This window comes from Pedobacter aquatilis (assembly GCF_032678425.1).
GTDB classification, from domain to species: domain Bacteria; phylum Bacteroidota; class Bacteroidia; order Sphingobacteriales; family Sphingobacteriaceae; genus Pedobacter; species Pedobacter aquatilis_B.
The window spans coordinates 230686-346028 of sequence record NZ_JAVTSG010000003.1 but is presented as its reverse complement, the minus strand read 5'-3'; the positions used below and the strand labels follow the sequence as shown (position 1 = coordinate 346028).

The following is a 115343-nucleotide window of genomic DNA, read 5'->3' as shown; positions in this document are numbered from 1 at the left end:
TCGTCAACATTAGGAATAATTAGTATTTCTGATTGTGCCCAGGATGAACCACAAACACCTTTACCTTTCTTTATACGCGTACAAGCCACCGGTCCTTGAAACGGACCCAATACCAGTTCTTCATTTTTCACCAAATAAAAACCTATCCAAAACCAATTAAATTGTTCCTTAAGCGCAGCTGATACATTTGCCATATTGGCCACAAAATCATCCTCACCATGAAGCAAAGCCTCAATTTGCGGGATAATCGACTTGTATTGTTCTGTTTTAGTCGCGTTTCTATCTATCGTTAAGTCTTCTGCCATAATAAACAAAGTTAATCACGAAATATATCTTTTTATGATTTCATTTTCATAATGACAAAAAATTGAAAACATGATTTATTAATTTCATTAGTTTTGACAGAATTAACCAATCCCGATGATTGTAGCATTAACCATAACGAAGTTTAAAAACCATACAATACCATTTGCCTTTTTAGGAATGGCAGTTTTGAGACTTCCGCTGTGGCTTAATAAAAAATGCCAATTCTGGAAACTTATGGGAAGCGGAAAAGATGCTCAGGTCGATTTACCACCAGATTTTAAACATTGGGCGATACTGACTACATGGGATAATGAAGCTGATTGCAACGATTTTTACACTTCATCATTCCCGATAAAATGGTTTAGAAAGTTCGGCAAAGAAGAATTTACAATATTACTTAAACCTTTAGCTTCACATGGTTTATGGTCAGGTAAACAGCCATTTAAAGTGAGTAATGATAAGCCAGTAGTAAATACAAAAGTTGCAGTTATTACTCGTGCTGCTATTCGGTTCAGTAAGCTAAAAGAATTTAAAAGCAACATAGCAAGAGCAGCTGCAGAAATGCGCAAAGCGGATGGCTTTATTCTATCTGCCGGTATCGGCGAAAATCCTTTTTTAGACCAGGCCACATTTTCCATTTGGGAAAATTTGGAAAATATGAAAAACTATGCTTATAAATCAGTTGACCACTCTGACGTTATTAAGCTCACCAGAGAGCGAAAATGGTATTCAGAAGAACTATTTGCTCGCTTTGAGATAATTAAATGCTCAGGAAGCTTAAACGGCCAATTATTAGAAAAGTAAATCATTAATTTAATAGAAAACAATAAAATGAGAGTTATCGCAGAACTTCCACATCCGGAATGTAAAATATCCATCTTCTCTATGAATCAAAAATATATTGTAAAATTTGAACAGGGAACTTTTGAACAAAACTACAAACTCGCTGAACTAGATTTGAGCGGGGGTGGCGTAAATGATGTATTTGAAATTTTGGACGAAGCGTTTATTTCGACCGTAATAGAACGCTTCAAGCTTATGCGTACAGATTTTGGATTAGCTTATAAAAGACATCAATACTAACACTTAAGTTATTGAAATACAGAATATAAACAATCGAAACAAAATTTAATTTTGAATTTATCAGCCTATTTCAGCTTTCCCAAACAGCTTAACTAAAATTTAAATTCATAACAAATAACATAACACGTTGAAATGAAGCAAATTAAAACAAACAACAAAACATTATTTTGTTAGTCAAAACTGCCAAATAAATGAGAAGTTTCAACAATCTAAGTGTTTCAACCAAAATTTTTGAGTAAATTAATTGTGATTCAATCACCCTTAGACATCTAAGCTTCTGTTACCCTAAATGTCTTCAATAGGAAAGATTAATTTATTAACTATAGCTATAATCTCACACTCAAACTTGCTAAAGTGTCTTAGGTGGTAAAACCATATACCTCAACCCTATTAAACGCAAAAAGGCCCCGATTCATCATCGAGACCTTTTTATCTTTTACTCGTGAAATATTATTTTCCAGAGTTTTTCTTGTCAGTTACTTCTGCACGGATTTCTTGTGCTAAAACTTTAAGATCTTGCATTGCTTTACGCACACGAGTACCAGCAGCTGCGTTGCCAGCATTATAAAATTTTTCTACGTCTGCTTCGATTGCAGCAACTGCAGCTTTAACTTTTGAGAATTTTTCCATCGCTAATTGATGTTTTTAAGGTTTAAAATATTTATTTCGTCAATAATACATATTTACCTCGAATTAACAAGAGAATGCAAATATAATTTTGAAAGAAGTTTTGCACATTCTGAAAAGCCCCAACATGCCCTGACAATATAATGAGGGTATATTTTGATTATTAACACTTGAGAATTATCAATATTTTAGTTAATCTGTTTAGATAATTTGATGAGATTTCCAAAGGTTTCGTTAGCACTATTTACGGTCTTTTCATAATCTTGCTCTTGTACAGTTTCATTAATTATAGCAACAAAAGTTTTCCATTTAGCGCTCAATTCATCACCATAAACACCGTAATAATTTAAACCTTCTTCTTTGCCCGCAAAGTTAGCATTAGCTAAAATATGTTTCTTAATAACGTTTCCGCCCAATGTAGCACCTTCCAAAACGTATAAAGCCCCTAATACCGCTGCATTATCCTTTTCTGGTACAAATAACTCAAAATCTAAAGCAGGTAAACTTAAGGGGTCAATTCCCCAATAGGCTAAATCTTGCTCCAATGACTCAAGTTTCAATCTGTTCTTCATATCAAGCTTTTCTGCAATTTCGTTGTCCAGCATGTTAGCTAACTTATTTTCTAGCTTTTGATGAATGATATAATTGATGGTTAATAGTTTTTTATAATTATTGATACTAAGTGTGTTATTCATAATATCATTAACAAACATTAAAGATTCTAGCTGATTATGGTTTTCTCCTGTTTGAGTTCTCAATAAATTGGCAATCATAGTAATTATTTTAGGGATTAAACTGTTATAAAAAAGAAAAGATTCGGCTTAAAAAACCGAATCTTTAAATATTATGGTATAAAATTAATTTAAGCGAAGGTGTTGGTTAAACCAGAAATCGTGAACCGAGTGTACGCATTGCACCAAATTATCGTAGCCATTTGGCTTAGTTAAATAAGCATTAGCACCAAACTCAATCGATGCTTTCACATCTTCCGGATTATCTGAAGTGGAAAACAGAATAACCGGAACCGATTTTAAGTAAGGAATGTCACGTATGAACTTAAGCAAATCCAAACCCGACAACCCTGGAAGGTTTAAATCCAATAATATTAATTTTGGTTTCGTTTTAGTATCGGCAAAGTTTTGAAGTTTCTGTAAAGCTTCTGTACCATCCTCTACTATAGTCAAATTTAAGGTGTCTTTTACCTCTTGTACAGCACTCTGCATAAAAAATGCATAGTCTATATCATCTTCTACGTAAAATATATCTGGCGTTTTCATTTTTCTAGTTTTTAAAAGCTACGTAAAAAATAGATCCCTCATTTAGTTTACTATCAAACCAAACTCTGCCATTGTGTTTCTCAACCACTCTCTTTACTATAGCTAACCCCACTCCTGTCCCATCTATTTCCTTAACATTGTCCATGCGCTTAAAAAGCTCAAAAACCCTGTCGTAATAACGGTTATCAATTCCTATACCATTATCTTTAATAGTATAAACAATTTCTGCTCCATCAATATACGAAGATACTTCAATTTTTGGATTTTGTATAGTAGATGAATATTTAACTGCATTTGTAATTAAATTTGTAAATACTTGTGCAATCATCGTTTTATCGCCTTTTAAATCTATCAGTTGCCCTAAAATTAGTTCAGCATTGTCTGCTTTAAATGCATTCCATACTTCATTGGTAATCTCATTTACCATTGCATGCATATCAACAGTTACAAAATCAATATCGGTTCGACCAACCCTTGCCAAATTTAAAATTTCTTTTATCAAGAAATTCATTTTATCAGCACCGTTTAAAATTCTATCCAACATCTTTCTACCTTGATCATCGATGCTTTTATTTTTCATCAATAATTCGGCATAGGTTTTCACAGAAGTCAACGGTGTTCTTAAATCGTGAGAAACCGTATAACTGAAGGTATCTAATTCTTCGTAAGCTGCCTGAAGTTTTTCATTAAGTAGCCTGATTTCGTTCGCTTTTTTATTTACATCAGTTATAATAACCTCACGAATGCGAAGCACAGAAGCAATTTCTTCGTCTGTCCATTTTTCGGAGGTATTATTTACAACCTGCGACCACTTTTCGAAAGATTTTCTTGGCGAAAGACTAAGCATTCCATCAGGCAATTGCTCAACAGGTTTTTCCGGATTTCCCGCCCAATGCACGGTTGTAATTTGCTCGGGCTTAAACCAAATTATCATCTCGTTCAAATCCTTACTCAGCGTGCAAACTAAAACACCTGATGCCACATCCTTATATTTTTTTGCCGGATGAAAGATTTCCGATAAGCGATGTGTGTAATAAACCGACTCTTCATTGATTTTTTGCAACCATTCCGATAAAGTCAAAATCTCATCATCAGCAGGAACGCTACCAAGTGTCTTTAATTTACCTTCAAAAATTATAGCTGCACCTGTCGCTTTGGTTACATCAAGTATCGTTCTTTTATGTCCCGTAACCGCATCGACCAAATATTTATCTCTTGATAAATGTTCAGTAAGTACGGTTGCAGTATTTTTAAATTGCTCGATAATCTCAGAATCTTCTTCGCCTTGGCGATATTCTAACGCAGAGGAAAGAATCTGTCCGATGAGTTTTGAACCTTCTCTGGCCTTATAATCGATAAACTTAGCACTATAATTATGGCAGGCAATTAAACCCCAAAGTTCTCCTTTGGAAATAAGCGAAATACTAAAACTCGAATGCACCCCCATATTTTTCAGATATTGAATGTGTATCGGCGAAACTGCTCTTAAACCACCATTCGTTAAATCTAAAGGCTGTTCTTCATTAAAAGTTAAAATCTGAGAATCTTCTGTATAAACATCAGCAATTAACCGGGTTAAGTTTAGCTTATATAATTCTCTGGCTTGTTTTGGAATATCCGAAGCCGGATAATGCAAACCAAAAAATGGTTCAAGATTTGGCTCCATTTCTTCAGCAACCACTTCCCCATGTCCATCATCCTGAAATTTATAAATCATTACCCTATCATAATTGATAAGTTTTTTAACTTCAGCAGCGGCACCCTGCAATAAGGCAGATACGGTTTTGCCCTGTAACATATTTGAAGCCGAGCGACCGATTACGCTTTGAATATCATACTGTAAGGTAACCGGCTCAAATTCAAGTAGCCAATTATTTTCTGAAGTTGAAATGATAAGGTAAAATGGTTTTCCACCAATATCTGTAGGGTGCGGACTTATAGCATCAAAACTTTTTCTGATGATACCAAGTTTCAGCAAATCTTCTACATCAAATTCAGGGTCATTTTGGGTAATAAAATTATTTAAAACACTTAAAGGCTTATCTAGCAAGTTTTTGGCAGTTTCATTTAAGAATGTTTCCGCGTTTTCACTTACGTAAGATATTTTAAGATTAACCTTATTTACTGCAACCAGAAAGCCATGCGCCTGTACTTTTCCAGGAATGTGAATCGGTTCTTTATCGCAGTTGGTTAAATTAACAGAGAAATTATTCATATAAGGATTTGTTCTGCAAATGTATCAGATTTATCGAATTTACAACCATCAACATCTAAATAGAGTAAATAATGCATTATAGTTTTGCGGTTTATTTTTTATTATATATTTGTTGAAAATTTAAATTCATCCCGTTGGCTAAAAAAAATATTCTGGTTGTTGAAGATAACCATGCAATTCTAGATGTTATAACACTTATTCTTGAAAGTGAGGCTTTTGATGTTGAAGGCTTAAATAAGGGTGCCGACTTTATTGAACGGGTAAATTCTTTTAAACCAGATGTAATCATCATGGATATTATGCTTCCGGATATTGATGGAAGGGTTTTACTTAAAGAACTAAAAGAAACTACTGAAACTAAACACATTCCGGTTTTAATGATTTCTGCCAGATACAATTCTGGAAATTATATGCTTGATGATGTTGCTGCCGATGATTTTATGGCTAAGCCTTTTAATATTGACGAGCTTATGGATAAAATTTACGCCTTGCTAAAAAAATCAGACGCTTAATCAGTCATTCCAGGTAATTTCAGGCCTCCTTCTTTCAGGTTTTGCATCAGCTCTTTTTGGAACGATAGTTTTGTGTCTGTAAAACCGTGCGCATTAACCCAAACATTTAAAGCAACCTTATATCCGCCATCTTCAAGCGTAGAAACACCTATTCTTCTGCTTGGTGTATTTAAACATTCTTTAAATTCATCAACCGTCTTGTTAAAAATCTCTTCAACTTTGTTAAAATCAATGCCGTAATTAAACTTCATTTCTATATCCAATCGCCGGCTACCCTGCCTGCTAATGTTAATAATCACCTCGTTTGATAATTTTCCATTCGGAATAACTACCGAACGATTATCAAAAGTGGTAACAATAGTGTAGAAAATTTGAATTGAAGTGACCGTTCCTTCTTGCCCTTGGGCCAAAATATTATCACCTACAACAAATGGCTTAAGTAGTAAAATAAGTACGCCACTGGCAAAGTTTTGTAAAGTACCCGAAAGTGCCAAACCTGCGGCTACGCCAATACCACCAATTAAAACGGTTAAGAAAGTTAACTGCAAGCCTATAATTTGCATTACAGTTAAAATCAGTAATATTCTAAGTGCAATTAGAACTAAACTGGTAAGAAATGGCCTCAGCGATGGATTAACATCTTTTCGGTTCATGCCGTTTTTTAACCAGCGCCCTAATAACTTAATCAGCCAAAAACCGATTATCAGAACGGTAATACCTAAAAGCACTTCTGGGCCTTTATCAATTATCCAATTTGTTGCTTTATTATAAAATTTACTTGCATCTAAATTCATAAAACTAGCGATTGCGCTTTTTAATTATGGTTTCTTGTGTTTTGATGGAGCTTCTTTCTCAACATTTACTTTTTTAGCATCTTTCGCTGATGTTACCTTATCATCAGCACCTTTAGCTTTTGATGTTTTTGATGCAGTAGCTTTATTGCTTTCTGCTGATGTTTTTGAATTTTTCATAACGTATATCGATTACAATTAAACTTTAAGCCATGCAATTGCTTCTTCGAGTTCATCGGGTTTAAATCCCTTCGAACTTCCTGATGTAGCGATGGTAAATATATCTGTGAACCATTCAACGCCTGTTTCATGACTTACAACTGCTATTTTTTTCCACTTCGTGAAGTTCTCTAAACCAGCCTTCACATCTTGAACAAATGCACCCGCTGTGAATTTTTTCACATCGGTTTCCAATAAAAGTAGGTAGCGTATTTCATCGAAATTCTCTGCCGTTCTTTTTAATCCCGGTAGCAAAACATCCTTTATATCATCGCTATTTACGGTACCAGTTGCCCGAACTGCAAAAATATTGTCTGGTAAACCTGTAATTTCAGTTAACATAGATTGAGTTTATCAATAGAACAATCCTTAATAAAAGATGTTTGGAAATTGCCTCAATTCTAAAAAGTTGTAAAGCTCGCCAAACACTTATCTAGTTGATAATGTTATCATTCAGAATTTCAAAACAATAAAAAATTAACCCTATGAAATGTAATTTATTAAAATGGCCAACAGCTATTGTAGCTTTAGCGATAACAGTATCGGCATGTAGCAATGATTCAAATACTTCCACTACAGCCGATTCAACATTAACAGATTCTTCCGCAACTTCATCATTAAAACCAGCTGGTCCGCCGCCGGAATGGGGTAAAACCATAAAACCAGAAATGCAGGCGGTTATAGAGAAACTGGTAAGTTATGGTGATAAACCACTTGAAACTTTAAGCGCTGTTGATGCACGCAAAAACCATACACCTACAGATGCGGTTATGGATTTAGCATCGGCGAATAACATTGCCATTCCTGCACCTATGGTTGATACCGTTGGAAAAGATATTGATATTAACGGCGCAAAAATCCATGCCCGAATTTATACGCCAAAAGAAGCAAAAGGTCCTTATCCGATAATTGTTTATTATCACGGTGGTGGATTTGTAATTGCAGATCTTGATGTCTACAATGCTTCTGCACAAGCTTTAGCCGAACAAGTTAATGCTGTAGTCGTTTCTGTAGCATACAGATTGGCACCTGAAAATAAATTTCCAACGGCACATAATGATGCTTTTGCTGCTTACGAATGGGTAGTTAAAAATGCCGCAAGTTTAAAAGGCGATCCTGCTAAAATCGCTGTAGTTGGCGAAAGTGCAGGTGGAAATTTGGCAGCCAATGTTTCTATTATGGCTCGTGATAAAAAAATAATGGTTCCTGTTCACCAGGTTTTGGTTTACCCAATTGCGCAAGCGAATATGGAAACAGAATCTTACAAAATGTATGCGGAAGCGAAACCATTAAACAAAGCAATGATGACTTGGTTTACCGAGAAATATTTGAATACGATGGTTGAAGCGCAGAATCCCAAAATTTCTCTTGTAAATGCAAAACTTCAAGGTTTACCACCGACAACTATTATTACAGCAGAGATTGATCCTTTGCATGATGATGGTACAATGTTAGCGAATAAACTATCAGCCGCAGGCGTAAAAGTAAATAGTAGAAATTATGAAGGCGTTACACATGAGTTTTTTGGAATGGCTTTATTAATTCCTGAGGCCAAAGAAGCGCAAGCTTATGCCGCTGAACAACTGAAAGCAGCATTTAAATAAAAACGCATAAATATTTGTCAGATTGAGCTTGTCGAAATATTATTAAAAGTTCTTCGACAAGCTCAGAATGACAGAGTTCTATATTATGTTCAACTGTCACGTTGAGCTTGTCGAAACGTTTATTAAAAGACCTTCGACAAGCTCAGAATGACAAAACTCTATTAATTGATGAAATTATAGTGAAAATCCAGATTTCACGGCACAAATTAACTTCCTAAACCAGATTGCAGCGGATACCGGCCTTGTGGCTAAGGCCTGCAGGCGCATGAGCACAAAGCTGGACGTACATAAATTTGATTTCAGGCTTTGCTTTTCAAAAAATAAGAAATTGAATATTGCCTCTAATTAACCTTTCTGTAAACCCATTTAAAAATTTACTTCGTAGCTACTTCGCGGTCCGCAGCAATACTAATAAAGAATAAAGCTTCTTGCGTTTATCGAAATTATGCTTAATTCAATATTTAAGCAATTCAAACAATTAAACAATCCAGCAATTCAACAATTTGAGCAGTTAAACAATCCTTTAAGCTCCTTTCTTCGAGCCCAAACTTTGCATTAATTGATCATATAAATCATCGCTGCTGGCTTTTTGAGGTTTCATTTTCTTAACGGTGGCACGCTTTCCTTTTGCCTTAGCTTTGATGATTTTTAAAAGTTCATTGTGGTATTCATCCTTGAATGAACTTAAATCAAACTTACTCGAATATTGTTTAATTAAGGCAAGTCCAACGTCCATTTCCTTTTTGGTAATGTTAATATCGGTTACTTTATTAACATCTGATAAACTTCTGATTTCTTGTTCAAAACGGATTTTAGTAATCACAATTACGCCATCCATTGGATGAATAACGCAGAGGTTTTCATTATTTCGCAGTACGAAACGGGCAACGCCTGCCTTACCCGATTTTTCCAAAGCCTTGAGCAATAAAGCATAAGCTTTCCTACCCTGCTTTTCTGGCTCGGTATAATAGGATGTTTCGTAATAAATTGGGTTAATTTCTTTAATATCAACGAAATTTTCCAGCTCAATTATCTTTGTTTTCTCTGGTGCAGCTTCTTCAAAATCATGTTTTTCAAGGATAATATATTTATCCTTCAAAAAATGTCCTTTCACAATTTTTTCGAAAGGAACTTCCTTATGGGTATTTTCATTAACCCTTAAATATTTGATTTTTGCATGATCGCGTTCATCAAGCATATCTAAATCAAGATTACTGCTTTGAACACCAGAAAATAGCTTCACTGGGATATTTACCAGTCCAAACCCAATTGAACCTTTCCAAATCGATCTCATACCTTTCTTTTAATCAACAAACAAGCTATTAATTCATATTGTTTTGGGGTAGAAATGTCATATTCTTCGCTAACCAAACTATTTTAAATGAATCATGTTATCAAAGTATCTATCCCTTGAATTATGAAAATTGCCTATATATCCACCTATCCCCCTCGCGAATGCGGACTTGCCACTTTTAACCAAAATTTGGTTAATGCCTTATCTTTAAATTCGGCATATGAAGCCGACAAAAGTTTTATTGTTGCAATGAACGAATCTGATGATTTAAACGAACATCAATATCCGAATGAGGTGAAGTTTGTGATTCGTCAGCAAAACCAACACGATTATCTGGAAGCCGCAAAATTTATAAATGATAGCGAAGTTGATGCTTGCATTATTGAACATGAATTTGGCATTTTTGGGGGCAATAGCGGTGTATTTCTTTTATCACTGATTAATAATTTAAAGAAACCATTTATTACAGTTTTGCATACGGTTTTGAAAGAACCAAACTTTATGCAACAAACCATAATTAAAGAAATTGCAGCAAAAGCGGCTAAAATTGTGGTGATGAGCAAAAAAGCTGTACTATTCCTGACCAGCATTTATCAAATACCATCAGCACAAATACAGCTGATTGAGCATGGTGTTCCTGATTTAGAACCATCTGAAAATAACGAATTATTGCAAAGCGATTTATTTAAAAACAGAAAAGTGCTTTTTACTTTCGGTTTAATCAGTCGCAACAAAGGTTTGGAAACGGTTATTAAGGCGCTTCCATCAATCGTAAAAAAACACCCTGATGTGTTGTATGTAATTTTAGGTAATACGCATCCTGGTGTTGTAAAACATAACGGAGAGGAATACCGCGATAGTTTAAAAGCATTAGCCAAAAAATTGGGTGTAGAAAATAACATCGCTTTTGTAAATAAATTTGTTTCAGAAACTGAGCTTCACCAATATTTAACTGCTTGTTATTTATACATAACGCCTTATTTAAATGAAGCACAAATTACAAGTGGAACTTTATCTTATGCAGTGGGTGCAGGTGCTGCAGTAATTTCAACACCTTATTGGCATGCGCAAGAATTATTGGCGGATAACCGGGGTAAGATATTCGATTTTAAGAATGATGAACAATTGGCAGAAATTGCAAATTCACTTCTGGAGGATGAAGAAAAACACCGCCAACTAAAAGAAAATGCTTACCAATACGGCTTAAAACTAAGATGGCCGGCAACTGGAGATGTATATATTGAAACATTAAACGAAGCGATTAAAGAGGTTAAAAAACCAAAAAGAACAATTCCTCCGATAATTGATGTTGATAGTATGCCGGCTTTAAATTTAAGCCACATTGCTTTATTAACAGACGACACCGGAATTATTCAACATGCTAAATTTGGGATTCCAAATCTTAAAGAGGGTTATTGCATTGATGATAATTCCAGAGCTTTGATTTTATCGCTTTTGGCTTATGAGCAAGATAAGAACCAAAAAGCATTGAAATTGATGCCTGTGTATTTGAGTTTTATCCAATATATGCAACGTGAGGATGGTAATTTTAGAAACTTTTTAAGTTTCAACAGAAATTACCTAGATGAAGTTGGCTCTGAAGATTCTTTCGGACGAACCATTTGGTCTTTAGGTTATTTGATTTGTGCTGCACCAAATAATTCCTACCGGGAGTTTGGGAGAGAACTTTTCGCCAATGCTGTGCCTCACTTTAAAGATTTAAAATATATTCGTTCTATTGCAAACACTGTAATTGGCATAAACTATTATTTGAATGCCCATGATGGAGATGAATTGCTGATTGATGAAATCAATCGCTTATCTGCTACTTTGATTGAGGCGTACCGTAAAAATAAGGATGGGGAGTGGCATTGGTTTGAAGATATTTTAACCTACGATAATGCGATTCTACCTTTGGCTTTACTAAGTCATTATGAGGCGACAGGAAACCTGGAATCTTTTGAAGTCGCAATGGAATCTATAGAATTTTTGAATAGCTTCTCCTTTGAAAATGGTTATTTAAATCCTGTCGGAAATGCTGGCTGGATGAAAAAACACGGCAAAAATCCGGTATACGACCAACAAGCGCTTGAAACTATGGCAATGGTATTGCTTTACTATAAGGCATTCGAAGTTACTAAAGACAATAAATACCTTAATTTAATGCACATCAGCTACGAATGGTTTTTGGGCAAAAATAGTTTGCACATTCCACTATACGATTTTGAAACACATGGCTGTGCCGATGGACTTCAGTTTAACAGCGTGAATAGAAATCAGGGCGCAGAAAGTACCTTAGCCTATTTCATATCACACTTAACTGTTTTAAAGGCAGCAGAAATTGAATTTCAAAGCCTGTCATCGCCATTGGTAAACGTAGAAAAGGTTTGCTAAAAATTTTTAATGTGAATATAAAAAGCCGGAGTATAAAAAATCCGGCTTTTCGTTTTTATGAAAATCTATAAGATTGATAGCGCTCTGAGATATTCAAGAAGACATTTCGGAGTTTAATATTGAGGATTTTTAATCTTGAATTAAATTCTCTATCTAACTCTTTAACAAATTAAATTGTAAGATTAAAACTGATTCCAAAGATTTCTCTGTTTCGCTGCGCTTCAATCGAAATGACGACCACCAAAAGCCATGTTGAAATTTACAAAAATCCGACTGGTTAAACCGTCATCTCGAGCGAAGCCGAGAAATCTTTGAACTTAATAAGGATTAGAGATTTCCGAAGTTTCGGGATAAGTATTCAAAGGACATCTTCTTTCGTGTAGAGAGTTTTCGACAAACTAACACTGAGAACAATTGTTATTTTAATGCTTAAAATTTATCCTTCTGCATTATTCTCCAACAATTTATTCAAGAGCAATTCCAGGTTTACCGTAGCAAACGACGAACTGTAATCTGACAAACCGTAAGGAATAATCAATTCTCCATTACTGATGATTGAACCGCAAGAATAAACCACATTTGGCACATAACCTTCACGTTCATCGCCATTCGGAATAATTAATGGTTCTTTTAAATGACCAATTTCCTTACTTGGATCTTCCAAATCCAACAAACTTACACCTATGCAATACCTGCGCATCGGACCAACACCATGTGTCATTAAAATCCATCCTTTATCGGTTTCAATAGGCGAACCACAATTGCCGATTTGAACCAAATCCCAATCATAACGCGGCTGTTTAAGTAGTATTGGATTTTCCCAAACGTTAATTTTATCGGAAAACATTAGGTAATTGTTCCAACCGTCTATCCTACTCATCATTACATATTTGCCGTTGATTTTACGCGGGAACAAAGCCAGGTTTTTATTTTGTGCACCATCGCCATAAAGTGGAATAACTTTAAACTCATAAAAATCTTCCGTTTGCACCAGTTTCGGAATAATTAAAGAGCCATCAAATGCTGTATAAGTTGCATAGTAAACTACTTTTCCATCATCTTTTATGAATTTAACGAAACGGGCATCTTCAATACCTTTCCTTTCAAATTCCGAAATCGGGAAAATTACCCGGTCGGATAAATCGGTATCTTTTGAAAAACTGATGGTGTGGTAAGTATCAGAGAGCCATAGAACTTTATCATATTCAATTAACCGGGTTGGATTTTCTTTATGCAGCGTTTTAGAATCTTTAATCAGATTACTTAGGCTGGTGTATTCAAATTTGTCATCTAATTTAGATTCCATTTCCTCTAAAACTGATGGGTCAATCTGTGCATAGGCCGCTTTTTTGAGGAATAGTTTTTTCACATAAATCGCATTGCGAATTACTTCAGCTTCATCTACATAATTACCTACAGGTAAAACAGATATATTATTCTTGGCATCGATTAAGGCCCGCCTAAATACAATAGAAGAAATGTGACCTTCACCTACAGCACGAAAGCTTATGATAACTCTTTTTTCACCTTCAACCAAATCAGTTTGGTCTGGATCATCTATAATACTTGGATTAAAAAATGCAGCAGATTCAATTGAATATTCGTGAGTAAAGTATGCACCGATTAATAACTTGGTGTAAGGATACAAATCTTCCAAATCAACATTTAAAGCATTGAGCTGCTTTTTTAGCTTCTTACAGTGCCTGTTTAAGATTTTGGTAATGTTCCTATGCCTTTTAGAATACTCTTGCAAAATGGGCGAAACAAGCGAAAAAACCTTATCTTCAGAAAATTCTAAAACCTTTCTAATTACTTCTAACGCTCGTTCTTCTCCGTTAAAAAAAAATCGGGCAATAACCCTTTTCGTATCCGGATTAACTTTTACTGATTTCCGTTCTATATGTAACCTCATTGTATGTATTTTTTAGGCGATAAATTATATTCACTCCACACCTATTCTTCAATTTATTAGTAACTAATTTCGAGGTGGAATTGTTTCAAATGATTTACTCGTTCAACTGATTTCTCATAATAATCTTTAACTTTAAAATCCTTAAAATATTCTCTTAACATGGCTGGAATTTTAGAAACCGATTTATCAAGTGAAGAAGCAAAACGTTTAAAGAAACTAGAACGCTACGAAATTTTAGATACCAAACCTGAATTTGTTTTTGATACACTGGCTAAACTTGCAGCAGAGGTTTTTAACGTCGAAAATGCAACCATTTTTTTTATTGATGCAGATTATGTTTTCCATAAAGCCATTGTAGGAAAACATCCGGAACAGACCATTGATTTATATAGAAAAGCAATCCTAAATACTGAAATAACAATTGTAGAAGATTTCATCTTTGCGCCGTTGGTTACACCTGAAGGTTTCATCGTTGGCTCAATTAGATTGATGAACGATAAACAGAACAAACCAGCTCAACATCAAATTGAAATGCTTAAAATGTTAGCCAGTTTAGTTATTGACAAGCTAGAGAGCAGACTTGCCATGAGAACCACCATGCGGGCGCAGGATAATCGTGTAAATATGATGGTGCATGATTTGAAAAACCCAATGACGACAATTTCGCTACAATCTGAATTGGTCGGTAAAATGCCTGGCCTGAATGAAAGAACCAAAATGATTGCTGGAAAAATTAATGCACAATCGATAAATATTGTAGATAGTTTAAATAACATTGTAAGCACAGCCCGAAGCGAAAATGCTGCTGTAAAACTTCAAAAAGCCAAGGTTGATTTTAATCAGATATTTAAGAAGATTAGCAATGATTTTGACACAAGACTTAAAGCAGAAAACCTAAACTTAATTATCGATTCACCAGAAATTGCTGAAGTTTATGGCGATGAATCTAAACTTTACATGATTGTGGAGGAACTTATTGAAAATGCAATCAAGTTTTCAAATCCTAACGGAGAAATTAAGCTCAGATCGTGGTTAACAGAAAGCATGCTCCATATCTCTATTCAAGATAATGGTATTGGAATTTTAGAAACTGATTTAGAAAGACTGTTTATCAAGTTTGCTAAATTTAATCATGCAACCGAAAAAGCACATAGCCATGAAGTTTTGGGTTTAATATTAGCCAAAACGCTTGTTGATTTACATAAGGGTAAACTTTGGGCAGAAAGTGATGGTAAGGATAAAGGCGCAACCTTCTTTATAGAGCTGCCAATAAAATAATCAGGCTAAATCGGCTACGGTTGCTAAATTCATTTCCTCCAGCACAACACGCTCCGAATCTTTACGATTTTTGTACGACCATTTTATCAATCGGATAAAACCATTTTCGATTTCGATTCCTGTTATATCACCGTCGTTAAAGCAACAGCAACCCGTATTAAAATAGGCAGATTTATATTTTTTTAGTGGTGGCATTTCTTCACCCTTTCCAATAAGTTTGTTAAGTTCTGCTTTTAGCAAACTAATTTGAGCTACATCATTCCGTTCTTCGGCTGTTTGGATTTTATAATAAAGCCGTTCGAGATGTGTTAATGATGCAAATACGGGCTGATGCGTATGTCCGGTAATGAGCGCAATGTTTTGCTCCTTTTCTACCCAATTATACATCATTGCATTATGAACCGTTTTTAATTGATTATCATAAGCTGGTGTGTTAGGGTTTATCTTAAGATAAGATTGCAATGGCGCCCAAACGGTACTCACAAACCATTTACTGAACCAATTACCGTCGCTTTGCAGATCTCCCTGGTGCCCATGGGTTAAAAAGATATCCAGTTTTTTATTTCCTATGATGAATCTTAAAATCGCCCCCTCATAAATCCGAATGCTTTTGCTGTAAATTCTATTTAGGTTAAAGGATGATAACGGATCGTTATCCCAATACAAATCGTGGTTGCCGAAGATTTTAGTAAAAGCATCCCGCTCGATAAACATACGTTCAGCATTAAATGTATCCTTATTATGCTTGATAACAGACTCCAGTAAATTCTCCCAAAGTTCTTCGCTATCGCCTAAATTTAAATAATGAAACCCCTCTTGATTGTAAAATGATAAAGCTTTAAGGTAGTTCTTTTCAGCAAGTGAAAAATCATCTGCAAAATCTCTTGCCCCTTTATGCTGATCGGAAAAGATGATATATTTTTGGTTGACGTCAGCATTAAATATCAAACCTCTTTTCCCATCGCCGCTGTTAATTTTACCATAAAGCTTGGTTAAAGCTTCGTTTATTCTTGCTGCATTAGGTCTAGAGCCGAACTTGTTCGACATTCGAATTACCCAATTACTTAATAAACGTTGAAGCAGGTGTCGCATAAATTCTATAGTTGCTTAAATATAAAGTTAAAGCCGTCATTGCGAGGTACGAAGCAATCTAATTTTATAGGAAATGTGAAGGTTTTGCTTCATGTATCAGAATGACGAAAACCAAAAACCAAGGTAAAAAAAAGGCTGCAATTAATGCAGCCTCCGGTTTGAATTATTTAGGTTAGAATTATGCGTATGCAATGGCATCTTTCGATGGCAATTTGGTTTTACCCATTAAATATTCATCAACTTTGCGGGCAGCTTCCCTGCCCTCAGAAATTGCCCAAACCACTAATGATTGTCCGCGGCGAACATCACCAGCAGCAAATATTTTAGCAATATTGGTTTGGTAAGTATGCTCAGAAGCCTTTACATTCCCCCTGTTATCCAACTCAACACCTAATTTTTCAATTAAGCCTTCTTTCTGTGGATGTAAGAAACCCATCGCCAACAAAACCAATTCGCAAGGTAAATCTCTTTCTGTTCCGGCAACTTCCTTAAAGGTTACTGGTCTTCCATTTGCATCAATTTCCCACTCTACATCAACCACTTTTAAAGCTTTTAAATTTCCATCTTCATCTGCAATAAAGTTTTTGGTATTTACCGACCACGCCCTTTGAGCGCCTTCTTCATGCGACGAAGTATTTTTCAATAACATTGGATAATTTGGCCAAGGCATATTTTCTGTTCTTGCTTGCGGTGGCATCGGCATAATTTCAAATTGAGTAACGGATTTCGCACCATGACGGTTCGAAGTTCCAATACAATCCGAACCTGTATCGCCACCACCGATAACGATTACATTTTTACCTGTAGCCATAATGTTTTCCGAAAGCACGTACCTGTTAGCAACGCGTTTATTTTGCTGCTTTAAGAAATCCATAGCATAATGCACACCTTTAGCTGCTCTGCCTGGAATTGGTAAATCTCTTGGAATAGTTGAACCTCCAGCTAAAACAATTGCATTGAAATCTCTTAATAGCGTGCTGATTTCTACATTTTCGCCAACATTTGCATTGCATTTAAAAATGATACCTTCTTCCTTCATCAAATCGATGCGTCTATCGACAACATCTTTTTGAAGTTTGAAATCCGGAATGCCATAACGCAATAAACCACCTGGAGCATCATCACGCTCAAAAACAGTTACTTCGTGCCCGGCTTTATTTAACTGTGCTGCCGCTGCCATTCCAGCAGGACCAGAACCTATAACCGCAACTTTTTTACCGGTGCGAATTAATGGTGCTTTCGCTTTAATGTAACCTTTGTCGAATGCAATTTCGATAATGTGCTTCTCAATTTCTTCAATAGAAACAGGAGGGCGATTAATGCCCAATACACAAGCTGATTCACATGGTGCCGGACAAATCCTTCCTGTAAATTCAGGAAAATTGTTGGTGCTTAATAAAATATTTGCAGCTTGCTCCCATTTGCCCTGGTAAACGGCATCGTTAAATTCCGGAATCACGTTACCTAGTGGGCAACCCGATTGACAGAACGGAACGCCGCAATCCATACAACGGGCAGCTTGTCTGTTTAATTCTGATGATGGTAATTCATTTAAAAATTCACCATAATGTTTAACACGAGTTTTAGCCTCTTCTCTAGTGGGCGCAACTCTGTCGTATTCTTGAAATCCTGTTACTTTTCCCATGGCTAGTGTGTTTTAACTTGTTGACTACGTTTTGCTAACACCGCTTTGTATTCTTTCGGGAATACCTTCACGAAATGATTTGATTGAGTTTTCCAATCACTTAAAATAAACTCAGCAACCTTACTGTCAGTCAATCGAATATGCGCTTTAAGTAATGCTAATATTCTTTCTTCGTCTTCAGCTTGAAGCGGGTCTAAATCCACCATTTCTTTATTACATTTTCTAGCAAATGTTTTATTAACATCATATATCCAAGCCACACCGCCACTCATACCTGCTGCAAAGTTACTTCCTGTATCGCCAAGTATTAAAACTTCGCCACCAGTCATGTATTCGCAACCGTGGTCGCCTACACCTTCTACAACTGCCGTAGCACCAGAGTTACGCACTGCGAACCTTTCGCCTGCTTTACCTCTTGCAAACAATTCTCCTGATGTAGCACCATAAAGCGCAACGTTACCAATAATAATATTCTGCTCCGGAACGAAGGTAGAATTTGAGAAGGGATAGATGGCCAAACGAGCACCTGATAAGCCTTTTCCAACGTAATCATTCGCTTCGCCTTCTAGCGATAAGGTTACCCCTTTTGTATTAAAAGCACCAAAACTCTGTCCGGCAGAGCCGATAAATTTAAAGTTAATGGTATCAGGCGGTAAGCCTGCGCTTAAATGTACTTTCGATATTTCATTAGATAACATCGTACCCAAAGAACGGTCGGTGTTTTTAACATTGAAACTTGCAAAAACCGGTTCGTTATGCTGTATCGCGGGTTGAGCTGCTGCAATCAACTGGTGATCTAAAACATGTGCTAAACCATGATCTTGTTCTTCAGTATTAAATAATGGCAATCCATTATCTTCTGCTTTGAAAAGAATAGCCGATAAATCCAAATACTTCAACTTCCAATCCTCTTCAGGTAATTCGCGAACTTTTAAAATGTCTGCTTGCCCAACCATTTCGTGAATGGTTCTGAAACCTAATTCAGCCATAATCTCACGCAATTCTTCCGCTAAGAAGTGGAATAGATTTACAACATGGTCTGCATCACCACTAAATAGTTTTCTTAATTCAGGGTCTTGCGTAGCTACACCAACCGGGCAAGTATTTAAATGACATTTACGCATCATAATACAACCTGCTGTAACTAAGGCAGCAGTAGCAACGCCCCACTCCTCAGCACCCAATAAAGCTGCAATGGCAATATCTCTACCGGTTTTTAACTGGCCATCCGTTTGTAAAACGATTCTGTTACGCAACCTGTTTTTAACTAATGTTTGATGTGCTTCTGCTAAACCTAATTCCCAGGGTAAACCTGCGTGTTGAATAGAAGTTAAAGGCGATGCACCCGTTCCGCCATCAAAACCTGAAACCAAAATTACATCGGCATGTGCTTTAGCCACACCGGCTGCAATTGTACCAACGCCAGCTTTAGAAACTAATTTCACATTGATTCTGGCCGCACGGTTTGCATTTTTTAAATCGTAAATCAGCTGTGCTAAATCTTCGATTGAATAAATATCATGGTGTGGCGGAGGTGAAATTAAACCAACACCCGGTGTAGAGTGACGAACTTTTGCAATCCAATCATCCACTTTATCGCCTGGTAATTGTCCACCCTCTCCAGGCTTAGCACCTTGAGCCATTTTAATCTGTAACTCATCGGCATTGGTTAAATAGTAACTTGTAACACCAAAACGTGCCGATGCAACTTGCTTAATTGCCGAACGCATACTGTCACCGTTTTCCATTTTAGTATAGCGCATTTCATCTTCACCACCCTCTCCGGTATTGCTTTTTCCGCCAATGCGATTCATCGCGATGGCTAAAGTTGAATGTGCTTCGTGAGAAATTGAACCGAAAGACATTGCGCCTGTTGCAAATCTTTTCAAAATTGATTCAGTAGATTCTACTTCACTCAATGAAACCGGAGTTCTGCTGTAATTAAATTCAAATAAGCCACGAATGGTGTAAGCCTGCTGCGTTTGCTCATTTACCAATTTCGAATATTGCTTAAATACATTGTAGTCATTTCTACGTGTTGCATTCTGCAATAAGTGAATGGTTTGTGGATTAAACAAGTGCGCTTCACCTTTTCTGCGGAATTTATAAGTTCCACCAGCTGGTAATAAGTTTTCGGTTTGTGTAGCCGGACCAAAACTGCGGTGGTGTTTAATTAAGGTTTCCTTAGCGATTTCATCTAATCCTAAACCGCCTACACGAGAAACAGCACCAGTAAAATAAGTATTAACAACTTGTTTATTTAAACCAAGGATTTCAAAAATCTGAGCACCCTGATAAGATTGTAATGTCGAGATACCCATCTTCGAGAAGATTTTAAGTAAACCCGCATTCACTGCATAAATATAATTCTTGGTTAATTTTTCTGCCGATAAACCTGATTCTTCCTGGAAACCATTAATCGTTTCTAATGCTAAATAAGGATTGATAGCCGTAACACCAAAACCAAGCAAAGTAGCAAAATGATGAACTTCCCAAATATCGCCTGCCTCGATAACAATACCAACTGCACCACGATAACCTTTGCGGATTAAATGGTGATGAACAGCAGAAACTGCCAATAAAGAAGGCATTGCGGCATGTTCTGAATCGATTGCTCTATCTGTTAACACGATTACCTGAAAACCATCTTCAACAGCATCGACCGCATAGCGGCAAAGCCTGTCTAAAGCTTTCGCCATTGCGCCAGGCTTACCATCGGCTCTAAAATAAGTTTGTAAGGTTTTAGCTTGAAAAACACCAGTATCAATACTTCTAAGTTTTTCTAACTCTTGATTAGTTAAAATCGGATGTTTAATGGCAACACAATGCGCTTGCTTAGGATTTTCATCCAACAAGTTTCCGTTGCTCCCCATAAAACTAGCCAAACTCATCACCACTTTTTCCCTAATCGGGTCGATTGGCGGATTGGTTACCTGCGCAAATAACTGCTTAAAGTAATTAGATAAATGCTGCGGACGTTTTGATAAAATCGCAAGCGGCGTATCTGTGCCCATCGAACCAATTGGCTCCTTAGCATCAATAGCCATTGGTTTTAATAGCAAATCGATATCTTCCCTGCTATAACCAAAAACCTGCTGATATTTAAAAATAGACTCATCAGATAAACCTGTAAACATTACACGCGGTTCTGGCAGCTCTTCCAGGCGGATTTGATATTGGTTAATCCAATCTGCATAAGGACTTTTTGTGCAAACCTGCGTTTTTATCTCATCATCGCTGATGATTCTGCCCTGCTCCATATCCACAACGAACATCTTGCCGGGTGTTAAACGACCTTTTTCGATAATGGTACTTTGGTCGATGGCTAATGCACCAGCTTCCGAACCCATAATTACACGATCATCAGAAGTGATTGCATAACGCGACGGACGTAAGCCGTTTCTATCTAATGTTGCACCGATTAACTTACCATCGGTAAAGGCAATCGCCGCCGGACCATCCCAAGGCTCCATTAATGTAGCATGAAACTCGTAGAAAGCTTTTTTCATTGGGTCCATATCTTCATTACCATCCCAGGCTTCTGGAACCAACATCATTAAAACATGCGGTAAAGTTCTGCCTGCATGAAGCAATAATTCGATAACGTTATCCAAACATCCCGAATCTGAGTTGGTTTCGTCGATTACCGGCAAAAGCATATCCAACTCTTCAGGTGTAAAATAGGCCGAAGCAAAAGATTTAACACCGGCCCTAAACCAGTTTAAGTTTCCTTGCAAGGTATTAATTTCTCCGTTGTGAGCAATAAAACGGAAAGGCTGAGCCAATCTCCACGATGGAAAAGTATTTGTAGCAAAACGTGAGTGTACCAGGCCCAAAGCCGAAACTACACGTTTATCAATTAAATCATTAAAATAGGTACGAACCTGTAGAGAAGTTAGCTGACCTTTATAAATAATAGTTTGTGCAGAAAGGGAAACAATGTAAAAATCCTTACCACCATGAACGGTATTTACAATTAGCTTAATCAGGTAATTCTTAAAGATGTAAAGCTTGCGCTCAAAATCAGCTCCAGGATTAACCGCGTAAGGACGAGCGATAAAGACCTGCTCAATTTCCGGTTCAACAGAAAGTGCCATGCTGCCAATATCAGTTGTATCAACATCAACCTTTCTGAAACCTAAAATTTCTAGTCCAAGCTTTTCTGCAGCCCGGTAAATAAGCTCTCTGCATTCTTCTCTCGAACGGATATCCTTTGGCATAAATAGCATACCCACACCGTAATTATTGGTTTCTGGTAGGCTAAAGCCAGCTTTAAGGCATTCATCGTAAAAAAATTCGTGAGGAATCTGAATCATTATCCCGGCACCATCGCCAGTATTTGGTTCTGCTCCACTTGCCCCTCTATGATCTAGATTCTCTAAAATAGTAAGTGCATCGGAGATGATTTGATGCGATTTCCTCCCTTTCACATGCGCAACAAACCCAATGCCGCAGGCATCGTGTTCAAATTGCACATCATACAATCCACTGTTTGGTTTCATTCTTTGCTCGTTAGTTGTTAGTGTATAGGAAACACTAAGTTAAAAAAAATGAATCACAAATTATATAGTTGATAGGATTTTTAGAATTATTTTAGTTGTTAAGTAAAAAAAGACTAATAGATTAAAACATTAATAATATATATAGATTAAAATTATTAATTTAATAATGATGGTTTTTCAGCAAAAACCCCCTTTTTCAACTAAATTCTTAGCTAAACCGATTTAATTTTAATTTTAAATATAAATTTATTATTTACAAATAAATACAATACTTAATGCTAATCCTTGAAAACCTAATAAAAAAGATTGAGCTACGCTAAACAGTTTGAGATTCTTTACCGCGGTCGGAATAACTTGCATATGAGGTTAGGGTAATGAAAACCTACCGATGTAAAATAAATCTGGAGTTAAATAGCCCCGACATTCGCGGAAATACTTTTTATTTGCAGCAACCTTTTATATTTTCCTGTGCTGAGTTTTAAAAAGATTGTAGCATTGGCGGGACAGAACCTAAGCCAAGAACCGCAAATTTTGCGCTTCTGATTAAAATGAAGTTAAATCATAGGCTTAGTCATTTAGAGCGAAGTTGAGAAACAGAGCGCTATGAAACTTAAAATGTATATCAGTTTATTACAATGTACATTATTTTACTACCTATTAAAACTTTATTAAATTACTAATCAGCGCAATAGCCATAATGACTAAAAAATTAAGAAAATGGGTTTTGCAAAACAACATCTTTTTCTACCTTTGTGCCGGGCAAGTCTTTTACGACCAGCTCCCTTTGAACTCCCCCAGGATGGGAACATAGCAAGGGTAGAAGGTTGTAGCGGTGCGATAGAAGTTGCTTGCCCATTTTTTTCTTTTCCCTTAATCCCCTGAAGGGGGAATTAAATTCTTCAGGGTTTAATCTTTCAAAACTCAAATATTTAAGAATTTATAAACATGAAATTTTTTATCGACACAGCAAATCTTGACCAGATTAAAGAAGCTCAGGATTTAGGTATTTTAGATGGCGTGACCACCAACCCTAGCTTAATGGCTAAAGAAGGTATTACAGGCGACCAAAATGTAATTAACCACTACAAAGCAATTTGCGATATCGTTGATGATAACGTAAGCGCAGAGGTTATCTCAACAACATACGACGAAATTATTAAAGAAGGTGAAGCTTTAGCAGCACTTAACCCGAAGATCGTTGTTAAAGTTCCGATGATTAAAGACGGCGTTAAGGCAATTAAATATTTCTCATCAAAAGGAATTAAGACCAATTGCACTTTAATCTTCTCAGCCGGACAAGCATTATTGGCAGCTAAAGCTGGTGCAACTTACGTTTCGCCATTCTTAGGTCGTTTAGATGATATTTCTAGCGATGGATTAGTTTTAATCGAAGACATCAGAACTATTTTCGACAACTACGGTTATGAAACTCAAATTTTAGCAGCATCAATCCGCGGACCATTACATATCGTAAACTGCGCAAAATTAGGCGCTGATGTAATTACAGCTCCATTGGCAGCGATTGTTGGTTTATTAAAACATCCATTAACGGATTCTGGCTTAGCAACTTTCTTAGCAGACCACGCTAAAGCAGCAGGTAAATAATTTTGAAAGCTCAAAGCTTAAAGACGAAAGCTTAAAGCTTAAAGAAGGTGCTTTTAAACTAAAAAGTCCTGAGTGATGAACTCAGGACTTTTCTTTTTATGAAATCTCGTCATTGCGAGGCACGAAGCAATCTCATTTATTATTCAATCGTTGATAAGACAAATTCTTAAATGACCAACTATCAAAAATCAATTTTCAACTCCAATAAAACAAATGAACCAGTAACAAATGAACTAATGACTAATGAACCAATTACCTCCCACCCATTATCTATCTTACATCATCCATTTTCCATCCTACGTATTCAGTACTTCCTTAACCTTATCATAAACAATCTGCTCATCAGGTTCAATTAAAATTCCCTTCACTCCTGCTCCGTTTGCGGCTTCAACATCGCGAGGCTTATCACCAATCATCACAGATAAAGCAGGGTCAATATCATACATATCAATTGCATCTAACAACATACCCGATTTCGGTTTACGACATTTACACTCGCCACCAACTGTTGGATGATGCGGACAATAATAAAAACCAGCTATATCTGCACCTTTAGCTACAAAAGCATTTCTGAGCATCTGGTGCATAATTGCCAATTCTTGCTCCGTATATCTTTTTAAAGCAATACCACCTTGATTTGTAATGACAATCAACAAATAGCCTTCATCGTAAAATTTCTTCAATACAGGTATTTGATAATCCAGAATTTTGAAGTCCTCAACACGACAGATGTAATCATATATTTCGTGATTTAACACACCATCACGATCTAAAAAAATAGCTTTATTCATTAGGAATTGCTTTATTGTAATTTGCTGGCAAAATAAGCGAAAATAACTCGAATAAGAAAGATTCGCAATTGTCATTCTGATTGCAGTCGAAGAACCTCTTTAAAATGATATTATTTTACTTTTTTGTCATTCTGAGCGTAGTCGAAGAACAACTCATCAACATGCATCACTAAACATTATAATTTTATCGTCCCAAAACCCTTCCTCTGGCATGCTGAGCGTAGTCGAAGAACCTACCTAATATTTAATCCCACTTTATGCCCCTTAACTGCAAAATAAAGGATGTACAAATAACAAGGCATCACGGTTACGAAATAAGCCAGCTGAAAATCTAACCCCAACTCATCCTTAATAAATGCATACAGCAAGGGCCAAATCGCCCCACCTGCAATCCCCATAACCATTATTGCCGAACCCGTCTTGGTAAACTTACCTAAATGACTTATCCCTAGTGGAAAAATAGCCGGCCACATCAGTGAATTGGCTAAACCTAATAATGCGATAAAAATTACGGACACATAACCCGAAGTTAAATAAGCAATTACAGTAAATAATAAACCTAAAATTGCACAAACACGCAAGGCAAATTGTTGGGAAATGAATTTCGGAATGGCAATAATACCGATGATGTAACCCACCAACATACCACCCAGAGTAAGTGAGGTAAAGTACTTACTAACGTCTGCACTGATGCCTAATGCCTTACCATAAACACCAATAATATCGCCCGCCATAACTTCAGCAGCCACATAAACGAAAATACAAAAAGCCCCTAAAAACAAATGAGGAAATTGAAATATGCTTTTATGCTGAACAACCTTACCCGCCTGCTCATCCACTACATCTTCCTCCACCTGAACTTCTGGTAGATTGGTAAATCGGATAACCGCCGCAAATATTGAAAAAACAATAGCTAAAACGAAATAAGGCGTATTCACCCGACCTAAAACATCATTTAACAATTGCTCTTTGGCTAATCCGGTAGCGACTTCGATCTTTTTCTCGATATCTGAAGCATTTTTTAGAAATAATGTTCCCATAATAAAGGGTACAATTATCCCGGCAAACTTATTACAGATGCCCGCAATGCTGATTCTCTTTGCCGCACTTTCTATCGGACCAATTATAGTTAAATAAGGATTTGAAGCCGTTTGCAGTAATGCTAAAGCAGCACCTTGCACAAATATTCCGGTTAAGAAAAGTCCAAATGTGCGGCTTTTCGCTGCGGGTATAAAAAGTAACGAACCTAGCGCAAGTATAAATAAACCCAAAATAATTCCATTTTTAAATCCTACTTTTTTTAGTATCCAGGATGACGGCAGCGCAAGAAAAAAATAGGCCATATAGGAGGCAAACGTAACCAGGAAAGCCTGAATATCCGACAAACCAAATGAAAGCTTAAAGAAAGGAATAAGCGTTCCATTAGCCCAGGTTACAAAACCGAAGATAAAAAACAGCGCACAAATAACAACTAGCGGCTTCGGCCCTTTATTTTGACCGTAATTCAAAGTATCTGACATAAAATTTTGTTTGGTTTGATTGATTTTGCCAAACTAAACAATAATTTCAATATTTTTCACATCAAACGTTTGTGTAATTTTAAAATCACCACGAATTATCACCAAAACAAGCTACATTGAAGTATACAATCCTAGAAAACACAATAAAACCAATTAAATTTATCGCTCAAAATTCCATAAATAGTTATAAAATTTAATTTTAGCATCGCACGCAAACTTTTGTTCAATGATTAAATTATAGCCAAAAACATTATGTTCATCACCAATTCAGGCTAAAAACAATTAATCTTTCTCTAAATCAACCGAATAGAACATTTGAAGATATTTTATTTGCAGGAAATACCTAAGAACCCTATATTTGCACCACTTTAAAGGAAACGGTTAAACGAAAACTTTAAATTGATTCCGTAGCTCAGCTGGTAGAGCATTACACTTTTAATGTAGTGGTCCTGGGTTCGAATCCCAGCGGGATCACAAAAAGCCTTCAACGAAAGTTGGAGGCTTTTTTGTTTTAAGGGGCTCAAACCTATTCTCGAACAAGTTGAATATCGCTCTATACATAAAAACTAATACACCCAAACTTTTACAGCTGGCCTTTGTTGTAAATTCTTTAAAACGTAAATATGAAATTTAACTATAGAAATGCAGTTCTGGCGGCAACGTTAGCAATCATTGTAGTGAGTTTACAAAGCTGCAGCGTATCTATTCCAAAAGGCGCAACTGCTGTAAAGCCATTTCAAAAAGATAAGTACATTGGTAAGTGGTATGAAATTGCTAGAATGGATTTCAAATTTGAAAAGGACTTAAATAACGTTACTGCGACATACACTGAAAAAGAGGATGGTACCATAAAAGTGGATAACCGCGGGTATAATTACGTAAAGAATGAATGGAAGCAAAGTATTGGTAAAGCCAAATTTGTTAAAGGCGCTGATGAAGCACGCTTGAAGGTTTCATTTTTTGGTCCCTTTTATGCGGGATATAATGTTATCGAAATTGACCCGAATTATAAATATGCATTAGTTGTCGGAAACAACCTGGATTACCTTTGGATTCTTTCCCGCACGAAAACTATTCCTGAAACTGTAAAAAATACTTATTTAAAAAAGGCAAAAGCACTTGGTTATAAAACCGAAGAATTGGTATGGACGAAGCACGATAAAGAATAAAATCAATTTAACAATTGCGTATCCCCCACAAAACATATTTGTCATTCCGAGTTTCGAGGAATCTATAGGTTAAATGAGGTAGAATAAGTTTTAGTATTTGGAAAAGATAACAAATGCGAATAATAAAACATTCGAGATGCCTTCTCAGAACATCTCGAATAGCTGGTTGACGTAAAATAACTATCAATTATTTTAAATTCGTTTTGAAGAAGTTATCCAGTTTTTCAAAAGGAATTACCTCCACTTTATCATACAAATCAACATGAACTGCATTCGGAATAATCATTAATTCTTTCGGTTCTGCAGCCATTTTGTAAATATCTTCAGAAAAATATTTAGAGTGTGCATTTTCTCCTGCAATCAACAACATTGGTCTTGGAGAAATTTCTTTCACATAGCTTAAAATTGGCATATTCATAAATGAAATCGGATTGGTCAGCAGCCACGCTCCGTTTGAATTTAATGAACGTTCGTGGAAACCTCTTGGCGTTCTATAATAATCAAAATATTCTTTTACAAATTGTGGTTCGCGTCCGGTTAATTTTTCCGGTAAGTTTCTGCTTCCATTTGCTGGACTTCCGGCTTCAGCATCTTTCCAACGTTGCTGGCTCAAATCTTCTAGTGTTTTTGTTCTCTGGTCAAGCGTCACAACGTCGTTGTAACCTTTAGACATTACTCTTGTCATGTCGTACAAACTTGTGGTCGCAACGGCTTTCACACGTTTATCGACAGCAGTTGCATTTAAGGCAAAACCACCAAAACCACAGATTCCAATAATGCCGATTCTGTTTCTGTCCACATTTTTCTGCAACCCTAAGAAATCAATCGCAGCGCTGAAATCTTCTGTATTGATTTCCGGCGATGCTAAATTTCTTGGTTCACCGCTGCTTTCTCCCGTGTAAGATGGGTCAAAGGCGATAACAGCAAAACCTCTTTCTGCCATTTGACTGGCGTATAAACCTGATGATTGTTCTTTCACCGCACCAAAAGGACCGCTGATTGCCAATGCTGCTAATTTCTCACTACCCGCATTTTTTGGCAGATATAAATCTCCTGATAATGTTATTCCGTAACGGTTTTTAAAGCTAACTTTTTGTCGGGTTACTTTATCGCTTAATTTGAATGTATAATGTTCTGCTGCTTCCATTTTTTTTGAGTTTGATTTTTTGCCTTGTGCTGATAACTGACCTATCGACAATGTCACTATAGCCATAATTATTGCAAATTTTTTCATTTTATTTTTCGGTATTAACTTGATTAAATTCTTCATCCGTAACTGGTTTTAACCAGGTAACCTGTACATTATCTTTGAAATTAGTGATTGCAATGTGTGTCATAGAAGTTTTTGCTGATGCACCATGCCAATGTTCTACATTTTCTGGTATGTTTACGACATCACCTTTTTTGATAATTTTTGCAGGTTTTCCCTTTTCCTGATAAAAACCAATGCCTTCGGTTACAATCAAAACCTGTCCTTTCGGATGCGTGTGCCAATTGGTTCTTGCTCCAATTTCAAATGTGACTGCTCCCGCAGAAAATTCGTTGTTTTTATCATTTGCTACTAAAGGAGACAGAAATGCCTCACCTGTAAACCAATCCCCCGGTAATCTATCCCCTTTTGGAAAAAGAGCTGTTGAATTTTCGTGTTTCATATTTTCTTGATTTTTATTATTTGTATTACAACCTGTAATCATTAATCCAATGAAGGATATTGCGATTATTTTATTAAAATTTTTCATAAATTATTGAGTTAAAACTTACATTACGATTATGTTGTCGCGGTTTTTAGTTCAACTCGTTTATCAAATATTGCCCTGGTTAGCATCGTTAAAACTGCTAATATCCCAAAGCCGGCTCCCACCCATGGAATGGAGGAAATTCCAATATTTGCAATAAACCATCCACCAACAATGGTTCCTGTTGAAACACCCAGATTTCCGAATGATGACTGAAGGCTGTTGGCGAATTCCGGTGCTTCCGGTGCGGCGTCAATCATATAAGAAATGGCAGTTAAAAATGCCGGGCCGTACATCATCCCCCAAATTCCGACAACAAAAAGCTGTACATAAAAATTTTCACCCGAGACCTGTAAAATCACTGGTAATAATATAGTTCCCAATAAAAAGAATGCGGTGGTGAGCACAATATTTTTAGATAACAATCTTCCCGCTAACCAATTGGATACAACTCCGGCTATGCCGAAAAGTAAGAGCATATAACTTACTTGTTGTCCGCTCATCATTTTCACCTTTCCCAAATAATCTGCAAAATAACTGTAGGTTGAAAACCAGGCCGAAATCAACAGTACGTTGAATACAATACTGATAATGAACCGAGGCTTTTTTAGAATTAACAACTGGCTTCCATAGGATAGTTTTTCTTTTACCGGCATCGATGGAATGAAGGTAAAAATACCAGCCAGCGCTAGGAGTGAAATAATTCCCTGAATTACAAAACTGATTTGCCAACCGTAAAGACTCGACATATAGGTTGAAAATGGAATGACGGTTACTTGTGCCAATGCAATTCCGCCGATTACAACCCCCATTAATTTATGTTGTTCTTCTTTTGATGCAGAACGGATAATTGTTCCAACTGCTGCTGAGAAAAATACAGGTTGTAAGATTGCCGGGAAAATTCGAAATACGACTAAAAGCCAGAAAGGTGGTGCAAATGCAGAAATAATATTAGAAATCAGAAAAAGAGAAATTGCCCAAAGCATCATCTTTTTTTTATCGATTCCAGCAGTTAAAAGAACGAGAAATGGCCCTATGAGGAAGATTGTTAATGCAAACGCACTCAGTAATAAGCCTGCGGTATCAATCCCGATATTATAGTACGAAGCGACTTGTGGTAAAACGCCGATAATTCCAAACTCGGTACTGATGATACTTACTGCGCCCAGACAACCTGCATAAGCCATTTTCTTAATTCCAATTCCGCTGTTTTTACTTTCCATATAACCGCTCCTAATTATGGAGCAAAGTTACTTTCGGATAGCTTTTAGATTATAACGATTATCAAACCAAAAGTTAAGAAATTCAAACTTCCACTAAACGAAAAGCCTTCGGATTGGTTTCTGTCTGTTTTTTGAAAAAATTATTAAAGTATGTTGGATAATCGAACCCAAGTGAATAAGCAATTTCGGAAATGCTCCAGTCTGTATGTTGCAACAGTGCTTTTGCTTCTGTGATGATGCGCTCAGTAATGTGCGTAGTGGTAGATTTTCCGGTGATTTCCTTTACAGCACGATTCAGATAATTAATGTGAACGTTCAGATATTGAGCGTAATTTTGCGCAGTTTTCAATTTTAAAGGTGTGTCAGTCGTCTCAATTGGGAACTGCCTTTCCAATAGTTCTAGGAAAACTGAAGCTAATCTGGAAGAAGCATTTTTATTTTGTTCGAAATTTTCTTCGGGTTCGAGCTTTAAAGATTCGTGAATAATTAAACTGATGTAGTTTCTAATCAATTCATCTTTATACACATAATCACTTTCCTGTTCCGCAATCATTTTTTGGAAAATCGTATTGAGAAAAGTTCTCTGTTCTTCAGTGATTTTCAAAACCGGTGTTCCGCCAATTTTAAAGAATGAAGATTGCTGTAAACTCTCCGAACGTTCAGAATTTTTAAAGAAATCTTCCGAAAAAAGAATGGTATAACCAACGTAAGTTGTTGAGATTGTTTCCCAGGAATACGGAATATGCGGGTTTCCGAAAAAGAGAATGGTTCCTTCCTGTTCAAAAGTTTTATCTGAATAATGAATCTTGCTTCTACCAGTGGTCAGACAGATTTTATAGAATTCTTTTCTGCTGTATGTACGAGTATCACCACTGTCTTGTTCAATCTGAAACGCCTTAAATCCCTGAAGTTTTAGTTCATTATTAAATTCCGAAACAACTCTTGCAATCTTTTCCATTTTTCAAAATTAAGAAATTCAAACTTAATGAAATTGAATTTCATAGAAATTAAATTAAAAAAGCTATCTAAAAAAGAAAGCTTTTAATAGTTCTGCTATTCGACATGTTTTGAAAAGGCATCTCAAATTAAAAGTAAAGCGAATTTTTAACCTCCGCAATTGCCATTGACTCATCATCCATCCTAACCTTATTACCTATCCATAAGCTAATGCTTACTGCTTGGGTATTGCTTGCAGTTCCGATAGAACGCAGTTTAACTATAGTACTATCGGATATTAATCGGATAGCAACGCAATAGGACACGGCTAGAGCATAACTATGAACCCAATATTTCATACTTAACAGATGAGTTAAAAATAGCATGGTGAAACCTATAAAAGTGCTGGTTGAGTTTAAAGGGATGCCTTAGATAAGACGAAAAACATAGCCAATCATATAGTTCAATAGCTAATAAAAAGCTAAAGATTTTCAGGTTCCATCGTATAGGCTTTGTTGCACCTTGTAGGGACCTTGTTCGAGACTTCTTCGAAAAACAGGTACTTTTTTCGAACAAGCTTCGAAGGAGCTCCGAACAAAGTGCATCCTCCTTATACAAAAAACCTTGCTTGTATTGATTTAGAAATTAAAATGCATTACCGACAACATTCGGCCAAATCAAGCCAGGCCAATCTAAATTGGCTCATTGGTATTATTTTCGAACTATATTTGTTTCTTAAGCGAGGCATCGTAATTAACAATGTTAATAATCCACAAAATCAATATGAAAGAAACAACAAAATTAAAAAACCATCAAAGAAAGATGATAAGGATAAAACAACCATAAGGAGTATGAATTATTTTTTCTCGATATTGACTTTGTAACAAAATAGTTATAATTTTCAGAAACTAAACTAAAAAAAATGTCAGAGAAATTTAACCTATTCGCCGGCGTACTAACCATGATTACCAGCCTTGGCATTTTAATCGCACTTGTTAAACCAAACAGCAAGCATGAGAATTAAAACTAAAGCCGAAGCCCTGTCTTCGGCTTTTTTCGGCAATTGCCACATTATTTAATTAATTTCAGCTCAATCTATCTAACAAATGAAAAACATACTGATTGTATTATTTGCATCCATCGCTAGCCTTTGCAATGCTCAAAATCCTGGCCTTACTAAAAAATGGGAAGCCAATCAAAATTTAACTACCCCTGAATCGGTGCTTTATCAAGCGAAAAATAAAATGCTCTACGTTTCTCTTATTGATGGAGAAGCTGCAAAGAAAGATGGAAAAGGTGGTATTGCGCTTTTGAATATAGACGGGAGCATTAAAAAGGCTGATTGGGTTACAGGTTTAGATGCGCCAAAAGGTTTAGGCATTTTTAAAGACAAACTTTACGTTGCCGATATAGATAAAGTAATTGCAATAAATACTTCAACAGGTAAAATCATAAGTAAAGTAACAATTGAGGGTGCTGTTTTCTTGAATGATATTACAATTGATGGCAATGGGAATGTTTATGTTTCTGATACCAGAACAGGCAAGATTTATCAGATTAAAAACGGAAAGGCTACGCTTTATATGGAAAATGTAAGCAGTCCGAATGGTTTAAAATATTATAAAAATGAGCTTTATGTTTTGGCCGGGACACAACTGGTAAAGTTTAATGCTAAAAAAGAAAAAACAGTAATTGCAACAGGACTGGAAAAATCTGGTGATGGACTAGAAATTTTAAATGATGGAAGTTTTATTGCTTCTTGCTGGTCGGGCATTATTTACCACATTACTAAAGATGGAACCAAAACCAAATTACTTGATGTTCAAGGCAAAATGAATACTGCTGACATTGGAATCGACCTTAAAAATAACATAATTTACGTTCCAACTTTTAATGCTAATTCGGTTATTGCTTACGAGTTAAAAAAGTAACCTAAATCCCGTATTAGATTCATAGCCCATTGGTAGATAAAGGCATGATGGTCGTTAAATTGATTGCATGTTGAATTAAAAGACATTAATATTGTTGAAATTAAAAGGCTAAACTAATCTTTTATCCGCTGTTTTGTTATTTTTACCGCAATGGGAAAAAACATCAATCTGGAAATATTCAAACGCTTTTTTAAATCCGGACAAATAGGCGGTCTCATTCTTTTACTTTGTGTTGGGATTTCTTTAATGATTGCTAATTCATTTGCAAAAGATAGCTTTGAGCATTTTTTAGCCACTCAAATCGGTTTCGACATTGCACGTTACAGTATTCTTGCATGGATAAATGATGGCTTAATGGCCGTTTTCTTTTTATTGGTTGGACTGGAGATTAAAAGAGAACTGATTGAAGGTGAATTATCTTCTATAAAAAATGCGGCTTTACCAGTAATTGCTGCGCTGGGCGGAATGATAGTGCCTGCATTAATCTATGCCCTTTTAAACAAAAACTCAGACACTTCAAATGGTTGGGGTATTCCAATGGCGACAGATATTGCCTTTGCTTTGGCAATTATCGCTATGCTCGGCAAAAATGTACCCCCAAGTTTAAAAATATTTCTGGCTGCATTGGCTATTGTAGATGATTTAGGCGCAATTCTGGTCATTGCAATATTTTATACAAACCAAATACACTTCGAATATTTAGCATTTGCTGCAGGCATAATGGTTTTACTAACGCTGATGAATTACTTTGGTGTAAAAAACTTACTTTTCTATTTAATTCCAGGTATATTTTTGTGGTATTTTATTCACCATTCAGGTATCCATGCCACAATTGCTGGCGTATTGCTTGCCTTTGCAATTCCAACTAATGAAACGGATTTAGAATCCCCGTTAGAGAAATTGGAGCACGCTTTGACAATTCCAGTTAATTATCTGATAATGCCCGTTTTTGCTTTAGCTAATACCAATATTACGATTGAACAAAATATGTTCAGTGGCTTAACTTCTTCATTAGGCCTTGGAATTATTGGCGGTTTATTCATCGGTAAAACTGTGGGTGTAACTGGCTTTAGCTGGTTGGCTGTAAAGTTAAAATGGGCAGCATTGCCAACAGGAACAAACTGGAAACATGTCCTCGGATTGTCCATGTTGGCGGGCATCGGTTTTACCATGTCTATATTTATTGCAATATTATCTTTTGATGATGCATTACACATCGCAGAAGCCAAATTTGCAATATTAACCGCATCCATATTATCCGGAATTATTGGCTTTGCATTTTTAAAGGCAGTTAAATCTTAAAAGATTATTTCACCTCGTAATTAAATACTTTCCTGGCTAAATTGCCTTCTAGATCTACACCTTCAATAAGCATCCGATAAGTTCCGGCTTCCTGTGCATTGTAAAACTCAAATGAAGCAGTGCCTTTTTCATTGGTTACCACTAGTGGATTCCAGTATATCGTGCTGCGAAAATCTTGTTGATTATCGTCTGTTGCTGATGCATACTGTGGTGCGTAAAATTCTTTTGAAGAACTATAACCGTTAAACTGGATATTTTTTAAACCATCGGGTTGATAGTTTTTAGCTGCAACCAATCCATTTCCTTTTTTTGTAGTGATAATAATTACACCTCCAGATCCCCTTATTCCGTAAGCGGCCGTTCGGCTTACGTTTATTAACACTTCTACCGTTTCAACATCTGATGGATCAATGCCACTAACGATGCTTGGATCAAGACCTGAATTGCCGTCAATTACATACAATGGATTTCCAAATCTTTGTGCCACAGTTTTTAAATGTAGCCTATTATAGATATCATTTATCAAATTTCCTGATGTAAATTTAAGGTCTTCACTGGTAAGTATTCTATCTGCGTTTCCTGCTCCATTCAAGTTTGCAGATTCAAGAACCTTTTTTCTGCTTTGTTTTATGGTTATATCTTTTAACCTTAAGCCCTCTTCCTTAATCCCAAGTCGCTTCATTTCCTGGTAATAGTTATCATTTGCAGCATTAACCGTTAATAAGGAAACATCTAAATCTGTATCAAAATCGGCTTTGGTTCTACCTGTATTGCTTACATTCGCAAACCTCGGTTCAAGCTCTATATCTAAATCTTTAACCTTATCTGATTTTGCCTGAAGGGTAAATAAACTGCTATCGGCAAAAAAAAGGTTATTAAAGCTAAAACGACCGCTTGCATTACTAACCGTATCCATGTAAATACCACCGTTTACCTTGCTAATTAAGCCAACCTTAGCCTGCTCAAAAGGTTTGTTCCTGGATTTAACAATGCCGTTTATGCTAATACCGGTTTCGGGCAGGTATTTTAAGGGTGGTTGATTGTTGCCATTAACATCGTTCCACAAAAACCTGCGCCAACCATTGGTGAGCATTAAATTATCCAGGTTCTGGTTGGTTTTTGTATCATCAGCAGAAAAATAATAATTTGGTTTTTCAATGTAGCCTTTCAACTCTGATGTTAAAAGTAAGCTCGAGAAAATATGGCTCTCGTTCGATTCGTTTACACCTGTTTTATCTATCTGGCTAACCGATACCGAAAGATTACCAACAATCGCCTCACCGTCCCTGTCTGCTGAAACTTTAAATACGGATTTGCCTTTTTTAACTTTTGATACTGAAACCGTATCGAGCATTAAATCAAAATTCTTGTCGTGGTTTTTATTAAAAATAATGCGCTCCGCTATCGGGCTATTATCCTCAGAGAAAAGCGTAAACTGCACAATTCCGGTAGGCAATTGTTTTTTATCGATTGGAATTGTTAAATATTGCTGGCTCATTTTAACCCTCGACACATAGCAGGTACTGCCGTTTTGCTGAGCAACAATTTTAAGTTCACCCTGCCCAACTTTGTCTGCACTTGCAAGCACCTTTATCTTAACTTTATCAGAATTATCTACAGATAGTGCATAACCTGATTTTTGAGCTTGCGGTAAGGCGAATTCCTTTTCAGAGCCATCAGCAAACTTAACCTTTGCCTTGTAAGTTTTGCCCGGCTGAACATTTGTAATGAAGTTCCCCATACCAAGGTGGCTGCTGGAAAAACGGGTGATAGTGCTTCCAGATTCATCGACAATTGTACCTGAAATATTTTCCCCTCTCCCATTTGCACTCACCGCCTTAAAAGCTATCTTTTGAGCAACATCTTCTATCAAAGTGCCACCCTCTGCTAAAAACTGAACATCGGTATTTTTTGAGTTGGAAAAAACCGGAATCATTTTTTCAATCTTTTGCTTATCATCATTAGAAAAAGAAATACTTATTCTATCGTTAACCCCAAGTTTGCCGTTTTCTTTGAAGGCAATTTCTATTTCGCCATTAGCGTTGGTTTTGGCTTTACCTCGTTCAGATATTTTTTCGGCATTAAGTATATACTGTAGTTTATCTCCTGGTTTTCATAACGCTTACCCTGCACATCTGTAATCTTGATTTTGGAAATCACACTATCGCCTTTAAAACGATATTGGGTACTGGTTAAAACATTATCTGTTAAGGGCTTTGTGATTTTAATGGCTTTACCAAAAAAAGAATCTTCGCCAAAATTGCGCATATAATTCGTGTATGCCCTGATGGTGTAATTACCTTTGTCAAGGCTATCAGGAATGGATATATTTCCCCAGGCTAAACCGCCAATAACGGGCAACGTTAAACGGTGGGCCACTTTGTTATGGTCGTTAATCAGTTCAACATACATGACCTTGCTTAAATCAGAGGGTGCATTTGTTTTGGAATGGATTAAATAACCCTTTAACCAAATATCATCTCCAGAACGGTAATTAGGCTTATCCAGGTGAAGATGAATTTTTTCGTGTGCATTGCTACTGCTTAAGGTATTTAATTTATCAAGTAAGGTTAGAAATGGGTCGTTATCTTCTCTAAAAGCAGTAATAATTATGGAAGAGCAAACAAACAACAGCAAATAAGTGAATCGGGTGATTACGTTAAATTTCATATAGATAGGAATAGATGGTTACGAAATAAATGCTATTACCAAGATAACTAAACCGATTTACATTACCAACAAACTAAAAAAAAAGCCGTTACAAATTTAAATTCAACAATAAAATTTAATTTATCCTTGTTTCGATTACAACTTTCGGGGCTTTGATTACAAGCGCAAAACCCAATCAAAATAACTTTGTTTTATAATATTAATAAGATGGAAATAGATAAAATAAAATTAGGAAATCAAGGTTTGGAGGTTCCAGGCATTGGTTTAGGTTGTATGGGTATGACCGGATTTCAGGATGGAAATATGTATGGCAAGGCAGATGAAAAAGAAGCCATTGCAACCATACATCGCTCTTTAGAATTGGGAGGTAATTTTTTAGATACAGCTGATCTCTATGGTCCGTTCAAGAATGAACAATTAATAGCCAAAGCTATACATGGCAATAGAGATAAATACATTATTGCATCCAAATTTGGATGGGAAATTGATGATAATGATAAGGTAACCTGGGCCATTAACGGAAAGAAGGAATATGTAAAAAAATCAATTGAACGTTCGCTCAAAAATCTGAATACAGATTATATCGATTTATATTATATGCATCGATTGGATAAAAATACACCAATCGAAGAAACTGTTGAAGCCATGGCAGATTTGGTTAAAGAAGGCAAAATTGGTTACATTGGTTTATCAGAAGTTTCATCAGAAACGGTTACCAGAGCGAATAATATCCATCCGATAACTGCGGTACAGAGTGAATATTCATTATTTGAACGTACGGTAGAAGAACGCGGTGTATTAAATTCATTAAAAGAACTAGGCATTGGTTTTGTAGCTTATTCTCCATTGGGACGAGGTTTTTTAACTGGCGAGATTAGAAGCATTGATGATTTGCCTGTAGATGATTTCCGTAGAGCGATACCACGTTTTCAGGAAGATTATTTCTATAAAAATATAGAATTAGTAGAGGCAATAGAATCGCTGGCTGCTGAAAAAAATGTAACTTCTTCTCAACTTGCACTTGCCTGGATTATGAGTAAGGGCTTTCTGCCTATACCGGGAACTAAAAGAAGAAAATATCTGGAACAAAATATTGAAGCCACTAAAATACATCTAACAGAAAGTGAATTGTCTAAAATTGAAAGTGTAGTTCCTTTAGGCACAGACACCGGAAAGCCCTACGATGAATTTAGCATGGGTTTAATTGATTAAAGTTTTAAAGCGGCTGTATTCGCTTGAAATACAGTCGCTATTTTATTACTATATATCTAATTTTGTAAAATGAATTCAATCAAATCCATTTCAGAATTCCACCGCCTCCTTTCTCTTTCAGAGCCTTTACATCCACTAATAAGTGTTATCAACCTTAAAGAAACCATTTTTTTAGAAGATGAAGTTTGGAAAGGTTTTGTAAATCGCTTTTACTGTATCGCTTTAAAAAGAGAAGCTACGGGAAAAATTAAATACGGGCAGCAACATTATGATTATGATAAGGGTGTATTGAGTTTCACCGCGCCAAATCAGGTTCAGTATCTCGATTTGCAGACTATGGAGTGTGGTTCAGGTTACCTGCTTATCTTTCATCCGGATTTCTTGTTGAAACATTCGCTTGCTGCAACAATAAATAACTATGGCTTTTTCGATTATGCTGTAAATGAAGCGTTGCACCTTTCTGCCGATGAAGAAGATAACCTCATCAATATTTTGAAAAAGATTAATGAGGAATGCAAACACATCGACCGCCATACACAAGAGATTATTATAGCGCAACTGGAATTACTCCTTAATTATTCAAAACGATTTTACGAGCGACAATTCATCACCAGAAAAAATAATAACCACCAGATTTTAATACGTTTTGAGCAGTTTGTAGATAATTATTTTACGAATAAAGAAGCGGCTGATAAAGGTTTACTTACCGTTAAATTAATTGCCGAACATATGAATTTATCGCCAAATTACTTGAGCGATTTATTGCGTGTACACACCGGGCAGAATACACAACAGCATATCCACGAAAAATTGATAGAAAAGGCAAAAGAGCAACTCTCGACTACAAATTTATCTGTGAGCGAGATTGCATACAATTTGGGCTTTGAGCATGCGCAATCTTTCAGTACGCTTTTTAAAAAGAAAACGGATATGTCGCCTGTAGAATTTAGACAATCATTTAACTAAAAACTAAAACGTTTATCGATTCTGACTGTTATCATAATATTATTTAACCTTAAATTTTATATTATGACGATTCAACTGAATACCGACAAAAACTTAACCATACATCAGGAATACGAAGACAAAATACAAGCGCAGATAACCGAATCTTTGAATCGTTTTAGTGATTTAATAACCCGTTTGGAAGTTCATTTATCGGATGAAAATGGTAGTAAAGATGGTTTGGAAGATAAGCGTTGTTTATTGGAGGCCAGGATTTCAGGGAAAGAACCAATTGCAGTAACCAATCTCGGCAATAATTACGATTTAGCGATTGCAGGTGCTTTAAGCAAGCTAAAAAGTAAATTAGAAACAATAGCAGGAAAGCTAAAAGCTCATTAAAAAAGAAAGGCAATCTAAATAGATTGCCTTTCTTTTTTACACGACTTCCTTTTCAAGTTCTTCAATATATCCTAAAAATAATTTAAGTGCTTTCTTTCTGTCCTCCGTAACCTCAAACTGAAGTTTATTGTACAAATAATCTTCCAAATCGAAATTATCAGTTTTAGGCAGCAGTTGTAAAACTTCATTTCTATGTGCTAAACCAAGTTTTAATGCCGCGTTAAAATCATCTTTGAATGATTGAGAAATTTCTTTATTGGCTACCCAAGCCGCGTACATAAAAGGTAAGCCTGTAAAATTCTTCCACTCCTGCCCCAAATCATAAGCAAAAGCATAACCATCTTTCTTACCAAAAGTTCTGTCGCCAATTAAAACAATTGCATCAGTTTCTGCAGATGGGTCAGTTGTAAATTCAACTTTTTGCTTCCAGAAAAATTTAAGTAATACCTTCGCAAGATTATTTGACGTCCGTGAATGTGCATCCAATCTCAAAGTTTTAATATTTTCAACAGAAACACTGCTAAAAATAAAAACTGAATTTACCGCACCATCACTGCCTATACAATAATCGGCTACTATGTTTGCGTTTGGCACCAATGGAATTGCAGCAACCGGCATCAAACCGATATCAACCGCTCCACTGATTACTTTCGCCGCACACTCTGTAGGAATATCTAAACTTAAATCTATTTGATTTATAATATCGGAATGTTCTATTCCGTATATAAAGGCTTTGGTATTGGTGTACTCAACAGCCGATATTTTAATTTTATTCAAGGTATTATTTTTACTATTATCTCACTCCCGTCATGCTGAATTTATTTCAGCATCTCTCTTTAAGATTCTGAAACAAGTTCAGAATGACGTAATGCCTTACTTAACTATCCAATTACAAGCCCATCTAAATGAACCGCACTATTAAATTCTAAAACGGTAAACTTTCCATCTTCAAAACCCATTTTATATAAAACAGTATTCTGATGAGGAAACTCCGTCATTTCACTTAGTGGCTTATCGAGTAGCAAACATAAGAAAACACGCATTGCCCTACCATGCATACAAAGTAAAACAGTTTCTTCTTCTGGTCTTGAAGACAAAACTTCCATGGGTTGTTTTAAACGTTCGTAAACATCCTGAACGCTTTCTCCACCTTCGAAATGTGCAGTGTAATCGCCATGTTCCCAAGCTTGCAACATTTCACGGAAAGCATCTCTCGAATCTTCGGTATTTGGCTGCCCTTCCCAAATGCCCCACGCCAACTCATCTAAGCCAGAAAGTTTTTCCCAAGGTAATTGTGCATCTATAAACTTTTGCACCGTTTGCCAGGTGCGTTTTAAATCCGATGTGTAAATTTTATCGAAGCGGATGTCTTTATACTTTTGATAAAATGCTTCAGCTTGTGCCCTACCTGTATCGTTTAAATCAGAATTTATACCCCTACCTTGTACTATTCCTTGTCTGTTTAGTTCTGTTTCGCCATGGCGGATGATGTAAATTTGCTTCATTTTTTTAAATTATTGGATGATCAGTTAGAGAATTAATGAATGACTGAGTTTTGAAGGATTGAATTTAATAAGCATCTTGCCAAAATTCATTCATTCCATCACTCACTAATTCAATCATTAATTAACTACTGGTAATTTATAATAGGCTGGCTTTTTCTCCTCTTCAAAAACCACGTTTTCAAAATCGGTAACCACATTATATAAAGTATCGCGTTCAATGGCCTTTCTGCCAACCTGCTTAATCAGATTAACCAACTCTTTTGTGCTCATTGCCGGGGTTTGCTCTTCTGCACCGGCCATCGAATAAATTTTGGTGGTATCGTCTAATGTTCCGTCAATATCATCAACACCATAGTTTAAAGATAATTGCGCTGTTTCGCGACTAATCATCGCCCAATAAGCTTTAATGTGGTCGAAATTATCCATGTAAATGCGAGCGATTGCATAATTTCTTAAATCTTCAATTACTGATGATTCTGCAACTTCACTCATTTGATTGTGCTGATTTCTAAACTTCAAAGGAATGAAAGTTTGGAAACCACCAGTTCTATCCTGTAAGTCACGTAGTTTTTCCATGTGATCAACCCTGTGTCTGTATTTTTCAATATGACCATAAAGCATGGTTGCATTACTTCTCATACCCAATTTATGCCATTCTTCATGTATCGCTAACCACTGCTCGCCTGTACATTTATCTTTTGCAATTTGGTCTCTAACTTCAGGATGAAAGATTTCGGCGCCACCGCCTGGCATAGATTGTAAACCTGCATCCTTCATTAGTTTCATTCCAGTTGCGTAATCAACTTTTGCCTTTTTGAAAATATAATGGTATTCAACCGGGGTTAATGCCTTTACATGTAAATCCGGACGATGATCACGAATAGCAGAAAATAAATTAGCATAAAAAGTCATATCGTATTGCGGTAAAACACCACCTACAATATGAACCTCAGTTACTGGTTCATCATCGTATTTCTTAACAATATCCAGCATTTGCTCCATTGTTAATGCCCAACCTTCTTCCTTTTGCTTGATTAAGCGAGAATATGAACAGAATTTACAATCGTAAACACAAAGGTTTGTAGGTTCTAAATGGAAATTACGATTGAAATATGTTTTGTCGCCGTGTTTTGCTTCTCTAATAAAATTGGCTAAAACACCTAAGTAACCTAATTCTGCGTGTTCGTAAAGGTAAACACCTTCATCAAATGTAATCCGTTCTTGTTTAAGTACTTTGTGCGCTATGTTTTGTAGTTCAGTTGATAATGATGTATCAGCTAATATTTTTTCAACTTGCTCAGTTGTATTCATTCCTGATTTTATTTTGAACAAAAATACAATATTGAGGCGATTTGAACATCATTTTCTTGTAACAAACGATGAGGTGGCCGCAGATTAACAGATTTTTGGTTTGTAAGAAAACGTTAATAGGTTGCCACGGAAACACGGAACATACGGAAAGTATTTTCTTATTCTACCGCAAATTGGTTTGCAACAGATTAGCAGATTTTATATTTATTATTGCCAAGTGATGAAATGCATAAAATTAAGGTTGCCACGGAAACACGGAAGACACAGAAAATATTTTACTAAAATTTGTTAACCACAGATAATCTATAACAGAACACTAATAGATTGCCACGGAAACACAAAAGACACGGAAATTTTCGTTTCATTTAAATTCCGTGTAAATCCGTGTTTCCGTGGCAAAAAATAACTAAAGTATCTATGATTCCATGGCAAACCAATACAAACAAAAAAGCACCTCTTTTCAGAAGTGCTCTCGCATTATGTTTTTCGTAGGTAAATTCTAGTTAGTTGCTGGCGAAAAGGTTAAAACAATGTTAGCCGTTTTTCCACCAAACTCGATTGGAGATTTCATCACCATACTTCCTTTAGAAAGCTGGGTTAATACTAAACGATAACCTTCTGTTACATTTTTAGCTTTATCGCCCTCGTAAATTTTCTTAAACTGGAATGTTTCTTCTGATGGAGTTGCTGACCAAAAAATGGTTTGCATTACCGCACCGCAAGCGCTTGATGAGGGTAAAGTGTATGAGCCGTTTCCGCTATTTGTTAATCTCCAGATACTGCCTTGAAAACATTTATAAGACTTCTCACCAAATAAACCCTGAACCGCTTGGTCTGGCAAACCTTCTAAAGTGATGTTATTTAAAACCCAAGAACCGGTAATTGTACCTCTGCCACCATTAATACCTGTTGTTGCGTTTTTTGTTGATGAACAACTTTGTAACATTACTAAAGTAGAACATGCTATTGCGATAGCTATAAATAATCTTTTCATTTTTCGTTTAATTTAATTTCTGCGAAACTGAATACATAAATCTTGCCAAAACAATTACGAACATTAATTTAGTGCCAAATTGTTAACTTGCGTTGCAATTATTTGCATAAAAGTAAAAATCATCATGAAACCCGAAACCCTTGCTATTCACGCTTCTAATCTTGTTAAAAACACTAGCGGAGATGTTACACCACCCATAAATTTATCTACAACTTTTTTTAGAGATGAACATGGTGGTTATCCGGGTGGCCATATGTATAGTCGCGTGAGCAATCCAAACAGGTCTGCTTTAGAAAACACTGTGGCAAAACTCGAATTTGGGGAAGATGCTGCAGCATTCGCTTCTGGCAATAATTGTGGTTTAAGTTTATTTCAGGCTTTAAAACCTGGTACACATATTATTGCGCCTGATGATATGTACTGGGGCATAAAAAAGCAATTGCTTACTATTTTTAATGAGATTTTAGAATTCGATTTTATTGACCAGACGGACTTGAGTTTGATAAAATCAACGATTAAACCAAATACTAAACTTATCTGGATTGAAACCCCTTCAAATCCATTATTAAAGGTTACAGACATTGAAGAAATTTCTAAAATTGCTAAAGCTCATCAAATAACTTTAGCCTGCGACAGCACTTTTGCGTCGCCGATTTTACAGAATCCGATTTTGTTAGGCGCTGATATTGTGATGCATAGCAGCACAAAATACCTTGGCGGCCATAGTGATGTTTTAGGCGGAATCTTAGTTACTGCAAAAAAAGATGAACTTTGGGAGAAAATTAAAAATATTCAGCAAACCGGTGGCGCTGTTCCATCTCCTTTTGATTGCTTTTTACTTTGCAGAAGCATAAAAACATTAGCTTACCGAATGAAAGGCCATTGTGAAAATGGGAAAAAAGTTGCTCAGTATTTGGTAAATCACCAAAAAGTTGAGGCCGTATTTTTCCCGGGATTAGAAAGTCATCCTCAACATGAAATTGCGAAAAAGCAAATGAGAGATTTTGGAGGAATGATGTCGTTTTTGGTTAAAGGTGATGTTAATGATACGAATAAAGTTGTAAATAAGGTAAAGCTATTTGCACAAGCAACCAGTTTGGGTGGTGTGGAAAGTTTAATTGAACACCGCTATTCTGTTGAAGGACCGGATAGTAAAACGCCAAAAAATTTACTTCGGATTTCTGTCGGATTGGAACACGTTGACGATATAATTGCAGATTTAGAGCAGGCTTTGGGATAATCGAAGCGACTATAAACAGAAAAGCCCTGAATTTTTAAAATCCAGGGCTTCTTTATTTTACGACTTGTTTAAGAAAGCTCAAACTTGTAACCTACGCCTTTTACAGTAGAAACGTAACGCTCACCCAATTTCTCACGAAGCTTACGAATGTGTACATCGATAGTTCTATTTGTTACGACAACAGAATCTTCCCAAATATTTTTTAGAATTGATTCTCTGGTATAAACTTTTCCAGGTTTAGAAGCCAACAGATAAAGTAATTCAAATTCCTTTTTAGCCAAAACAACCTTGTTACCATCCTGAAAAACCAAATAAGCTTCACGATCGATTACTAAATCGCCAATTTCAAGCTTATTTTCCGATACTTCTTCAGCACCGGCATTTCTTCTTAAAATAGCATTAATGCGGCTAACCAAAGCTCTAGGTTTAATTGGCTTTGCGATATAATCATCAGCGCCAACGTTAAAACCTGCAATTTCAGAGTATTCTTCGCTTCTGGCGGTTAAGAAAACCATGAAAGTATTTTTAAACTCAGGAATGGCTCTCATTAATCGGCAAGCCTCTATTCCATCCATTTTTGGCATCATGATATCCAGAATAATTAAATCTGGATGAACCTTTTTGGCAACAGTAATACCCTCTTGACCATTAGATGCTGTAAAAACCTGATAACCTTCTTTTTTTAGGTTATACTCAATCAGTTCCAGAATATCTGGTTCATCATCAACAATTAATATTTTCTGACCTACGCTGTTCATTAGTTAAATATTTGTTACGAAAGTAGTGTCTCTGATGCAATTTCCAGTTAAGACTAAGTTAAGAAATTGTTAATAACTTAAATTAGTTTAACATTGAGTTTGTTTTAACGTAACGTTTTTGCTAAAAACGCCTCAAGTTCGTTACCACGCAAGTTTTTCGCAACAATTTTTCCATCCGGCGCAATAATATAAGATGTAGGAATTGCCTGAACCTGATATTTACGAACCGTTTCTCCATTGAAATCTTTCAGTTCAGAAACGTGTGTCCAGGTTAAACCATCTGCCTTTATCGCATTTAACCATGCTGCTTTATCCGTATCAAGAGAAATACCTAAAATATCGAAATTTTTAGTTTTGTATTGATTGTAAACTTTAACAACATTCGGATTTTCCTGACGGCATGGTTGGCACCAAGATGCCCAGAAATCAACCAAAACATATTTTCCTTTGTAATCTGCTAAACTTACTGGTTTGCCATCAACATTGTTAATGGTAAAGCCAGGCGCTACCTGACCAACCTGTACGGTTTTTAATAAAGCCATTTGTTTTACAAAGGTATCAACCGTTGCATTGCCTTTAATCTCATCTTTAATTTCATCGGCAAACTTTACCAATTCCGCTTCATATTCCTGTGGACTTAAAGTATTCATTGCGTAAAAGCTTGCCAAGGTGCCTTTGTTATCTTTTGCAAACTTAATAATACCACCATTTAATTGGTTGGTGTATGATTCATACTGCGGTTTTAATTGATCTAAAATTGCCGCCCGGTTTGAAGGTTGCTGTGCCACTTTAGCTTCAAAATCCTTTTGCAAATCTTCTACTTGTTTTGCGTAAACATTTCTCAAATTATTTACTTCTGATAACTTTTCAACTTCGTTAGCACCAGAAATTTTATAAGCCATTGTTTTATCTGCTAAATCAGCTTCTAATTTGATATCATCGCCATTTTTTGCGATTAACATAAATTCATGATTTCCGATCGAAACCCTAAAGAAATCAACGGATGGCGTTTTGCGGATAAATTTAAACTCGCCTTTTTCTGATAGGTTTGTTGAATCAATGGCAACCATTTGGCTACTTTCCATTCCGTATAAGAAAACTTTCTTCTCCGCTCCCGGATTTTGGAAAGTTCCATCAATATTAAAACTATCTTTAGGTTTACACGCTGTAAAAGCTACCGCAATTAGTACGATAAGACTTAAGTTTTTTAATCTCATTATTTTAGTTTTTCAAGTATTAATTCATTTAATTTTTTGGCATCGGCCTTTCCTTTTGCCAGTTTCATTACATCACCAACAAATAAACCTAGAACACCTTTCTTACCTTTTTTAAAGGCCTCAACCTGTGCAGGATATTTGCTTAAAACTTCATCAATAAAACCGCTTAATTCATCGCTATTTTCAGAAATCAAGAGGTTTAGAGCTAGTGCTAAATCAGCAACGTTTACTGCATCTTTTTGTTCTATCGCCGGCAATAATTGTTGTACGGCAATTTGTTGCGTTAGCTTTTTATCATCTACCAGATTAATCGCATCAGCAAGTTGTTTTGGTTTAACTTTATAATCTGCAATCGTAATTCCTTTTTCACTCAAAACAGCTCTAATGGGACCAATTAACCAGTTTATTAAAGTTTTCTTCGTGTTTACAAAGGGCAAACCTTCATTAAAATAGTTCAATAGATCTAAATCCTCGGCAAATAGCGCTGCATCAGCTTTGCTGATACCAAATTCTGCGACCATTTGCTTGCTAATTTCATTTGGTAGTGCCGGCATAGCCGATGTAATTTCAGCTAACCAATCATCTGAAATGTAAATCGGTTGCAAATCGGGGTCTGAGAAGTAACGATAATCATTAGCTTCTTCCTTGGTGCGCATTGGCGATGTTGTACCCTTATCCGCATCAAAATTTAAGGTACTTTGGATAATTTTTCCGCCCTTAGAAATTACTTCTACTTGTCTGCCGAATTCGAACTCCATAGCTCTACGTACGTTACGCATCGAGTTTAGGTTTTTTACTTCACAACGCGTTCCAAATTCAGTAGTTCCGCTTTCGCGGATAGAAATATTTGCATCGCAGCGCAAGCTCCCCTCTTCCATATTTCCATCGCTTACATTTAAGTGGCGCACCAATTTTCGAATTTCGCTAAGCAAAGCTGATGCTTCTTCCGCACTGCTTATATCAGGTTCGGTTACAATTTCGATTAAAGGAACGCCCGCCCGATTTAAATCAACCAAAGAATAATTATCATCCTGGTCGTGTATGCTTTTACCAGCATCCTCTTCCAAATGGATTCTATTAATTCCAATTTTCTTTGTTGAACCATCGCTGAGCTCAACTTCTAAAAATCCGTTTACACAAATCGGCTGGTTGTCTTGCGTAATCTGATATCCTTTAGGTAAATCGGCATAGAAATAGTTTTTTCTATCAAAATGATTAACCTGATTAATTGTACACTTTAAAGCTAACCCAATACGCACCGCTTTTGCTACAACTTCCTTATTTAATTTAGGTAAAGCACCTGGTAGAGCCAAAGATACCGTAGAAATATTTTGATTTGGCAAAGCACCAAAAGAAGCACTATCAGCAGAAAATATTTTTGTATTGGTATTTAACTGAACATGAATTTCCAGTCCTGAAACGAGTTCGTAGTTTTTATCTTGTAAAGGCATTAAAGCTCTATGTATCGTTTTAAAATATGTTAAACAATCAGAAAGATGATTTTCCAGCTAACCAATGTTAAACGGATTTATCGCTGTTTAAATTCCTCAAATATAGTTAAAGAATGTTAAAACGAATTGTCGCAATTAAACTACTGTGTAACCTCATTGTCTATTTCGATAATTAACACACACCAGAAACCTTAAATTTTAAATTTTATGAAAAAGTTAGTATTATTTGCTGCAGTTCTGATGGTTTCATTATTCAGCATAAACAATGCAAAGGCACAGGTTAGCCTTAACATTAATATTGGCTCACAACCAGTTTGGGGACCGACAGGATACGACCATGTAGATTATTACTATTTCCCGGATATTAATGCATATTATTACGTTCCAACTGGCCAGTATATATATGCTAATGCTGGTCGCTGGGTTTGGGTAAATAATTTACCGGCTCAATTTAGAAACTTTGATGTTTACCGTTCGTACAAGGTTGTAGTTAACGAACCTAGACCTTATTTAAGGAATAGTGTTTACGTAGCCAGATATAGCAAATTTAAAAACTATGCTGGCCGCCAAACCATTATCAGAGATAGTCGCGATACTAAATATTACGTGGTAAAGGGTCATCCAAATTATAACGTTAATAAAACCGTAGTGGTAAACAATAACCGACCAATACGCACACAAAAAACTGTTATAAATAGTCGTAAGGATAGCCAATCGAACAGAAATAATCATAATGGTAGAAATAATAGCCGCCCAGAACGAAACAGTAATCAAAGAGGAAATGGCAGAGGATAATAAGTATTAGTTGTGGCGAGGGAGTTTCGAAAGAAGCTCCCTTTTTTGTTACAATAATGGTTTTGGCACAGCGTTTGAAATTGCATAGATACACACAAATTAAATTTAGATTATTATGAAAAAGTTACTAATCATCTCCGCGATAGTAGGTATCGTGGCTTTAACATCAAAAGAATCTAACGCTCAGGTAAGTTTAAATGTTAACATCGGTACGCAGCCTGCATGGGTTCCGGTTGGATATCAAAACGTAAATTATTATTACCTACCCGAAGTACAATCTTATTATTACGTTCCGCAAAGGCAGTTTGTTTATTTAAGTGGTAACAGATGGGTTAGAACCAGACATTTACCTGCACGATATAGAGGCTACGATTTGCACCGAGGCAGAAAAATTGTTGTTTACGGGAACAGTCCTTATCGAAGTTATAACACGCACAGAGTAAGGTATTCTACTCAAACAAATTATTATAGAACTTCATATGGTGGCGGTGGAAATCGTGTAAAATATGTAGCACCAAGAAGAACAACTTACAAAACTGTAAAATATATTAACAGAGGTCACGATTTTCATGGAAGAGGCAGAGACCACCATGATAGAGGACGTGGCAGAGGTAGACATTAAAATAAAAAAAGAGGCTTTCGGGCCTCTTTTTTTTATATAGAGAAATCCAATTTGTCCGAAAACAGACAACAAAGATTTCTCCATTACAGTCGAAATGACGACTATGTAGATTAGTGCTTGATAAAACCCTCAGCTTTTTCTAATACAGTTGGTAAACCTGCCGGGTTTTTTCCACCTGCAGTTGCATAAAACGGCTGACCACCGCCCCCACCTTGAATTTCTTTACCCAATTCACGGACAATATTTGAAGCATTCATTCCTTTTTTCACCAAATCATCAGAAAGCATAACCGTAATTCCAGGTTTGCCATCAATTTCAGTCGTAAATACGAGGAATAAATTATCAATCATATCTTTTAATGAATAAGCTAAATTTTTCACAGCATCAGCGCTCTGTAAATCGATGTGTTTTGCAATCAGGTTTACACCATTAATACCACGAACGTGATGAACAATTTCATGTTTTAGGTTACCAACACGTTCCAAAGTAGATTTTTCAATTTCCTTTTTAAGTTTTGCATTTTCATCCAACAAAGCCTGTACAGAAGCTGATAAATCTTTACTTCCGTTCAATAAGGCTTTTAAATGGCCAAGCTCTTTGCGCTGATCAAGAAAATATTGTTCGGCTTTATCTGCTGTAATGGCTTCAATCCTGCGAACACCAGCGGCAACAGCACTTTCAGAAATAATTTTAAATGAACCAATTTGTCCAGTTGCTTTTACATGTGTTCCACCGCAAAGTTCTTTCGAGAAATGGTCGTCAAAAGTTATCATACGTACAAAATCGCCATACTTTTCGCCAAATAATGCGGTAACACCACTTTCAATAGCATCTTGATAGGGTACGTTTCTTTGTTCTTTTAATTTTATATTTTGTCTGATTTTCTGATTTACAATCACCTCAATTTGGGCCAATTCTTCATCTGTTACTTTAGCGAAGTGAGAAAAATCGAAACGTAAATAATCAGCATTTACTAACGAACCTTTTTGGTTTACATGGTTGCCCAAAACTTGTTTCATTGCTGCATGCAATAAGTGTGTTGCCGAGTGATTATCTTCCGTTAAAATACGTTTGTCTTCATCAACAACTGCCCAAAACTTACCTTCCAAATTATCCGGAAGAATATCAGCAAAATGAACCGTTAAGCCATTTTCCTTTTTGGTATCGGTAATATCAACCCAAAACTGGCGGCTATGGTCTTCTAATCGACCAGTGTCTCCTACCTGACCACCACTTTCAGCATAGAAAGGTGTTTGACGCAAAACAATTTGATACTGTTCTTTTCCTTTTGCCTTAACCTTACGATATTTTAAAATTTCAGTTTCAATTTCTAAATCATCATAACCTACAAATTCACTTTGTTCATCAGCATTTACAACCACCCAGTCGCCTGTATCAATTGCTGTTGCAGCACGACTATCATCTTTCTGCTTTTTAAGCGCTTGCTCATAAGCAGTCAAATCGACAGACCAACCCTTTTCACGAGCCATTAGCTCAGTTAAATCAATAGGGAAACCAAAAGTATCTGATAATTCGAAAGCAAAACTTCCATCCACAATATTATTTGTTGCCTGATATTTTTCGAAACGCTGAATACCCGTTGATAAAGTTCTTAAAAACGAAACCTCTTCTTCTAAAACAACTTTCTGAACAAAATCTTGCTGAGAAATTAGTTCATCGAAAACACCTTTAAACTGTTCGGCTAATAAAGGCACTAGCTGATTTAAGAAAGGTTCTTTAAAATTTAAGAAAGTATAGGCATAACGTACCGCACGACGTAGAATCCTACGGATTACATAACCAGCCTTATTATTTGATGGCAGCTGACCATCAGCAATTACAAAGGAAATGGCACGAATATGGTCGGCCATTACACGCATAGCGATGTCAGTTTTTTCATCAGCACCATATTTTACACCTGATTTTTCAGCAATAAACTGAATTAGCGGTTGAAAAACATCGGTATCGTAATTAGAAGTTTTTTCTTGTAAAACACGTACCAAACGCTCAAAACCCATTCCGGTATCAACATGCTTTGCCGGTAAACTCTGCAATGAACCATCTTTTAAGCGGTTAAATTGCATAAATACATTATTCCAGATTTCGATAACCTGTGGATGGTCTGCATTTACCAAAGTAGCTCCACCAACTAAAGCCTTTTCTTCATCGGTACGGCAATCCACATGGATTTCAGAACATGGTCCGCATGGTCCGGTATCGCCCATTTCCCAGAAATTATCTTTTTTGTTTCCTGGTAAAATATGGCTTTCATCTACGTATTGCTTCCAAAGGTCGTATGCCTCTTGGTCCTTTTCTAAGCCTTCTTTTTCATCACCCTCAAAATAGGTAACATATAATTTATCCTTCGGAATTTTATAAACCTCAGTTAACAGTTCCCAACTCCAGGCAATGGCATCTTTTTTGAAATAATCGCCAAAACTCCAATTCCCAAGCATCTCGAACATGGTGTGGTGGTAAGTATCTATACCAACTTCCTCTAAATCGTTGTGCTTTCCAGATACACGTAAGCAGCGTTGAGTATCTACAGCACGGGCATATTTAATTGCGGCTTCGCCTAAAAACAAATCTTTAAATTGATTCATACCGGCGTTGGTGAACATCAATGTTGGATCGTTTTTAACTACAATTGGCGCTGAAGGAACAACATGATGTTGTTTCGATTCAAAATAATTAAGGAATGCCTGTCTAATCTCTTTTGCTGTCATTACATTTTATTAATTGGAGCAACAAAATTAAAATTTTATTGCGTTAATAAGGAAAAATCGAGCTACATTTGAATACTTTAATTAAACGTTGTAAAACCTTAATAATCAATCACAAATTATGCCGTACAAAGAAAGAGACATCAACAAAATGTATTATACTATGGGCGAAGTGACTGAAATGTTTAATGTTAACGCATCGCAAATCCGTTTTTACGAAAAGGAATTTGACATTCTTCAACCTAAGAAAAACAAGAAAGGCAATCGTTTATTTACACCAGAAGACATTGAAAATTTAAAGATTATTTTCAACCTTGTTGATGAAAAGGGTTTTACATTAAAAGGTGCAAAAGAGCATTTGAAAAACAATAAAGGCGATGTAAAAGAAAATCAAAAGATTATCGATTCCTTAGAAAAACTTAAAGGCTTTTTAGTGAATTTGGCGCAGGAGTTGTAGAAAAAAACTAATAATCGTTTCAGCTAAAATATTTCATTAAATTTTTCTTTAAAAAGTATTTTTCTACATTAGGACAACCAAACGCCAATCTTCCCTATTTTTTATTTACCGGTTTAACGCCTTAGAATGAAAATATGGAATGTACTTTTAATCTCCCTCACACCACTTTATTTATCTGCTCAAAACAATTTGGGGCCACGCTTAACCGCGATGGGCAACAATGGCGCAGCTGTAACCGACATTTGGAGTTTGCAGGCGAATGCCTCTGCAATTACAAATCTCGAAAAACCAGCGGCATCTATTAATTACATTAAACATCTTTTTAGCAATGAAGTAAGCACGCAAGGTTTTGTTGCGGCAATCCCATTTAAAAATAATTTTCTTGGCGCAAGCTTTCAGCGATACGGTTTTTCAGAATATTTTGAAAGTAAGGCTGGCTTTGCTTACGCGAAGAAATTCGGAAAAAAACTTTCGATTGGGTTAAATGGAAATTACCATCAGTTAAAAATTAACAATTATGGCTCGTCAAATGGTTTTTCTGTTGATGTTGGTGCGATTTATCAGTTTAAAAACACATTTACATTAGGTGCATTTGTAAGTAATTTATCAAAAGAAAAATATAGTAGTACACTGATTTTAAGCGAAATACCAACTAAAATCAATATTGGATCAAGTTATCACGCATCTGATAAAGTCTTGATTGCAACCTCAGTTTCTAAAATTTTGAATCAACATATAGATGTTTCTTTTGGCGTAGATTATAAAATTGTTGATCTGCTCAGTTTACGCGGCGGCCTAAGCGCTAAACCTTTTAAACAGTATGCAGGTTTTGGCGTGAATTATAAGAAACTTCTGTTTGATATGGCAACAACCTACGATGCTAATCTAGGATATGCTCCACAAGTAGCTTTGGGTTATGCGTTTTAGCTTAGTAATTATTGCCTTTGTGATGATGGGATTCATTGCAAAGGCACAAAACACAGAACAAGATGTTGTTATAAAGGATATTTTAGAAAGTGTAGCCGAAAATCTACCAGAAGATTATGACATGACCGAATTAATTGATGTGTTAACCAGATTAAAAAAACACCCGATTAACTTAAACAGAACTACTCCAGAAGAATTAAAGACATTAGTATTTCTCTCTCCATTGCAAATCAGTAATTTCTTTACGCACTTAAAAGAAAATGGAAATTTTGTTGACGTTTTGGAACTTCAAACAATTGATGGATTTGATGCCAGACTAGTACAAAGTTTAATTCCATTTGTTACTTTAAATACAGCGACCGAATATGAAAAATTTTCCTTTAAAAAGATTTTTGCTGTTGGTGAAAATGATTTGCTCATGCGTTTTGCTCAAACTTTGCAAAAGCAAAAAGGTTTTACGGATTTACCAGGCAACCGATATTTAGGCTCTCCGGAAAGATTTCAAACTCGATACCGCTACCATTACGGAACAATTATTTCTGCTTCGATAACATTAGATAAAGATGCTGGCGAAAAATTTATTGGCAAACCATTTGATTTTTTCTCAGGGAACATTGCCTTATTTAAATTAGGCAGGGTAAAAAAATTAGTTGTTGGTAATTACACCTTACAATTTGGCCAGGGTTTAACCATGTGGTCGGGCTTTGCATTTGGAAAGGGGCCTGATGTAACCAGTATTGCCAAAAAGGATTTAGGATTAAGACCATATTCTTCTGCAAATGAATATTCATTTTTGCGAGGTGCATCAGCCACAATCAATCTATTCAAAAATATAGATATTACACCTTTTGTTTCTTTTAGAAAACTGGATGCAAGTCAGGATATAGATGTTGATGGAAACCTTGTTCAATCTACGATTAACCAAACCGGCTTGCATCGAACGCCTACTGAAATTTCGAACAAAAACTCTTTAACGCAGCAGACTTATGGAACTGTAATTCAATATGCTAAAAGCGATTTAAGTATTGGTGTTGTTGCTTATCAATCTGAATATGGAAATAGATTTATACCTCAAAGTGCATTGTATGATAAATTTAGTTTCAGAGGGAATTCACTTACTAACCTCGGACTGCATTATAATTACACCTATAAAAACATTTATTTTTTTGGTGAGGTTGGCAAGAGTTTAAATAGTGGTTTAGCACATATCAATGGCGCATTAATTAGTTTATCTCCAATTGTATCGGCCGCAATAATGTATCGAGATTATGCAAAAGATTACCACAACTTTTTTAATCAATCGGTTTCCGAAGCAAGTGAAGCCACGAATGAGCAGGGACTTTACACAAGTCTAAATATTACTCCAAATAAGCGTTGGGCCTTTGCCATTTATAGCGATTATTTTCGTTTTCCGTGGTTGAAGTTTCGTGTTGATGCACCATCAAAAGGTTACGAAATTTTAAGTCAGGCGGTTTACACACCTACCAAAAATTTTAAGGTTTTAGCCCGATTTAAGACTGAAAATAAACAACAGAACACCGATTTAGATGTACCAATTAACTTTTTAGAGGATGTAAAAAAAGAGAGCTATCGTGCTGAAGTAAGTTGGCAACTTAACAAAAAATGGAGTTTTCAAAACCGTGCAGAAGTTTCACAATATAAAAAAGGTGATGCCAACAGAGAATTTGGTTATCTGATTTATCAGGATGTAGACTATTCGCCAATGTTTTCGAAAATTACAGGCAATCTGAGAATCGCATATTTTAACACACCGAGTTATAACAGCCGAATTTATGCATATGAAGACGATGTTTTATACAGTTTTGCTTTTGGCATGTATAATGGAAAAGGGTTTAGAACCTACATAAATTTGAAATATAATATTGCCAAAAAACTAAATATTTGGGCTCGATATGCAATGTTTTTGTATCAAGATGTAGAAACTGTTGGCACTTATTTAGATGAAATTCAGGGCAACAAAAAATCAGAAATAAAAATTCAATTGAGGTACCAATTCTAAAAATATGTTTAAAGCAGAATATGTTTTTGTAAAGATTTTAGCACCTTTAATTTTAGGAATTGGAGTTTTATATTTCTTCCAAAGTGAAGAAATGATTTTAGCTATAGGCTTAACTACCGGCTTACTATTTTGTACGACTTTTCTACTCAATCTCACCTATAAAAAGCTAAATGGCTATAAATTTAAAGGAATAATTGGCATACTGATTTTCTTATTTTTTATCTCATTGGGAGGATTGCTTTGCCTATTAAACAGCGAAAAACTTAAGCCAGACTATTTCGCAGAGGCTGATTACAAGTATTTAAAAATCTGGGTTAATGATGAACCTGAACAATCGGGTGATATTTTAAGATTTAAAGTAAGAGTTGTATCCGGATACAAAGAAAATAAACAAATCAAGCTAAGCGGGCAGTTATCAGTAGCTTTAAAAATAGATAGTTTAAAGCCAGTACGTCTTAAATATGGTGATGAATTGATTGTTTCGGCCAACTATTTGGAAGTCGAACCACCCTATAATCCTGCCGAATTTAATTTTAAACGTTGGTTGGCCAGTCAGAATATTCACCAGCAAACCTTTATAAATCAAAATCATCTATTAAAAACGAATAAAAATATTGGTAACCCGATTATCAAATTCGCGTTAGCTTTAAGAGAAAATCAAATTGCAAAATATAGAAAACAGATAAAAAATGATGAGGCTTTTGCAGTTGCTTCAACATTAATTTTAGGGTATCGAGCCGATTTAAGTAAAGAAACTTTATCCGCTTATTCCAAAACAGGCACCATACATGCACTTTCAGTTTCAGGTAGTCATGTTGCCATAATTTTCTTTGTTTTAGATTTTCTGTTGTTATTTCTGAATAAAAACCGATTTTCAAAAATCTTGAAATTCACATTGATTTGTGGTTTAATTTGGATATACGCTTTAATTACAGGTTTATCTCCATCGGTTGTTCGTTCGGCAATAATGATTTCGATTTTTATAACAGCTAAAACATTCGCCAAAAATAAAAATGGCTATAATACATTGGCCTTTGCGGCCTTTTGTCAATTAATTTACAACCCATTCCTAATTTGGGATGTTGGCTTCCAGCTTTCCTACATTTCTGTTTTTGGTTTAATTTATTTACAACCTAAAATTTATAAATGGATTTACATCAAAAATAAATGGCTTAATAAAATTTGGGAATTAATTGCCCTCTCTCTGGCTGCGCAACTGGTTACATTTCCACTTTGTATTTATTATTTCCACCAGTTTCCGGTTTACTTTTTACTCGGAAACTTATTTATTTCTATTCCCTTAATCATCATCATGATTTTAGGAATTGCGGTGCTCCTTCCTGGAATAGATAAATTATCGCCAATTTTTGAATGGATTATCGTTACCACAAATTCCGTTTTGAAGTGGATTGCTGATTTGCCCTATTCTACTTTCTCTGCCGTTTGGATTAATTTGTCAGAATTCATCCTCCTAAGTCTATCAATTGGCTTACTTATTTACGCTTTGGCGAAGTTCAATAAGCAATTAATATTATTCTCACTAATCACTTATATTTTTTATCAATCGATGATAATTTTGGATTATTATAAAGCCATCAACCAAAAGAAAATTATCTTTTTTACTTTAAGAAAAAATTATGCTGCAGCTTTTATTCAAGGCACAAAAACAATTTTAGCTACAGATTTAAAAGAAGAAGACAAGAATTATCAGTTTTTTGTTAAACCCGCTTTAGAGCAATCTCAAATCAATAAAATTGATTTTATCAGCATTAAAAAAGATACGGTTTTAGCCAATTTTATTCTTAAACAAAAACAAATCATTTTTGGTAATTATAAAATTTTGCTTTTGGATGAATCTCTAAACTACAAGAAACTGAAAACCGAAGGCAGCTTTAATAGTGTTTGGATAACTGGAAATACTAAATTCAAATTAGAAAATCTTCCAAGGGAAATTAGTTATAAAGATGTAATTATTGATGCAACCAATAAGGATTACAAAATCACAACTTTTAAAGCTTTTGCCGAGAATAATAAAATTTCAAAACATGTTTTAAAGAAAAATCCTGCATATTTGGTTCAACTAACCCAATAATATGGAAAATCTGGTTTTGTACAATGTTGCAGAGAGAATTGCAACAATAACCATTAACCGCCCGGAAAAGCGAAATGCCTTAAATCCTGAATTGATTTCTGCATTAACAGATGCATTTATTCAGGCTGAGGAAGATGATGATGTTAAAGTGGTTATCTTAAATGCAAATGGAGGTACATTTAGCGCCGGTGCCGATTTGGAATATCTTCAACAATTGCAAAACAATACTTTCGAAGAAAACGTTGCTGATTCGAATAACCTCAAAAAGCTTTTTACTACAATTTATTATTTACCAAAGGTCGTAATTGGGCAAGTGGAAGGACACGCGATTGCAGGCGGATGTGGTTTAGCAACCATATGCGATATTGTTTTTGCTACACCCGGAAGTAATTTCGGCTACACAGAAGTCAAAATTGGTTTCGTTCCTGCAATTGTTTCCTGCTTTTTAGTACAAAAAGTGAATGAAACGATTGCCAAAGAAATTCTATTAACAGGCAAAACGTTTAATGCAGAGCAGGCCTTAGCATATAAATTGATAAATTTTGTAACAAATTCAGAAGAAATACATCAAACTGTTAAGGAATTTGCATTAAGTTTGTGTAGAGAAAGTTCGGGTAATTCGTTGATGATTACAAAACAATTAATTAGTCAGACCACAAATCCGCTACTCGAAAAAGCATTAGAAACCGCAGTTCAAATTAATGCCCGGGTTAGAGAAAGTGACGATTTTAAAAAGGGAATTGCATCATTCTTAAACAAAGAAAAAATTAATTGGTAAATAACTAAACTGAAATAAAAAAATGTTAAAATCTATCAAAACTAGCGTTGTCGCTTTAATACTAGTAAGCACAGCTGTAATCGCACATGCACAGAAAAAAATAACCGAAGGCACTTTGGTTTACGGAATTAAATACAAAATCAGTGCTCCTGGTGCTCCAGAAGAACAAAAAGTAAAATTCAACGGAGATATCTCGAAATTAGAATTGAGTTTTGGTCCGGCTACTGTTGGTGTTTTGTTAGATAATAAAACTGAAACTGGCTTAACTTTAGTTGATATTCCTGTTGCGCAAAAACAATTAGCTGCTAAATTAACCAAAGCAGATATGGAAGAATCAAAAGCCACTAGACCATCATATTCTGAGTTTAAAGCTACGGGTGAGAAAAAAACACTTTCTGGCTATAATGTAGAAAAATATACTTTTAAAGATAGTAAAGGCGGCACCGGCGAACTTTGGGCTACGGCTGATGTAGATGTTCCGGTTAACATTGCAACTGCCGATTTTAAAGAAGTTAAAGGTTTCGTTGTTATGATTGATACAAAAGAAGCTACAATTACTTTAAAATCTTTAACCGAAGGTAAAGTTGGCGAACTTTCTGTAACTAAAATCCCAGCTGGTTACGATGAAATTACTTATGCTGAAATGAAAGCTATGCAAGGTGGTGGCGAATAATTAACCATCACTTTTACTCAAAGCTTTTTAACTGCCGGCCTTTTTTATAAATTAGCCGAAAAGTTAAAAAGCTTTTTTTTTGACCTAACTTATTATGATTAAAAACCTACTCTTAATTACCTACATTGCTATTTTTTCCGTAGTTAATGTAAAGGCCCAAGGCATAAATTGGACCAAAGATGGCAATTCTTATTATCAAATTGCCGGCGGTGAAATTATTTCGGTTACACTCCCAAAAAGTGATAAAAAAACCATTATTTCAAGAGCTTTATTAACACCTGCCGGAAAAGGAGAAGCTATCGCGGTTAGAAGTTTTCAGCTTTCTGATGATGGTACTAAAGCCCTAATCTACACAAACAGCAAAAAAGTTTGGCGTTACGATACTCGCGGCGATTATTGGTTAGCAGATTTAACTGCTAACAAAATAACCCAAATTGGAAAAGACAAACCTTCGTCGTCCTTAATGTTTGCTAAGTTATCTCCTGATGGCACTATGGTGGCCTATGTAAGCAAACATAACTTATACGTAGAAAATGTTGATGGAACAAACTCAAGAGCTTTAACAACAGACGGAACCGACCGAATGATTAACGGTACTTTTGACTGGGTTTACGAAGAAGAGTTTGATTGTAGAGATGGTTTTAGATGGAGTCCGGATAGCAAAACAATTGCTTATTGGCAAATCGATGCAACTAAAATCAAGAACTTTTTAATGATAAACAACACCGATTCGATTTATCCTTATACCATTCCGGTAGAATATCCAAAGGTTGGCGAAAATCCATCAGCTTGCAAGGTTGGTGTAGTTGATGTTTCTACAGCGAAAACCAATTGGCTTAATGTTCCTGGAGATAATATTCAGCATTACATTCCGCGTATGCAGTGGGTTCCAAACAGCAACGAAATCATTTTGCAACAACTTAACCGAGCGCAGAATGAAAGTAAGGTATTTCTTTGCGATGCCACTTCTGGAGCTGCAAAAGCAATTTATACCGAAAGTGCAAAAGCTTGGATTGATGCACAAGACGATTGGAAATGGTTGGCAGCGAATAAAGAATTTACAATTGTTTCTGATAAAGATGGCTGGAATCATTTGTACAGAATCAGTCGCGATGGCAAGAAAACTACTTTAGTTACTAAAGGGAATTACGATGTTATCAATGTAAAATTAATCGATGAGAAAAACAATTATGTGTACTTCACAGCATCACCAAATAATGCTACTCAAAAATATCTATACAAAACTAAATTAGATGGAAAAGGTAAATTAGAACAGGTAACGCCTTCTATCCTACCGGGAACACACAATTATGATATTTCTCCAAATGCAGCTTTTGCCCGTCATACCTACAACAGCTCTATTATTAGGCCCATTACCGAATGGATGAATTTCACCACCGGAAATCCGTTTACAATGGATGGCAGCATCAGCACGCAATTATCTAAACAAGAAGCTCCAAAAAACAAAGTGGAATTCTTTAAAGTAACCACTGAAGATGGCGTTGAATTAGATGGCTGGATGAAAAAACCAGATGATTTTAATCCGAATAAAAAATATCCGGTTGTATTTTATGTTTACGGCGAGCCTGCTTCGGCAACAGCTTTAGATACATACGGAGCTGGCAGAAATTTCCTTTACGCTGGCGATATGGCTAAAGATGGTTATATCTACATTTCGATGGATAATCGTGGTGCACCTGTTCCAAAGGGCACTGCATGGCGTAAGGGCATTTACAAAAATATTGGCGTAATTAATGTTCGCGACCAGGCAATGGCTGCTAAAAAATTACTGGCCACTAATGCATTTATGGATAAAGATCGTGTTGCAGTTTGGGGCTGGAGTGGCGGCGGTTCATCAACCTTGAATTTGATGTTCCAATACCCGGAAATTTACAAAACCGGAATTGCAATTGCCGCAGTCGGCAATCAACTAACCTACGATAATATTTATCAGGAGCGTTATATGGGCACACCATTCCCAAGCAAAGAAGCTTACGTAAAAGGTTCGCCAATTAGCCATGCAAAAAATTTAAAAGGCAATTTATTATACATTCATGGTACTGGCGATGATAATGTTCATTATCAAAATGCCGAAATGTTAATTAATGAATTGATCAAAAACAAAAAGGTATTTCAGTTAATGAGTTATCCAAACCGTACGCACAGCATTTCTGAAGGCGAAGGGACAAGCGAACACTTATCGCTTACTTACACTAAATTTTTAAAAGACAATTGTCCTCCGGGAGCGAAATAATTTAATTATTTAAAAAGCAATTTCAGCGGGGAATCGGTTTCGATAGCCCCGCTTTTTATTTCAATCTTTTAAAAACAACTTCTGCCTTACTGAGGTATATTTAGGGTTATTGCTATTTTAAAAGTATTTCCATTTCAATCGGGTTTAAAATGCAAATTCTGTGCTTTTATTAACTACGCTATATAAGCGGCTATCCCTAAAGACACCACTATTGCAATCCCAAAGCTTAACAAAGTACCAATCAAAACGTATTCCGTTAGTTTCAAGTCATGCGCTTCTTTTAAATCACCAAATCGAAAAATAGATTTAGCTGCCAATAAAAAACCAACCGCTTCAAAATGATTGGTTACAATGAACACAAAAATCAAGGCACGCTCTAAAATCCCAATGTATTTACCTGCATTTTGCAACGATTTCGGGCTTTCATCATCACTTTCGGGCAACCATTTGGCAATAATTACTTTCATAATTATTGATGTTGGCATAGTTAAAAACAACATTCCGGCAATTAAAACCCAGGTTTTAATATCATCAATATAACTGATATCCAAATAGCCTTTATAAAAAAAATGCCAAATTAATACGATTGAAGAAAAGTGAAATATTTGGTCGATAAAGAACAGTAAACGAGCATTCTTTTTAGTCTGGAACAGAGATTTTCCAGCATCAATAATGAAATGCAATAAACCTATCGATAAAGCAATTTTCCAGACTCCGAAACTTAAAAAAACTAAAAATATTAAAACTATATGTACCGCAACATGCATGTATAGCTTTCCCGATTTTAGTTTATTTTTTTCTTTATCCTTAACCCAAGAATTTGGTTGCAAAAAGAAATCTCCAATTAAATGCGCAAGGATGAGTTTGATTAAATAAATATCCATTATTTAGAAATTATTTGATTCAGTTTTTTACGGTACAATTTATCTACCTCCATAAGTTCAGCGAAATTTGCCCGTTTTAAAGCACCGCTAACCAATGGTTGTGTTCTCCCAGATAATTGGGCCAATTCATTTTGCAATAAATTTTCGTTCTCTAAAGCTATTTTTACCATTTCGGCAGCTACAACTCCCCAACTGTTCATTGCAATTAAACTCAATTTAATTAAAACATTTATCTCTTCATCAAATTCTTGGTAATCAGTTTTAATTGCAAGATTAACCTTAGCCTGTTTTAAACCATCAAAAGCAATTCCGGAGTTAATAAAGGCATCTCCGCTAGATTCAGAAAGCTTTTTTCTCTTAACTTTAACATTGCCAAGGCCAATACCCATCCTCACATCTGCAGGTTTATTTATTCTAATACAAGCTTTTATGTAAGCAGCAACTTTAATTGCATTTTCTGGCTCAATTTCTATTTGAAAGCTGTCGCCTCGAAATATTTCCCATCTGTCATTTTGCCCAGAAACTTCTTTTAGAGCCTTTTTTAAGCTTATTAACCAGCTATCCTTAACTTTTCTTGAGCCTATAATATCGCCTGTTATAATGCAATTCATACTACAATATCGAATTAATTAATTAAACTTCATAATATATCTGCTAATTAACAGATATTTCGATTTATCTGCTAATTAGCAGATATTTTAATTTATCTGGCAATTAGCAGATATCAGTATAAAACTTATGCGGCAATTTATTGTTTACTAAAACATGGCATTAATCGAATTTACAAAAAGAGGTATTTACTGTAAGCAAGGCGATTTTTATATAGACCCTTGGTGGCCTGTAGATTATGCTGTAACTACCCACGGTCATAGCGACCATGTGCGTTTCGGAAATAAACATTACTTATGCCATACCTTAACAAAGCCTATTATTAAGCGCCGCATTAGTGAAGATTTAGATGTACAAACCCTAAATTATGGTGAAAGTATTGTTAGAAATGGCGTAAATATATCTTTTTATCCGGCAGGCCATATTATTGGTTCGGCGCAAGTTCGCTTGGAATATAAAGGAGAAGTTTGTGTAATTTCTGGCGATTACAAAACAGAAGATGATGGTATTAGCGATGTATTTGAACCAGTAAAATGCCATTCATTTGTATCAGAAAGCACATTCGGCTTGCCCGTTTACAAATGGCAAAAACAAGATATCGTATTTAATAAAATGCAAAATTGGATAAGCGATAATATTGCTGAACAAAAAACCAGCGTATTGATTGCTTATAGTTTAGGCAAAGCGCAACGCTTAATTAAAAACCTTGCAGGTAACGTACCCATTTATGTTCACAATAGCATTGCAAACTTAAACGAAGTGATTATAAAAGCTGGTGTTAATTTACCAGAAACCATTAGAATTACACCCGAAACCACTAAGGATGAATTGCAAAAAGGAATTGTAATTGTACCTCCGGCGATGAGAGACAGCCGTTGGATTAAAAATCTTAGCCACCCGGTAACTGGAATCTGCTCTGGTTGGATGCAAGTTCGGGCACACCGTCGCTGGCAAAGTGCTGATGCGGGCTTTGCGCTTAGCGATCATGCAGATTGGCCGGGCTTAATGGATGCCATTACAGCAACGGGAGCAGAAAAAGTATATGTTACGCATGGTTTTACAGCAGCTTTTAGTCGGTTTTTAAACGATAATGGTATTGAATCAGAAGAAGTAATGACTAAGTTTGGGCAAGAAGATGATGAGGAAAACAAAGTTGATTTAGCAGAAACAGCAAATCAAAATTCTGAAACTAATAACAAACAATCAGAATGAAAAAGTTTGCCAAACTGATACAAAAACTTGAACAGAGCAATAAAACCAACGATAAAATCGCTGCATTGGTAGATTATTTTAATTACGCAGATGATAAAGATAAAGTTTGGGTAATTACATTATTCACAGGGAAAAAGCCAAAACGTCCGATAAAATCGGCCCTAATAAAATATTGGGCAATTGATATTACACAAACGCCAGAATGGTTATTTACAGAAAGCTATTCGAATGTTGGCGATTTAAGCGAAACGATTGCCTTACTCCTTCCACCAGCTGAAAACACTTCAGATTTTCAATTACATAAATGGATTGAAGACTTACATGATTTAGAAGGCAAAGATGATGAAACCAAGAAAGGTTTTATTCTAAATGCCTGGAATCATTTAGAAACGCAAGAACGTTTTATCTTCAACAAACTTATTTCAGGGAATTTTAGGATCGGCGTTTCTAATAAAATGTTGGTTAATGCCTTAGCAAAGCAAAGTAGCTTGGATAGTGCCCAAATTATGCATAGCATTATGGGTAAATGGAATCCTTACGAAATAACCTTTGAAGAGTTAATAAACGGCGTACACGTTAACACAGATAATTCTTGGCCTTACCCATTTTGTTTAGCTTATGCTTTAGAACAAGAACCTGAAAAGCTTGGCGATATAACCGAATGGCAAGCAGAATGGAAATGGGACGGCATTCGCGGGCAAATTGTGAAACGAAATGGCGAACTCTTTATTTGGAGCCGGGGCGAAGAATTGGTAACAGAACAATTTCCAGAACTACATTTTTTAGTAGATATTTTGCCTGATGGAGTAGTAATAGATGGAGAAATCCTGGCTGTTCAAGATAGAAAGGTTTTGTCTTTTAGTACATTACAGCAACGTTTAAACCGTAAAACGATAAATAAAAAGCAACTCGAAGATGCACCAATCGGCTTTTTTGTTTATGATATTTTAGAATTCGAAACCAAAGATTTTAGAGAACAACCGTTGAGTGAAAGACGTAAAGTTTTAGAGCAACTTATTGGTAATTTAGATGAAAGCGCAGTTATTCTTTCGCCTGTAATTCACTGCAAAAACTGGGAAGAGTTGGCAGAGTTAAGGCAAACTTCTCGCTCGATAAACAGCGAAGGCATAATGCTAAAGAAATTAAGTTCACATTACCACAGTGGGCGTAAACGTGGCGATTGGTGGAAATGGAAAATTAATCCTTACACGGTTGATGCAGTGATGATTTACGCTCAAAAAGGTAGCGGGCGAAGGGCAAATTTCTTTACTGATTATACCTTTGCCGTTCGTGATGGGGAGAATTTAGTTACCATTGCAAAAGCCTATTCGGGTTTAACCGATAAAGAAATTAAGGAAGTAAATTCATTCGTAACCAAAAATTCAATTGAAAAATTTGGTCCTGTGCGTACGGTAAAACCGGAATTGGTTTTTGAAATTGCTTTTGAAGGAATTGCGGAGAGTAAACGCCATAAGGCAGGTTTAGCTTTACGTTTCCCTCGTATTTTACGTTGGCGAAAGGATAAAAAAGAAGCCGAAATTAATACATTGGAAGATTTAAGACAATTATTGGCATCTACAATGTAAAGCTTTCGTTATAGCGAGGCACGACCTGTTGGAAGGTTTGTTTTACCTAGGTTTACCTTGCTATATAAACCAGACAGCAGTGGAAATACTTTTGTTAAAGGTCTTCGACAAGCTCAGACTGACATTAACAAAAGATTGCAACGAATGGCGGGACTGATTTAACCGAAGAATTACTGAAATTGCTTTCCAAAAAAAAATAATTATAAATGGACCAAACCAAAACCAAAGGTTACAAGAAGATAAAAAGCTGGTTAAAAGCCAATAAACGCAAGCCTTTTCAATTTCAGGAAGATGCGTGGCAATATTATCTTGATGGTTACAGTGGTTTGGTAAATGCGCCTACAGGCTTCGGAAAAACATTTTCGCTGTTTTTAGCTGTTGTAATTGAGGCCTTAAATGCATCAGAAGCAAGCAACAAAAAAGCCAAAGACCGCTTGCAATTGATTTGGATTACGCCATTGCGTTCGTTGGCAAAAGATTTAGCCAGAGCCATGCGGGAAACTTTGATAGAACTGGAATTAGATTGGCATGTTGGCGTTCGTAACGGCGATACATCACAAGCTGAAAAAGTGCAGCAGAAAAAATCAATGCCCGAAATTTTGCTGATTACACCCGAAAGCTTGCACTTATTATTAGCTCAAAAAGGTTCATCAACTTTGTTTAAAAACTTAAAATGCATAGTTGCTGATGAATGGCATGAACTTTTGGGCAGCAAACGCGGCGTTTTGGTAGAACTCGCTGTTTCGAGAATTAAAGGCTTACAGAGGTTAGAAAAAAATCAATTTTTACGCGTTTGGGGAATCTCGGCAACGATAGGAAATATTGAGGAAGCTTTGGATGTTTTAGAACCAAACGAAGCAGCCAAAAGAATTATTGTTAAGGCAGATTTAGAGAAGAAAATCCAAATTAAATCTATTTTACCAGATGATATCGAAACCTTGCCTTGGGCCGGGCATTTGGGTTTAAAACTTGCATACAAACTTTTGCCCATTATCGAAAAAAGTAAAACCACTTTGATTTTCATCAATACGCGCGGTCAATCAGAAATGTGGTACCAACACTTATTAAATTTGGAACCTGAATTGGCGGGAAGAATTGCCATACACCATGGTTCTATAGATTTTGAGTTAAGGAATTGGATTGAAGATGCATTGCATACAGGCCAGTTAAAAGCGGTAATTGCAACTTCATCTTTAGATTTAGGTGTAGATTTTAAACCTGTTGATACCGTTGTGCAAGTGGGTTCGCCAAAAGGCGTTGCCAGGTTTTTACAGCGTGCTGGTCGCTCAGGGCATTCACCGCACGAGGTTTCTAAAATTTATTTCCTGCCAACGCATGCATTAGAATTGGTAGAAGCTGCAGCAATTAAAGAAGCTGCAAAAACTAATAACATCGAAAGTAGAGAACCTTTTATTATGGTTTTTGACACGTTAGTACAATACCTTGTAACGCTGGCTATTGGTGATGGTTTTGACGACAAAGTGATTTATGAAGAAATTAAAAATACACATGCTTTTAAATTGATTCTCGATGAAGAATGGAATTGGGTGATGCAATTTATTACTTCAGGTGGCGATAGTTTAAGTGCTTATAATGAGTTTAAAAAAGTAACAAAAGATGAAGATGGCCTTTGGAAAGTAAAAAGCAGGCAATTGGCCATGCGACATCGCTTGCACATCGGTACAATTGTGAGTGATGCCATGCTGAAAGTTAAATTTCTATCTGGCGGTTACATTGGCATGGTTGAAGAATACTTTGTAACCCGATTAAAAGCTGGCGATAATTTCCGTTTGGCGGGTCGAGTTTTAGAGTTTATCCATGTAAAAGATATGACGGTTATTGTTCGAGTTAGCAAAAAGCAAAACGCTATTTCGCCAAGCTGGAATGGCGGTCGCTTGCCCCTATCATCAAATTTAGGTTCTGTTTTACGTAAAAAATATAACGAAGCATTAGATAAAACCCACGAGGATGAAGAACTTGATGTGGTCTACCCCTTGTTTCTATTGCAACAAAAACGTTCTCACGTACCAAGAAATGATGAATTATTAATAGAGCTGATAAATAACAAAGAGGGTTTTCATCTGTTCGCTTACCCTTTTGAAGGCCGATTGGTACACGAAGTTTTGGCGGCTCTAGTTGCCTATCGTTTAAGCAAGCTTTTGCCAATTAGTTTTTCTATTGCAATGAACGATTATGGTTTCGAGCTTTTAAGTGATATCGAAATCCCCATGGATGAATCGATTGCTTACGAAGTATTTTCACCTAAAAACTTAACCGAAGATATTACTTTAAGTATCAATTCAACTGAAATGGCTCGCCGAAAATTCAGGGATATTGCCTGTATTTCGGGTTTGGTTTTTCAAGGTTATCCGGGTAAATATGTGGCCAATAAACACCTACAGTCATCAGCAGGTTTATTTTTTAATGTTTTTAGCGATTACGACAAACATAATTTACTTTTGCGCCAAGCTTACGATGAAGTTTTTTATCAGCAATTAGAAGAACCCCGATTGGCCGCAGCTTTAGAGCGTATACAGAACGGCGCTGTAGTGATAACCAATCCGAAAAGTTTTACACCGTTATCGTTCCCAATTAAAGTTGATAGCTTGCGTGAAAATATGAGTTCGGAAGAGCTGGAACAACGAATTGCAAGAATGAAAGCAGAATCGGAGAAGTTTAAATAGAGGAATTTCGAAATAGATTGCTTCGTAACCTCGCAATGACGGTTTTACATTTAAGATTAAAAATTATTAATGACCATAATAAGCCACGGCGAAGAACTGATTTTAGATAAAGAAAGGGCTTTATATTTACCGCAACATCAACTTTTAGCCATAAGCGATTTGCATTTGGGCAAATCTGCACATTTTCGCCAAGCTGGTGTTCAGGTGCCATCTACAATTGCTCAAAACGATTTGCAGCGTTTAGGCTTACTTATCGAAAAATATCAACCTCAAATCTTACTAATTAATGGCGATATGTTTCATCACGGCTTAAATGCCGATATAGATGAATTTTCGCAGTGGAAACTAAGATATAGCGATTTAACTTTTCTGTTGGTAAAAGGCAATCATGATAGACTTGCAAATGCCGATTATGCTGCAATGGATATTGAAATCCACGAGCCAAGTTTTTGTCTTGGCCCTTTTTGTTTTATCCACGATGCACCGAAATGTACTGAGGAAGAACTTTACCCCATCAGCGGTCACATCCATCCAGGCGTAACAATTGTTGGCAAAGCCAAGCAACGCCTAAAGTTTCCATGCTTCTATTTCGGAAAGGAATATGCGGTTTTACCTGCTTTTAGCACGTTTACAGGCTTGTATAATATTTACCCAAAAACAAATGAACAGATTTTCGCCGTAACACCGAACAGCGTGTTAGAGGTTTAAATTTATATTTTGAAGAGCACTGTCAGAAGCCTTTTTCATTGTTAGTCCTGCTATCACTACAAGTCCGCCCCTTTCACAAATCCTACGCACTACGGGCTTTCCGTTCTATCAGGTCTATTTAACTCTTGTCCAATTGAACATCAAAAAACTAAGCGTACGAATCTATAATTTGCTTTAATTGTGATGCCTGTAAAACACCGCTTTGTCGCCAAATTTGTTTGCCTTGCTTAAACAACATTAAAGTTGGCACACTTTGTACGTTATAAGCTGAAGCAGCAGACCGATTTTTATCAATATCAATTTTAATTATCGAAACCGAATCGCCAACTTGAGCTTTCAACTGCGCTAAAATTGGTGGCATCATTTTACAAGGACCGCACCACTCGGCAAAAAAATCTACCAAAACAGGTTTATCACCATTAATTAATTCTGAAAATTTTGACATGAGTTTAGTCTTTAGTCTTTAGTCTTTAGTCTTTAGTCTTTAGTAAAAAACAGACAATAAGAAATTTGGTTTTACAAAAAAAGTCAAGCTTTTAAAAACTTGACCTTTTGAATATCATGGAGTTTTTAAATCTCTCTGTTAAAATCCCAATTTTCTAAATAATCTGCCACTCTACGTACAAACATTCCACCTAAAGAGCCATCTACAACTCTATGGTCGTAAGAAAGTGAAAGGAACATCATATGGCGAATGGCAATAACATCACCATGTTCAGTTTCTAACACAGCTGGTTTCTTTTTAATTGCGCCAACAGCTAAAATTGCAACTTGTGGCTGATTGATAATCGGCGTACCCATTACATTACCAAAGGAACCAACGTTTGTAAGCGTGAAAGTTCCGCCCTGTGTTTCGTCGGGTTTTAACTTAGATATTCTTGCTCTTCCAGCTAAATCGTTAACGGCTTTAGTTAAGCCAACTAAATTTAACTGGTCAGCGTTTTTAATTACTGGAACAATCAAATTACCACTTGGCAAAGCTGCCGCCATACCAATATTGATGTTATGTTTTTTAATAATTTGTGTTCCATTAACCGAAACATTAATCATCGGGAAATCTTTAATTGCCTTTGCAACAGCTTCAACAAAAATCGGTGTGAAAGTAATTTTCTCATTTTCACGTTTTTCGAAACTGTTTTTAACCTTATTACGCCATAAAACAAGATTGGTTACATCGGCCTCAACAAAAGAAGTTACATGTGGCGAGGTGCTTTTACTCATAACCATGTGGTCGGCAATAAGTTTACGCATCCTGTCCATTTCTATAATTTCATCACTACCAGAAACTGATGTAGTTGATGTTTTAATTGGAGTAGATTCTGCAACTGGCGATTTTGAAACTTTCTCCTCAACAGAAGCAGCAACCGGCACAACTGTTTTAGCTACGACACCATCTTTAGTTGAAATATAATTCAATAAATCGTCTTTATTTAAGCGACCATCAGCTCCCGAGCCTTTTATAGAATTTAGCTCATCAATTGAAATATTTTCTTGTGCTGCGATGCTTTTTACTAAAGGAGAATAAAAACGATCGGATGATGTGAAATCATTTTGAACTGCTGGCTTTTCAGTTGAAAGTTGTTCTAAACCTGGAATGACAACGGGTTTCTCTTCAACAACCGGAGCAGAAACAGGTGCTTCTGTTTGTTTAATTTCATCACCCCCTTCAGTTTCAATAATCGCAATAACATCACCAACTTGTGCAACATCATTTTCCTGAAATAATTGTTTTACCAACTTACCTGCTACTGGCGATGGAACCTCAGAATCCACTTTATCAGTTGCTATTTCTAAAATTGTATCATCTAAATCAATAGAATCTCCAATTTGTTTTACCCATTTAATCACGGTTGCTTCTGCAACACTTTCACCCATTTTTGGTAACAATAGTTCGTATTGAGCCATATTAAATTACAGTATTATATATTGGTAACGCGACAAAAATACGTTTTTTATTCGTTCAACTCGTCTTCCTTAAGTAGATTTAATAGCATGGTTAAAGCAGAACTAGCCGAACGTTCTATATTTTGAATACGTTTATTGCTGAAAGTAAACACTTTAGCTACGGTTTTATTTTTTGAAGAAATTGCAATCCAAACTGTTCCAACAGGCTTATCTTCTGTTCCTCCTTCTGGTCCGGCAATTCCGCTAACCGCAATTGCATAATCTGTTTTAAAATGTTTGATTGCGCCTTCAGCCATCTCTATAATGGTTTCTTCGCTAACAGCGCCAAAATTTGTTAAGGTGCTTTCTTTAACGCCTAAAATAGATTCTTTCAAATCATACGCATAAGCCACAGCGCCACCCCAATAAACAGAAGAACAACCCGGATGCTGCGTAATTAAATGCGCAATGTAACCTCCTGTGCAACTTTCGGCTGTAGATAAAGTTAATCCGCGAGCTTTCATTAAATTTAAAATTGCCTTTTCTAACGAAATATCTTCATCAACTACTACAAACTTCGTAACCTTTGCAATAATCTGCTGTGCATAAATTTCAACTTCGCTTTTTAACTCATGCTCATCATCGCCTTTGGCAGATAAGCGCAACCTTACTTGCCCAAGTTTAGGCAGATAGGCAAGTTTAATATGACTTGGTAAACTGTCTTCTATTTCCTCAATTTCTTTCGCTAAAAATGATTCTCCAATATTCGCGGTAAGAATTGTTTTATGCACAATAAATGGCAATTTGAACCTGGATTTAATCCTTGGTAAAATTTCATCATCCATCAAATACATCATTTCGTGAGGAACACCTGGCATGGACACGAAAATTGTATCATTTTGTTCAAACCACATGCAAGGTGCAGTTCCATTTTGGTTTACAATAACCTCGCAACCATCTGGCACATCAGCCTGTTGCATATTAATGTCAAGCAATGGACGGTTAAACTTCTTAAAAATCGATGCAACCATTTCCAATGCTGCTGCGTCTCTACGAAAAACCATCCCAAAGTATTTTGCTAGTGTTTTCTTCGTAATATCATCTTTTGTTGGACCTAAACCACCCGTAATCAGAATAATATTGGCTCGCTTTTCTGCATCAGCTAAGGCCGACAAGATATGCTGCTCATCATCAGAAACTGAAGTGATTTGCTTAACAGAAACACCAATTGAATTTAACTGCTTGGCCATCCATGCAGAATTCGTATCAACAATCTGACCGATTAGAATTTCATCGCCTATGGTAATAATTTCTGCTAACATAATTTATTGATATGTATTATAGAAACCTGATCTTTTGCTCAGTTTTAAATCTTGAAGAATTGCAGATTTAACTCGAATAGTTAAAGAATAACTCTTGTAAGCGCCATATGGAACCCAGTTAATATTCATATCCCAGCAGTGTAAGTCGCGATAAATTGCAAGCTGCATTGGCGCTAAACCTTTATTTTTAAAATCGTAACCCGAACTAAAGGTAAATTTCCATTTTGGTGTTAAATTAAAATCACCATTAAAATTTAATGTATTGGTTATTGTGCTTACCCCTAAAATATTCGAATAGTCAAATCGATATTGAAATGCAAAATTCCACGCAATATTGAAATCAACAAAAGCATTTGGATCGCGATTTAAGGCGTTTAGCTGTTCAGATTGTAAAGGAGTCATTCCCTGCTTTTCAATCTGACTTTTTGTTGCATCGTATGCATCGTTTTTACGTTTAAAGGCATCTGGATTTAAACTATAATCGAACGAAAATCCAATATTCTGCAATCTTGGAAAATATTTACCGTCTTGCCAAAAATACTTGTTCCTCTCGAATATTACCCTTGTTCCGCTGCTATTTGTTGAATCTCCTAGCACATATGGATTAAATGTACCATTGTATGTTATGCCCAGTTTATCTGTAAACTGAGAACGGCCACTAAAACTGATATCTGATAACTTTCTCGTTGTATTTAGAAAGTTATACGAACCATTAAAAGTTAGACCTTGAATAATTGGTATTTTCTTTTCTCCAGTACCGGTCGTATCCTTTTTTGAACGAACTTTTAATTCTGTAGTATTATCTAAAGTAAACCCTATTGAAGCTTGCCTTCCTGAAAAGGAACCAGGGAATGCGCTACTTTCAAATATTGAATAAGTTAGTGGTCTGCCTGTAGAAGTATTAATAATTTTATTTCCATTTTGATCTATCGCTTCCTTATAAATACCTTTGGATGGGTCGGTAAAGTCTGGAGAATAAGTAAAACTTACAGAAGGTGTCATTACATGGCGCAATTGCTTAATGTTACCCAAATTTTTAAATTCCTTTGTTTTACCATAAATTTTGGTGGTCATACTTGTTGACAAATTATAACTTCCACCACGTTTAAAGCCAGTAATAGTATCTTGTCTTGAAGTATAAGAACCATCTGTAAATGTCGTAAACCTTCTGTTCGAAGTTTGAAAATTCCAAACTTCATTGTAAGTACCACCAAGAGTAAAAGTTAAATACTTTAAGGCGGTAAAGTTCATGCTAATTGGAACGCTGTGGCTAAAACCACTTTTTAGCGCTCTTAAACCAGCTGGTTGAAATAATAAACTGTCTTTAGTTGTAATGTTATTATTTCCTTGTAAACTGTAACCAACGGTAATTTTTTGATACCATTTTTGCTCTCCACTTCTATTCTTTGAATCGAACGGGCTAATGGTTGACATATTTAAGTTAAATGTCGGCAATTGTAAAGCTATTTCGCGGGTACTAAAGGTTTGCTGCGCACTTAATGCCGTACTGAAGTTGAATAAACCGCCTGCTAATACCTTAGAATATGCAATACTACTGTTAGAGCTGTTTGTTGCAATTGCGCCCAAATCATAAGTTTGATTTGCCGCAGTTGATTGATAGTAACTACTCGAACTTAAATTTACATTAGCACTAAAAGTACTTCCTGGATTGGCATTTGGATTTTGGCTATGCGACCAGCCAATTCGAAAGTCTTTACGAACATCTTCCTGACCTTGAATACCATTTCTTGTATTAGCATAGTGGGCGGTAATGTTACCATTAAATTTATAGCGCTTTGTGTAATTTGTATTCAAAGATGTTTCGTAAGAGCCGTTCGTATAAACAGAACCCATTAGTTTTGCGTCCCAATAATCACTTAAACCAATATAATAACCAGCATTTTGAAGAAAAAATCCACGAGTTGCATCTTCACCGGGTGTCGGCAACATTATTCCTGAAGTACGTTTATTCTGTTTTGGAAAAAATGCAAAAGGCAAAGCAAATGGTGTAGGCACATCTTCAATAATCATATATGCTGGCCCGGTAATAATTTGCTTATCAGTTACAATACCCTTGCTAATCATCATACCAAAATGTGGATGCGGTAGATTACAGGTACTGTACATCATATTCTTAATGTGCAACTCGTTATCGGGTTGTTTTTTACTTTGTCCGCCAGAGAAAAAGCTATCGTCTTGCTGAGTGAAAACACCAAAAACCTTTGCTTTAGTTGTTGCAGAGTTATAATAAAGCGAATCGGCTATTGCAGATCCATCAGGACCTGATTTAAAAATTGGTCGACCAACATATCTTTTAGTCTTTGGATTTGTCCTTCCACTTGCAAAAATCAAATTGTTTTTTTGGTCGTAACGAATATAATCTGCATCTAATTCAAAATCACCATAAATAACCCTGGCGTTTCCGTACATATATATAATGCTCCTATCTTTACTATAGGTTACAGAATCAGTTGCTTTATATTCGATTTTCTGATCAAGATCGCTATTGTTTTTAGGTTTTACTTTAGATGTATCCCGTTTAGAAGTATCTTGTTGAACCACCTGTTGCAATGAAAAAGCAGAATATGCGTTAGCTTTATTAACCGAGAGTGTTAATAAAATGACAGAAATTAGTAAAATAGAGTTGCTAAGAAGTTTCAAATTCGTATTTGAATGTTATTTTTGCACAAATGTTTAATCAAAAACGTTCAAAATTAGTGAAAAATATACCATTGATGTATCTTAAAAACCTTTTAACATTTATTATTTGCTTAATAGCAATCAATTCTATTGATAATCAAGCATTTGCACAAGAATATAAAATTAAAACAATTGTTATCGATGCCGGACATGGTGGTAAAGATGGTGCAACTCATGGCGTTTATTCAAAGGAAAAAGACGTTGCTTTAAAAACAGCTCTTAACCTTGGCAAAGCTTTGCAAGATAGCATCAAAGACATCAAAGTAATATATACCCGCCAAACAGATGTTTTTATACCATTATATGAGCGTATAAACATCGCCAATAATGCAAAAGCCGATTTATTTATTTCGATACACTTAAACGATATGCCTGTAAGGGTTTCTCGTGTGGTTGATTATTACAAGAAAGTGAAGGGTAGAAAAGTTCCGGTTTACCGCACCATCACTTCAAAAAGTACCTCAACCAGAGGAACAGAAACATTTGTTTCGGGTACTGGCAGGTTAAATGAGCAAGATGAAGTTATAAAAAGGGAGAATGCTTCTATGTTTTTAGAGGATAACTATCAAAAAAACTATGAGGGCTTTATCGCGAATACTCCTGAAAATGACATTATGTTATCCTTAATGAAACAAACCAACCGCGATAGGAGTTTAAAGTTTGCATCTATGATTCAACAAGAATATGTTGCTGCCGGAAGAATTAACCGTGGTGTACAGGAAAAAAGTTTGGCTGTTTTGGCTCGTGCAGCAATGCCTGCGGTCTTAACAGAGATTGGTTTTGTTAGTAATCCTGATGAAGAAGATTACATGAACTCGCCAGAAGGACAAACAGAAATTGTAAATGGAATTATTAAGGCGATAAAAAACTATAAACGTTTAGCCGAAACATCATTTTAATAAGATGAGATGAAGATAAAACTTCTACTATTACTTTGTTTCTTTATTTCCATTTTTCAATTTCAAGGAGTTTTTGCTCAAGGATATAAAATAAAAACTATTGTTATCGACCCAGGTCATGGCGGCAGAAAACCCGGTGCATCTGGAAGTGTATCAAAAGAAAAAGATATTGCCTTAAAAGTTGCACTAAAATTAGGCGCTAAATTAAAAGAAGATTTACCGGATATTAGAGTTATTTACACACGCACTAAGGATGTTGATGTGGATTTGTACCGAAGAGCAGAGATTGCAAATGAAGCAAATGCCGATCTATTTATATCGATACACTGCAATTCGATGCCACCCGGCAATAAACACATTAAAGGCGTCGAAACGCTGGTAGCAGGTTCTCACCGTTTAAAAGAGCAAGATGCGGCAATAAGGGAAAATGCCGATATTAAGCTGGAGAAAAATTACAAGAGCAAATATGATGGTTACGATCCCAATAATCCAGGAACATTTATTCTAATGTCTTTGCTAAAAAATACTTTCAGAGATAAAAGCATTAAATTTGCCAAACTGATACAAAACAGCTACATCAGTAGAGATGAAAGAGCAAGCCGAGGAGTTAAAGAACAAGGTTTACTGGTTTTACAAAGATGCGGCATGCCAGCTGTATTAACGGAAGTTGGTTTTATTTCAAACAAAGAGGAAGAGAAATACATCAACTCTTCAAATGGTCAGGATGAAATTGCAAGCTCGATTTTTGCTGCGATAAAAACTTACAAAAAAAACATTGAAGTAAAATAATTGGCACAAAAAATGGTAGCCTATTATTTAATTATCAAATAAAATAACATATACCAAACAAAAACCTTGGTGTAAACATTATCTATTATAGATACATTTGCATTAAATATAACGATAGCGCTCTGGCAGATATTAGTAAAACATTAACATTTGCGGCCACTAACAGAAGAACACATGAAAATTAAGAACGAAACCAAAGTAGGTATTTTAGCTGCATTTGCCATTGCTTTACTAATTATTGGATATAACTTTTTGAAGGGAAATTCAATTTTTTCTAGCGAAACTACACTCTTTGCAAGATACACACGAGTTGATGGCTTAACGGTTTCGAAACCGATTTTGATAAATGGTTACCAAATTGGCCGAGTTGCGAAATTGCAATTAGAGCAAGGTGGAACAATTTTAGCTACGCTTAGCATCAACAGCAAATACGATATTCCCGAAAATAGTATTGCCCGCTTAGAAGGCACCGACCTTTTGGGTAGCAAAGCGATTGTAATGTCTTTAGGCGATTCGAAAAAAATGGCTGAAGATGGTTTTACCCTAAACGCAAACGTTGAGAAAGGTTTAATGGAGCAAGTTCAGCCGGTACAGAAAAAAGCTGAACTGATTATTGGCAAAATGGATTCAATTTTGAGCAGTGTAAATTCAATCTTAAATCCTAATTTCCAAAAAAATGTTGATAAAAGCTTTAGCAGCATAGCTGGAACATTAGCATCGTTGGAAACAACATCTAAAAAGGTGGATGGTTTAGTTGGCTCAGAAAGTGCCCGTATTGATGCTATTTTTAAAAATGTTGAAGGCATAACTGCTAACTTAAATAACAACAATAAAAAGATTAGCGATATCTTAACAAATATCAATACAGTTACCGATAAGTTTGCTGCAGCTAATTTTAAACAAACTTTAGACAATGCAAATAACGCAATTGCTGATTTGCAAAGCGTTATTGGGGGTATTAAAGATGGTAAAGGTAGTTTAGGTTTATTGTTAAATGATGATAAGATGTACAATAATTTAAATAATGCTTCAAAGAATTTAGATGAATTAATGATAGATTTAAAAGCAAATCCAAAGCGTTATGTTCACTTCTCCGTATTTGGTGGTGGCAACAAGAAAGATAAGTAATAATTAATTTTCCATAATCTAAAAGCCTTGATGTTCTACTTCAAGGCTTTTTTTTATAACCAGAATTTCAGCATTTTCGGTATTATTAGGTTGGAAGCAATGAATTTTTAATTGGGAAAAATATGGAAATGAAAGTTCGGTATTCGTGGCGGCTTTCAGTCCTGCTTTCGCCTATAGTCCTCGCTCCGCTCCGGGCTATTTTGCTCAATCAGGTTTAGGTACAAAAGCTTGTGACTAAAGAAATAGACTGCAAGAAAGTATTACTCAAATGCTAAAGATATTTGCTTAGGCTCATTGCTGGTTGTATAAATCAACGGATAATATTGTCAATCAGCAGCAATTTTAAGGGAAAATTTACAACTGAAAAGTCTTTCCTTCAATAGCCAATTCGGTGTTTTCAAAAACGGATTGAGTTTCTTCTAACAGCATTTGCAGCGTTTTGTATCTGGAAGAAAAATGACCTATAATTAATTTTTTCGCATTATTAATTTTAGCCACCTCTCCTGCTTGTAAGGCAGTTGTATGATGCGTCTCATTTGCTCTATCTACTAAGTCGTGTGTAAAGGTTGCTTCGTGATAAAGGGTATCGCAATTTTTTATCGTGTCAAAATATCTTTCGTCGTAAAGTGTGTCTGAGCAGTAAGCGTAGCAGCGTGGCGCATCGGCCGGAGTGGTGTAATCTTCGCTTCTGGCAATATCACCGTTAGGTAATTCAACGTCAATTCCCTTTTTTAAAGCCGTGTAATAAGCCATTGGAATTTCTTCAGCTTTATCCTTAATTAACTTTCTTTGCCTTTGCTTTTGCTGGAAAACAAAACCGGTTGTCGGAATTCTATGATTTAAAATAATGGTTTTAACAACTAAATCATGGTTTTCAAATATCTGTACAGATTGTTCGGTATCGATTGGAAAAAATTCAATTGGATACCTTAAGGTTGTATCAGAGTATTTAAATTGGATTTCTAAAATTTCTAAAAGTGGCTTTGGTCCAAAAATTTGCATTGGCTTAATCCTACCGTTTAGATGTAAACTAGATAGCAAGCCAATCAGTCCGAAATAATGATCGCCATGTAAATGACTTATAAAAATATGATCGATTCGTGCCGCTTTTAGATTGTATTTTATAAGCTGTTGTTGAGTTCCTTCGCCGCAATCAATTAAATAATATTTTTCGTTACAATTTAAAAGCTGTGCCGATGGATTCCTGTTAAAAACGGGTGTTGCGGAACTGCTTCCAAGAATTGTAACTTCAAATTTCATAATTTTAAGATATAAAAAACCTCGTAGATTTTAGAAACTACGAGGCCAGTTTTTTTATTGATATGTTGCCTATTTAGCGCCTCTGAACTCCTTTTCCAACTCATCCATAAAGATGAAATCAGTAGCTTCTTCTAATGTATTAACAAACGTAACAGATTGAAATATGTTTGACAATTCGATAATTGGCGCAATTTCATCATTTATTCCGGTAACGATAAACAAGCCACCAGCCGATTTACAAAGTCTGTCACCAACTAAAAGGCTGCTTAAATCTTGTGCGTCGTTACATTCTTTGATATAGCTTAAATCAACAATAATATTCTTAAAACCTTCTGCATTAAGCAAGTATAATTCAGATTTTAACCCAGGTGCATTATCATTTGTAAACTTAGGTTCTTTTAACTTTAAGGTTACGTATTTATCGTGTTTATCTACCGAAAATTTCATCTCTTCTATATCTTTATTGTACTAATGTATAAAAATTTAAAGGGTTTGCAAAGCCTTTAAAACATTACTTTCTATACGATTGGAAATTGCATCAGCATCAGCTTTGATAAATTGCTCTCCCACAATCTTTTCATACAACTCAATGTAACGCTCAGATATCGAATTTACAATTTCAGGTGTCATTTCAGGTACAACTTGCCCGTCTTTACCTTGAAAACCGTTTTCTATAAGCCACTTTCTTACAAATTCTTTTGAAAGTTGCTTTTGAGGCTCGTTAGCATTTTGACGTTCCTGATAACCTTCAGCGTAAAAATAACGTGAAGAATCTGGTGTATGAATTTCATCGATTAAATAAATTACGCCATCTGCTTTGCCAAATTCATATTTAGTATCAACCAAAATTAAACCGCTCTTTGCAGCGATTTCAGTTCCACGTTGATATAAAGCGAAAGTGTATTTTTCCAGCATTTCATAATCAGCAATAGAAACAATTCCTTTAGCTAAAATATCTTCTTTCGAAATATCTTCATCATGCCCAACTGATGCTTTTGTAGTCGGCGTAATGATAGGTTGAGGTAATTTATCGTTTTCCTTTAAACCATCTGGCAAAGCAACGCCGCAAACAGAACGTTTACCTGCACTATACTCTCTCCAGGCATGACCAGCCAAATAACCCCTAATAACCATTTCAACCTTAAACGGTTCGCAAATACGGCCAATGGTAACCATCGGATCTGGAACTGCCAATACCCAGTTTGGAACAATATCCTGCGTAGCTGATAAAAATTTTGCCGCAATTTGGTTTAAAACCTGCCCCTTAAAGGGAATAGCTTCCGGTAATACAACATCAAACGCAGAAATGCGGTCTGATACAACCATTACCATTAATTTATCGGCAATCGTATAAACGTCACGTACTTTACCTTTATAAAAATTGCTCTGATTTGGGAAATTGAAATTGGTTTCTTTTTGTGCTTTCATGAGGGGATAAAAATAGGAAAAAAGTCTTAAAAGTCCGAGGATGGAAGACCGAAGTTGATAGATAAAATATAAATAAAAAACCTCATAGCTTGTGGCTACGAGGTTTAAATTATTTTAGTTCATTTAAAGCATTTTTAAAATCTGCATTAGAAATTATACCGATAAGTTTGTTCTTAACTTGAACATTAATCTTATCCCCTAATTTATAAAATTGAAGTCTGCCTTTGAAAATATGCTCCGTATTCGTTTCAGCAAATGAAAATAGCATTCTAAGCTTTTCCTTTCTGCAAACTAATTCTTCACCATTTTTAAAAACAATTAGCCTTATTTTGTGAGGTAATTTTTCGAAAGCAAGTTTGAAAGTATCGTCTAACAAAATATTCTCCATCTACTCTGAATTTTTTTCTTCGGTCTTCTGACTAAAAACTTCAGACTTTACTGTATATCACCGTAAGCTTTCAATATATCTTTAACCAATTTATGGCGAACAACATCTTCTCCGCTTAGATAAATAATATCGATGCCTTTGATATCTTCCAAAATCCTTAAACCATTAAATAAGCCTGACATTTGCTTTTTGGGTAAATCGACTTGAGTAACATCACCCGTAACAATAAATTTGGCGGTTGGGCCCATACGAGTTAAAAACATTTTCAACTGCATATCGGTAGCATTTTGCGCCTCATCTAAAATTACAAAACAATTATCCAAAGTACGTCCACGCATAAAAGCCAATGGTGCAATTTCAATTGTTCGGTTTTCGATGTAAAATTTCAGTTTTTCTGCCGGAATCATATCATCCAGGGCATCATATAGCGGACGTAAATACGGGTCAATTTTTTCTTTTAAATCGCCAGGTAAGAATCCAAGATTTTCCCCTGCCTCAACCGCCGGACGAGTTAAAATAATTCGTTTTATTTCCTTGTTCTTTAACGCTCGAACAGCTAAAGCTACTGCTGTGTAGGTTTTTCCAGTTCCGGCAGGGCCGATTGCAAAGAGAATATCGTTTTTTGCAATGCTGCTCACCATTTTGCGCTGATTAGCCGTTCTTGCCTTAACTAATAATCCATTTGTACCAAATACAATTACTTCTCCACCACCACCAGTTGGTTGCTCAACATCTTTTTTTGCTACGCCGCTTGCTTTTGCTCCAAGTATTGATTCTACATCGTTATTGGTCAAAGAGCTGTATTTTTCTAAATGCGTTACAAGTTGATTAAACTTTTCCTCAAAAGCCTTAAGTTCCTGTTCATCACCCAGTACCTTAACTTCACTACCTCTCGCAACCAGTTTTAATTTGGCGAACGAACCTTTAATCATTTCGTAATTCTCATTATTTGCTCCCCAAAAATGAGCAGGATTTACGCTATCCAGTGTTAATTTTAATTCGTTCAAATTATAGTATTTTAAAAAGTTATCGGGCTATATTAATTAAAATTTGAATATTTGCAGACGCTTACGCCTCCACACAAGAATAAGCAATAATAATGAATTTTTAATGGGGATAATTACTTTAACAACAGATTTAGGTTCGAAAGATTTTTACCAGAGCGCCCTTAAAGGTAGCCTGTTAAGTCTTATGCCTAATGTTAATTTAGTTGACATAACCCACGAAGTTCCATCATTTAATATTTCTTATGCGGCATTTGTTTTAAAGAATGCTTATCCGTACTTCCCTAAAAATACGGTTCATTTGATTGGAATTGATTCCGTTTATAGCGAAAACACCAAATATATTGCCGTTAAACATCGCGAACATTATTTTGTAGGTGCAGATAATGGCATTTTTTCTCTGCTATTTGATGAATTGCCAGAAGAAGTTGTTGAACTGAATATTATGCAGGATTTGAAATACCTTCACTTTCCTTTGGTTGATATTTTTGTAAAGGCGGCAACTCATTTGGCCAAAGGTGGTAAATTAAAAGATATTGGATTACCTGTAGCAGAGATTGAACAGAAGATGCTTTTGCATCCTGTAATAGAGCGAGATATCATTCGTGGAAGCGTTGTTTACATTGATACCTTTTGCAATGTGATTACCAATATCACGAAAGACTTATTCACAAGAATTCAAAAAAATCGAGATTTCACCTTGTATTTTAGAAAAAGCGAAACCATTACCCAATTAAGCTGGCATTACAACGAAGTATCTGAAGGAGAAAAATTGTGCCTCTTCGGTATCAGCAATCATCTTGAAATCGCCATAAATAAAGGAAAAGCGAGTGGATTACTTGGTTTGCATTTGGGCGATATTGTTCGGGTAGAGTTTCATCCTTAGTTAAGTTCAGCAGTTTATTAGTTTAATTGTTCACTAGTCTGGTAGCTTAAATAGTATTTATACTAAAAGCCACCAATATACGGCCGTTATTGATGAAACTTTGCAAACCAATGAACTAATGACAAATGAACTCCATTAAACTAAGTTTCAAACAACTTCCAACCTTTCACGTTTATAGTACATGAAGAAATATTTTTACCTGTTCTACATACTACTAATGGGTTGCCAAACTTTTGCACAACAAGATACAACAGCCTATGCAGCACAACGAGTAAAAGTAAATAGTATGCTTGCAGAGCGAAGCCAAAAGTTTGGTCAATATGATGAAAGCTTAAACCAACGTACTGGAATATTTGGCTGGCAAACCAGAAAAGACATCAAAAATTCAAATGAAATTCTTCGTCAGGTGGTTTTAACCGACAATAATATTTTCAAAGAATTAAAAGTGTTAATGGATTACAAAGATTTGCAAAATGAACAAAAAGTTGCTGTAGCCGATAATTCGCAAGAAAGGATAGAAAATTATATGCGTTCTATCAAAAAACTTCAAGATCAAAATGAAGAACTTAAAAACGCAGCAAAACATAACGGCCAGGGAATATCAACCTATATCATCGCTTTTTTAGTATTAATTATACTTGGAGGGTTTTACTTCTTCAACAAAAGAATCAAAAATTATGAAAAAAGGATTGTTTAAGGCTTTGGCAAAGATTAACAAAATCATTTTACCAAGCTTATACAAGAAAGACCCAAGTAAGCTAACGAATATTCAAAAAGCTATTTTGGGCTATCGTTATTGGGTAACAACGAATGCATCAGATTAAAAAGGCCAACTAAACAGTTGGCCTTTCTTCGCCATGCTGAATTCATTTCAGCTTCTATATAAAAAAGACTCTGAAACAAGTTCAGAGTGACAGAAATAGCTTATTTCTTAAAATGCTCAATAATTAATGTTGCCAATTCCGTACCAATACGTTCTTGAGCTTCATTTGTTGATGCACCGATGTGTGGTGTTAGAGAAATTTTAGGGTGCGTTAAAATTGCTGCAAGAGGCGTAGGTTCATTATCAAATACATCTAAACCTGCAAAAGCAACTTTACCAGAATCAATCGCTTCAATTAAAGCCGGTTCATCAATTGTTCCACCACGAGAGCAATTTACAATGCCAACTCCGTTTTTCATTTTAACGAATTCTTCAGCACCTAAAATAGGCTTATCAGCAAAAGGTGTATGTAAACTCAAGAAATCACTTCCAGAAATTACTTCATCTAAAGAAACTGTTTTAATTGGAATACTTACCGATTTACCACCTTGAAAATCTAAAGTAATTTCAGATTCTGAAGCATATAAATCATAAGCCAAAACATTCATACCTAAACCTAAAGCAACCTTTGCCGTTGCACGACCAATACGTCCGAAACCGATTATACCTATAGTTTTACCACTTAGTTCAGTCCCTTTAGCATAAGCTTTTTTAAGATTATTAAATTGAGTAGAACCTTCAATTGGCATTTTACGATTAGCATCCTGTAAAAAACGAATGCCAGTAAATAAGTGCGAGAAAACCAATTCAGCAACAGATAATGAAGAAGCTGCTGGCGTATTCACAACGGCAACACCTTGGCTACGGGCATATTCAACATCAATATTATCCATACCAACACCACCTCTACCAATTAGTTTAATATTTGGAACGGCATCAATAAGCTCTTTTCTAACTTTTGTAGCACTGCGAACAGTAATAGCATCATAATTTCTTAAAGCTTCAGCTAATTGTTCTTGCGGGATAGTTTCAGTATCAACCTGAAATCCTGCTTTTTCTAATAATTCTTTACCGATGGGGTCAATTCCATCATTTGCTAATATTTTAATCATTGTTATGGATGATGATTCCGCAGATTTTTAGATTAGTAGGATTTTTAATATCCATGTTATCTGCGTTATAATTTAAAATTAATTTGCTTTTGCTTGGTTCTCTTCAAAAGTTTGCATGGCATCAATCAAAGCATGTACACTCGTAATTGGTAAAGCATTATACATAGATGCACGGAAACCGCCGACACTTCTGTGGCCTTTAATACCAACAATACCTTGCTCTTCAGCCAGTTTCAAAAATGGTTTCTCCAATTCAGGATTCTCCATTACAAAACAAATATTCATTCTCGAACGGTCTTCAACAGCGCAAGTACCTTTAAATAATGGATTACGGTCAATTTCTCTGTAAAGCGCTTCAGCTTTTTGCTTGTTTTCTTTTTCGATTTCGGCAACACCACCTTTAGATTTTAACCAACGAAGATTTAATAGTGCCACATAAATAGAAAAAACCGGAGGTGTATTGTACATTGAGCCATTATCAATGTGCGCCTGATAGTTTAACATCGATGGAATTTTACGGTCGATTTTACCTAAAACTTCATCCTTAACAATTGCTATTGTTAAACCCGCCGGACCAACATTTTTTTGCGCACCAGCATAAATCAAATCAAACTTCGATACATCGATTACGCGGCTCATAATATCCGAAGACATATCACAAACAACAGGAACATTGGTTGCAGGTACATCAAAAAGCTCTGTACCGTAAATCGTGTTGTTAGAAGTGTAGTGGAAATAAGCACTATCAGACGGAATTTCATAATCTTTAGGAATGAAAGTATAGTTTGCTTCCTTAGAAGATGCTACAACATTCACATTACCTATAAATTTTGCTTCTTTTAAGGCCTTAGTTGCCCAAACCCCCGAATCTAAATAACTTGCAGTTTGTCCGTCGCCCAATAAATTCATTGGCACCATAGCAAATTGCAAACTTGCACCGCCTTGTAAAAATAAAACGGAATAACCCGATGGCACGTTTAATAACTCTTTAACCAATTTTTCTGCTTCAGCAACAACAGCCTCAAATTCGGTTGTTCTGTGCGAAATTTCTAAAATCGATAATCCATCGTTAAAATCTAAAACTGCCTGTGCAGCTTGTTTAAACACTTCTTGAGGTAAAATACAAGGGCCTGCGCCAAAATTATGCTTCATCTTATTATATAAATCGTTACGCCGTAAATGTAAAATTTTTAAAGCACTAATAGGTAGAAAATCGTATCATAAAAAATTAAATTTTGTTAAAAATCAGGCTTCATTTTAGTATTTAATTACGGTTTTTGTAATTAAAACGTTTAACCAACGATTATGAAATTCCTTTTATTTAGAAAAGCAAGCACAGCAGCTAGTTTGATAAAACAGTCCCGCCATTTGCTCTAATCTTTTTATGAATGTACATTGATTTTGTAAGGTCTTTGCAACAAAAAGTATTTCCGCTTCTGTCGGGTTTAAATAAGTCAGTTCAGCATTTAATCGGAAAGTTTTTCATGAGAACTGTAAAATTCAACTAACATCAAATCGTATTGCTTGAGAAAGTAAAATCCTAAAATCTTTTAATCCATTAATCCTGTTCAATTTTTCAGTTTCACGATCAACTTTAAATTAAACTGTCTGCCGGTTAAATAATTTGGTATCGCATATTGTACATTATCAACATCCTTAAGCCATAAATAAGAAACGGTGTTGTTGATATTAAGCATATTAAAAACCTCAAAAAACAGAATTACAGAATTAAAATTTTTATCTAAAAATTTCGGTTTATGTCCAGCTGCATCATCCAAAAAATCTTTCGAGAAACCAATATCAATGCGTTTATAAGATGGAACGTAAAATTTATCCAAATACTTAGGTGTTTGCGATGGCCCAATTGGTAAACGAGAGCCGTAAAGCATGTTCAAATGCACTTTATAAGTAGGACTATTCAATAATTTATCTTGAAAGAAAATTGAAAGATTTAACCTTTGGTCAGTTGGTCTTTTTAAATAGCCAGGATAAATGATTGTGCCATTCTGCACGTAACTATCTCCAATAATATCTTCATTGGCATGCATTACCGACATACGAAAATAAGAAACCAAATCTTTTACAAACTCGCCCCCCACGCTAAAATCTGCACCGTAAGCATAACCTCTTGAAACTTCATTAGCTAAATATTTAATTCTCAAATTATCAATTTTATAAGGAATCAACCTATCTGAGTATTTAAAATAAGCTTCTGATGTAAATTTCAATCGGGTACCGAAAGCGTCAAAGGCATAATCGTAACCAATAGAAGTATTGTAAGAGCTTTGGGCTTTCTGATTATTATTCAATTCACCAGTAAAATCACGAATGGTTCTATAAGATGGCGGCTGCTTGTAAACACCTGCGGTAAACCTTAAAATTTTATTATTTGTATTCGGTCTGTAGGCAATTAGCAATCTCGGACTAACCAATAATTGTTTACTTAAAGAGTTGTAAGTTGCACGTGCACCCAGTTGAAGTTCTGCATAATTAGAAAGCGAATAACTATCCTGAACATAAGCACTATAATTTTTTATATCGATATTGTTTTCTACGTTAATTACATTTTGCAACACAATATTTCTCCCATTATTTGGCAAAATAAAACCTGCTGAATCCGTATAATTATATTCGTTTAATCGGTCATCAAATTTAGATTTATCAAATTTCAATCCCCAAGAAAAGACATGGTTGTCAAAATTTTGGTCAACCTTAATCTCAGAAGCGAAAATTTGGGTATTTAAACTATTTCTGCCGTAGTTATAATAACTGCCAACACCCTTATTTTTGGTAACCGGACCAAAATTTTGAATTGGAAAACTTGTATCTAATTCATCAAAAACATAACTTCCATTAATGTCAAACCGTTCTCGCTCTATTGTATTAAAATAGCTATTGATGAATTTGACAACCAAATTTGGTTTTGGAGAATATGTTGCCGTTATCGCGGAGCCTAAAGTCTGATAATCATCGATTTCTTGCCCAGTATAATCAACATTTAGTCTCAATGTAGTATTAAGTGTTCCAAATTGTGTCTCACGATTAGTTGGCAAAAGCTTGAATTGCCCTAAATTCAGATTCCCTAAAAGGCTAATATTAAACTTTGGCGTAAAATCGTACTGATACAAAACTTGCACATCGCCAAAATTCGGACTGTAAGTACCTTTTTCATCTTGCTTTATCAATACATTAGCGTTGTTTTTATAGCGTAAACCAGCAAGTAAAAAACTCTTCTTAAAAACCCGCTTTGCTGTTATAGAAGTATTTAAAAGACTGGTACTTAGAATGGTTTGGTTACTATCTGGTTTATCGTATCGTATATCTAAAACTGACGATAATTTATCGCCATACTTTGCTTCGAAGCCACCGGCAGAAAATTTGGCTTTACTAACCAATTCTGAATTTATAAAACTTAAGCCCTCCTGCTGTCCGTTGCGGATTAATACAGGTCGGTTAATCTCCACATCATTAATATAAATCAAATTTTCATCGAAATTACCACCACGAACACTATATTGCGCACTTAACTCGTTATTTGTAGATACACCAGGAAGCATTTTAAGCATCGTTTCAAAATTACCAGAAACCAAAGGCATAGAAGCAACATCGGCTATATTAATAGTTGTTGTATTGCTCAGCTGATTTTGTTTATCCGTAATATTAACTTGTTCTAATTCGTTAATATTGGCCACTAAATTTACTTGTTGCGTTATCCTTGCGCCAGAATGCTCATTGAATTTTAATGTTCGCGGCTGATAACCTAAAAGTGAATATTTAATGCTAAAAGTTCGCGATTTTGAATAGATGGTATACACACCGAATTCATCGGTAATTGTAGATTGAGCTTGCCCAAGAACAATTACCGTTACTTGAGAAAGCGGTAAATTCTCGTTATTGTAGACTATTCCAGAAACTCTAACTAATGGCTGAGCCACAGTAAAACCGCAACTAACAATCAACAAGAAAAGGATTAGTCGGAGTTGGAGCATTTGTTAGTATCAAGATAAAAGTATCGAGTATCAAGATTGACATTATGAGTATTAAATCAACCCGCCATAAACAAAACAATCTAGCAATAAACCAATTAAATGTTTACACTATTTTGCGCTAAACTTTTCATTTTAGAAATGGTTTCGGCTGGACTTTCAGTTGTAAAAATTGCACTTCCGGCTACAAAAGCATTAGCACCTGCCGACATTAATGTTCCAATATTCTGCAGTCCTACTCCACCATCAACTTCGATAATTAAATCTTCATTTCTCCCTTGAATCAACCGTTTCAAATCGCCGATTTTCTTGTAAGTATTATGAATAAATTCCTGCCCGCCAAAGCCAGGATTTACCGACATAATTAAAACCAAATCCAAATCTTCGATAATATCTTCTAAAGATAAAACTGGTGTATGAGGATTTAAAGCCACACCAGCTTTACAACCAGTGGCTTTTATCGCTTGTATTGTTCTATGCAAATGAGTGCAAGCTTCATAATGAACCGTAATTCTATCTGCACCTACCTTTGCAAACCACTCTACAAATCTTTGAGGTTTAACAATCATCAAATGCACATCCAAAGGTTTTTTAGCATATTTTTTAACCGCTTCAATTACTGGAAAGCCAAAAGATATATTCGGAACAAACGCACCATCCATAACATCAACATGAAACCAATCGGCTTCGCTTTGATTAATCATTTCAATATCGCGTTGTAGGTTGGCAAAATCAGCAGCAAGTATGGATGGGGCAATAATGTGTTTCATTCAATTTATTTTTATCGTCATTGCAAGGCACAAAGCAATCTCATTATAACGGAATGCAAAGATTGCTTCGTGCCCCGCAATGACGAATTGGTTAAACAATTTTACAGATAAGGCAAGTTACAAAACAAGTCTGAAAGTTCTAAATCAGAAAGAATGAACTTCGTTATAATTTCAAACAAAAAACCCCTTCAGTAAACTGAAAGGGTTTCAAATATATTTTCCGACTTCGGACTTCCGACCTCGGACTTTTCACTTACGCTTGTGGCGCAGCTGGTTTTTCTGGTCTTGGCAATAAAACTTTACGAGAAAGTTTCATTTTACCTTGTTTATCGATGTCTAATAATTTAACCTCAATTTTATCACCCTCTTTCAATACACCATCCATAGTTTCTAAACGCTCCCATGAAATTTCTGAAATGTGTAATAAACCATCTTTACCTGGCATAACCTCAACAAATGCACCAAATGGCATAATTGATTTTACTTTACCTTGATAAATTTCACCGATTTCCGGTTTAGCAACGATGTTACGGATACGTGTAACAGCAGCATCAATCGAAGCTTTATTATCGGCAAAAATTTCTACGATACCTTTACCATCAACTTCCTCGATAGAGATTGAAGCACCAGTTTCGCGTTGCATTTCTTGGATAATTTTACCTCCAGGGCCGATAATTGCACCAATAAATTCTTTCTCAATAGTTAAAGAAACAATACGTGGAGCATGTGGTTTGTAATCTTCATTAGGCGCACCGATGGTTTTCTTCATCTCGTTCAAGATGTGTAAACGACCATCTTTAGCTTGTAATAAGGCTTTAGTCAATACTTCGTACGATAAGCCGTTGATTTTCAAATCCATCTGGCAAGCAACGATACCATTTTCAGTACCAGTTACTTTAAAGTCCATATCACCTAAGTGATCTTCATCACCTAAAATATCAGAAAGGATTGCGTATTTACCAGTTTTCTCATCAGTAATTAAACCCATTGCAATTCCAGAAACTGGAGATTTAATTTTAATACCAGCATCCATTAGCGCTAAAGTACCAGCACAAACAGTAGCCATTGATGATGAACCGTTAGATTCTAAAATATCAGAAACCACACGAATTGTATATGGATTAGCTTCACCTTGAGGTAAAACTTTTTTCAACGAACGTTGTGCTAAAGCACCGTGACCAATTTCGCGGCGACCAGCACCTCTGTTTGGTCTAACCTCACCAGTTGAGAAACCAGGGAAATTATAATGCAATAAGAATTTTTGATAACCATTAAAGAAAGCACCATCAATCATTTGCTCATCATCTTTGCTACCTAAAGTAACCGATGTTAACGATTGCGTTTCGCCACGTGTAAATACTGCCGATCCGTGTGCTGCTGGCAAATAACCAACTTCACTCCAAATTGGACGAATTTCAGTTGTTTTTCTTCCATCTAAACGAATACCTTCATCTAACAACAAATTTCTAATCGCATCATACTGAACATCATGATAATAATGTTTAGCCATTGCTTTAGTTAAATCTGCAGTATCTTCTGGCATAGCCTCGAAAAATTCATTAATAATAGCTGTAAAACCAACTTTACGTTCATCTTTATTCGAACCTGATTTTGCTACAGCATACACTTTATCGTAAGTATCAGCATAAACCTTAGCTTTTAAATCAGCATCGTGATCTTCGTGACTATATTCGCGTTTTACAGTTTTGCCAGTAGCTTCAGTTAATTCAACCTGAACGGCACATTGAACTTTAATTGCATCATGTGCAAATTTTAAAGCCTCAACCATTTCATTTTCCTGAATTTCATCGCACTCACCTTCAACCATACAAATATCGTTAGCCGAACCAGCAACCATAAATTCTAAAGTTGCACGTTCTAAATCGCTAGCATAAGGATTGATAACCAATTTGCCATCAATTTTAGCTACACGTACCTCAGAAATTGGACCGTTAAATGGAATATCAGAAACTGATAGTGCAGCAGATGCCGCTAGACCTGCCAAACAATCTGGCATAATATTTTTATCAGCAGAAATTAGTGAAATCATCACCTGAGTATCAGAGTGATAATCGCTTGGAAACTGCGGACGTAAAGCTCTATCTACCAAACGAGAAATTAAAACCTCGTAATCAGATAATCTAGCCTCACGACGTAAAAACCCACCTGGAATACGACCTGTAGCCGCATATTTCTCTTGATAATCAACCGATAACGGTAAAAAATCAGTTCCTGGTTTAGCGCCAACAGTAGATACAACTGTTGCTAACAACATCGTATCGCCCATTTTTACTACAACCGAACCATCAGCTTGTTTCGCTAATTTACCAGTTTCAATTTCAACTGTTCTGCCATCGCCCAAATCGAACGATTTTTTTATTACATTCATTTAATTAGAATTGTGGTGTGTTTTCCTCTTTGCGCACACCTTGTTTATATATGTTTTTGTTTTTTCAATTAAGCAAACCTAAACTTGCATCATTTTCAATAACTCGTTGTAAAGCTACTGAAAATTAAAAAGCCATTCCCTAAAGAATGGCTCTTGTTGATAAAATTACGCTTATTTTTGTTTAATGATATCACGAAGCGATAAAGCTTTGATGATAGCACGATAGCGCTCAATATCTTTTTTGTATAAGTAAGCCAAAATACCGCGGCGTTTACCTACCAATTTTTGAAGTGATAACTGTGTAGAGAAATCTTTACGATTTTTCTTTAAGTGTTCTGTTAAGTGCGCAATACGGTATGTAAATAACGCTACCTGACCTTCTGCTGAACCAGTATTGGTTTCAACTTCGCCGTGTTGTTTAAAGATTTCGGCTTTCTTTTCTGGACTTAAATACATTCTTGAATAATATTAAAGTGTAAAAATTAATTAATTGTGGCGCAAAGATAAAGCTATTTTCAATTATAAGCAAGTGTAATTTACAGATAGAATTTTTAAGCTAATCGCTTGATTATTTGGAAAGCAAGCTTCTGTTTTTTATCGGCTACCACACTCCCGCCCTCGCTACAATCTTTTTGCCTATTGTACTTGCTTTGTCGTCTTTGCGAGGAGGAACGGCGAAGCAATCTCATTCTGAAAGTATTGCAAAAAGTATTTCCGCTAAGTCGGGTTTAGAAAATTTAAGGTTGTTCAACAAACTTAGTTTTTCTTATTAATTCGCTCTAATTCTAAAACGTCTAATTGGTCCTTCGGTCTGTTCGTTGCACGTTTATTTTCAAGAAGATGATTATAATGTAGAAATCGCGCCTTAACGCCATTTATTTCGTCAACCGTAGCCATTTGAAAATATTCATTAAACTTTTTTTTATCCAGCCCAGGAATATCGGTCATTAAATCTGCATACATTCCATCATCCATCATAATTTCACAATATCCTGCTATAATCGGAACATTTAAAAGCATATCATATTTACCGTAACCCATATCATCCAAAGCGTAAATAAGATTTTGGCGATTATCAATGGTATCCTTTAAATAAATATCTAAATCTCCTGTGGTTCTACTATATCCATATCGGTTTACAGCAAAGCCACCAACAATAAGATAAAGCAAATTGAATTTTTGAAAGGTTTTTAATAACAAAAGCATTTCTGGATTTTCTTTATCAAAAGACATATTGAAAATTATTTGTTAGGCTTATGAATAATAATCCCTTTTCCTTGTGGAAATTTTAATGGTTTACCGCCATTCATAGCGACCGATATATGATTAAGTTTCAAAATATTAAAAAAGCGCTGTTCAGGATTACGACTTAAATATACATTTTCACGTTCTTCAGCAATCGCTTCACGTGGGATTGAAATATCATACAACTTAAGTTTTCCCATTTACATCAAAAATACAAAATTTGATATATAAAAGATGTAATTATGTAAATATATCTTGGGTCAATTCTATACTTTTGCAGAAAACATTTACCCTTGGAAAAGAATCAATTTAGCATTTTCGAAAGCGAACTACGCGTACGCCCAGATGATATAGACATGTTTAACCATGTACATAACAGCAAATATTTAGATTATGTACTTGCTGCCCGTTACGAGCAAATGGAAAAATTCTATAATATGCCTTGGGAACATTTTACAAAATTGGGTTTAGGTTGGGTGGTTAGTCGAGTAGATATTAATTTCAAACGCCCTTTATTAATGAATGATTTAATGTTAATTAGAACTGGAATTTTAACCATGCATGATAAAGGTTGTTCCGTTCAATTCGAAATCATCAATAAAAAAACTGGAAAAATAGCTTCTGATGGCATTTTTGACTATGTACTTATCGACTTAAATACAAGCCGTGGCACAAAGGTAACTGAGGAAATGATAAAAGCATACAGTATCTAGTCATGCTTGGTTAAACCGTCATTTCGAGCGAAGCCGAGAAATCTTTTAAACTGTTTAAAAGATTTCTCGGCTTCGCTACACTCCAGTCAAAAGACCGACTCGCTGTTTGACTATCCTCGTCTCTCTTCATATCTCCATGAACCGAAATATAGAGAATTATCTCCGTGACTTCCGTGTCTCCGTGACAATTATTTAATTAATGCCTTAAAATCAGTCATCAAAATTTGACAATAGATTTTTTTAATTATCTTTGTTACATCAAGAAGAAAAAACCATGATAGTATCTGCAATCCGTTTAAGGTTTTAATTAACCTAGGATTTCCTCCCTAACAACATCAATTTGAATATTTTTTTTAGTATTCACAAAGGTTTATTCATTACATTTCACAAATATTATATATGTCACAGTCAACAAAGGCGCAGGGCAAACTATCTTCTTTTTTCGATTTATTAGTACAATCTATAAAAGGTCATGAGGTTGATTTAACTTCCATAAGCATCAAGAGAGCGATAATTCTTTTAGCCATTCCAATGATGTTGGAAATGGCTATGGAATCTGTTTTTGCATTAGTCGATTTATATTTCGTTGGACATTTAGAGAATAGTAGCCACGCCATACAAACCGTTGGTTTAACTGAATCGGTTTTAACCATTATTTACTCATTAGCTATAGGCTTGAGTATGGCTGCCACAGCTGTTGTTGCCCGAAGAATTGGCGAGAAAAATCCGGAAGCTGCATCAAAATCCGGTATGCAAACTATTGTAATTGCTGTTGCTGTAAATCTAATCATCAGTATAGCAGGTTTAATTTACGCCAGAGACATCCTTTTATTAATGGGCGCATCAGCAGAAACAGCAGACCACGGTACAACTTTCATTCAAATTATGATGGGCGGAAGCATCATTATCGTTTTGCTTTTTTTAATCAATGGAATTTTTAGAGGTGCTGGTAATGCAGCTATCGCAATGCGAAGTTTATGGATAGCCAATATTGCAAACATCATCCTCTGCCCTATTTTTATTAATGGCTTCGGACCAATTCCTGCATTTGGTTTAACTGGTGCAGCTATCGCTACAACTATTGGTCGTGGTTTGGGAGTAACCTACCAGATTTATAATTTATTCAATGGCAAAAATGCTTTAAAAATTCGCGTCAGTCATTTCTTGCCTGATTTTGAGCAAATAAAAGCCATTGTTAAAATTGCTGCTCCTGCTATTTTTCAATTTGTGATTGCAAGTTGCAGTTGGGTTTTCTTAGCCGAATTGGTAGCCACAACAGGTGGCGATGAGGGTTCGGCGGGTTACCAAACAGCCTTGAGATTAATGATGTTTTTCTTGTTACCAGCTTGGGGTTTAAGTAATGCTGCCGCAACCTTAGTGGGACAAAATTTAGGTGCAGGCCATATTGATAGAGCAGAACAATCTGTTTTCCAAACCTTAAAATACATCATTATTTTTATGGCAGTGGTTAGTGTGGTATTTTTAACCTGCGGTCATTTGTTTGCTTCATTTTTTACTTCAGATGTTAAAGTGATAGAAATTGCAAGCCGAGCATTGAAAATTTTGAGTATTGGTTTCGTTATTTATGGTTCGGCGATGGTTTTTAGCAGTGCCTTCAATGGTGCCGGGGATACCTGGACTCCCACAAAAATTAATGTTTTCGCGTTTTGGCTGTTTCAGATTCCGTTGGCATATTTTTTAGCTAAGTATTTAGAAATGGGTCCGACAGGAGTTTTTATTGCTATACCGAGCGCTGAAGCAGGAATTGCTATTGCCGCATTTATCTTATTCAAAAAAGGTAAATGGAAGAAAACTATGGTTTAATTTTTCAGTTTGCCGCGAAAACACGGATTTACACGGAATTAGGTTTTAAAATGAAGAATATCTAGACTAAACTTTCTGTGATTTCTGTGTTTTGCGTGGCAGAAAAATTAACAAAAGAACTAATCTTTTATGTTAAATAAACCTGATTGTAATGGAAATACTTTTGAAACTACAGCGACCTTAATTGTGTTATCATTTGCAGCCGATGAAACAGATTCTTCGTACTTAGAAAGACAGAAGTTGTTTGAAAAAGATTGCAACGGAAAGCAGGACTAAAATAACCGAAGAATTACCGAACCTTGCTTTTCAAAATGTAATAACCATTCAAGCTTTTTGGCTTCTATTTTCCATCTTAAATTTTCCATTAAAAAGCATATCTTTGCGCAAAGATGAAGCATATACGTAATTTTTGCATTATTGCACATATTGACCACGGGAAGAGCACTTTGGCCGATAGGTTATTAGAATATACAGCGACAATTTCGCAGCGTGAAGCGCAGGCGCAATTGCTCGACAACATGGATTTGGAGCGTGAGCGAGGCATTACAATTAAAAGTCATGCCATACAAATGAACTACAAAGTTGGTGGTGAGGAATATGTATTTAACCTTATTGATACACCCGGACACGTAGATTTTTCTTATGAAGTTTCTCGCTCAATTGCAGCTTGTGAAGGCGCATTATTGATTGTTGATGCATCACAAGGGATTCAGGCACAAACGATTTCGAATTTATATTTAGCTCTTGAGCACGACCTTGAGATTATTCCAATTTTAAATAAAATGGACTTACCAGGTGCAATGCCTGAGGAAGTAAAAGACCAAATTATTGATTTGATTGGCTGTAAACGTGAAGATATTATTCCGGCTTCTGGTAAAACAGGCATGGGCATTCCTGATATTATCCAAGCAATTGTTGACCGTGTACCTGCTCCGATTGGCGACCCTGAAGCTCCTTTACAAGCATTAATTTTCGACTCAGTTTTCAATTCGTTTAGAGGAATTATTGCTTATTACAAAGTGGTAAATGGCGAAATCAAGAAAGGCGATAAAGTAAAATTCATCAATACAGCTAAAGAATATTTAGCTGATGAAGTTGGTATTTTAAAGCTTGATATGTCTCCACGTAATGTGGTTAAAACCGGAGACGTGGGATACATTATTTCAGGAATTAAGGAAGCACGCGAGGTGAAGGTTGGTGATACTATAACAACAGTTGCCAGACCTGCAGATGGTGCTATCCAAGGTTTTGAAGAGGTTAAGCCAATGGTTTTTGCTGGCATTTACCCTGTTGATACTGATGATTTTGAAGAACTTCGCGAAGCGATGCATAAGTTGCAGCTAAACGATGCCTCTATTGTTTTCGAACCTGAAAGTTCTGCTGCATTAGGTTTCGGTTTCCGTTGCGGCTTCTTAGGCATGTTGCACATGGAGATTATTCAGGAGCGTTTGGAGCGTGAATTTGATATGACGGTAATTACTACCGTACCTAACGTATCTTATATAGCGCACACCACTAAAGGAGTTGAAATTTTTGTAAATAATCCATCTGATTTGCCAGACCCAAGTAAATTGGATTCGGTAGAAGAGCCTTTTATTAAAGCTAACATTATTACTAAGGCCGAATTTGTTGGTCCGGTAATGTCTCTTTGTATTCAAAAACGTGGAACCATTGTTAACCAGTCTTATTTAACAAGTGATAGAGTTGAGTTGGTTTTTGAAATGCCGATGGGCGAGATTGTATTTGATTTTTACGATAAATTAAAAACAATTTCTAAGGGTTATGCTTCTTTCGATTACCATCAAGTTGGTTACCGAAAATCGGATTTGGTACGTTTAGATATGCTAATTAATGATGAACCTGTTGATGCGTTATCTTCATTAATTCACCGCAGTAATGCTTATGATTTCGGAAAGAAAATCTGTGAGAAATTAAAAGAGTTAATCCCTCGTCAACAGTTTGAGATTAAAATACAGGCCTCTATTGGTGCCAAAGTTATTGCCCGCGAAACGCTAAGTGCTTTACGTAAGGATGTAACGGCTAAATGTTATGGTGGCGATATTTCTCGTAAACGTAAACTATTAGAGAAACAGAAAAAAGGTAAAAAACGTATGCGTCAGGTTGGAAACGTAGAGATTCCGCAATCGGCGTTTATGGCGGTTTTGAAATTGGATTAACCTAGTATTGCGTATTGCGATAAGCGTATTGCGATTTGCAATAAGCAGTTATATCTCAATACTCAATACGCTATACTCAATGCTAAATGAAATTATTAGACGGTAAATACGTATCAGAAAAAGTTAAAGTTCAAATTGCTGAAGAGGCAGCTGAATTTTTAAATACAACAGGTAGAAAACCACATTTGGTTGCCATTTTAGTTGGTAATGATGGTGGCAGCGAAACTTACGTCGCAAGCAAAATGAAAAATTGCGAAAAAGTAGGATTTAAATCTTCTCTTCATAGATACGATAACTCAGTAACTGAAGCTGAATTATTGGCTAAAATTGAAGAAATTAATCAAGATGCTGATGTTGATGGTTTAATTGTTCAATTGCCTCTACCAAAACACATCGACCCTGAAAAAGTTACCGAAAAGATTGATTACCGCAAAGACGTGGATGGTTTCCACCCGGTGAATTTGGGCAGAATGATGCGTAATTTGCCTTGTTTTATTCCAGCTACGCCTTATGGTATTTTGTTGATGTTGAAAGAATACAATATTGATACAACTGGAATGCATTGCGTTGTTGTAGGCCGAAGTAATATTGTTGGTAGCCCGATGAGTATTTTAATGGCTCGTAACGCAAACCCAGGCAATTGTACGGTTACACTTACACACTCACGTACTAAAGACTTAAAAGAACAGGTTCTTCAAGCTGATATTATTGTTGCGGCAATTGGTAAAAAGAATTTTGTTACTGCAGATATGGTTAAGCCTGGAGCAATAATAATCGACGTCGGTATTAACCGTGAAACTTCTACAGAAACAAAATCTGGTTTTAAACTATACGGAGATGTTGATTTTGATAATGTTGCACCAAAATCTTCTTACATTACACCTGTACCGGGTGGTGTTGGTTTGATGACAATAGTGGGCTTACTGAAAAATACCTTAGCATCGGCAAGAAAAGAAATATACAAGTAGGCTGAAAGATTAAAACGCCTAACATCCAAAATCAACTCAAATATTTGAGTTGATTTTTTTTTACGTATAACTATTTTTTACTACACGTAATATTTATATTTGTAGTATAAAATACAATGATATGGATTCGAAACTCACATTAAGCTTTAATCAGGATGTAGTTACAAAAGCAAAGAAATATGCTGCCGATAATAACATTAGCTTATCAAGATTAATTGAACATTTATTAGTTCAGGTTACATCCAGTGATTACAAATCTTTAGAAGATTACCCCATATCTGATTGGGTGAGCATGGTTGCAGAGGGAGAAATAGAATACAAAAAAACAGTTAAACCAAGTCGTAAAGCTTCAAAAGATGAATTCTTCTCTTCGAAAAAGTAATTGATGAAAATATTTTTAGATGCCAACGTTTTAGTTTCAGTATTAAATAAAGAATATCCTTTATTTACCTATTCATCAAGAATTTTAAGTTTAGCATCACATCCGAAATTTGAAATTTATACTTCGCCACTTTGCTTGGCAATCGCTTTCTACTTTGCAGAAAAGAAACATAAATCCCAAGTAGCAAAACAAAAAATTGATTTACTTTGTCAGTACATTAAAATTGCCCCAAATTCGTCTAAAGGTGTTTTTGATACGTTATCAAACAAATCAATTCATGATTTTGAAGATGGTTTGGAATATTATGCTGCTGAATCTGTTGATTGTAAATGCATAATCACGGAAGATATTGAAGATTTTTATTTTGCTGATCTTGAAGTATTGAGTTGTCAAGAGTTTTTTAAAAGGCATTTATTGAATTAGATAATTAATCACAGGTATTTCATCAATATCATACCTGTGCTCATCCATTTATCTGCGATTAAATCCTACGCCCAAAGTCTGCTCCACCAACTTTCTTCAAAACCAATATACAATCCATCATCTCGCACTTCAACAGGATAAATATTAATATAATCCCCTTGTCCTTCGGCACCTCTTCCGGTTTTTAAATCGTACGCATAGCGATGAACTGGGCATATTAAATGACCATTTTTACACCAACCGCCAGAAAAATGGCCTCCAGCGTGAGGACAAAAAGATTGGGAAGCGATAATTTCATCATCATTATTGATTACACAAAGCTGCTTTCCATTAAGATTAATAGTTTTGATATCTCCATTAACTGGTATTTGAATTTTATTTAATGCTTTAAGCCACTTCATAAGGCTAAAATAAATAATTAAATATCAGTGTTGTTTCATCTTTACATTAATTTTTAAATGAGAAGCATTTAGACCATATTTTTTTAAGATATTTGCATCCTCAAAAAATGAAACAAGACATACCAGAAGACGGCACATTACTTCCCTTAATGGAAGAGTTTTACACCATACAAGGCGAAGGGTTTAATACTGGAAAAGCAGCATATTTTATTCGTTTAGGCGGCTGTGATGTGGGTTGCCATTGGTGCGATGTTAAAGAAAGTTGGGATGCAGAAATGCACCCTTTAACACACGCAGATGTTATTGTTGAAAATGCTGATAAATTTCCGGGCAAAGCTGTTGTAATTACTGGTGGGGAGCCATTAATTTATAATCTAGATTATTTAACAAACAAGCTTAAAGAACGGGGAATTTTAACTTTCATCGAAACTTCCGGAGCTTATCCACTTTCTGGAAACTGGGATTGGATTTGCTTATCACCTAAAAAATTTAAAGCACCACGCCCCGATATTACACCTTTTGCACACGAATTAAAAGTTATTGTTTTTAATAAAAGTGATTTCAAATGGGCAGAGGAATATGCCGCAATGGTATCTCCAACCTGCAAATTGTATCTACAACCAGAGTGGTCTAAATCGAAAGAAATTACGCCGATGATTATTGAATACGTTATGGCAAACCCTAAATGGGAAATTTCTTTACAAACACACAAATTTTTAAATATTCCTTAAAATCGATACATTAGCTAATAACCAAATGTTAGTTTATGAGGTTTAGTTTATTTATCGTTTTTATTTTATTTGCCTTTAATTTATCTGCACAAAATTCAAGCAGTAGAAAAGCACAGTCATTTTTTGAAAATGCTGGTACTTTAATACAAAAGCAAGATTATGCTGGTGCAGAAACTGCTTTAAAAAGTGCGATAGAAGCCGACCCCTCATTTCAAATGGCTTACTTGCTTCTTGCCAACGTTAATAAGCTTCAAAAGAAGTATGCAGAATCCAAAAATGCATATCAGAAAGCAATTACAATCAATAAAAACATTCCGTCTGCAGTAATTTATGGATTGGCCGAAGTAGAATTTGCATTACAAGATTATCTTTCAGCAAAAAAACATTTTGAAGAATTTTTAACCTTAGAAACTTCATCAGACCGGGTAAGAAAAGCTAAAAAATATTTGACTGATTGTGACTTCGCGGCAGTTGCAATTAATAATCCTGTTAAGTTTACACCAACAAATTTGGGGCAAGGCGTAAATACTGCCGATTCTGAGTATTTCCCTGCACTCACCGCCGATGGAGAAACTTTGGTGTTTACCAGGCAAGCAAGCAATAACGAAGACTTTTATACTTCACAATTCAAGAACAATTCCTGGAATTTAGCAACACCTTTATCAACCAAAATAAATACTACACAATACAACGAAGGTGCGCAAACCATTTCTCCTGATGGAAAGTATCTATTTTTTACAGGATGTAATCGCCCAGATGGCATGGGAAGATGTGATATTTATGTATCACATCGTGAAGGAAAAGATTGGGGAGAACCATATAATATTGGCAAACCTGTAAATTCAGAATATTGGGAGTCTCAACCAGCGATTAGTCCAGATGGTAGAACTTTGTATTTTATCAGCAATCGCCCTGGTGGTTCTGGCGGCTACGATATCTGGAAAAGTACAATTACGGACGATGCGAAATGGGGACCTGCTATAAATCTTGGCGCTGAAATTAATACTGCGTTTGATGAAAGTACGCCATTCATGCATGCGGATGGTAAAACTCTGTATTTCTCATCTGATGGTTGGCCAGGCTTTGGAAATAAGGATATTTTTTACAGCAAAATGGATGAAAGTGGAAAGTTTTCAACTCCAAAAAATATGGGATATCCGATAAACTCATTTGAAGATGAAAATGGCTTAATTGTAAGTGCAGACGGTAATTTTGGGCTTTTTTCCTCAAATATGAAAGTCGGGTTCGGGGGTCAGGATATTTACAGTTTTGGAATTCCCGAGGCTGCAAAGCCAATGAAGGTAAGCTACGTTAAAGGAATAGTAAAAGATAAGGATAGCAGAAGAACGATTGAAAGTAATGTTCAGGTAGTTGATTTAAAAACGAATAAAACTGTTTTTGATGATTATACGGATGCCGAAACTGGTCAATTTTTAGCGGTTATGCCAATTGGAAGCGATTACTTGTTTAATGTTAATGCAGATGGCTATATGTTTTACTCGGAAAATTTCGAACTGAAACAAGGTGATATAAATAAACCTTATCAAATTGAAGTTTACATAGAAAAAATTAAACAGGGTGGCAATGTTAATTTGAGAAACATATTTTTCGATACTAATAAATACAATTTGTTGCCAATTTCTATAAGAGAATTAAATTTATTAATTGATTTTCTGCAACAAAACGAAAACGTTAATATAGAAATACAAGGTCATACGGACAATGTTGGCAATGCTAAATTAAATGAGAAGTTATCGCTTAATCGGGCAAATGCGGTTTATGAATACCTGGTGAAAAATGGCATTAATGCAACCCGACTTACATTTAAAGGCTTTGGTCCGAGCAAACCCATTGCAGATAATAAAACTGAAGCAGGTAGAAAATATAACCGCCGAACTTCTTTTGTGATTACTAAAGTATAGCAGTGAAAAGGAAACAGTATTTCTTTATAATATACTAAAAGAAATACTGTTTGTAGGCATTACAAAATCGCTTGTCTAACTCGAACGAGTTTAACCAAAGTTTCTTCCAGCAAATCTAAATGAAGCATATTAGCACCATCAGATTTTGCATTAGCAGGGTCAGGATGCGTTTCGATAAACAAACCATCTACACCTACAGCAATCGCAGCTTTAGCAATAGTCGAAATTAATTCGGGTTTTCCTCCAGTTACACCACTACTTTGGTTCGGCTGCTGTAAAGAATGTGTACAATCCATAACTACCGGAACGCCGAAACCTTGCATTTCCGGCAAACCACGATAATCAACAATTAAATCTTGATAGCCAAATGTATTTCCTCTATCGGTTAAAATTACCTTTTCATTTCCGGCTTCCTTGATTTTCTCGACCGCAAATTTCATAGAACCTGCTGATAAAAACTGGCCTTTTTTAACGTTAACTACTTTACCTGTTTGCGCTGCTGCAATTAATAAATCAGTTTGACGACAAAGGAAAGCAGGAATTTGCAATACATCTACATAAGCAGCAGCCATAGCAGCTTCATTACTTTCATGAATATCAGTAACAGTTGGCACACCAAATTCACGACCAATTTTTTCCAGAATTTTTAAAGCTTTTTCATCGCCAATCCCTGTAAAAGAACTGCCTTTACTCCTGTTCGCTTTGCGGTAAGAACCTTTAAAAATATATGGAATTTGAAGTTTATCCGTAATCGAAATAATTTTCTCGGCAATTCTAAGTGCTATATCCTCACCTTCAATTGCACATGGGCCAGCCATTAAAAAGAAATTACCGGATTCTGTATTTTTTATTTTATCTAAATAGTTAAGCATGTAAAATGTGTTATATAAAATGGAAGATGGATAACGGAAAATGCATAATGATAGATGGTAAACGCGAATGAACAACACTATCCATTTCACATCTTCCATCAAACATCACAGCTAGTTTCCGAGTTCCGACATAAATTTAATTCGCATTAATTGAATTTCTTCTCGGGTATAATCAGTTTCACCAAGCTCATTAAGCGCTTCATCAATAGAATCGCTTTCAGCTGCTCGGAAATAGTCGAAAACTTCATCTTGCCTATCATCATCGATAACCTCATCTATAAAATAATTAAGATTTAGCTTGGTGCCTGAATTAACAATTGATTCTACTTCCTTTAAAATTTCCTCGTAAGTAATGCCTTTTGAATCGGCAATATCCTCCAAACCAATTTGTCTATCAATATTTTGAATGATAGAAACTTTCATTTGAGATTTATTTGCCTGCGTTTTGATAATTAAATCAATAGGGCGTTCAATATCGTTATCCTCAACGTATTTTTTAATTAATTCGATAAAAGGAGAACCAAATTTCATTGCTTTACCCGAACCAACACCAGAGATTTGTTTCAATTCTTCAGTTGTAATTGGATAATGTGTACACATTTCCTCCAGTGAAGGATCTTGAAAAACAACAAACGGCGGAACACTTTTCTGTTTGGCAATTTTCTTGCGCAAATCTTTAAGCAATTGCAATAAATGCGTATCCAAAGCACCTGTGCCTTGTTTTACATCATCTTCATCATCATCACCACCGGTTTCAAGAATTGGCTCGTTCAGTATAAATTTCAAGCTGTAAGGATTTGCAATAAATTCCTTTCCTTGCTTGGTCAATTTTAGTAAACCATAATTATCAATATCCTTAAAAAGAAAATTATTTAAAACTGCCTGGCGGATAACAGATTTCCAAAGTAATTCTCCATCTAACTTTCCAATGCCAAACTCAGGCAACTTACTTTGTTCGTAAGCGATTGTTTGAGCAGTTTCTAAACCTAAAAATACATTTAGTAAATGCGCATCATCAAACTTCTCTCCGCTTTTTTCAATAAATTTCAACAAAGTTGATAACTGTTCTTCAGCATCAAACTGCTTTTTAGGCTTCTTGCAATTATCACACATGCAATTACAACCTGTTTCATTAAAATTCTCGCCAAAGTAATGCAAAATCTGTTTACGACGGCAAACGCCAGATTCAGCATAATCAATTACTTCTTTCAGTATTTGAGTACCAATTTCACGTTCAGAAACTGGCTTGTCTTTCATAAACTTCGCAAGTTTATCTACATCTTTTTGAGCGTAAAAAGCAATACATACACCTTCACCACCATCACGACCAGCTCTACCAGTTTCCTGATAATAACCTTCCATACTTTTAGGCACATCGTGATGAATTACGAAACGAACATCAGGCTTATCGATTCCCATACCGAAAGCAATCGTAGCAACAATTACTTCAGCATCTTCCATTAAGAATTTATCCTGCGTTTCAGCCCTAACTTTAGGTTCCAAACCTGCGTGATAAGGCAAAGCGCTAATTCCGTTGAGGTTTAGAGCCTCCGCAACTTCTTCAACCTTTTTACGGCTAAGGCAATAAATAATGCCCGATTTACCCGGATTGGATTTGATATACTTTATAATTTCCTTCGTAATATCACGCTTCGGGCGGATTTCATAAAATAAATTAGGACGATTAAATGATGATTTGAATAAAGTGGCCTCAGACATACCAAGGTTCTTCATTATATCTTGTTGCACCTTTGGCGTAGCCGTGGCAGTTAAAGCAATAATTGGAATATTATTTCCTAACCCTGCTATAACTTGTTTAATCTTGCGATATTCCGGTCTGAAATCATGTCCCCACTCCGAAATACAATGCGCTTCATCAACAGCCACAAAAGAAATTTTAATCAAGTTTAAAAACTCAATATTATCTTGTTTAGCTAAAGATTCTGGAGCCACATAAAGTAATTTTGTGTGCCCGGCAAGTAAGTCAGATTTTACTTGGGTAATTTCAGATTTGTTAAGGGATGAATTTAGAAAATGAGCAATACTATCATTTCCACCAAAAGCCCGTAATTGGTCTACCTGGTTTTTCATTAAAGCGATTAATGGTGAAATAACAATTGCTGTTCCTTCGCTCATTAAAGCTGGTAATTGATAGCAAATAGACTTCCCTCCGCCCGTTGGCATAATAACAAAAGTATTATTGCCTTCTAAAATATTTGTGATGATCGATTCTTGATCACCCTTGAAATTATCAAACCCAAAAAAATTCTGCAGGTTATCAAATAACGACTTTTTCACGTCCATTTTGTGTAATAAAATATGCGATGCTATTTTTCTATCCAAAATAACATAATTTTACAAGAATTTCAATTATTAACACACAATTTTTTTCTCTTTGAAAAGTAAAAAATCAACTATAGAATCGGCAATAAGCACTCTTGAGTTAGAAGCAGCAGCAATTTTGAATGTTGCAAAAAATTTAGGAAGCGATTTTGAAAACGCCGTAACAAGTATATTAAAATGTAAAGGACGGGTTATTATCACCGGTATTGGTAAAAGTGCAATTATTGCTCAAAAAATTGTAGCCACATTTAATTCTACCGGAACACCTGCAATTTTTATGCATGCAGCTGATGCAATACATGGAGATTTAGGCATGATTCAGATTGATGATATCATAATCTGTATATCCAAAAGCGGCAATACACCAGAAATTAAAGTTTTGGCACCATTGCTTAAAAGTGCTGGTAATATATTAATTGGTATGGTTGGTGAGCTTAATTCATTTTTAGCACAGCAAGCCGATTTAATTTTAAATACATCTGTTGAAAAAGAGGCCTGTCCGCACAACCTTGCGCCAACAACAAGTACAACAGCCCAGCTTGTTATGGGCGATGCCTTGGCGATTTGCCTTTTGGAGCATAGAGAATTTAACGAACAAGATTTTGCAAAATACCATCCAGGTGGTTCGTTAGGTAAAAAACTTTATTTAAAAGCAAAAGATTTAGCATTGAGTAATGAAAAACCATCAATAAATCCAGATGCATCAGTTAAACAAGTATTAATTGAAATTAGTAAAAACCGTTTAGGCGCAGTTGCTGTTGTAGATTCTAGCAATACCATGCTTGGAATTATTACTGATGGAGATATCAGGAGGATGTTAGAAAACAATGTTGATATTACTTCCTTAAAAGCTGAAGATATAATGGGTAAAAACCCAAAAACAATTGATGTTGAATCACTTGCTGTAGATGCATTGGACATTATTAAAAAAAATAACATCACACAATTAATTGTTTTAGAACAAAATGCCTATTTTGGCATCATCCACTTACACGATTTGCTTAACGAGGGAATTGTGTGATTTTAAATCATCAAATGAATAAAAATTATTACGTACTCATCATGGCCGGCGGTGTCGGCAGTCGTTTTTGGCCGGTAAGCAGAACACAATACCCAAAACAATTTATAGACTTTTTTGGAATCGGAAAAACGCTTATTCAAAGCACTTACGAAAGATTCTTAAAAATTTGTCCACCGGAAAATATTTTTATCGTTTCGAACGAAATTTATACAGATTTAATTAAACAGCAATTACCCGAATTATCTGAAAATCAGATAATGGCTGAGCCATTGTTAAGAAATACGGCTCCCTGTATTGCTTATGGCTGCTTAAAGATTGCAGAATTAAATCCAAATGCCACTATTGTTGTAACGCCATCCGATCATACTATTGCTGATTTGCCAGCTTTTACAGAAACGATACAGCAATCTTTAAATGCTGCATCAGAAAATGATTGTTTAATTACCTTGGGTATAAAACCAAACCGACCAGATACAGGTTATGGCTATATCCAACATACAGACCATGTTTTAAATACAGATAAAGATTTGCATAAGGTTAAAACCTTTACAGAAAAACCAAATCTGGAACTGGCTAAATCATTTTTACAGAGCGGAGATTTCTTATGGAATGCAGGGATATTCATTTGGTCTGCAAAAACAATTTTAAATGCGTTTAGCAAGCATTTACCAGACATGTATGAAATATTTAATGCGGGTAGAAATGAATTGAATACGCCAAGAGAAAAAGCTTTTATTAATAATGCTTATCTGCAATGCACTAATATTTCAATTGATTTTGGAATCATGGAGAAGGCAGAGAATGTTTACGTGCTTCCTGCTGATTTTGGTTGGTCTGACTTGGGTACATGGGCTTCAATCTACGAAATGGCTGAAAAGGATTATGTTGGCAATGCCGTTATTCCTTCTGAGCAGGTTGTGATGTTCGACTCATCTAATTGTATGGTTAACGTACCGAAAGATAAACTTGTTATTTTGAATGGCTTACATGATTTTATTGTAGTTGAAAATAACAATACTTTAATGATTTGCCCAAGAGATGAGGAGCAGAAAGTTAAGGAGTTTGTAGCCGAAGTAAAATCTAGATTTGGCAATAAGTATATTTAATCTTTCAAGAAATTAATAATAACACCAATATCATTTGGTTCAAAAATCCTAACAGTTCTTAGTAATAAACTCTGAGAAAAGTTAGGATTTATTATGTTATATGCAACCTGATTAATTTTTAAGTCAAGTGTTGTAACATAAGCATCATACATATTTGGTAAAACTGTTGATAATGTAATTGCATTTAGCCAAGCCGTGCTACGAGCAGTTTGAATGCTAAAATTAATTACAGATTCTTTACTTTTATTATCCACATATTTTAGCATCCTCATCGGAGCACAAATCTCTTCCAAATCCTTTTGAACAATATTTATCAAACTACCAATAATATCATTTATCAAATCGAAATCTTTTCTTAATTGATGAATATCCGTTCCTTTTGCGGTTTCTGCTGCTGCGATTCCCAAATCCAAATTTATGTGGGCGTTCATCCCCAAAAGTAAATGCTGAATAACCGTAAGTTGTTGATTTGAACTTTCGAATGCGGTTTTCCACGAATTTGTGGTTAACTTCTTAGATGCTTGACAGTAGTACGCATCAATATATCGATTAGCGAAAATAACATCGAGCAATTCCATTCTTGCCCCATCTTCAAAAAGATTGTCTTGTATGCCTTTTTGAACTGCAAAGGTCATTTTTCGATAAAGACAAGCAAAATATCCAATTCTGGATTTAGAAGTTATGCTCTGGGCTATAATTTCATCTAATATCGAAATAACTTCAGCTATGGTTTTGGCTTTTTGCATGTGGGGCTAATCTTAAATAAAAATAGTAATAATTATTTAAGCCACCCCTACAGTAAATAACTAAACCCTTTGTCTTACAGCTTCGTATAAAATTACACCAGCTGCAACAGAAACATTTAAAGATTCAATTTTCCCAGCCATCGGGATTTTAGCGAGATGATCGGCTACACGTAAAAGGTCGTTAGAAATGCCTTCATCTTCCGAGCCCATCACAATTGCAGTTGGCATAGTATAATCTGGGTTGTAAATTAAATCGTTTGTTTTTTCGGTACAGGCAACAATTTGTAAGCCGCTATCTTGTAAAAACAAACAGGTTTTATGCAAATTAGCATGGCGGCAAATTGGAATATTAAATAGCGCACCTGCCGAAGTTTTAATGGCATCAGCATTTATTTGTGCTGCATTTTTTAAAGGAACAACTATTGCATGAACCCCTACACAAGATGCCGTACGAGCAATTGCCCCCATATTACGAACATCGGTAACGCTATCTAAAATTAAAATTAAAGGAGTTTCACCCTTTTCAAAGATAGCCGGAACAATGTCTTCGATATTTTGATAGGTAATTGGAGAAATTACTGCAATAACACCTTGATGATTCTTTTGTGTCATTCTATTCAATTTCTCAACCGGAACTGAATTTAGAGGAATCAAAGTATCTGTTAATAAAGATTTTAGCTCCAAAAACAAACCTCCGCTTAACCCACGTTGCAAATAAATGGTTTCAATATCTCGCCCTGCTTTTATTGCTTCAATTACAGCTCTGATACCAAATACAAACTCATTATTTTCTTTTACGCGTTGCGGTCTTCTAAAATTATCCATTATTCAAAATTGAGGTACAAAAGTAACCCAAATAATTTTCCTTATCCACATTTTGTTGTTTAAAAAAATATCAGATTGTCAAAATCGCGAGAAAAATTAAATTCTTTAGGTTTCAATTTGTTAGCAACTCCTAACAACTTATTAAAACAAGAGCTTAAACTTTTAACTACTTTTGTTCTATGAGTATGGATAACGAACAAGGCGGAAAGAACAGTATATCAGCAAGAAAAGCACGTTTAAACACAACAGTTAGCAATGCGGGTAAACTTCCACCACAAGCATTAGATTTAGAAGAAGCCGTTTTAGGGGCTCTGATGCTTGAAAAAGATGCTTTGTCGGCCGTTATTGATATCTTAAAACCCGAAGTTTTTTATCACGAAGCACACCAAAAGATTTTTGCAGCAATACACATGCTGTTCGAAAAATCAAAACCTGTTGATATTTTAACCGTAACAACCGAGTTACGCCAAATGGGAACTTTGGAAATGGTGGGCGGTGCTTATTACATTACTAACCTTACTAATCGTGTAGCTTCTGCTGCCAATATAGAATTCCACGCCAGAATTATCTCTCAGAAATATATTCAACGTGAGTTAATTCGAATTTCTACAGATATTATTACTAATGCTTATGAAGATACAACCGATATTTTCGACTTGTTAGACCATGCAGAGAAAGGTTTATTTGATATTGCCCAAAATAACTTGCGTAGAGATACGCAAAAAATGGACGATATTATTAAGCAATCTTTAGCTACGCTTGAGGAGTTAAGGACTAAAACAGATGGTTTAACCGGTGTTCCAACTGGTTTTACAGGCTTAGATAGAATTACGGGCGGTTGGCAAAAGCAAGATTTAGTAATTATTGCTGCTCGTCCGGCGATGGGAAAAACGGCTTTCGTTTTAACCTGTGCGAGAAATGCAACAGTAGATTTTGCAAAACCAACGGTAGTTTTCTCGTTAGAGATGTCTTCAGTTCAGTTGGTTAATCGTTTAATTTCCGGAGAAGCCGAAATTGAACAAGAAAAAATAAGAAAAGGAAATTTACAAGAGTGGGAATGGCAACAGTTGCACAGTAAAATTGGCCGTTTAACAGAAGCCCCACTCCTAATTGACGATACACCTGCCCTAAATATTTTCGAGTTCAGGGCAAAATGCCGGCGATTAAAATCTCAATACGATATTCAATTGGTTATTGTCGATTATTTACAGTTAATGCATGGAAAAGGCGAAGGAGGCAAAGGTGGCGGTAACCGTGAGCAAGAAATTGGTAGTATTTCGAGGGCATTAAAATCGGTAGCTAAAGAATTAGACGTTCCGGTTTTGGCACTGTCGCAGTTAAGTCGTGCGGTAGAAAGCAGACCAGGTTTGCAAGGAAAAAGACCAATGTTATCCGATTTACGTGAATCTGGTTCGATTGAGCAAGATGCCGATATGGTTTTATTCTTGTATCGCCCTGAATACTATGGAATTACAGAGGATGAACAAGGTCGCTCCCAAGCGGGTATTGGCGAGGTTATTATTGCTAAACACCGTAACGGTGAAACTGGAATTGTTCCCCTGAAATTCGTTGGTAAATTTGTTAAGTTTACAGATTTGGAAGAGGATTTTACAGCGCCAAATTCTTTCTCGAACGATAGTCCATCGGCAGGAATGTACCCTTCACAAGATTTTGAAAAGCAAAGCAACGTTATTATTCGTCCTTCAAAAATGGATGATTATAGTGATGACGACCCACCGTTTTAAAAAAAATAAAATAGTAAGAGAGATGTTTTTAACATCTCTTTTTTTATGCTTAATTATTTGAAAATGAAAATGCAGTAATCCTTTGGTTAAACCTGCCCTGCTCTACATTTTAGTTCCGTTAATGATTTTTAGTTTTTGGAAATTAGTGCCTCTGGGCCGTCATTTCCATCAGGTTAGATAAATTAGAATTGTCGAATTATTTAAGTTTCTTCCATTTCGATCAGAATATAAGAGCGTTTGTCATTGCGAGGCAAAAAGCAATCTTAAAACTATGGATTTGAATTGCGAAATGCGAAGATTGCTTCGTGCCTCGCAATGACGTATTGGCTGTGCAGGATTTGAAAATCTACTAATATTTACCGCAACAGACCTGATTTTATAAACCTGACATTGCGGATACCGGCCTTGAGTCTAAGGCCTGCAGGCGTATGAGCAAATGGCAGGACTAACATTTAATAGTAGAACTGCCACTGCTTTTCAAATAATTTTAGAAAAGATAACCAACCAATATACCGGCTAAAACAATCAATGGTGTACTTATTTTGGTAAAATTAAGCACTAAGAAAGTGATAATCATTATTGCTATGAAAAGCCAATTAAAACCTATCGGCACCAATAAAAGGATAAATGCTGCAAATATAAAACCAACACTAATGGCATTAATTCCAGATAAACTATGCCTTATCCTTGATATTTTTTTTAAATCATCCCAAAATGGAACAATGAATAATACTAAAATTAAACCTGGTAAATTTATTCCGATTACACCGATTACACCGCCTAAAATCTGACCACCAATACCATAACCGAAATTTTTCATACTTAATGAACCCAAATAACTTGTAAAAGAAAATGTTGGGCCGGGAAGTGCTTGTTGTAAAGCAAAGCCCGATAGGAAACCTGGCGCTTGCAAATAATGTTTCATCTCGACAAACTCGGTAAACATTAGCGGCACCAAAACTTGTCCGCCGCCAAAAACCAAGATTCCGTTACGGTAAAAATTTTCGAGCAAACGGATGGGTAAACTAAATGGCGAGGTCCTGTTTATAATTGCACCTATTAAGGCAAATAATAGCAATGCTCCTAGAAAATAAATGAGCTTTCGTGGATTAATATTTGAGAAAAGTTTAACCCTTAATTCGGTTTCTTCATGAGGCGTTTCTATTGCAGAAGAAATGATGCCACCAATTAAAATGGCCAGCGGAAAAACGTAAGCATTTTTTAACACTAAAGTTGCTACAACGGCAGCGAATGACAGAAAAATAGAAACTTGACTTGTCAAAACTTTTCTACCTAATTTAAAAGCACCATAAGCTACAATACCCAATGCAATTGGTTGGATGTATTCTAAAACATCTGCAAATTTTTGCTTCTGATCCAAAACCGCATAGCTAATTGCAGCAAATGTCATTATTGCTGCCGTAGGTAAAATCCAAATCAAAAAAGTAATAATTGCCAGTTTAATTTTCCCGACTTTCCAGGCAATACCAACGAGTGTTTGTGTGGACGCCGGACCCGGTAAAACCTGAGCCAAAGCGTTCAATTCCAACAATTCTTCTTCTGTAATGAACTTTGTATTATGAACAAAATATTTCAAAAGTAAAGCTAAATGAGCTGATGCACCACCAAATGATGTAAAAGTGAAAAAGACAACATTGCGTAAAAAGAGCAATTGTTTTTTTGACGATATAGGTTTTGTTTCCATTAAAAATTAAAAAACCTTGGTTTTAAATTAATCATCTTCATAGTCTAATCCGGCAGCCGAATTGTATGCGCCTTGTAATTCAGAAAAAGCATGCATATCTCTTTTATTGCGAGCCACAGTCATACCTTTTTGATAAATTTCGATGGCTTTTTCCTTCTGATTGTCCTTCTCTAACAACTTACCCAAGTGGTAGTATGTGCCCACATAATCTGGATGTTTTTCGGTTAGTTGAAGGTAAAAATTATAAGCTTTTTCTTTATCATTTTGATTGTTATACTCTGTAGCTAAGGCATATAGAATAAACGGATCGTTGGGTTCATTTTCTAAAAACTCTAATAACTTTACTAATCGGCTTGATGACATTTTATTTCCTTGCTTTTTTAATTAAATTTGCAGAAAGACCTAATATATAAATCTAAATAATTATGGGTTTTCATATGGATAAATCTAAATGAAAATCGCATAATACTTAAACCCAATTTAATACATATGAAAATATTAGTTTGTATCAGTAACGTGCCCGACACAACGACAAAAATAACTTTTACTAATGATAATACCGAATTCAATACGGCGGGCGTACAATATATTGTTAACCCTTACGATGAAATCGCATTGGCAAGAGCAATTGAATTAACTGAAAACGGTAAAGGAACTACAACTGTTATTAATGTTGGAGAAGCCGCTACCGACCCAACCATTAGAAAAGCTTTAGCAATTGGAGCTGATGATGCAGTTCGCGTAAACGCTGCTCCTCGTGATGCTTATTTTGTGGCTAAACAAATTGCAGAATATGCAAAAGATAAAGATTTCGACATCATTTTAACCGGTCGCGAATCAATCGATTACAATGGTAATCAGGTTGCTGCTATGGTTGGCGAATTTTTAGATATTCCATCAATTTCTATTGTAAAAAAATTAGATGCTGATGGAACTAGCGCAACAATAGAACGTGAAATTGAAGGCGGTAAAGAAGTTTTAACAGTTTCAGGCAAATTTGTTGCAAGTTGCGCTGAAGGTGTTGCTGAACCTAAAATTCCTAACATGCGTGGCATTATGAGTGCAAGAACAAAGCCATTGAATGTTGTAGAAGCAGTTTCTATTGAAGAAGTAACAAAAGTTGCCAAATATGAAACGCCTGCTCCTCGTGGAACAGTTAAATTAATTCCGGCAGAGCAAACAGCAGAGTTAATTAACTTGTTACACAGCGAAGCTAAAGTAATTTAATTCGCAAAAACCACAATCAAATTAAATAATTAAGTTAAACAATCCTGGTTAAGGATTTCAGAAATAAATATATGTCAGTATTAGTATATGTAGAACAAGCTGAAGGGAAATTTAAAAAATCAGTTTTCGAAGCCGTTTCCTATGCCAAAGCAATTGCCAACCAACAATCGACCAATTTAACTGCAATTTCTATTGGTGATGTTGCTGAAAGTGAGTTAAAAGAATTAGGTAAATATGGCGCTTCAAAAGTTTTAAATGTAAGCGCAGACCAGTTAAAAACTTTTGTAAACCAAGCTTATGCAAGCGTAATCGCAAATGCAGCCGAAAAAGAAGCTGCTGATATTGTTGTGCTTTCCAACTCATTCTCTGGTAAGGGTTTAGCGCCTCGTATTGCCGTAAAATTAAAGGCTGGTTTGGCAGATGGTGCTGTGGAATTACCAAGCACCGATGGAAAATTTTCAGTTAAGAAAACTGCGTTTTCTGGCAAAGCTTTCGCAATTACTGAGTTAACATCAGCAAACAAAGTTATTGCTTTAAACCCAAATGCTTTTGGCGTTAAAGAAAATGCG

General features: G+C 35.7%; 103 protein-coding genes, 1 tRNA gene and 1 other RNA gene (2 of these 105 only partly in view). 49 read left to right on the top strand and 56 right to left on the bottom strand.

What is annotated here, in order from left to right:
* Positions 1-305 carry the 5' portion of a GAF domain-containing protein gene (locus tag R2Q16_RS11485; protein WP_316737171.1) on the bottom strand. It extends 172 nt beyond the left edge of the window, so the window shows 305 of its 477 coding nt (coding positions 1-305); it begins with the start codon at positions 303-305; the stop codon falls past the left edge of the window.
* Between the two features lie 115 nt (positions 306-420).
* On the opposite strand from R2Q16_RS11485, the gene R2Q16_RS11480 reads away from it, so the two are divergent.
* Both R2Q16_RS11480 and R2Q16_RS11475 read left to right on the top strand, forming a co-directional pair.
* Positions 421-1110, top strand: coding sequence for a DUF3291 domain-containing protein (locus tag R2Q16_RS11480; protein WP_316737169.1), 690 nt, complete (start codon positions 421-423; stop codon positions 1108-1110).
* Positions 1111-1137: 27 nt separating this feature from the next.
* Positions 1138-1389, top strand: a complete 252-nt coding sequence (locus tag R2Q16_RS11475; protein WP_316737168.1) for a hypothetical protein — start codon at positions 1138-1140, stop codon at positions 1387-1389.
* A 450-nt stretch (positions 1390-1839) separates the two neighbouring features.
* On the opposite strand, the gene R2Q16_RS11470 is transcribed toward R2Q16_RS11475, so the two are convergent.
* The 4 genes from R2Q16_RS11470 to R2Q16_RS11455 form a co-directional block, all read right to left on the bottom strand.
* The gene (locus tag R2Q16_RS11470; RefSeq protein WP_010602585.1) at positions 1840-2019 is read right to left on the bottom strand and encodes a hypothetical protein; all 180 of its coding nucleotides are present in this window, start codon (positions 2017-2019) and stop codon (positions 1840-1842) included.
* A gap of 185 nt (positions 2020-2204) precedes the next feature.
* Positions 2205-2789, bottom strand: a complete 585-nt coding sequence (locus R2Q16_RS11465; protein ID WP_316737166.1) for a biliverdin-producing heme oxygenase — start codon at positions 2787-2789, stop codon at positions 2205-2207.
* 84 nt (positions 2790-2873) lie between these two features.
* Positions 2874-3293: a response regulator gene (locus tag R2Q16_RS11460; RefSeq protein WP_316737165.1), complete on the bottom strand. Its 420-nt coding sequence runs from the start codon at positions 3291-3293 to the stop codon at positions 2874-2876.
* Positions 3294-3297: 4 nt separating this feature from the next.
* Positions 3298-5508 carry an ATP-binding protein gene (locus R2Q16_RS11455; protein WP_316737164.1) on the bottom strand — a complete coding sequence of 737 codons (2211 nt, stop codon included), beginning with the start codon at positions 5506-5508 and terminating at the stop codon, positions 3298-3300.
* Positions 5509-5642: 134 nt separating this feature from the next.
* Here R2Q16_RS11455 and R2Q16_RS11450 point away from each other — a divergent pair, with 134 nt between their 5' ends.
* Entirely contained in the window at positions 5643-6020 is a 378-nt protein-coding gene (locus R2Q16_RS11450) for a response regulator transcription factor (RefSeq protein WP_316737163.1), read from the top strand.
* Here the strand turns inward: R2Q16_RS11450 and R2Q16_RS11445 are convergent.
* From R2Q16_RS11445 to R2Q16_RS11435, 3 genes are read right to left on the bottom strand one after another with little or no spacing between them, the layout of a single operon-like run.
* A complete protein-coding gene (locus R2Q16_RS11445) occupies positions 6017-6814 on the bottom strand; it encodes a mechanosensitive ion channel family protein (protein WP_316737161.1) in 798 nt (265 codons plus the stop codon). The two genes, R2Q16_RS11450 and R2Q16_RS11445, sit on opposite strands and share 4 nt — an antisense overlap.
* A 24-nt stretch (positions 6815-6838) precedes the next feature.
* A complete protein-coding gene (locus R2Q16_RS11440; protein ID WP_316737160.1) occupies positions 6839-6991 on the bottom strand; it encodes a hypothetical protein in 153 nt (50 codons plus the stop codon).
* A gap of 18 nt (positions 6992-7009) precedes the next feature.
* A complete protein-coding gene (locus R2Q16_RS11435; RefSeq protein WP_316737159.1) occupies positions 7010-7372 on the bottom strand; it encodes an STAS/SEC14 domain-containing protein in 363 nt (120 codons plus the stop codon).
* A 143-nt stretch (positions 7373-7515) separates the two neighbouring features.
* Between R2Q16_RS11435 and R2Q16_RS11430 the strand changes: the two genes are divergently transcribed.
* Positions 7516-8634: an alpha/beta hydrolase gene (locus R2Q16_RS11430; RefSeq protein WP_316737158.1), complete on the top strand. Its 1119-nt coding sequence runs from the start codon at positions 7516-7518 to the stop codon at positions 8632-8634.
* Positions 8635-9157: 523 nt separating this feature from the next.
* On the opposite strand, the gene R2Q16_RS11425 is transcribed toward R2Q16_RS11430, so the two are convergent.
* Complete coding sequence (locus tag R2Q16_RS11425; protein WP_316737157.1) at positions 9158-9928, bottom strand: Ku protein; 771 nt, start codon at positions 9926-9928, stop codon at positions 9158-9160.
* A 123-nt stretch (positions 9929-10051) separates the two neighbouring features.
* Between R2Q16_RS11425 and R2Q16_RS11420 the strand changes: the two genes are divergently transcribed.
* Complete coding sequence (locus R2Q16_RS11420; RefSeq protein WP_316737156.1) at positions 10052-12322, top strand: glycosyltransferase; 2271 nt, start codon at positions 10052-10054, stop codon at positions 12320-12322.
* Between the two features lie 436 nt (positions 12323-12758).
* On the opposite strand, the gene R2Q16_RS11415 is transcribed toward R2Q16_RS11420, so the two are convergent.
* Positions 12759-14234, bottom strand: coding sequence for a glycoside hydrolase family 130 protein (locus R2Q16_RS11415; protein ID WP_316737155.1), 1476 nt, complete (start codon positions 14232-14234; stop codon positions 12759-12761).
* A gap of 159 nt (positions 14235-14393) precedes the next feature.
* On the opposite strand from R2Q16_RS11415, the gene R2Q16_RS11410 reads away from it, so the two are divergent.
* Positions 14394-15512: a HAMP domain-containing sensor histidine kinase gene (locus R2Q16_RS11410; RefSeq protein WP_316737154.1), complete on the top strand. Its 1119-nt coding sequence runs from the start codon at positions 14394-14396 to the stop codon at positions 15510-15512.
* Here R2Q16_RS11410 and R2Q16_RS11405 read toward each other — a convergent pair whose 3' ends face one another.
* The 3 genes from R2Q16_RS11405 to gltB all read right to left on the bottom strand — a co-directional run bounded on the left by R2Q16_RS11405 (position 15513) and on the right by gltB (position 22751).
* Positions 15513-16559 (bottom strand): metallophosphoesterase, encoded by a 1047-nt coding sequence (locus R2Q16_RS11405; RefSeq protein ID WP_316737153.1) that lies wholly within the window; start codon positions 16557-16559, stop codon positions 15513-15515.
* Between the two features lie 223 nt (positions 16560-16782).
* Complete coding sequence (locus tag R2Q16_RS11400) at positions 16783-18249, bottom strand: glutamate synthase subunit beta (protein WP_316737152.1); 1467 nt, start codon at positions 18247-18249, stop codon at positions 16783-16785.
* A gap of 2 nt (positions 18250-18251) precedes the next feature.
* Complete coding sequence (gene gltB / locus R2Q16_RS11395; protein ID WP_316737151.1) at positions 18252-22751, bottom strand: glutamate synthase large subunit; 4500 nt, start codon at positions 22749-22751, stop codon at positions 18252-18254.
* Between the two features lie 757 nt (positions 22752-23508).
* Here gltB and ffs point away from each other — a divergent pair.
* Both ffs and fsa read left to right on the top strand, forming a co-directional pair.
* An RNA gene (gene ffs / locus R2Q16_RS11390) (signal recognition particle sRNA small type) lies at positions 23509-23608 on the top strand.
* An 88-nt stretch (positions 23609-23696) separates the two neighbouring features.
* Positions 23697-24356, top strand: coding sequence for a fructose-6-phosphate aldolase (fsa, locus tag R2Q16_RS11385; RefSeq protein WP_316737150.1), 660 nt, complete (start codon positions 23697-23699; stop codon positions 24354-24356).
* A 296-nt stretch (positions 24357-24652) separates the two neighbouring features.
* Here the strand turns inward: fsa and R2Q16_RS11380 are convergent, their stop codons facing one another.
* Both R2Q16_RS11380 and R2Q16_RS11375 read right to left on the bottom strand, forming a co-directional pair.
* Positions 24653-25147: an HAD family hydrolase gene (locus tag R2Q16_RS11380; RefSeq protein ID WP_316737149.1), complete on the bottom strand. Its 495-nt coding sequence runs from the start codon at positions 25145-25147 to the stop codon at positions 24653-24655.
* 233 nt (positions 25148-25380) lie between these two features.
* The gene (locus tag R2Q16_RS11375) at positions 25381-26667 is read right to left on the bottom strand and encodes a sugar MFS transporter (RefSeq protein WP_316737148.1); all 1287 of its coding nucleotides are present in this window, start codon (positions 26665-26667) and stop codon (positions 25381-25383) included.
* A gap of 401 nt (positions 26668-27068) precedes the next feature.
* On the opposite strand from R2Q16_RS11375, the gene R2Q16_RS11370 reads away from it, so the two are divergent.
* A tRNA-Lys gene (locus R2Q16_RS11370) sits at positions 27069-27141 on the top strand.
* Positions 27142-27290: 149 nt separating this feature from the next.
* Positions 27291-27836, top strand: a complete 546-nt coding sequence (locus tag R2Q16_RS11365; protein ID WP_316737147.1) for a lipocalin family protein — start codon at positions 27291-27293, stop codon at positions 27834-27836.
* Between the two features lie 187 nt (positions 27837-28023).
* Here the strand turns inward: R2Q16_RS11365 and R2Q16_RS11360 are convergent, their stop codons facing one another.
* The 5 genes from R2Q16_RS11360 to R2Q16_RS11340 all read right to left on the bottom strand — a co-directional run bounded on the left by R2Q16_RS11360 (position 28024) and on the right by R2Q16_RS11340 (position 32090).
* Positions 28024-29070: an alpha/beta hydrolase gene (locus tag R2Q16_RS11360; RefSeq protein ID WP_316737146.1), complete on the bottom strand. Its 1047-nt coding sequence runs from the start codon at positions 29068-29070 to the stop codon at positions 28024-28026.
* A 1-nt stretch (position 29071) separates the two neighbouring features.
* Positions 29072-29575 (bottom strand): cupin domain-containing protein, encoded by a 504-nt coding sequence (locus R2Q16_RS11355; RefSeq protein ID WP_316737145.1) that lies wholly within the window; start codon positions 29573-29575, stop codon positions 29072-29074.
* 29 nt (positions 29576-29604) lie between these two features.
* Complete coding sequence (locus tag R2Q16_RS11350; RefSeq protein WP_316737144.1) at positions 29605-30795, bottom strand: MFS transporter; 1191 nt, start codon at positions 30793-30795, stop codon at positions 29605-29607.
* A gap of 82 nt (positions 30796-30877) precedes the next feature.
* Positions 30878-31753, bottom strand: a complete 876-nt coding sequence (locus R2Q16_RS11345; protein ID WP_316737143.1) for a helix-turn-helix domain-containing protein — start codon at positions 31751-31753, stop codon at positions 30878-30880.
* A 127-nt stretch (positions 31754-31880) separates the two neighbouring features.
* Positions 31881-32090 carry a hypothetical protein gene (locus tag R2Q16_RS11340; RefSeq protein WP_316737140.1) on the bottom strand — a complete coding sequence of 70 codons (210 nt, stop codon included), beginning with the start codon at positions 32088-32090 and terminating at the stop codon, positions 31881-31883.
* Between the two features lie 747 nt (positions 32091-32837).
* On the opposite strand from R2Q16_RS11340, the gene R2Q16_RS11335 reads away from it, so the two are divergent.
* Together R2Q16_RS11335 and nhaA are read left to right on the top strand one after the other, a co-directional pair.
* A complete protein-coding gene (locus R2Q16_RS11335) occupies positions 32838-33662 on the top strand; it encodes an ATP-binding protein (protein WP_316737139.1) in 825 nt (274 codons plus the stop codon).
* Between the two features lie 150 nt (positions 33663-33812).
* On the top strand, positions 33813-34964 hold the full coding sequence (gene nhaA / locus R2Q16_RS11330; RefSeq protein WP_316737138.1) for a Na+/H+ antiporter NhaA: 1152 nt from the start codon (positions 33813-33815) through the stop codon (positions 34962-34964).
* Between the two features lie 4 nt (positions 34965-34968).
* On the opposite strand, the gene R2Q16_RS11325 is transcribed toward nhaA, so the two are convergent.
* Both R2Q16_RS11325 and R2Q16_RS11320 read right to left on the bottom strand, forming a co-directional pair.
* Positions 34969-36900: a TonB-dependent receptor gene (locus R2Q16_RS11325; RefSeq protein ID WP_316737137.1), complete on the bottom strand. Its 1932-nt coding sequence runs from the start codon at positions 36898-36900 to the stop codon at positions 34969-34971.
* 89 nt (positions 36901-36989) lie between these two features.
* Positions 36990-37634 carry a hypothetical protein gene (locus tag R2Q16_RS11320; protein WP_316737136.1) on the bottom strand — a complete coding sequence of 215 codons (645 nt, stop codon included), beginning with the start codon at positions 37632-37634 and terminating at the stop codon, positions 36990-36992.
* Positions 37635-37841: 207 nt separating this feature from the next.
* Here R2Q16_RS11320 and R2Q16_RS11315 point away from each other — a divergent pair, with 207 nt between their 5' ends.
* From R2Q16_RS11315 to R2Q16_RS11305, 3 genes are all read left to right on the top strand, one after another.
* On the top strand, positions 37842-38846 hold the full coding sequence (locus R2Q16_RS11315) for an aldo/keto reductase (protein ID WP_316737135.1): 1005 nt from the start codon (positions 37842-37844) through the stop codon (positions 38844-38846).
* 69 nt (positions 38847-38915) lie between these two features.
* Entirely contained in the window at positions 38916-39812 is an 897-nt protein-coding gene (locus R2Q16_RS11310; protein WP_316737134.1) for a helix-turn-helix transcriptional regulator, read from the top strand.
* Positions 39813-39875: 63 nt separating this feature from the next.
* On the top strand, positions 39876-40190 hold the full coding sequence (locus R2Q16_RS11305; RefSeq protein ID WP_316737133.1) for an HPF/RaiA family ribosome-associated protein: 315 nt from the start codon (positions 39876-39878) through the stop codon (positions 40188-40190).
* A gap of 36 nt (positions 40191-40226) precedes the next feature.
* Here R2Q16_RS11305 and R2Q16_RS11300 read toward each other — a convergent pair whose 3' ends face one another.
* The 4 genes from R2Q16_RS11300 to R2Q16_RS11285 form a co-directional block, all read right to left on the bottom strand.
* Positions 40227-40967, bottom strand: coding sequence for a menaquinone biosynthesis protein (locus R2Q16_RS11300; protein WP_316737132.1), 741 nt, complete (start codon positions 40965-40967; stop codon positions 40227-40229).
* Positions 40968-41071: 104 nt separating this feature from the next.
* On the bottom strand, positions 41072-41695 hold the full coding sequence (locus R2Q16_RS11295) for a histidine phosphatase family protein (protein ID WP_316737131.1): 624 nt from the start codon (positions 41693-41695) through the stop codon (positions 41072-41074).
* A 117-nt stretch (positions 41696-41812) separates the two neighbouring features.
* Positions 41813-43006, bottom strand: coding sequence for an aminofutalosine synthase MqnE (mqnE, locus tag R2Q16_RS11290; RefSeq protein ID WP_316737130.1), 1194 nt, complete (start codon positions 43004-43006; stop codon positions 41813-41815).
* Positions 43007-43505: 499 nt separating this feature from the next.
* Positions 43506-44000: a hypothetical protein gene (locus R2Q16_RS11285; protein ID WP_316737129.1), complete on the bottom strand. Its 495-nt coding sequence runs from the start codon at positions 43998-44000 to the stop codon at positions 43506-43508.
* 124 nt (positions 44001-44124) lie between these two features.
* Between R2Q16_RS11285 and R2Q16_RS11280 the strand changes: the two genes are divergently transcribed.
* On the top strand, positions 44125-45240 hold the full coding sequence (locus R2Q16_RS11280) for a PLP-dependent aspartate aminotransferase family protein (RefSeq protein WP_316737128.1): 1116 nt from the start codon (positions 44125-44127) through the stop codon (positions 45238-45240).
* Between the two features lie 68 nt (positions 45241-45308).
* Here the strand turns inward: R2Q16_RS11280 and R2Q16_RS11275 are convergent, their stop codons facing one another.
* From R2Q16_RS11275 to gatB, 3 genes are all read right to left on the bottom strand, one after another.
* Positions 45309-45998 (bottom strand): response regulator transcription factor, encoded by a 690-nt coding sequence (locus tag R2Q16_RS11275; protein WP_316737127.1) that lies wholly within the window; start codon positions 45996-45998, stop codon positions 45309-45311.
* Between the two features lie 104 nt (positions 45999-46102).
* On the bottom strand, positions 46103-47215 hold the full coding sequence (locus tag R2Q16_RS11270; protein WP_316737126.1) for a redoxin domain-containing protein: 1113 nt from the start codon (positions 47213-47215) through the stop codon (positions 46103-46105).
* Complete coding sequence (gatB, locus tag R2Q16_RS11265) at positions 47215-48666, bottom strand: Asp-tRNA(Asn)/Glu-tRNA(Gln) amidotransferase subunit GatB (RefSeq protein ID WP_316737125.1); 1452 nt, start codon at positions 48664-48666, stop codon at positions 47215-47217. The genes R2Q16_RS11270 and gatB overlap by 1 nt, the downstream gene beginning before the upstream one ends.
* A gap of 207 nt (positions 48667-48873) precedes the next feature.
* On the opposite strand from gatB, the gene R2Q16_RS11260 reads away from it, so the two are divergent.
* Positions 48874-49461 (top strand): hypothetical protein, encoded by a 588-nt coding sequence (locus R2Q16_RS11260; protein WP_316737124.1) that lies wholly within the window; start codon positions 48874-48876, stop codon positions 49459-49461.
* A 115-nt stretch (positions 49462-49576) separates the two neighbouring features.
* Complete coding sequence (locus R2Q16_RS11255; RefSeq protein WP_316737123.1) at positions 49577-50083, top strand: hypothetical protein; 507 nt, start codon at positions 49577-49579, stop codon at positions 50081-50083.
* Positions 50084-50193: 110 nt separating this feature from the next.
* On the opposite strand, the gene alaS is transcribed toward R2Q16_RS11255, so the two are convergent.
* Positions 50194-52809 (bottom strand): alanine--tRNA ligase, encoded by a 2616-nt coding sequence (alaS, locus tag R2Q16_RS11250; protein ID WP_316737122.1) that lies wholly within the window; start codon positions 52807-52809, stop codon positions 50194-50196.
* A 118-nt stretch (positions 52810-52927) separates the two neighbouring features.
* On the opposite strand from alaS, the gene R2Q16_RS11245 reads away from it, so the two are divergent.
* The 7 genes from R2Q16_RS11245 (at position 52928) to R2Q16_RS11215 (ending at position 62007) form a co-directional block, all read left to right on the top strand.
* Positions 52928-53263, top strand: coding sequence for a MerR family transcriptional regulator (locus tag R2Q16_RS11245; protein ID WP_121950206.1), 336 nt, complete (start codon positions 52928-52930; stop codon positions 53261-53263).
* Positions 53264-53389: 126 nt separating this feature from the next.
* The gene (locus R2Q16_RS11240) at positions 53390-54190 is read left to right on the top strand and encodes a hypothetical protein (RefSeq protein WP_316737121.1); all 801 of its coding nucleotides are present in this window, start codon (positions 53390-53392) and stop codon (positions 54188-54190) included.
* On the top strand, positions 54180-56210 hold the full coding sequence (locus tag R2Q16_RS11235) for a helix-hairpin-helix domain-containing protein (protein WP_316737120.1): 2031 nt from the start codon (positions 54180-54182) through the stop codon (positions 56208-56210). The genes R2Q16_RS11240 and R2Q16_RS11235 overlap by 11 nt, the downstream gene beginning before the upstream one ends.
* A 4-nt stretch (positions 56211-56214) precedes the next feature.
* Entirely contained in the window at positions 56215-58302 is a 2088-nt protein-coding gene (locus R2Q16_RS11230) for a ComEC/Rec2 family competence protein (protein WP_316737119.1), read from the top strand.
* Position 58303: 1 nt separating this feature from the next.
* Positions 58304-59080 carry an enoyl-CoA hydratase/isomerase family protein gene (locus tag R2Q16_RS11225; protein WP_316737118.1) on the top strand — a complete coding sequence of 259 codons (777 nt, stop codon included), beginning with the start codon at positions 58304-58306 and terminating at the stop codon, positions 59078-59080.
* Between the two features lie 22 nt (positions 59081-59102).
* The gene (locus tag R2Q16_RS11220; RefSeq protein ID WP_316737117.1) at positions 59103-59753 is read left to right on the top strand and encodes a DUF4412 domain-containing protein; all 651 of its coding nucleotides are present in this window, start codon (positions 59103-59105) and stop codon (positions 59751-59753) included.
* A 94-nt stretch (positions 59754-59847) separates the two neighbouring features.
* Positions 59848-62007: a S9 family peptidase gene (locus R2Q16_RS11215; RefSeq protein ID WP_316737116.1), complete on the top strand. Its 2160-nt coding sequence runs from the start codon at positions 59848-59850 to the stop codon at positions 62005-62007.
* A 173-nt stretch (positions 62008-62180) separates the two neighbouring features.
* Here the strand turns inward: R2Q16_RS11215 and R2Q16_RS11210 are convergent, their stop codons facing one another.
* Both R2Q16_RS11210 and R2Q16_RS11205 read right to left on the bottom strand, forming a co-directional pair.
* Positions 62181-62891, bottom strand: a complete 711-nt coding sequence (locus R2Q16_RS11210; protein ID WP_316737115.1) for a DUF3307 domain-containing protein — start codon at positions 62889-62891, stop codon at positions 62181-62183.
* Complete coding sequence (locus tag R2Q16_RS11205; RefSeq protein WP_316737114.1) at positions 62891-63502, bottom strand: SatD family protein; 612 nt, start codon at positions 63500-63502, stop codon at positions 62891-62893. Before R2Q16_RS11205 ends, R2Q16_RS11210 begins: the two co-directional genes overlap by 1 nt.
* Positions 63503-63656: 154 nt before the next feature.
* Between R2Q16_RS11205 and R2Q16_RS11200 the strand changes: the two genes are divergently transcribed.
* From R2Q16_RS11200 to pdeM, 4 genes are all read left to right on the top strand, one after another.
* Positions 63657-64712, top strand: a complete 1056-nt coding sequence (locus R2Q16_RS11200; RefSeq protein ID WP_316737113.1) for a ligase-associated DNA damage response exonuclease — start codon at positions 63657-63659, stop codon at positions 64710-64712.
* Positions 64709-66298: an ATP-dependent DNA ligase gene (locus R2Q16_RS11195; RefSeq protein ID WP_316737112.1), complete on the top strand. Its 1590-nt coding sequence runs from the start codon at positions 64709-64711 to the stop codon at positions 66296-66298. Before R2Q16_RS11200 ends, R2Q16_RS11195 begins: the two co-directional genes overlap by 4 nt.
* 206 nt (positions 66299-66504) lie before the next feature.
* On the top strand, positions 66505-68982 hold the full coding sequence (locus R2Q16_RS11190; protein WP_316737111.1) for a ligase-associated DNA damage response DEXH box helicase: 2478 nt from the start codon (positions 66505-66507) through the stop codon (positions 68980-68982).
* A 69-nt stretch (positions 68983-69051) separates the two neighbouring features.
* A complete protein-coding gene (pdeM, locus tag R2Q16_RS11185) occupies positions 69052-69690 on the top strand; it encodes a ligase-associated DNA damage response endonuclease PdeM (RefSeq protein WP_316737110.1) in 639 nt (212 codons plus the stop codon).
* Positions 69691-69838: 148 nt separating this feature from the next.
* On the opposite strand, the gene trxA is transcribed toward pdeM, so the two are convergent.
* From trxA to R2Q16_RS11165, 4 genes are all read right to left on the bottom strand, one after another.
* Entirely contained in the window at positions 69839-70135 is a 297-nt protein-coding gene (gene trxA / locus R2Q16_RS11180; protein WP_316737109.1) for a thioredoxin, read from the bottom strand.
* Between the two features lie 125 nt (positions 70136-70260).
* Entirely contained in the window at positions 70261-71595 is a 1335-nt protein-coding gene (locus tag R2Q16_RS11175; protein WP_316737108.1) for a dihydrolipoamide acetyltransferase family protein, read from the bottom strand.
* A 47-nt stretch (positions 71596-71642) separates the two neighbouring features.
* On the bottom strand, positions 71643-72896 hold the full coding sequence (locus tag R2Q16_RS11170) for a competence/damage-inducible protein A (RefSeq protein WP_316737107.1): 1254 nt from the start codon (positions 72894-72896) through the stop codon (positions 71643-71645).
* 3 nt (positions 72897-72899) lie between these two features.
* The gene (locus R2Q16_RS11165; protein WP_316737106.1) at positions 72900-75557 is read right to left on the bottom strand and encodes a putative LPS assembly protein LptD; all 2658 of its coding nucleotides are present in this window, start codon (positions 75555-75557) and stop codon (positions 72900-72902) included.
* A gap of 74 nt (positions 75558-75631) precedes the next feature.
* On the opposite strand from R2Q16_RS11165, the gene R2Q16_RS11160 reads away from it, so the two are divergent.
* The 3 genes from R2Q16_RS11160 to R2Q16_RS11150 all read left to right on the top strand — a co-directional run bounded on the left by R2Q16_RS11160 (position 75632) and on the right by R2Q16_RS11150 (position 78412).
* A complete protein-coding gene (locus tag R2Q16_RS11160) occupies positions 75632-76495 on the top strand; it encodes an N-acetylmuramoyl-L-alanine amidase (protein ID WP_316737669.1) in 864 nt (287 codons plus the stop codon).
* 9 nt (positions 76496-76504) lie between these two features.
* Positions 76505-77284, top strand: coding sequence for an N-acetylmuramoyl-L-alanine amidase (locus R2Q16_RS11155; RefSeq protein ID WP_316737105.1), 780 nt, complete (start codon positions 76505-76507; stop codon positions 77282-77284).
* 174 nt (positions 77285-77458) lie between these two features.
* Complete coding sequence (locus tag R2Q16_RS11150) at positions 77459-78412, top strand: MlaD family protein (RefSeq protein WP_316737104.1); 954 nt, start codon at positions 77459-77461, stop codon at positions 78410-78412.
* Between the two features lie 354 nt (positions 78413-78766).
* Here the strand turns inward: R2Q16_RS11150 and R2Q16_RS11145 are convergent, their stop codons facing one another.
* The 5 genes from R2Q16_RS11145 to R2Q16_RS11125 all read right to left on the bottom strand — a co-directional run bounded on the left by R2Q16_RS11145 (position 78767) and on the right by R2Q16_RS11125 (position 82495).
* The gene (locus tag R2Q16_RS11145) at positions 78767-79672 is read right to left on the bottom strand and encodes a ribonuclease Z (protein ID WP_316737103.1); all 906 of its coding nucleotides are present in this window, start codon (positions 79670-79672) and stop codon (positions 78767-78769) included.
* Positions 79673-79741: 69 nt separating this feature from the next.
* A complete protein-coding gene (locus R2Q16_RS11140; protein WP_316737102.1) occupies positions 79742-80119 on the bottom strand; it encodes an STAS domain-containing protein in 378 nt (125 codons plus the stop codon).
* A gap of 36 nt (positions 80120-80155) precedes the next feature.
* Positions 80156-81100: a phosphoribosylaminoimidazolesuccinocarboxamide synthase gene (locus R2Q16_RS11135; RefSeq protein WP_316737101.1), complete on the bottom strand. Its 945-nt coding sequence runs from the start codon at positions 81098-81100 to the stop codon at positions 80156-80158.
* 109 nt (positions 81101-81209) lie between these two features.
* The gene (locus tag R2Q16_RS11130; protein ID WP_316737100.1) at positions 81210-81488 is read right to left on the bottom strand and encodes a hypothetical protein; all 279 of its coding nucleotides are present in this window, start codon (positions 81486-81488) and stop codon (positions 81210-81212) included.
* A gap of 47 nt (positions 81489-81535) precedes the next feature.
* A complete protein-coding gene (locus R2Q16_RS11125) occupies positions 81536-82495 on the bottom strand; it encodes a PhoH family protein (RefSeq protein ID WP_316737099.1) in 960 nt (319 codons plus the stop codon).
* A gap of 103 nt (positions 82496-82598) precedes the next feature.
* Here R2Q16_RS11125 and R2Q16_RS11120 point away from each other — a divergent pair, with 103 nt between their 5' ends.
* The 3 genes from R2Q16_RS11120 (at position 82599) to R2Q16_RS11110 (ending at position 84202) form a co-directional block, all read left to right on the top strand.
* A complete protein-coding gene (locus tag R2Q16_RS11120; protein ID WP_316737097.1) occupies positions 82599-83378 on the top strand; it encodes an SAM-dependent chlorinase/fluorinase in 780 nt (259 codons plus the stop codon).
* Between the two features lie 181 nt (positions 83379-83559).
* On the top strand, positions 83560-84075 hold the full coding sequence (locus R2Q16_RS11115) for a hypothetical protein (protein ID WP_316737095.1): 516 nt from the start codon (positions 83560-83562) through the stop codon (positions 84073-84075).
* Positions 84056-84202 (top strand): hypothetical protein, encoded by a 147-nt coding sequence (locus R2Q16_RS11110; RefSeq protein WP_316737094.1) that lies wholly within the window; start codon positions 84056-84058, stop codon positions 84200-84202. The genes R2Q16_RS11115 and R2Q16_RS11110 overlap by 20 nt, the downstream gene beginning before the upstream one ends.
* Before the next feature lie 100 nt (positions 84203-84302).
* Here R2Q16_RS11110 and R2Q16_RS11105 read toward each other — a convergent pair whose 3' ends face one another.
* The 8 genes from R2Q16_RS11105 to R2Q16_RS11070 form a co-directional block, all read right to left on the bottom strand.
* On the bottom strand, positions 84303-85253 hold the full coding sequence (locus R2Q16_RS11105; RefSeq protein ID WP_316737093.1) for a D-2-hydroxyacid dehydrogenase: 951 nt from the start codon (positions 85251-85253) through the stop codon (positions 84303-84305).
* Between the two features lie 78 nt (positions 85254-85331).
* Positions 85332-86405: a 3-phosphoserine/phosphohydroxythreonine transaminase gene (serC, locus tag R2Q16_RS11100; RefSeq protein ID WP_316737092.1), complete on the bottom strand. Its 1074-nt coding sequence runs from the start codon at positions 86403-86405 to the stop codon at positions 85332-85334.
* 416 nt (positions 86406-86821) lie between these two features.
* The gene (locus R2Q16_RS11095) at positions 86822-89242 is read right to left on the bottom strand and encodes a carboxypeptidase-like regulatory domain-containing protein (RefSeq protein ID WP_316737091.1); all 2421 of its coding nucleotides are present in this window, start codon (positions 89240-89242) and stop codon (positions 86822-86824) included.
* A 95-nt stretch (positions 89243-89337) separates the two neighbouring features.
* Positions 89338-90009 (bottom strand): ribulose-phosphate 3-epimerase, encoded by a 672-nt coding sequence (gene rpe, locus R2Q16_RS11090; protein WP_316737090.1) that lies wholly within the window; start codon positions 90007-90009, stop codon positions 89338-89340.
* Positions 90010-90262: 253 nt separating this feature from the next.
* Complete coding sequence (pnp, locus tag R2Q16_RS11085) at positions 90263-92398, bottom strand: polyribonucleotide nucleotidyltransferase (RefSeq protein ID WP_316737089.1); 2136 nt, start codon at positions 92396-92398, stop codon at positions 90263-90265.
* Positions 92399-92569: 171 nt separating this feature from the next.
* Positions 92570-92854, bottom strand: coding sequence for a 30S ribosomal protein S15 (rpsO, locus tag R2Q16_RS11080; RefSeq protein ID WP_025146265.1), 285 nt, complete (start codon positions 92852-92854; stop codon positions 92570-92572).
* Positions 92855-93154: 300 nt separating this feature from the next.
* Complete coding sequence (locus R2Q16_RS11075; protein ID WP_316737087.1) at positions 93155-93631, bottom strand: hypothetical protein; 477 nt, start codon at positions 93629-93631, stop codon at positions 93155-93157.
* Positions 93632-93639: 8 nt separating this feature from the next.
* Positions 93640-93843: a hypothetical protein gene (locus tag R2Q16_RS11070; protein WP_316737086.1), complete on the bottom strand. Its 204-nt coding sequence runs from the start codon at positions 93841-93843 to the stop codon at positions 93640-93642.
* A 93-nt stretch (positions 93844-93936) separates the two neighbouring features.
* Here R2Q16_RS11070 and R2Q16_RS11065 point away from each other — a divergent pair, with 93 nt between their 5' ends.
* The 7 genes from R2Q16_RS11065 (at position 93937) to R2Q16_RS11035 (ending at position 100130) form a co-directional block, all read left to right on the top strand.
* On the top strand, positions 93937-94356 hold the full coding sequence (locus R2Q16_RS11065) for an acyl-CoA thioesterase (protein WP_316737084.1): 420 nt from the start codon (positions 93937-93939) through the stop codon (positions 94354-94356).
* Between the two features lie 399 nt (positions 94357-94755).
* Entirely contained in the window at positions 94756-96180 is a 1425-nt protein-coding gene (locus tag R2Q16_RS11060; protein ID WP_316737082.1) for an MATE family efflux transporter, read from the top strand.
* A gap of 129 nt (positions 96181-96309) precedes the next feature.
* Positions 96310-96456 (top strand): hypothetical protein, encoded by a 147-nt coding sequence (locus R2Q16_RS11055; protein ID WP_316737080.1) that lies wholly within the window; start codon positions 96310-96312, stop codon positions 96454-96456.
* A gap of 113 nt (positions 96457-96569) precedes the next feature.
* Positions 96570-98357, top strand: coding sequence for a translation elongation factor 4 (lepA, locus tag R2Q16_RS11050; RefSeq protein ID WP_316737078.1), 1788 nt, complete (start codon positions 96570-96572; stop codon positions 98355-98357).
* Positions 98358-98443: 86 nt separating this feature from the next.
* The gene (locus tag R2Q16_RS11045; RefSeq protein WP_316737077.1) at positions 98444-99325 is read left to right on the top strand and encodes a bifunctional 5,10-methylenetetrahydrofolate dehydrogenase/5,10-methenyltetrahydrofolate cyclohydrolase; all 882 of its coding nucleotides are present in this window, start codon (positions 98444-98446) and stop codon (positions 99323-99325) included.
* Positions 99326-99446: 121 nt separating this feature from the next.
* A complete protein-coding gene (locus R2Q16_RS11040; RefSeq protein ID WP_316737076.1) occupies positions 99447-99707 on the top strand; it encodes a DUF6364 family protein in 261 nt (86 codons plus the stop codon).
* A gap of 3 nt (positions 99708-99710) precedes the next feature.
* Positions 99711-100130: a PIN domain-containing protein gene (locus R2Q16_RS11035; protein WP_316737074.1), complete on the top strand. Its 420-nt coding sequence runs from the start codon at positions 99711-99713 to the stop codon at positions 100128-100130.
* 65 nt (positions 100131-100195) lie between these two features.
* Here the strand turns inward: R2Q16_RS11035 and R2Q16_RS11030 are convergent, their stop codons facing one another.
* Positions 100196-100531 carry a Rieske (2Fe-2S) protein gene (locus R2Q16_RS11030; RefSeq protein ID WP_316737073.1) on the bottom strand — a complete coding sequence of 112 codons (336 nt, stop codon included), beginning with the start codon at positions 100529-100531 and terminating at the stop codon, positions 100196-100198.
* Between the two features lie 107 nt (positions 100532-100638).
* Here R2Q16_RS11030 and R2Q16_RS11025 point away from each other — a divergent pair, with 107 nt between their 5' ends.
* Complete coding sequence (locus tag R2Q16_RS11025) at positions 100639-101262, top strand: 7-carboxy-7-deazaguanine synthase QueE (RefSeq protein ID WP_316737072.1); 624 nt, start codon at positions 100639-100641, stop codon at positions 101260-101262.
* A gap of 35 nt (positions 101263-101297) precedes the next feature.
* Positions 101298-103184 (top strand): OmpA family protein, encoded by a 1887-nt coding sequence (locus tag R2Q16_RS11020; RefSeq protein WP_316737071.1) that lies wholly within the window; start codon positions 101298-101300, stop codon positions 103182-103184.
* A gap of 59 nt (positions 103185-103243) precedes the next feature.
* Here the strand turns inward: R2Q16_RS11020 and kdsA are convergent, their stop codons facing one another.
* A complete protein-coding gene (kdsA, locus tag R2Q16_RS11015) occupies positions 103244-104056 on the bottom strand; it encodes a 3-deoxy-8-phosphooctulonate synthase (protein WP_316737070.1) in 813 nt (270 codons plus the stop codon).
* 111 nt (positions 104057-104167) lie between these two features.
* Positions 104168-106360, bottom strand: a complete 2193-nt coding sequence (gene recQ / locus R2Q16_RS11010; RefSeq protein WP_316737667.1) for a DNA helicase RecQ — start codon at positions 106358-106360, stop codon at positions 104168-104170.
* A gap of 91 nt (positions 106361-106451) precedes the next feature.
* On the opposite strand from recQ, the gene R2Q16_RS11005 reads away from it, so the two are divergent.
* A complete protein-coding gene (locus R2Q16_RS11005; RefSeq protein WP_316737069.1) occupies positions 106452-107420 on the top strand; it encodes a KpsF/GutQ family sugar-phosphate isomerase in 969 nt (322 codons plus the stop codon).
* A gap of 14 nt (positions 107421-107434) precedes the next feature.
* Positions 107435-108526: a mannose-1-phosphate guanylyltransferase gene (locus R2Q16_RS11000; protein WP_316737067.1), complete on the top strand. Its 1092-nt coding sequence runs from the start codon at positions 107435-107437 to the stop codon at positions 108524-108526.
* Here R2Q16_RS11000 and R2Q16_RS10995 read toward each other — a convergent pair.
* Together R2Q16_RS10995 and rlmB are read right to left on the bottom strand one after the other, a co-directional pair.
* A complete protein-coding gene (locus R2Q16_RS10995; protein ID WP_316737066.1) occupies positions 108523-109272 on the bottom strand; it encodes a DUF5995 family protein in 750 nt (249 codons plus the stop codon). The genes R2Q16_RS11000 and R2Q16_RS10995 overlap by 4 nt on opposite strands.
* A 60-nt stretch (positions 109273-109332) precedes the next feature.
* Positions 109333-110097, bottom strand: a complete 765-nt coding sequence (rlmB, locus tag R2Q16_RS10990) for a 23S rRNA (guanosine(2251)-2'-O)-methyltransferase RlmB (protein WP_316737065.1) — start codon at positions 110095-110097, stop codon at positions 109333-109335.
* Positions 110098-110276: 179 nt separating this feature from the next.
* On the opposite strand from rlmB, the gene dnaB reads away from it, so the two are divergent.
* Entirely contained in the window at positions 110277-111842 is a 1566-nt protein-coding gene (gene dnaB, locus R2Q16_RS10985; protein WP_316737063.1) for a replicative DNA helicase, read from the top strand.
* Between the two features lie 487 nt (positions 111843-112329).
* Here the strand turns inward: dnaB and chrA are convergent, their stop codons facing one another.
* Both chrA and R2Q16_RS10975 read right to left on the bottom strand, forming a co-directional pair.
* The gene (gene chrA, locus R2Q16_RS10980) at positions 112330-113547 is read right to left on the bottom strand and encodes a chromate efflux transporter (RefSeq protein ID WP_316737061.1); all 1218 of its coding nucleotides are present in this window, start codon (positions 113545-113547) and stop codon (positions 112330-112332) included.
* A gap of 27 nt (positions 113548-113574) precedes the next feature.
* Positions 113575-113910: a tetratricopeptide repeat protein gene (locus tag R2Q16_RS10975; RefSeq protein ID WP_316737059.1), complete on the bottom strand. Its 336-nt coding sequence runs from the start codon at positions 113908-113910 to the stop codon at positions 113575-113577.
* 126 nt (positions 113911-114036) lie between these two features.
* Between R2Q16_RS10975 and R2Q16_RS10970 the strand changes: the two genes are divergently transcribed.
* Positions 114037-114774 (top strand): electron transfer flavoprotein subunit beta/FixA family protein, encoded by a 738-nt coding sequence (locus R2Q16_RS10970; RefSeq protein ID WP_316737057.1) that lies wholly within the window; start codon positions 114037-114039, stop codon positions 114772-114774.
* Between the two features lie 71 nt (positions 114775-114845).
* A protein-coding gene (locus tag R2Q16_RS10965) for an electron transfer flavoprotein subunit alpha/FixB family protein (protein ID WP_316737055.1) crosses the window boundary here: on the top strand, positions 114846-115343 show its 5' portion. The gene runs 471 nt beyond the window's last position; the window shows 498 of its 969 coding nt (coding positions 1-498); its start codon is at positions 114846-114848; its stop codon lies off the right edge, out of view.

What these genes read in the sequence shown, in the direction of transcription:
- R2Q16_RS11480 (WP_316737169.1), top strand. Translation starts at nt 421, where the DNA reads ATGATTGTAGCATTAACCATAACGAAGTTTAAAAACCATACAATACCA.
- R2Q16_RS11475 (WP_316737168.1), top strand. Translation starts at nt 1,138, where the DNA reads ATGAGAGTTATCGCAGAACTTCCACATCCGGAATGTAAAATATCCATC.
- R2Q16_RS11470 (WP_010602585.1), bottom strand. Translation starts at nt 2,019, where the DNA reads ATGGAAAAATTCTCAAAAGTTAAAGCTGCAGTTGCTGCAATCGAAGCA.
- R2Q16_RS11465 (WP_316737166.1), bottom strand. Translation starts at nt 2,789, where the DNA reads ATGATTGCCAATTTATTGAGAACTCAAACAGGAGAAAACCATAATCAG.
- R2Q16_RS11460 (WP_316737165.1), bottom strand. Translation starts at nt 3,293, where the DNA reads ATGAAAACGCCAGATATATTTTACGTAGAAGATGATATAGACTATGCA.
- R2Q16_RS11455 (WP_316737164.1), bottom strand. Translation starts at nt 5,508, where the DNA reads ATGAATAATTTCTCTGTTAATTTAACCAACTGCGATAAAGAACCGATT.
- R2Q16_RS11445 (WP_316737161.1), bottom strand. Translation starts at nt 6,814, where the DNA reads ATGAATTTAGATGCAAGTAAATTTTATAATAAAGCAACAAATTGGATA.
- R2Q16_RS11440 (WP_316737160.1), bottom strand. Translation starts at nt 6,991, where the DNA reads ATGAAAAATTCAAAAACATCAGCAGAAAGCAATAAAGCTACTGCATCA.
- R2Q16_RS11435 (WP_316737159.1), bottom strand. Translation starts at nt 7,372, where the DNA reads ATGTTAACTGAAATTACAGGTTTACCAGACAATATTTTTGCAGTTCGG.
- R2Q16_RS11430 (WP_316737158.1), top strand. Translation starts at nt 7,516, where the DNA reads ATGAAATGTAATTTATTAAAATGGCCAACAGCTATTGTAGCTTTAGCG.
- R2Q16_RS11425 (WP_316737157.1), bottom strand. Translation starts at nt 9,928, where the DNA reads ATGAGATCGATTTGGAAAGGTTCAATTGGGTTTGGACTGGTAAATATC.
- R2Q16_RS11420 (WP_316737156.1), top strand. Translation starts at nt 10,052, where the DNA reads ATGAAAATTGCCTATATATCCACCTATCCCCCTCGCGAATGCGGACTT.
- R2Q16_RS11415 (WP_316737155.1), bottom strand. Translation starts at nt 14,234, where the DNA reads ATGAGGTTACATATAGAACGGAAATCAGTAAAAGTTAATCCGGATACG.
- R2Q16_RS11410 (WP_316737154.1), top strand. Translation starts at nt 14,394, where the DNA reads ATGGCTGGAATTTTAGAAACCGATTTATCAAGTGAAGAAGCAAAACGT.
- R2Q16_RS11405 (WP_316737153.1), bottom strand. Translation starts at nt 16,559, where the DNA reads ATGTCGAACAAGTTCGGCTCTAGACCTAATGCAGCAAGAATAAACGAA.
- R2Q16_RS11400 (WP_316737152.1), bottom strand. Translation starts at nt 18,249, where the DNA reads ATGGGAAAAGTAACAGGATTTCAAGAATACGACAGAGTTGCGCCCACT.
- gltB (WP_316737151.1), bottom strand. Translation starts at nt 22,751, where the DNA reads ATGAAACCAAACAGTGGATTGTATGATGTGCAATTTGAACACGATGCC.
- fsa (WP_316737150.1), top strand. Translation starts at nt 23,697, where the DNA reads ATGAAATTTTTTATCGACACAGCAAATCTTGACCAGATTAAAGAAGCT.
- R2Q16_RS11380 (WP_316737149.1), bottom strand. Translation starts at nt 25,147, where the DNA reads ATGAATAAAGCTATTTTTTTAGATCGTGATGGTGTGTTAAATCACGAA.
- R2Q16_RS11375 (WP_316737148.1), bottom strand. Translation starts at nt 26,667, where the DNA reads ATGTCAGATACTTTGAATTACGGTCAAAATAAAGGGCCGAAGCCGCTA.
- R2Q16_RS11365 (WP_316737147.1), top strand. Translation starts at nt 27,291, where the DNA reads ATGAAATTTAACTATAGAAATGCAGTTCTGGCGGCAACGTTAGCAATC.
- R2Q16_RS11360 (WP_316737146.1), bottom strand. Translation starts at nt 29,070, where the DNA reads ATGAAAAAATTTGCAATAATTATGGCTATAGTGACATTGTCGATAGGT.
- R2Q16_RS11355 (WP_316737145.1), bottom strand. Translation starts at nt 29,575, where the DNA reads ATGAAAAATTTTAATAAAATAATCGCAATATCCTTCATTGGATTAATG.
- R2Q16_RS11350 (WP_316737144.1), bottom strand. Translation starts at nt 30,795, where the DNA reads ATGGAAAGTAAAAACAGCGGAATTGGAATTAAGAAAATGGCTTATGCA.
- R2Q16_RS11345 (WP_316737143.1), bottom strand. Translation starts at nt 31,753, where the DNA reads ATGGAAAAGATTGCAAGAGTTGTTTCGGAATTTAATAATGAACTAAAA.
- R2Q16_RS11340 (WP_316737140.1), bottom strand. Translation starts at nt 32,090, where the DNA reads ATGAAATATTGGGTTCATAGTTATGCTCTAGCCGTGTCCTATTGCGTT.
- R2Q16_RS11335 (WP_316737139.1), top strand. Translation starts at nt 32,838, where the DNA reads ATGAAAAACATACTGATTGTATTATTTGCATCCATCGCTAGCCTTTGC.
- nhaA (WP_316737138.1), top strand. Translation starts at nt 33,813, where the DNA reads ATGGGAAAAAACATCAATCTGGAAATATTCAAACGCTTTTTTAAATCC.
- R2Q16_RS11325 (WP_316737137.1), bottom strand. Translation starts at nt 36,900, where the DNA reads ATGATTCCGGTTTTTTCCAACTCAAAAAATACCGATGTTCAGTTTTTA.
- R2Q16_RS11320 (WP_316737136.1), bottom strand. Translation starts at nt 37,634, where the DNA reads ATGAAATTTAACGTAATCACCCGATTCACTTATTTGCTGTTGTTTGTT.
- R2Q16_RS11315 (WP_316737135.1), top strand. Translation starts at nt 37,842, where the DNA reads ATGGAAATAGATAAAATAAAATTAGGAAATCAAGGTTTGGAGGTTCCA.
- R2Q16_RS11310 (WP_316737134.1), top strand. Translation starts at nt 38,916, where the DNA reads ATGAATTCAATCAAATCCATTTCAGAATTCCACCGCCTCCTTTCTCTT.
- R2Q16_RS11305 (WP_316737133.1), top strand. Translation starts at nt 39,876, where the DNA reads ATGACGATTCAACTGAATACCGACAAAAACTTAACCATACATCAGGAA.
- R2Q16_RS11295 (WP_316737131.1), bottom strand. Translation starts at nt 41,695, where the DNA reads ATGAAGCAAATTTACATCATCCGCCATGGCGAAACAGAACTAAACAGA.
- mqnE (WP_316737130.1), bottom strand. Translation starts at nt 43,006, where the DNA reads ATGAATACAACTGAGCAAGTTGAAAAAATATTAGCTGATACATCATTA.
- R2Q16_RS11285 (WP_316737129.1), bottom strand. Translation starts at nt 44,000, where the DNA reads ATGAAAAGATTATTTATAGCTATCGCAATAGCATGTTCTACTTTAGTA.
- R2Q16_RS11280 (WP_316737128.1), top strand. Translation starts at nt 44,125, where the DNA reads ATGAAACCCGAAACCCTTGCTATTCACGCTTCTAATCTTGTTAAAAAC.
- R2Q16_RS11275 (WP_316737127.1), bottom strand. Translation starts at nt 45,998, where the DNA reads ATGAACAGCGTAGGTCAGAAAATATTAATTGTTGATGATGAACCAGAT.
- R2Q16_RS11270 (WP_316737126.1), bottom strand. Translation starts at nt 47,215, where the DNA reads ATGAGATTAAAAAACTTAAGTCTTATCGTACTAATTGCGGTAGCTTTT.
- gatB (WP_316737125.1), bottom strand. Translation starts at nt 48,666, where the DNA reads ATGCCTTTACAAGATAAAAACTACGAACTCGTTTCAGGACTGGAAATT.
- R2Q16_RS11260 (WP_316737124.1), top strand. Translation starts at nt 48,874, where the DNA reads ATGAAAAAGTTAGTATTATTTGCTGCAGTTCTGATGGTTTCATTATTC.
- R2Q16_RS11255 (WP_316737123.1), top strand. Translation starts at nt 49,577, where the DNA reads ATGAAAAAGTTACTAATCATCTCCGCGATAGTAGGTATCGTGGCTTTA.
- alaS (WP_316737122.1), bottom strand. Translation starts at nt 52,809, where the DNA reads ATGACAGCAAAAGAGATTAGACAGGCATTCCTTAATTATTTTGAATCG.
- R2Q16_RS11245 (WP_121950206.1), top strand. Translation starts at nt 52,928, where the DNA reads ATGCCGTACAAAGAAAGAGACATCAACAAAATGTATTATACTATGGGC.
- R2Q16_RS11240 (WP_316737121.1), top strand. Translation starts at nt 53,390, where the DNA reads ATGAAAATATGGAATGTACTTTTAATCTCCCTCACACCACTTTATTTA.
- R2Q16_RS11235 (WP_316737120.1), top strand. Translation starts at nt 54,180, where the DNA reads ATGCGTTTTAGCTTAGTAATTATTGCCTTTGTGATGATGGGATTCATT.
- R2Q16_RS11230 (WP_316737119.1), top strand. Translation starts at nt 56,215, where the DNA reads ATGTTTAAAGCAGAATATGTTTTTGTAAAGATTTTAGCACCTTTAATT.
- R2Q16_RS11225 (WP_316737118.1), top strand. Translation starts at nt 58,304, where the DNA reads ATGGAAAATCTGGTTTTGTACAATGTTGCAGAGAGAATTGCAACAATA.
- R2Q16_RS11220 (WP_316737117.1), top strand. Translation starts at nt 59,103, where the DNA reads ATGTTAAAATCTATCAAAACTAGCGTTGTCGCTTTAATACTAGTAAGC.
- R2Q16_RS11215 (WP_316737116.1), top strand. Translation starts at nt 59,848, where the DNA reads ATGATTAAAAACCTACTCTTAATTACCTACATTGCTATTTTTTCCGTA.
- R2Q16_RS11210 (WP_316737115.1), bottom strand. Translation starts at nt 62,891, where the DNA reads ATGGATATTTATTTAATCAAACTCATCCTTGCGCATTTAATTGGAGAT.
- R2Q16_RS11205 (WP_316737114.1), bottom strand. Translation starts at nt 63,502, where the DNA reads ATGAATTGCATTATAACAGGCGATATTATAGGCTCAAGAAAAGTTAAG.
- R2Q16_RS11200 (WP_316737113.1), top strand. Translation starts at nt 63,657, where the DNA reads ATGGCATTAATCGAATTTACAAAAAGAGGTATTTACTGTAAGCAAGGC.
- R2Q16_RS11195 (WP_316737112.1), top strand. Translation starts at nt 64,709, where the DNA reads ATGAAAAAGTTTGCCAAACTGATACAAAAACTTGAACAGAGCAATAAA.
- R2Q16_RS11190 (WP_316737111.1), top strand. Translation starts at nt 66,505, where the DNA reads ATGGACCAAACCAAAACCAAAGGTTACAAGAAGATAAAAAGCTGGTTA.
- pdeM (WP_316737110.1), top strand. Translation starts at nt 69,052, where the DNA reads ATGACCATAATAAGCCACGGCGAAGAACTGATTTTAGATAAAGAAAGG.
- trxA (WP_316737109.1), bottom strand. Translation starts at nt 70,135, where the DNA reads ATGTCAAAATTTTCAGAATTAATTAATGGTGATAAACCTGTTTTGGTA.
- R2Q16_RS11175 (WP_316737108.1), bottom strand. Translation starts at nt 71,595, where the DNA reads ATGGCTCAATACGAACTATTGTTACCAAAAATGGGTGAAAGTGTTGCA.
- R2Q16_RS11170 (WP_316737107.1), bottom strand. Translation starts at nt 72,896, where the DNA reads ATGTTAGCAGAAATTATTACCATAGGCGATGAAATTCTAATCGGTCAG.
- R2Q16_RS11160 (WP_316737669.1), top strand. Translation starts at nt 75,632, where the DNA reads ATGTATCTTAAAAACCTTTTAACATTTATTATTTGCTTAATAGCAATC.
- R2Q16_RS11155 (WP_316737105.1), top strand. Translation starts at nt 76,505, where the DNA reads ATGAAGATAAAACTTCTACTATTACTTTGTTTCTTTATTTCCATTTTT.
- R2Q16_RS11150 (WP_316737104.1), top strand. Translation starts at nt 77,459, where the DNA reads ATGAAAATTAAGAACGAAACCAAAGTAGGTATTTTAGCTGCATTTGCC.
- R2Q16_RS11145 (WP_316737103.1), bottom strand. Translation starts at nt 79,672, where the DNA reads ATGAAATTTGAAGTTACAATTCTTGGAAGCAGTTCCGCAACACCCGTT.
- R2Q16_RS11140 (WP_316737102.1), bottom strand. Translation starts at nt 80,119, where the DNA reads ATGAAATTTTCGGTAGATAAACACGATAAATACGTAACCTTAAAGTTA.
- R2Q16_RS11135 (WP_316737101.1), bottom strand. Translation starts at nt 81,100, where the DNA reads ATGAAAGCACAAAAAGAAACCAATTTCAATTTCCCAAATCAGAGCAAT.
- R2Q16_RS11130 (WP_316737100.1), bottom strand. Translation starts at nt 81,488, where the DNA reads ATGGAGAATATTTTGTTAGACGATACTTTCAAACTTGCTTTCGAAAAA.
- R2Q16_RS11120 (WP_316737097.1), top strand. Translation starts at nt 82,599, where the DNA reads ATGGGGATAATTACTTTAACAACAGATTTAGGTTCGAAAGATTTTTAC.
- R2Q16_RS11115 (WP_316737095.1), top strand. Translation starts at nt 83,560, where the DNA reads ATGAAGAAATATTTTTACCTGTTCTACATACTACTAATGGGTTGCCAA.
- R2Q16_RS11110 (WP_316737094.1), top strand. Translation starts at nt 84,056, where the DNA reads ATGAAAAAAGGATTGTTTAAGGCTTTGGCAAAGATTAACAAAATCATT.
- R2Q16_RS11105 (WP_316737093.1), bottom strand. Translation starts at nt 85,253, where the DNA reads ATGATTAAAATATTAGCAAATGATGGAATTGACCCCATCGGTAAAGAA.
- serC (WP_316737092.1), bottom strand. Translation starts at nt 86,405, where the DNA reads ATGAAGCATAATTTTGGCGCAGGCCCTTGTATTTTACCTCAAGAAGTG.
- R2Q16_RS11095 (WP_316737091.1), bottom strand. Translation starts at nt 89,242, where the DNA reads ATGCTCCAACTCCGACTAATCCTTTTCTTGTTGATTGTTAGTTGCGGT.
- rpe (WP_316737090.1), bottom strand. Translation starts at nt 90,009, where the DNA reads ATGAAACACATTATTGCCCCATCCATACTTGCTGCTGATTTTGCCAAC.
- pnp (WP_316737089.1), bottom strand. Translation starts at nt 92,398, where the DNA reads ATGAATGTAATAAAAAAATCGTTCGATTTGGGCGATGGCAGAACAGTT.
- rpsO (WP_025146265.1), bottom strand. Translation starts at nt 92,854, where the DNA reads ATGTATTTAAGTCCAGAAAAGAAAGCCGAAATCTTTAAACAACACGGC.
- R2Q16_RS11075 (WP_316737087.1), bottom strand. Translation starts at nt 93,631, where the DNA reads ATGTCTTTTGATAAAGAAAATCCAGAAATGCTTTTGTTATTAAAAACC.
- R2Q16_RS11070 (WP_316737086.1), bottom strand. Translation starts at nt 93,843, where the DNA reads ATGGGAAAACTTAAGTTGTATGATATTTCAATCCCACGTGAAGCGATT.
- R2Q16_RS11060 (WP_316737082.1), top strand. Translation starts at nt 94,756, where the DNA reads ATGTCACAGTCAACAAAGGCGCAGGGCAAACTATCTTCTTTTTTCGAT.
- R2Q16_RS11055 (WP_316737080.1), top strand. Translation starts at nt 96,310, where the DNA reads ATGTTAAATAAACCTGATTGTAATGGAAATACTTTTGAAACTACAGCG.
- lepA (WP_316737078.1), top strand. Translation starts at nt 96,570, where the DNA reads ATGAAGCATATACGTAATTTTTGCATTATTGCACATATTGACCACGGG.
- R2Q16_RS11045 (WP_316737077.1), top strand. Translation starts at nt 98,444, where the DNA reads ATGAAATTATTAGACGGTAAATACGTATCAGAAAAAGTTAAAGTTCAA.
- R2Q16_RS11040 (WP_316737076.1), top strand. Translation starts at nt 99,447, where the DNA reads ATGGATTCGAAACTCACATTAAGCTTTAATCAGGATGTAGTTACAAAA.
- R2Q16_RS11035 (WP_316737074.1), top strand. Translation starts at nt 99,711, where the DNA reads ATGAAAATATTTTTAGATGCCAACGTTTTAGTTTCAGTATTAAATAAA.
- R2Q16_RS11030 (WP_316737073.1), bottom strand. Translation starts at nt 100,531, where the DNA reads ATGAAGTGGCTTAAAGCATTAAATAAAATTCAAATACCAGTTAATGGA.
- R2Q16_RS11025 (WP_316737072.1), top strand. Translation starts at nt 100,639, where the DNA reads ATGAAACAAGACATACCAGAAGACGGCACATTACTTCCCTTAATGGAA.
- R2Q16_RS11020 (WP_316737071.1), top strand. Translation starts at nt 101,298, where the DNA reads ATGAGGTTTAGTTTATTTATCGTTTTTATTTTATTTGCCTTTAATTTA.
- kdsA (WP_316737070.1), bottom strand. Translation starts at nt 104,056, where the DNA reads ATGCTTAACTATTTAGATAAAATAAAAAATACAGAATCCGGTAATTTC.
- recQ (WP_316737667.1), bottom strand. Translation starts at nt 106,360, where the DNA reads ATGGACGTGAAAAAGTCGTTATTTGATAACCTGCAGAATTTTTTTGGG.
- R2Q16_RS11000 (WP_316737067.1), top strand. Translation starts at nt 107,435, where the DNA reads ATGAATAAAAATTATTACGTACTCATCATGGCCGGCGGTGTCGGCAGT.
- R2Q16_RS10995 (WP_316737066.1), bottom strand. Translation starts at nt 109,272, where the DNA reads ATGCAAAAAGCCAAAACCATAGCTGAAGTTATTTCGATATTAGATGAA.
- rlmB (WP_316737065.1), bottom strand. Translation starts at nt 110,097, where the DNA reads ATGGATAATTTTAGAAGACCGCAACGCGTAAAAGAAAATAATGAGTTT.
- dnaB (WP_316737063.1), top strand. Translation starts at nt 110,277, where the DNA reads ATGAGTATGGATAACGAACAAGGCGGAAAGAACAGTATATCAGCAAGA.
- chrA (WP_316737061.1), bottom strand. Translation starts at nt 113,547, where the DNA reads ATGGAAACAAAACCTATATCGTCAAAAAAACAATTGCTCTTTTTACGC.
- R2Q16_RS10975 (WP_316737059.1), bottom strand. Translation starts at nt 113,910, where the DNA reads ATGTCATCAAGCCGATTAGTAAAGTTATTAGAGTTTTTAGAAAATGAA.
- R2Q16_RS10970 (WP_316737057.1), top strand. Translation starts at nt 114,037, where the DNA reads ATGAAAATATTAGTTTGTATCAGTAACGTGCCCGACACAACGACAAAA.